Here is a 115,343-nt window from a genome sequence, read left to right on the forward strand (position 1 = left end):
CATGACGGCTTCTCTTCCGAGTTATGATACCGAAAGGGTATATGCCTCTGACATCAAGAAACTGGCGCAGTGGTACAACATCCTTCATAAAGCAGGCTACATTACACCGGAAAGCTTCGTAAAAGCAGAGCCTGAAACTTTGGAAGGTGAAGGATCAGAAGAAATAAGTATAGATAAAGAAGCGCCTAAAAAAGCAGCCCCGAAAGCGGAAAAGCCTGCAGCCCCTAAAGTGAAAGCGACTTCTGCAGCGAAAGCAGCTCCTAAAAGTACGCATACCAAAAAAGGATAATTCATTCATCTGAATTTACAATATAAACCTCATCGTTCTGATGGGGTTTTTTCGTTGGTGATCGATCCGCTAAAATACAATGAAACGGGTCTTAAAGAAAAGTTGACCAGGTTCACCTGGTCCCTCCGTTTTGCCCAACTCCTTTAAGACAGGTCTGCTGGTTCTTTCGTCATTTTCTGCTAAGAGCATATTCATTTTGGGAAATTAATCTCCATGATGATGGGTTCCGGATTAATAGGTTGGTAATGTTGGCTACTCTGTGCCTATACTTCTTTATTAGAGCATCCTTTGATATGTGTGATCTCGTTTACCATATTTAAAGTCAGCAAGGATGGGATTAATCCGATGCCTGCCATAATTGCAGCGTAAGAGAAAATGATTTTTAAAGTATGTATAATAACTGGAATATCCGAAATGTGAAATGATGTTATGGAACTGCTTACCGACGCAATTCAAACACCTTTTTAGTATCTATGCTTAAAAAGCAGGCTGTGACAAAACAATGATTACGGCAACCTATGAAAAAGGCACTGCTTTCGTGATTTTTGGGAAAATGAAACCGGCCGCTTTAGCGAGCAAGATGTGATTTGTGAACCCAAAGCAGTAAATTGGTGGACTATAAGCCGGGATTTATCAATATTTTTGTATTGAAAATTCACCATTGCTCATGAAAAATGAAAATGTGCAGCTGATTGAGCTTTCGGGGAAAACATATGATCTTATGATATCACCGATGTCTGTATCCTATATTCCTTCAGAAAGCGATCCGGATATGTCTTCGGTTCACCGCCACGACTACAATTCCCTTTTTATATTGGAAAAAGGTTCAGTAACGATGGTTGTGGATAATCAATATATTACCATGTCCGGGTCATCTGTACTGCATATTTCCAAAGGACAGGTCCATCAGCCGGTGGAAACTTCAGATATCAAAGGTTGGGTAATGGTATTCGATGAAAAAATCCTCGATCCTGAAATCTTAAATTCATTGGAGCGGACTTCAGGTGAGATCACTCTGTTCTCCGTGGATGAGGCAGATTTTGCTTTTTTAAATAATCTGCTTGGTAACTTACATATTACTGTACAGCAAACTGCAGAGAATCCATTCGGCAAAAAGCTTTTGAACGCAATGGTGAATGCTGTGTATTATAAACTGGCAGATATGTATTGGTCTGTGAAAACAAATGCTTTGGATCGCTACGGCTCAAGGCCTGTACAAATCACACAGGATTTCAAAAGACTTGTAAGAAGCCATTTCAGGGATTTCAAAAAGCCTTCTTCATATGCGGAAATGCTGAACATTTCAACAACGTACCTCAATGACACGGTTAAAAAGCATACAGGTTTCCCCTCTACCAGCTTTATCCAGCAGGAGATCGTTGCTGAAGCACAGCGTCAGCTTCTTTACACAAATAAAAGCGTTAAGGAAATTGCATATGACCTTGGTTTTGTTGACTGGAAATATTTCCTAAGGCTGTTTTCAAAAGTAACAGGGAGATCGCCGACTTTATTTAGGAAAAAAGCAGAACCGGGTAGCCATGACAAAAAATGAAAATAAGATCTCAATCTTTTCTCAAAAAGCAATTAGAATATGAAGAATAAAAAAATATTAGTCTCTGGAGCCAGCATTGCCGGCCCTACCTTGGCATACTGGTTACATCAATATGATTTTGAAGTCACCGTAGTGGAACGTGAGCCTGAATTAAGACTTGGCGGGCAAAATATTGATGTGAAAGGACCGGCGAAAGAAATTGCTGTGAAAATGGGAATTGTAGAGGAAATTCGTAATCACAACACAACTGAGATCGGACTGCGTTTCGTAGATTCGCAAAATCAGACATTGGCGGAATTTCCGGCTGATAGTTCAATGAGTATGACGCAGGAACTGGAAATCCTGCGTGGGGATCTGGTTAGGATCCTTTATGAACACACCTCGAATGATGTTAAGTATATCTTCGGCGATCATATTGTCAATATAAAGCAAACAGATGACGAGGTAGAAGTTGAATTCGGCAGCGGAAAAAAAGAATTTTTTGATATCGTGATTTCGGCAGAGGGTATAGGCTCGGGCACGCGTAACCTGGCGTTTGGCAGGCCTCCCCGTTACAAGTATTTGGGCCTGCATACAGCATATCTGACGATCCCAAAGAAAAATACAGACAGCCGATGGGCCCGCTGGTACAACGCGCCAAAAGGAATCGTTTTCATGCTGCGCCCTGACAATTACGGAGAAACAAGGGCTTCAGTTACTTTTCTGGCTGAAGAGAATGCCTATAAAGACCTTGACGAGAAGGAGCAGAAGAAAGCGCTGATCAGGCATATACAAGGTGCAGGCTGGGAGTCTGAACGCCTCGTTGATGAAATCGAAGGGAGCAGGGATTTCTATTTTGAAAGAGTCAGCCAGGTCAAGGCTGATCGGTGGAGTACCGGCAGGGTTGCCGTTACGGGCGATGCAGCCTGGTGCGCTACACCGATTGCAGGTAAAGGTACTGATCTTGCCATGGCCGGAGCTTACGTACTTGCCGGAGAGTTGTCAAAGGCAAAGGACCATGAGGAAGCTTTTAGAAATTATGAAGAAATAATGAGGCCATACGTTGAAGAATGTCAGAAGCTGCCACCTGGTATTCCGGGCATCGTGTATCCTGAATCAAAATGGGGAGTTGCTCTGCTGAACAAATGTATTAGGGTAGCAGGGAGTAAACCTGTTAAGCGGTTAGCGGGTTTTTTTTCAGGAAAGAAAGAAGACAAAAAAGAATTTATACTTCCGGATTATGGGAACGGGTCTGATCATAAGGAAAATTGATATTGCATAATTAATTAATATAATAATATGTTTCCTGCGCTAATTATAACCTAAGAATCAATCTAACAAAACGATAATTAATTGACTTTTTTAAATGGAGAATTTGGAATTTTAAGACTGCCACTTAAAATATGCATTTCATACCTGATTCTGAAGATGCCCAGATCCTGTAAAACCGGAACGCCCCAATCAGTAAAATCATGCAAACCGTACGGATGGTCCTGCCGTATTAAAAGCATACCCATTATGCCCACTTTGTGCCATTTCTGAATTTGGTCTGCAATCTTTTCAGCCGACCCAAAAAATTGTGACGTGGCACACTGCTCATTGGAATAATTGCATCAATTCCATATATTTTTCAATTGCATCTTTTTCTGCTTCGCCGATAATTGGATTTTGTGAATGGCTATGATGAAATCTTCAGGTTGCCTTTGTCTTGCAATAAAGCTTCTGCCTGATCCTGTTTTAATTTGGACATTGATGAATTTCACATGTACCCTGTCATATTGATTTTAAAGTTGTGTCAATTAAAATCATACATCAGTTCTGATATCACCTCTTTTACCGAACGAATCTTTTTAATGTAAGAGATGCCGTTTCCTACCGTGATATACCCTTTGTTGATATCTCCATCCAGCATTCCTACTTTTAATCCCTGTTCGCCATACATTTTATGGGCAATTTCATCCCGTGTATGACCCCGTTCATCCATTGCCAAAAGTTCACGGCTATAGGGTGTTGGTATAGAGCGGTAGTACGCAGGATTGGTTCTGAAGATCAATAAGTCGCTGGCTGTGTGGTCAATGATAAGTTGTTTGACATTTTCTGCAGCGGGATTTTCTTCTGTAGCGATAAAAACGGTACCTGCAAATATTCCCTCGGCGCCCAGGGCCAATGCAGCTCGGACTGCCCGGATATCTGCAATTCCCCCCGCTGCCATTACCGGAATATTCACAGCATCGGAAATCATCGGTACAATTGAAAATGTACCGATGATTTTATCGGGAACTGTTCCGCCTTCGTCAAATCCGGTGGCTACAAGAATATCTACACCTATTCTTTCCGCATATAAGGCGTTTTCCACGCTTGGATTTAGTGCACGGTAAATTGTTTTAATATGGTTGTCTTTGAATCTTTTAACCAGAGGCCCGAAATCAAAGTTTTCGATACCATTCACCAGAACCACTTTCACATCTTCCTCGATAAGCAGGTCAGCTATTTTATCAATTTCGGTTAAATCATTAGAAATTACCACTGGTACTGCAAAAGGTTTTTCAGTCAAAATTTTCACTTTCCGTATTTCTTTTCGCAGCCGATCTGTAATTTCCTCAAATGATGCTGGATTTGTTTTTTGGCCTGCGTGGGGACCCAGCATTCCTAAACCTCCGGCATTACTTACAGCGGCAACTAATTCTGCATTCGTAACCCATGACATTGCCCCTTGAATGATTGGATATCTAATTCCTAAGATTTCTGTTATTCTGTTTTTCTTGTTCATTTCCATAATATATACGTCAACATTATACGTATGTGACGGTACAAAGCTACAATAATATCACTTTCTTTTTTATAGTACTTTCCTGAAGGAAAGTTGATTTTAAGGATTCAGACAAAGTATTGAATTTGACTATCCTAATGATAATCACTTTCTTTAATAAAGTAATTTAATACCTTTGCAAAGCATTTGGTTTTAATTATAAAATTACCAGGTGAAAAAATCATGAGTAAAAAAACATCATATTCAATTCTAGAACTCGCCATCGTTTCGGAAAGGAGCAGTTTTAAACAAACTCTGAACAACTCACTTGCTTTAGCTAAAGTGGCAGAAGAATATAATTATACAAGGTATTGGTTTGCAGAACATCACAATTCCGAATCGGTTGCCAGTAGTGCAACCTCCATATTAATTGGCTACATTGCTGAAAATACGGAGAAAATCAGGGTCGGTTCGGGCGGAATTATGCTTCCGAACCATTCGCCACTTGTCATTGCAGAGCAGTTTGGAACATTAGCCCAACTTTATCCCGACAGAATTGATCTGGGATTGGGAAGAGCTCCCGGAACTGATATGCCTACTGCACAAGCCATTCGTTCGGATTTTATGAAAGCGGCACACTCTTTTCCTGCAGAAGTGGAGAAGATTGAGGACTATTTTTCCATTGAAAATAAAACTTCGAAAGTAAGGGTACCGATTGCAGAAGGGGTGGATGTTCCGGTTTATATTTTAGGTTCAAGTACGGACAGTGCGCATCTGGCAGCAGCGAAAGGATTGCCTTATGCCTTTGCAAGTCATTTTGCATCTGCTCATTTGCATTCCGCCTTGGAAATTTATCGGGAAGAATTCCAAGTATCTGACGTTTTGAAAAAACCGTACACGATTGCCGGAGCTAATATCATCATTGCCGATACGGATGAAGAGGCAGAAAGAGCATTCACATCATTAATCAGAATGTTTTTCGGCGTTTTGACCGGAAACTCAAAGCCATTGCAGGCACCAACTGAAATGACGGAAGATTTAATTGAAGTCTTAAAACATCCAAGTTTGCATCAAATGTTGAAATATTCGTTTGTAGGAAATAAGGAAACGGTTAAAAAACAGGTAGAGGATTTCATTGAACAAACTCAAGTTGATGAGATTATTATGGTGTCTAATATCTTTGCACTGGAAGATAGAATAAAATCGGCACAACTTTTTGCTGAAATAATGGATGAACTCAATGCTAAAAAGGCTTCCGTAGTTAATTAAACCCAATTTGAAAATAGCAAAAAAGGAAGCATATAACGAATGTCTGAATATTGTAAGCCCGTTAAGGACGCTTTGGAAGTCATCAATGACAAATGGAATGGAAACTGGCAGTTATCATTTCAGTGGGTATAGGAAATGAGCGATTTACGGAGATTCAGGAGGGGATTGGAGGCATTACGCCGAAAGTTTTAGATAAAGAACTGAAAGATTTTCGAGAAGCATAAACTTATTAAACAAATAATTACAGACGGTTATGATGTAAAAATCATAGAAAATCTGAAGAATGCGCAGCGACCTTAACTTCCATGATTTATACTTTAAAAGAATGGGGAAATCAAAGCTATCATTCCTAAACAGGCTCTGAATAATTTTTTTTCATCATTTATGTTTTTCAGCCTCTCAATCGAGAGGCTTTTATTTTATATTAATTTGTCAGCATGATAGTAAGGTATCCTTTCTAAGAACTAGAGTATAAAGAGAATTGAAAATTAATAATGTAAGTGCTTTCATTTTTTTGTTTTAGCTATTTTCCTTCTCTTTATCTCCAAAGACTTTTTCCCGGTGATTAATCCCCCAGTCTTTCATTGCATAAATTATTGGTGTTAAAGTATCTGCATAAGGCTCACGAGTGTATGTAATTTTTACTGGGTAATCACCTATTACGGTTCTTTTAACCAGTTCATGTTGCTCCAGCTCTTTTAACTCTTTGGCAAGAACCTTAGGAGTGATGCCCGGAATACTCTCCTGTATATCCGTAAACCGGTCATTGCCTACTCCTATAGACACAAGAATAGGGAATTTCCACTTTCCGCTCATTACATCTAAAAAATCCCGTACCGGTTTGATGGTACTGATGCAATCGTTATAACCTTTTTTTACTGCCATAATAATATCCTGAATAAGAAAATGTGCTTTCCTTTTGGAAAGTACTATACAAAGTAAAGTATATTTTCCGGAACTTTGTATCATAATTAAAAAAAAATCATCCTTTAGTATGGAAGCAGACATATCAAAAACGCAACAAAGCAACTTTACATTCCAGGAGGTATTACGTTTAAGAAAATCCTGTCGCGGCTTTTTGGAGACGAAGGTACCGAATGACATTATCACCTCCGTTTTGGAAGATGCACATCTGGCACCGTCCAATTGTAATACCCAGCCATGGGAAACACATATTATTTCAGGCGATAAACTCAGAGAATTGTCTGAAGCTTTACTCAGAGAAAATAATGCACAAAGATTTACGCCGGATTTTAGCTTTGATACGGATGAGTATCACGGTCGTTATAAAGAACGTTACTTTAACCTGGCTAAGACTCATTACGAAGGGTTTGGGATAAAACGTGAAGACCAGGAAGGACGAAAAGAAGTTTCTGATCTGAATTACAAATTCTTTAATGCTCCGTACCTTGCGATACCTTTTATGCCGTCATTTGGCGATAATGTGCGTGTGGGCGGCGATATAGGAATGTATGGTCAAACATTTCTCTTATCACTCACAGCACATGGTCTTGCCGGTATCCCGCAGACAGCGCTGGGCTTTTTCGCGGAAACGATAAGGGGAATCCTGAATGTGCCTGAAGAGCTTAAAATGCTGTTTGGAATTTCATTTGGGTATGCCGATCCAACCGCACCGGGTAATTCATTTAAGCTCGGACGGGATCCGATTGGCAGCAATGTCATTTTTCATCAATAATAAGTTAGTTTAAGAATGGAAGATAACAAGGATAGAAAAATGATCATCGGCCTGACTTCCGGCAATGGTTATGGCTTCCAACCGGGAGCATGGCGCGCGCCGGGTGTTGATCCGGCAGATTACACAAGTTATGACGCCCGCGTTAGACACGCACAGGCAGCAGAGCGAGGAAAGTTTCAGTTCATGTTCCTACCGGATGGCCCTTTCACTGATAACCCCTCTCTTCTTGAAACCGAAGCGCCCAACTTTAATCTCGATGTGATGATGACCTTGGCCGCAGTGGCAAGGGAAACCAAACGGATTGGTTTGGTTGCCACAGGTTCTACCACTTTCAATGCGCTTTATACACTGGCTAAACAGTTTAAGGCACTCGATATTATGAGCCACGGGCGGGCGGGTTGGAACGCTATTACTTCCACCAGTAATGATGTGGCAGCAATTTATGGGCAAACCATTCCGTCCAGCAGGGACCGCTATGGACGTGCACACGAAGTGGTGCAGTTGGTTCAGGCATTTTGGGGAAGCTGGGGAAAAGATGCATGGGTACATAACCAGCAGACCGGCCAATTTGCAAAGCATGATGAGATTGCTACAGTCAGTTTAAAAGGCAATTATATAAATGCAAGGGGTACGCTGTATATTCCGCCATCTGAACAGGGACAGCCTGTTGTCTTTCACGCCGGTGGAAGCCCCAATGCCCATGAGTTGGCGGGCCGTTTTGCGAATGTCGTTATAGGTGCAGCCTTCACCATTGAAGACGGCATGCGGCAGCGCAACGCATTTCGTGAAGCGGCAAAAAAATACGGCCGTGATCCTGATGAGATTAAGTTTATCGCAGGGATGATGACCACCATTGTTAAAGACCGTCGCACAGCACTGGACCGCAGGCTGCAGTTGATGGGCCATCTTATTCCACAGCGGGTAACTTACCTTCAGCAGATGCTGGGCATAGGACTGGACCGGAATGATCTGAATAAACCTCTTTCACCTGCACAATTGGAAACCGCACGCCCTTCGCCGTACGATCCACGGTCTGCCAACGCCCTCAAAATTGCAAAGGAAGGCTGGAGTCTGAAGGACATTATTGCACATGGAATTATTGATTACCATCCCTCCATCGTGGGACCTGGAATTGAGGCTGCAGACCATATGCAGGCTTGGTTTGAGGCCGGGGCCTGCGATGGTTTTTGGATCTCTCCCGATATACTGGATGACGGAGTTGATGCTTTCGTAGATGAAGTAGTTCCGATTTTACAGCAGCGTGGACTTTTTCACCAAGACTATGAAGGTACAACATTAAGGGAACATATCGGTGCCCCTGAACAATATGGAATTGACCCACGGGTTTAAAACAGAAAATTATTAATTATAAAATTTAAGAATATGAAAATAGGAATTGTTGGAACAGGTGCCATAGGAAGCATTTTAGCAGAGAGATTATCTGAAGCCGGGCATCATGTAAAAGTAACCAACACCAGGTCAATGCCTGAACTGGAAAAAATTGCCGCCGCTTTAGGCGCAGGTGCTGCAACCCTCCGGGATGTAGTGAAAGATGTTGATGCTGTCATCTTCTCAATGCCCTTCAATGCGTACAAAGACCTGCCAAAGGACTTACTAAAAGAGGTGCCTCAGGATGTGGTGGTGATGGATACATCAAATTATTATCCTTTCAGAGATGGCAACATCGCTGAGCTGAAGGAAATCACAGAAAGCGAATATATTTCAGGTATACTAAATCGACCGCTGACTAAAGTGTTCAACAATATTCTGGAAGGTACCTTGAAACACAAAGGCACAACAGCCGGTACCGAAGGGAGAATAGCTATTTCTGTAGCGGGCGATAACGAGGAACATAAGAAGATTGTTGCTCAAATAGTAGATATTACAGGTTTTGATAACGTTGATGGTGGCACATTGGCTGAATCCTGGAGACAACAGCCCGGAACTCCGGCCTATTGTACTGAATTGAATAAGGAAGAATTAAAACAGGCATTGGCTGACGCTGAAAAAGGAAAAGCACCTGCAATAAGGGATTTTATCATGGACAATCTGAGAAGTAAGGACAGCTGGCCTTCATATGAAGAAATTTTATCAGGCAACCGCATACATCAGAAAGGAAAAAGTAACTAATTCCTAAGCATTACGAATAAAAATTCTAAAAAAAGTGAATGAAAAATAATCAGAATCCCACGGTCCTTGTTTTAGGAGCCAGCGGAACAATCGGAAAACAAGTGGTAAGAGATCTTGAAGGCAAACCTGTTAACATCCGGATCACTTCCCGTAAACAGGAGGAAGTAAAGAAACTCTGCAGTGAAGGGAAAGACTGCAGGTTTCTTGACCTTGACGATCCGCAAACGTTTGCTCTTGTACTTGCAGGTGTAGACCGCGTTTTTCTGCTGACCGGCTATACTGTCGGTATGCTTACCCAAAGTAAAACTTTGGTGGACGCCGCTAAAAAAGCCGGTGTCAGACATATTGTACATGTAGGAGTTTTTGCTGAATGGGATACTACGGATGCTCACTTTGCATGGCACCAGATGATTGAAAAATATATTGAAGCGAGCGGTATTGCCTGGACACATCTTCACCCTAATATGTTTATGGAGGCATTAACAGGTGCTTATCTTCCAAAAAACTTGACATACACCACCTATTGGAAAGACCGCAGGGTCGGTTATATCGCGGCAAGTGATATTGCTGCAGTGGCCGCACAGGTTCTTGTAGATGGTCCTGAACGCCATGCAGGGATAGATTATTGGCTGAGTGTGGAAAGTCATAATGGTCAGGAAATCGCCCAACTGATGAGTAAAGTTACCGGACTTGAGATCAAATGCGAGGAAAAAGGGCTTGAAGAGTTTAAGGAACTGATTGAAGACTGGATATCCAGCGGTGCTGATAAATGGTATGCAGGCGCTAATATTGAATTTGTTAGACAGATGCTGGATGGCAGAATGTCATACATGTCAATGGTTCAGAATGACATTCCATATATCCTGGGCAGACCCGCAAAAACTGTAGAAGAGTTTTTAACCGAAAATAAAGAGTTGTTGATAGTTTCGGCTAACGAAAATAGTTAGATATATTTCGCTCACAGGCAATAGTAATCTGCCTGTGAGCATTTTTCCTTGGTCTCAGGAAATATTAATTTATGGTTATTTACGGCATTTATACCTGCTGCTTTTTCTGCTGGACATTTATAACTTCAAGTTCTACTAATTTTTTTAAAGTAATTAACTGAAAACAGGTTATATGAACCTATCGAGCCAAAACAGGTAAGCCTGCAGGAAATGACAGGGATAACAGCCCTCCTAAAACTTCAGGAAATCATAATATAATAAGCCAGCGCCTGAAAAACAGTTCTCATAGAATATGTTTCAAATCCCGGATTAAATTTGGGATTTTGCATTTTCAATGCGTTAAATCAAACATTTTTAATATATTACATTCAAGTATCAATTACAATAGTTTAAACGTCTATAATCTCAGAAAACGATAGAATGAAGTTAAAAGCAAAAGTGACCATCCGGCAATATTTAAAAATATTATTCAGCTTAACCTATTCAAAGCCCATGATGATATTCCTTGTCTGCTTCGCGTTGTTAATGGTGCTTTGGATTGTGCTTTACCACTTGAATATTTTAAATCTTCCGGAACCTTTAATTTATCAGTATATCACTTTACTTTTAATTGCTGTGATTCAGCCGGTCGTGATATTTACCACCATTCTGAGAAATTATTACTCAAGCAATCATTTAAGGGAAACGCTGGATATGGATTTAACCGAAGACAAGATAAAAATCAGAGGCGAGTCCTTCTACATGGAAATTCTCTGGCCGAAAATCTATAAGATTGTTGAAAAGAAAAATTGGTTTCTCGTCTATCAAAACAATTTATCTGCGATTTTAATTCCTAAAAAAAAGCTATCGGTGGAGCAGATAAAGCAGATTCAAGAAATTTTAGGATCAGTAAAAACTATAAAATAATGAGGACAAACACATCTGCGTGCTACAGTTAATAAAAAACTGTATTTTAGGAAGTTGAATCCTTATTTTCCATAACTTCGTTTGCATTCTACAGAAAAAGCTTTCCCCGAAAGTCTGCCACTTGTTTTAGCCCCGAAACGTAATACTCATTATTGCCGGATCTCAAAAAACGATGGTTCACTATTTAAAAAGACAAACTGAAGGTATTGTTTAATATTAACTTTCCACAAGAATATTCATTTTTAATTTTAATCAAATGAAAAATAAAAAAGTTATGATTTGTGATGATGATCACGATAATTTAAATATATCGGAGTTCCTTTTAGAATTTGAAGGATATATAGTGATCAAAGAAATTGACAGTACTAATCTTATAAATAAAATTAATGAGAATAATCCGGATATTCTGCTCGTGGACATGTGGATGCCTGTACTATGTGGTGGTGGTATAATAAAAATAATCCGCGTAGATTCTAAGAATAAAGAATTGCCAATAATAGCGTTTTCGGCGAGTTATGAAAGTGATAAAGCAGCCATTGAAGCAGGCGAGAATCATTATATAAGCAAACCTTTTAATATAGATGATTTCACTAAACTGATCAGTAAGTTAGTTTCGTAAGTTATTTAAGACTCTAATAATTCTTTATATTATTTTTGATTAATAATCTTATTAATTCTTAAAAGTAAATTATCAATGTCAAATGGTTTTGTAATAAAGTCATCAGGCTCACAGAGAATACTGAATTGACTCAATTTAGCATGTGCGCTCATAATAATAACGGGTACGCCATCATTGTCCTCATTGTTTTTGATCTGTTTGCAAAGATCAATGCCTGAACCATCCGGCAACATTACATCAAACAGATAAAGGTCAGGAATAATACTTGTATCTCTTGCTTTAAAATCCTGTACATTTCCAAATGATTGCACTAGATAATTCTCGGAAGTTAAAAATAGCTCCATAACTTCCCTTATCGCCTCGTCATCCTCAACTAAAAAGATTTTTCTCATGTCTTTGCTAAGCAAAATCAGAACCATTATTTGGTTCTGATTCAATTATGTATGTACTTATTTGGTTTCAGAATCCATTTTATTTGTCACCTTTCTCGATGGGAAGTGTGAACCAAAACTCACTGCCTTTTCCCAGCTTGCTTTCAACACCAACCTTTCCGCCATGATTTTTAATGATATCTGCACTGATGTAAAGTCCAAGGCCAAGACCTGTAAACTTTTGGCCCTCATAATTGGTTCTGTAATAGCGTTCAAAGAGGTGCGTCAATTTTTCCTTTGGAATTCCCGGTCCGTTATCTTTTACGCTGATCCTTATTTCTGTGCCGTTCAGTTTTTCAGCCCTAACGATGATCTTTTCTGAATCCGGAGCATACTTGATGGCATTGGTGATGAAATTGCTCATAACCTGGCCGATCTGCTGGTTGTCAGCATTAACGCTCTCATCGGTGTCTCCTTCGAAGATAAGTTCCTGCTTTGTGCCATCCGCTAAATTGGAATAGCAGTCATTAAATAATTCTGAAAGAGCAAACGGTTTTTTGTCAAGCCTTAAATGTCCCTGTTCTATCCTGCTGGTATCCAGGAGATCAGAGATCAAGCGTGATAATTTCTCTAAACTTTTGTTGGCCTGTTCCAAAAGTCTTCCCCGGGATTCTGTCGTAAGTTTTTCATGAGAACGCTGAAGAAGCTGTATAGTAGCTTTCAAGGCAGTTACCGGAGTTTTCAGTTCGTGGCTTGCAATACTGATGAAATCATCTTTGCCCTGAGTGATCATTCGGCGCGTTGTAACGTCCATAAAAGTTCCGATCCCCCCAGACAGTTTACCTTCAATGTCAAATATCGGTGCCGCATTGATTGAGATATAAAAGCGCTCTCTGTCAGGAGGTTGAACACCGATCTCGTAATCGAAAACAGGTTGTCCGGTCGAAAACATGATTGACATCGGATGTTCCTCTGAGGGTAGCGGAGAGCCGTCGAGCCTTAAATTCTGCCATTGCGGGTCATCATAGGTTCTGTCTTTAATGGTACTTTCGCTCAGTCCCAGGATCTGCTGCGCCATTGGGTTGGCATAGATCAACTGGCCACTTGCATCCGTTACTCCGACGCCTTCAGCCATCGTTTCCAAAATGCCGTGTAAGCGCTGTTCGCTGTTTCTCAGTGTCTCTTCAAGTGCGATTTTTTCTTTAATGGTATCTTCTTTCTGTTGGATGGCCAGGACATGCGGGGTTACCTCCATCGCCATATCGATGACACCGGTCACCTTACCGTTTTCTATAAAAGGCGTATAGGTGAAATTAAAGAAGCCGTTGTCCAATTTCCCGCCACGATTGAGCATTACCGGATTAGAGTAGTCTATATGCGCTGTACCTTTTTCGTATGTCTCGATCAGCATATTGGCTGCATGCTGCCCTCTAAGTTCAGGGAGCTCTTTGAACAAAGGCTTTCCGATAATAGAGGCGTCTTTGCCGATAAGTTCGAGCATCGATTTGTTTATCATAGCCACAACGAAGTCATCCCCCTTAACCAGCATCATTGCTACGGGAGCCTGGGAAATAAGATTGCTGAAACTTGTTTCGCTGTCGGAAAGCTGGTCGTTCAGTTTGAGAATGGTATTGTTCAACTTCACCAGATCACTGTTCCTGTCTTCCAGAAATTTGTTAGAGTTATCCAGATCAATAATGTCATCCCGGAATCCCTTATTGTCAAAAAGAAGATTCGTATTTTCTTTCCGGAGCTGATCGTTCAGTAGATGGATTTGCTGATTAGCTAAATCCAGCTGATCATTGGTGGCTGAATACTCTTCATTCAATGCACCCAATTCCTCATTGCTGGTCTGTATTTCTTCAGTGAGCGCAATGAGCTCTTCGGTATATTCCTGTAATTTAAGCTCGCGCGCCTCCAGTTCTTTCCTTGCGGTTACTTTTTCCGTAACATCCATTACCGTGGCCATTACAGCATCAACCTGATGATTTGCATCGAGCAGAGGCTGTAAGCTGATATCGATATATTTGCTTTCCTTATGATTCACCACATAAGCATCAAAAACTATTTCTCTGATGGAGATCGCCTGCCCGGAAGAATAAACAAGATCAAGTTGGTTAGAAAAGATCTGGCCCCTGAGCATAGGGAAAATTTCCAATAGTGGTTTTCCCAGTAATGTTGTTTCAGTATATCCCCAAATGGTCAGCATTTCAGGATTGGCGGTTTCAATCAGCATATCACTGCCTTTCAGTAAAGCAAGCCCCACCGGGGTTGTTCTTACCAGTTCCTGCATTCGGTTTTCGGTATATTCTAGTTTTTGAAAAACCTTGTTCAGACGGTTGTTTGTATCATTCAGTTCCTCATTGGTCGCCTGGTATTCTTCATTGGTTGCAGCCAGTTCCTCATTGATTTGCTGTTCGTGTTCCTCTTTTTCACGCACCAGCTTCCAGGCTTTTACCCTTTCAGTGACATCCACTGTTGTATGCAGGATGCAATACACCTTACCTTCTTTATCTAAAATAGGCCTGTAGATAAAGTCAAAATACGAGGTGACCATCTCACCATTGATCTCCAAGGTGGCGGCCGTGTCCTTTGCTTCATATGTCTCCCCATTTTGCCATACCTCTTTTAAAAGCTGTAAAAAAGGCTGTTCTTTCAATTCAGGCAAAGCCTCTTCGATGGGTTTGCCCAGAACAGACTGGTCTTTCCCCCAGATGACCAGCATCGCATCATTAGCCAATTGAATGGTAATATCCGACCCGGTATAGATAGCTGTTGCATCACTGGATTGTTTGAGGATTTCAAGAAGTGCTTCAGTACCCAAAGCAGAAAAAAATCTAATCATGTATTGAAATAGAGATAAATTTTAAGTGATAGCGTACTAAGGTTAATTGCCTTAGCATTAGAAATCTGGTACAAATGTAAACATTTAAAGTATATAGTAATAAACGAGATTTTAAATACTTAGTTTTAGAACCAATAGACTAATGACTATGCTGTTCAGTAGTAATTTTTAAAACTAATTAATTAAAAATTGAACTGTTGAAAAAAGATTTATCTTTTAAAAAATAATCTCAAAAAACGATGAAAAGCCTTTACAATTTCAGATTTATACTTTTCACAAATGTGGATGTTGTGAGATTGCTAAAAAGGTTCATATAACAGAACGATCAACTAAATTTAATTATATGGATCAAAATATATCACTTATCATAACTAAAAGTACTGAAACGAAAATTCCAAAAGCAATCCCTCACTTAATAAAAATGATTTACTAATTATTGCATTAAAAAGCGATGAGTTCAGTTATTTTGTTTTTAAAGTTTTAAGGTCTTATTTAACTAATCTCCAAGACTACACTGAATATGATTTTGTAAAGCTTGTTAATGAACTTAAATTGTCAACTTTTCTTGGATTTCATAAAAGTGAATGGGGTATGCCGGTAGATAAAGTTTATTTTGCCGTCATTGATGGGTAAGTGGTAATTGAATCGATTGAAAATTTGAAAATCGATGAAAGTGGTGATCAGTTTATTTTAATTCCTGATAAAAAAGTCAGTCCTGGAGAATTGCTTGAAATAGACTTATCAAATATGGATCATTATGACAGTTATTATGATTTTGTAGCAGAATACATGGCCAAAATGAACACTGAATAAATTAAATATACCCTCAGAAAACGATATTTTATTTAGCATTCGTAAATATCTCCAATAATCTGAATATTTGCGGCAAATTGAAAATAGAGAAAAAGCTTTGTATGACTTAAATTTTAGGGGACATAACAGCAATGATAAATTTATTAAAATTAAAGGGCATAAAAATGCAGAGTTAATAATTACCAAATAAAAATAGTGCTTACAACAGGTGCTTTGAAATAACGGAAACAGGCAGTGGGCTTCCTATTATGGCAGTGCCGGCAGCAATTATTTTGGAGAATATATCAATGCGAAATTCTTAAGCAACGGCGCACTTATCTTATGGGGCCTTACAGGATCGCCTGCCGGAATAGGGACCAATGGTACTGCCTACCCGAATATGACCAACCCTTATCCGTCATCACCTTTCGGCTTTATTGCTAAATTCAGCTCAAACCGTGAATTGTCAACTTCTGATGACACAATTAAAAACAGAGACCTGCAGCTGTATGACAATCCTAACAATGGTAATTTTGCTGTTTCAGGAAGTATTCTGGAAAAACAGAAGGCCGGTCTTTCCGTATTCGATATGTCCGGAAAATTAGTTTATCAGGCTCCTTTTGAGAAGAAAAAAACCAGTCACTTTAATTTACAGGGCACGCTGGCCATCGGGAACTACCTGCTGGAAGTGACCTCTGAAAACAGGGAGAAGCTAAAAATCTTTAAGATGACTGTTAAGTAGCAAAGATCGCAGTCTCATAACCTGTCAGAACATTTTAAGCTATAAAAATAATCTCAAAAAGCGGTCAAAAGCCCCGAAAGCCCTGGGAAATCAGGGTCTCGAAGCACCATCTTTCCAACATATTTTAATATCAGCTGCAATGCTAATCCATATCTGTATGGCAGGTTAGATTATATTTCGCTCTGTACAATCCATTAATATTAAACCAGATATCCTGAACCCCGGTCAGGATATCTGGTTTAATTCAAAACTCTAATCCGGAAGCTCTTCAATGCTTCTGGGCTCTGTCCGGGGAGCTGCATTCATCAGGTGGCGGTATTTTGATGAAGTCTCATATGCCAGCTTTCTTACCCGCATGATATTGCCAAGCGGCCTGTGTTCAGGCAGGCAATGAAAAGGGTTGAAACTTAAAACATCATCGCCGTATACTCTCCGCTCAGGGCTAAAAGTATTTTGCGGATGTATGGTAAGGCTCGCAATTCCCTGATAGGGACTGTCTTCTTCCATCCACTGCACTGAGCCGTCTTCCACAGGCATCTTTTCCAAATCCGTACATAGTTGAGCGGATAGCTCGTAAACTGCGGTCTGGTTTTCGAAAAAGTTCTTTACAATAGTCGTAAGGAAACTTTCCGGTTCTTTTTTTATGAGTTCTTCATCCATATCTTTTCCATGGAGAGCCGCTACGTTTTCGGATTTCGGGGCGATGGAAATTTTAGCAATATAATCACCATACCGGATCGCAGCCATGCTGAAATACCGGTCACCTAAAATATGGGATCCCGGTATGCTGAAATGGTTAGGGTCATCTTCTTTTCCGAGCAGGTTATTAATTTTTCTCCCCGCTACTACCATCGCTCCCTGAATACTCTGGAAAAGGTCCGGGGTATTGATGTATTCCTCAACTTTTTTCTGTTGGTCAAGATAATCCTTAACGGTTCCTGTAGGGATAACCGGATAGTTTACCAGCAGGAAATCCTGTGTAAGGGCATCTTTCTCCTCCGGCAGGAATTTTTCTCCTTCGATGCCGATTATTTTAATTGCCATGCCGCGTTGGGAAGATTTTTTATCCGGTTCTATCATACCGGGGGCAGTAGAGAAACGTATAATAACCGGGAATTTACGGGGCTCTTTAAAAATACCCTGGGCCAGATGTTCCGGCAGATTGTCGTATATTTTAAGCTCTCCGCGAAGGATGCCATGGTTTTTTGCATGAGCGTCACGCACGGCATGGCGGTATCTTTCAAACATGATCTTATTGACCCTTGCCATAGATTCTACAACGGCCCGGCTGTCTTCTTCTTCATTGGGCTGGATAACCTCGATTCCTTCAGAATACTTTATATATTTATTGCTGTTATTTTTATCTTGATGATTCATAAGATTGTATTATTATAATTGGTTCAAGCGGATAATAAAATTTGAAAATCCATTTCCTGTTTAGCATGTAAATGATAATTGAATAAGATGTTTTATTATTAAAAATGTATTGACCTGCTAAAAAATGCCGGATACGGGATCTTAAAATTCTATGATAAAGACTTTATTTATAAACGTAAAAAAACAAATCCCCAACTTTATAATACGGGGATTTGATGTGGTTATATAATGATTTCAGGTGTATAGGAAGAATTATTTAAATGCTGCTTTCAACTGTTCAGCGGCATATGCCTGTGCTTCTTTTGCCTGGGGTACAATAACTGCCATTCCGAAAAATTCATGCGTTACGCCATCATAATTTTTGCTGTCTACTTTAACACCCGCTGCCGCAAGCTTGTCTGCCAGCATTTTCCCGTCTTCGTTCAGCGGATCAATTTGTGCAGTGATTATGGTCGTAGGCGGAAGGCCTTTAAGATTTGCATTAACCAGAGAAATTCTCGGATCTTTCGCCTCATCCATACTGTTCAGGTAATGTTTCGTGAACCAGGCCATCATGGGTTTGTTCAATGGTTTTGCAGCTGCGTACTGTGTATATGATTTTGTATTCATATCTGATTGTGCAATAGGATATACAAGAAGCTGGTGTACAGGTAAGGTGATTTTTTTGTCTCTTGCCATAATGGATACATTGGCAGCCAGGTTCCCGCCGGCACTTTCTCCCGCAACAGCAATTCTTTTGGGATCGCCTTTAATGGATGCTGCATTTTTAACGACCCATTGATATGCTTCAAAAGCATCATTATGGGCTGTTGGGAATTTATTTTCAGGTGCAAGACGGTAAGCAACGGATACCACCACAGATCCTGTTTGTTCAGCAAGTCCCTGTGCAGATGCATTGTAAACGTCAAGATCTGCAATCACGAATCCTCCGCCATGGTAGTATACAATAACAGGGAAAGGTCCGTTGCCGGATTTCGGCGTGTACATACGCAGATGAATTTTACTACCGGTTACAGCGATATCTGTTCCTGTTGTGTCAACCTTAGGAGCAGGCATGGTAATCTTGTTTTCTTTAACCAGATCCATAACAGCATCGGTAGGCGTATGGTTTTTCCTGGCCTCTTCAGGCGTAAGCGTTTCAATAGGTTTATCCCCATAGCTGGCCAGCTTCTCAATGACAGCCTGCATTTCAGGTTTGATTGATTTTCCCCAATCTGGAGCATTACCCGTAGGTTTAACCATCGCTGCATTTGCAGAATCCCCTTTTTCGGCTCCTGTGGATTTTACAGATTCGTTTGTTTTTGAGCAGGATACTGCCATTGCCAAAGCACATATTGCTATTGACCTTTGGATAATTTTGTTTTTCATATTAATAATGTATGTGGAAAAAAGTTATCCAATAATATGCCACATATTTTATAAAACGGATTATAATTCATCAGTTAAACTTACTGTTTAAACAATGAATACGCTGTAATTATCCAATAATAATATTATAAAAATGGGTTCTAATTTGCTTTTGTTATAACGATGTTCTTGCTAAAAAAGGGGTTTAACTTATCTGTTATTGATTCTAAGATTATTGAAGCAGTACAGGAAAATCCCTGTGAAAATCGGGAAGAGATGTTACTAAAGCGAGGTCTTTGGAGGATGGCGATTTTTTATAGGATTTTGATAAATCTGAATGGAAATGATAAAAAGGTTTGATGTTTATTTTATTGATCTGAATCCTGGCGGAAGGTAAAAAATGTAAATTTATTTTGTATATGTATAAATTACCTGCAAAAGCATAAAATATTAATTGAGATCTGAGTTTATTAAACAGCAGTGCGGGTATTTTGAATATTAATATTCTATTGCTGATAAGTTGATCTCAGAAAATAAAATGCTGGGCGCACAGATTTACTGTAAATTAATTTATATATAAAATTTCTTCCATTTAGCTACAGTATTACGGCTGAGATTAAAATGCTTTCCCAATTGAGAATTATTCAGCTTATGTTTTTTTTGGTAGTCCAAAATCTGTAAAACCGCCTGTTTATTATAAGACTTAAGCTTTTGGTTATCTTTTATAACCTCTTTATCTCCACCTCCGCTGATGATAGTGTTTAGGTGAATAAGGTCCAGTAATCCAAGCTGGCTTTTCTGTAAAATACGATTGCATAAGACCGCTTTTTCAGGATATTTCAGGCGGATCATGTCATGATAAATTTTTTGGTAGTCAGGTGTTTTCATCTTCTGGAGTATTTTCGGTGATATTTTTACTGATCCATTTATAGAGCGTAGTTTTGGGAATACGGTATTCCTGGACGATTTCAGTTTTTGTTTTGCTTCCTGTCCTGATAAGGTCAAGGATAAAGTCTATGATTTCTTTGCTGTAGATATTTTTACGGAATACGGGCAGCTTCGTTTTTATAACAGACGGGATCTGCCTGTCTGCGTTGGATGGCGGTGAATAGAGAATTAAATGCTGTGTGTAAATACGGAAAAAATCATATTCCAGGAGTTTGCTCCATCTCAGGAGAGTCCCGGCGCTTAAGTCTTCGGAAGAATACATTTCCAGCACTTCTTCTTCAGAACATTTCATAAAGGTGCAGATCCGCGGTAATTCAATTCTGCTTTCACCAACTCTTTTTTTTATCGTGCTTCCAATATGGATATATTTGAAGTTCATAAAATATAATTTTTTATAATTATTATGTTTTACAGGAAATTAAGGCGTCATATGGGCATCATGGAGATCCACAGCATTGCCGCCGGCATCAGTTTTTAAGATTAAAAAGGCTGATGCGGCCTTAAACGGTCCTTTGGTATTCCGGTTATCCGGGTGTTTACTTACTTCTATCACATAATTTTCATCAGCAGTCTGCCGTACTGATTTGACCCCGCAGATGCCTGTTCCATCAAAAGTTTTCTGCCACTGCAGTATTTTCGTGCTGCTGAATTTTATGATCCAGAGGTCGGCTTTTCCACATGCTCCTGATCCATTTCCGTTTCCTGACCGGGCAGTTCCGGCCATCACATAACCGCCGTCCGAAGTCTGTATGGCAGGAGCTGCATGATTATACTCTGAACCTGTAAAAATATTCCTCAACTGCATTTCTTTGCCGGGTATTGCAGAAGCCTGGCCGGAAAATTGCGCCATTGCCGGGAAGCCCGGCAGGAAGAAACATAAAAGCTTTATTTTTTTGAGCATATTGTTTTAGTCATTATTATGGTTGTGGAAATTTATCTTTATCGGGGGCTATGAAGCAGATTATTTTTTACGGTGTTATGTCATCATAAAGGCGTACATTATTGCCGTTGGTATCCAGTTTCAGGATTAAAAAACCTCCCGCGCCGACAGTCGGTCCTGCGACATCACCATCGTTTGAAGTGCTTGTCCCGGAAACTATATAACCGTTTTCCCCCGGGATTACCGCGTAGGCCACATCACTGGATGTTCCGCCCAATGTTTTCTGCCACTCCAGCGTCCCATTGCTGCTGAGCTTCAAGACCCAAAAGTCAGAACTGCCATGGTTTCCGGAAATATCCCCATCATTGGATTGGGTATTTCCGGCTACCACATATCCGCCATCGGCAGTCCGGATCATGGAACGCCCAGCATCATTGCCTGTGCCTCCGAAAGCTTTCTGCCATTGCAGTGTTCCTGCGCTGTTAAGCTTGATAACCCAATAATCAGTGCCCCCATGGTTTCCGGATACATCTCCGTCGTTTGACTGTGTATATCCTGCTATAGTATACCCACCGTCAGAAGTCTGGATGATAACTTGGCCATATTCACTATTTGTCCCGCCAAAAGTTTTCTGCCACTGCAGCGTTCCCGTACTGCTGATTTTAGCAACCCACAAGTCAACCGCTCCATGGTTTCCGGATACATCTCCGTTATTTGACGAAGCTTGTCCGGTCATGATGTAGCCGCCTTCAGAAGTCTGGATAAGTGAATATAAATATTCAGTCCCGGTTCCTCCTAAAGTTTTCTGCCATTGCAGTACGCCGGTGCTGCTGATCTTTACAACCCAGAAGTCAAAATTTCCCTGAAATCCGGTTACATCTCCGTTAATTGAATTTGTTTCTCCTCCTAATATATATCCGCCGTCAGAAGTCTGGATGATAACTTTGCCATAATCATTATTTGTACCGCCAAAAGTTTTCTGCCATTGCAGTGTTCCCGTACTGCTAAGCTTGATGACCCAGATATCATTGGTAGCAGTTCCATGGTTCCCGGATACATCTCCATCGTTTGACTGGGTAGACCCTGTTACGGCATACCCGCCATCAGCAGTCTGGATAATGTTGCCGACAGCATCATTATCTGACCCCCCAAATGTTTTTTTCCATTCTATACTTCCGTGACTGCTGAATTTAACAATCCAGAAATCAGCGATTCCGTGATTTCCGGATACATCGCCGTCGTTTGACTGGGTCCGTCCGGCAAGGACATATCCGCCGTCAGCGGTGCTGACCATCGAGTTGTTAAATTCAGAACCCGTCCCCCCGAAAATATTCCTCGTTTCTTTAAGAGGAATTGCAGGAGTTCCCGGAAATTGCCCTGATACCGACAGAAGCCCCAGGAAAAGCAGGATGAAAAAATTTGTTTTTCTTAACATATAATTTTACTTATGATTACGCCTGATAAGAATTTATATTGTTAACGACTGATAGCAAACATATTGTCTGTTTATGGTGCCGTATCGTCATAGAAATACATAATGTTGCCATTCATGTCAAGTTCAAACATTAAGATGTCTGCAGTACCATTATTCTGCCCTGTAATATCTCCATCAACAGAATAAGTATAACCAGTTACCACATAATTGCCATTATTAATTTTAGTAATTGCATTGGCTATATCTACACTAGTACCTCCCAATAATTTAAAGGATTGTAAATATCCCGCGGCGGTTAGTTTTACCACCCAGAAATCATCAGTGCCGTGGTTTCCAAAGATATCACCGTTGTTAGATCGGGTATATCCGGCTACCAGATACCCGCTGTCACTAGTCTGAATAATAGCATTCGCACGGTCCAGTACAGTTCCGCCTAATTGTTTTTGCCATTGTATGGTTCCGGTATTTGTAAGCTTAATGACCCAGAAATCATCATATCCATGATTGCCAGAGGCATCTCCATCATTTGAACGTGCGAATCCCGCTACTGCATATCCACCGTCATTTGTCCGAATAATGGAGTTAATATTTTCACCTAATGTCCCTCCCAAGGCTTTTTGCCATTGAAGAGTACCAGTGCCGGTAAGCTTGACAATCCAGCCATCAACACCTCCGTGAAACCCTGAAACATCCCCGTCATTTGATGTAATAGAGCCTACAACTGCATATCCGCCATCAGCAGTTTGTATGATAGAAGTAGCTCTGTCGTCACTTGTTCCTCCCAAGGTTTTCTGCCATTGTAATAATCCTGTACTGTTGAGTTTTACTATCCAAAAATCGTAACTGCCTTTTCGCCCAGATACATCTCCGTCATCTGATCTTGTATATCCGGCAATAGCATAACCGCCATCAGTAGTCTGAATAATTGAATTTGTATACTCATCGTTTGTTCCACCCAACATTTTTTGCCACTGTATATTTCCTGTACTGTCAAGTTTGATGATCCAGCAATCGTAACCTCCGTGATTTCCGGATGCATCTCCATTATTTGATTGTGTATCTCCAGCGATAATATAACCGCCATCGCTGGTTTGTAAGATTGAATTAGCCCTATCACTAGATGTACCACCTAATGTCTTTTGCCATTGCAAAATACCTGAACTATTAAATTTTAATACCAAACAATCCTGCCCACCATGATTGCCGGAGATATCCCCATTATTTGATTCTGTGTATCCAGCGATAATATAGCCGCCATCAGAAGTTTTAGCAACAGCATTAGCCTGATCACTCTGTGCACCTCCGTAAATATTCTTTACTTCTTTAAGAGGCATTAAAGCAGTGCCCGGTAGTTGTGCCGCTATGGGGAGAAGCCCTATAAAAAACAGGATAAAAAACTTTATTTTTTCTAACATATGATTTTGATTATGATTATAGACTTTAGTGACAATTGTGAAAATAAGTATCCGTTTACAGTGCTATATCATCATATAATTTAATACTATTACCATTAGTATCAAGCCTAAGTACTAAAAAATCAGAGGAACCATTTACAGGACCGGCTATATCTCCGTCATTTGAGCTGCTTCTCCCTGCAACAAGATAGCCGGTTGGAGTCTGTATAATTGTAAAACCCTCGTCATAAGCTGTCCCGCCCAATGCTTTTTGCCACTGTAATATTCCTGTACTATTTAGTTTAGTAACCCATATATCAGAACTTCCATGATTTGCGGATACATCTCCATCAATTGACTGGGTAAAGCCAATTACAGCATATCCGCCGTCAGTGGTCTGGATTATAGATTGTCCAAAATCACTTCCTGTACCTCCGAAGGTTTTCTGCCATTGCAGTGTTCCTGCACTGTTAAGCTTAATAACCCATATATCAACACTTCCATGATTTCCCGATACGTTTCCATCATTGGATTCAGTATGTCCTGCTAAAGTATATCCGCCATCACCAGTCTGGACAATAGAATTGGCAACATCACCTTTTGTGCCTCCAAAAGCTCTTTGCCATTGTAGTGTTCCGGTACTGTTGATTTTAACAACCCAAAAATCAACAATTCCATGATTTCCGGATACATTGCCGTCGTTTGATGAAGTATTTCCGGCCATGATATAGCTGCCATCAGAAGTTTGAATAAATGAATTTAAATATTCAATACCGGTTCCTCCAAAGGTTTTCTGCCATTGCAGTATGCCCGTGCTGGTGACCTTTATAACCCAAAAGTCAAAATTTCCCTGATTCACGGTTACGTCTCCATTATTTGAATTTGTATGTCCAGCCAAAGTGTAGCCTCCATCACTAGTCTGAATAATTGAGCTGCCAGTTTCCTCTTTTGTTCCTCCAAAAGTTTTCTGCCATTGAAGTATTCCTGAACTGTTTAACTTAATAAGCCAAATGTCAGCACTTCCGTGATTCCCGGATACATCTCCGTCGTTTGAAAGCGAAGTCCCTATTATTGCGTATCCGCCATCAGCAGTCTGGATGATGGTGCCGGGACTGTCATTAGATGACCCTCCAAATGTTTTTTTCCATTCTACATTCCCGTGACTGCTGAATTTAACGATCCAGAAATCAGTACCTCCATGATTTCCGGATACATCTCCGTCGTTTGAGAGGGTCCGGCCGGCAAGGGCATATCCGCCGTCAGTAGTGCGGACCATCGAGTTGTCAATTTCAGAGCCGCTTCCACCAAAAATATTTCTCTTTTCTTTAATAGGCATTACAGCCGTTCCCGGAAACTGTGCTTTTATGGTGAGAAACCCAAGAAACAGGATAAAAAACTTTATTTTTTCTAACATATGATCTCTGATTATAACTATGTCTTATGAATTTTTTCTTGACAATTGTGAAAAAAGATTGTCCGCTTACAGGGTAACATCATCATAGAAACGTACAATATTGCCATTGGTGTCCAAATTAAGGATGAAAGCATCTGTCAAACCGTTGGCCGGCCCCACGATATCTCCATCCGTTGATGATGAACCTCCTGCTACTACATAAGTACTATTGGCAGACTGGATTATAGAATAAGCAGAATCAGTATCTGTTCCTCCCAAAGCTTTTTGCCACTCCAAAATTCCTGAGCTGCTAATTTTAATGATCCACCCATCTTGTGATCCATGGTTTCCGGAGATATCTCCATCAATTGATGAAGTAGTCCCTGCTACCGCATAGCCGCCATCAGTAGTTTGTATAATGGATTCGGCTTGATCATTCCCTATACCTCCGAAAGTTTTCTGCCATTGGAGGACTCCGGTATTACTAATCTTAATTACCCAGATATCTATGTTTCCATGATTACCCGATACATCACCATTATTTGATCGGGTATATCCTGCAAGAGCATAGCCGCCATCGACAGTAGCAAATAATGAGTTGGCGATCTCAGCATTTGTTCCCCCATAGGTTCTCTGCCATTGAAGTGTTCCGGCACTGTTAATCTTAATGATCCAGAAATCATTTAATCCATGGTTTCCGGATGCATCCCCATCATTTGATCTTGTATATCCTGCAATAGTATAGCCACCATCAGCAGTAGTAATAATTGAGTTTGCAACTTCTCCGTCTGTTCCTCCAAAAGTTTTTTGCCATTGGAGTGTTCCCGTACTGCTGAGTTTCACTACCCAAAGATCAACTCCTCCATGGTATCCTGAGACATTCCCATCATTGGATTCAGTACGTCCTGCAACTGCATAGCCGCCGTCGGTGCTCTGGACAATAGAAAAAGCATTATCTAAATTCGATCCTCCTAAACTTCTCTGCCATTGAAGCGCTCCTGAGCTGCTGATCTTAATAATCCACATATCAGACGAGCCATGATTTCCGGATGCATTTCCGTTATTTGAAGAGCTATCCCCAGCTACAGCATAGCCGCCGTCTGCAGTCTGGATTATTGAGCGTGCAGTATCGTCTCCTGTCCCTCCATAAGTTTTCTGCCATATCAATCTTCCTCTTTTATCGTACTTAGTGACCCAAAAGTCACTATTTCCTCCTTGATTGATTGTTACATCTCCGTTACTGGATCGGGCATCACCGGCTGTAATATAACCACCGTCCGATGTTTGGGTAACTGATGCCATTCCGTCATAACTTGTGCCTCCGAAAACATTTCTCATTTTCATTTCCTTGAGAGGCACTATGGAAGTACCCGGAAACTGTGCATTGATTTTTGAGAATGCAGTAAACAGCAGGGCAAGAAGCCCTGCTTTTACCAAAGTGTTACTGTTCATTTCTTTCTTGTATTTACAGTCCTCTTACACAATATACATAGACGATGGAACCTATTGCCACAAAGCTGTACAATGTATCGGTATTTGCTACAGTCGGGTTGTTATTTACATATTTAAAGGTAAAGCCTGTTGCCGTGAAAACAGAAGTCCCGGAAACAGCCCCTCTGACGCTCAAGGTATAACTGCCCCCGTCCTTGATGTTCTGAAGCGTGAAGTTCCCTGCTGAAGCAGAGGTGAATGCCAGGTTGCTTCTGCTGAAATCTATGATCGTGCTGCTTCCTGCATCAAAGGAAGAAGTGTTGGTGGCAGACCCGTTGACCTCCAGCTTGCTTGCCGGTGAATTGGTGCCGATTCCTATATTGCCGGCAGGTGCTGTCACGCTTCCGCTGAGCCCTGTGCCGAAGATGGCACCGCCGATATTAAGCTGGTTGCTTCCGGTGGCGGAAACTACGTTTTGTTCACTGCCTATAATAATATTACGGCTTCCGGTAGTAAGCGTATTTCCGGCAAAGCTCCCAATTGATGTATTTTGCTGCCCTACCGTACTTGCTAAAAGATTTGAGACCCCTATGGAAACATTGTAAGAGCCTATAGTTGATGTGCTTAAGCTGGCATAGCCTATTGCTGTATTGGATTGTCCACTGGTTAAATCTTTGGCAGCATATGTACCTACTGCCGTATTACCCTGTCCTGTATTGCTGCCTAATGCCCGTGCTCCAAATGCGGTATTGTAATTAACAGAGGAAGAAGTATAGTTATTGGCATCAAGATTAAGGGCGTTCCAGCCAAATGCCGTATTGGAGGCTCCGGAAGCACCATCCATGATCAGGCCGGATCTTCTCCCGGCTGTCTTGAAAACCATATGCTCGCCTGAGCCTGTGGTCCCGATAAAATTAGCAGCAGGATTTGTCCCGGAATTTCCGCTTAAGGTCCATGTCGTAGCGGGGGAACCGCTTATGCCCATGTTCTGCCATAAGCTTCCGTTGAAATAATAATACCCTTCCGAGGTAATGTTTGCCGTTTTGGTACTTGAAGAAGTAACGGGTGACGTGATGTAGACGATGGCTCCTCTTTGATCGGCACCATACAAAGCATCCGCAGACTGAATCTGGTTACCGGTAAGCCTGGGTGCGATCATGCCTTCAGCAGTCGTTCCGTTGGTGTTTTTGGCAATTACATCGAGGGTTGCCCTCGGGGTCTGGGTATTGATTCCCACCTGGGAATAGACAGCAGCTGAAAACATCAGGGCCACTGCAGCAGATAAGTTCTTTTTCATGATTGTAAAAGTTTTACAGTTAGATAGATAGTGATTACAATTGATATGTCTGTTTTCCGCTTCAGGTTTATTGAAAGCTTCCGGTAAAAGCGGTGAATGCCGGAAGCCGTTGATATAGGAAATTTGTGTTGCAGTTAGGCAGAGTATAAATGATGCTTGGAAACCATAATCAGGATTTCCGGATATTGGATATTTACATTCTGTTTATCATTACCTGAAAATAATATAGGTAATGTTTTGTGTTAAGTTTATGTACCTAAAATTTAATCTATTCTTATCGCATTAATGGTGTCTGTGGCCCAAGCTCTACCTCCAAAATTGTTGATTGTCCCCGTATAACCCTGAGCTGTTGCTGAGCCTACAAAATAATAATAGGTTTTAGGGTTGGCAGACGTATTGTTAATGATGAAGTTTCCGCTTATTATACCAGAAATTGTTGCCGGTCCCCGTGTTCCGGGAATCTGTCTTACTTCCATCAGATCAGTCGAAATTGTGAATGATGCTGTAGCACTGTCTGCAAAAGAAACAATTAACCTGATGGACTGATCCGCTGGCATAAGTCCAAATCCCATAGTATGGGCAACTCTTACATTGTATCTGCTTTTAGCAGGTAATGTAATGGATGCCCCTGTATAATTCCAGTTGTTCCAGTTCGAAGAGTTAAGGGTAATCCCTTGTCCGCTATTGGCATAGTTAGCAAAAATCAGAGAAGGGGTGGATGAACCACTGAAATTCTGCCATAGGCTTCCGTTGAAATAATAATATCCCTCTGCGATAATGTTTGCCGTTTTAGTGCTTGGAGAAGTAACAGGAGCCGTAATATAGACGATAGCACCTGCTTGTCCAGCACCATACTGCACATCCGCAGCCTGGACCTGGTTGCCGGTAAGCCTGGGAGGGATGAATCCTTCGGGCGTAGTGCCGTTGGTATTTTTAGCGGTCACATCCAGGGTTGCCCTTGGGGTCTGGGTATTGATACCGACCTGGGAATATACGGCAACTGAAAACATAATAACAACTGCAGCTGATAAGTTTTTTTTCATGATCATAAGATTTCTATTTCAGTGAATAATAATTTATATACTTATTTTCCGCTTTGTAGTTTATTGAAAGCTTCCGGTAAAAGCGGTGAATGCCGGAAGCCGTTGATATAGGAAATTTGTGTTGCAATTAAAGAAGTATAAAAACCGGTTGTAAAATATTCATCAGGATATTTTCAGATACTTACACTTGTTGATTATCATCAGATTGGGAAATTACATTTGCTGTTCCGGATAATCTAAAGCTAATTGACCCGTACGGCATACATGTTATCAGCAGCCCAATACCTGCCGCCAAGATTGTTAAGTGTACCCGTATAACCCTGTACAATCGCTGATCCGGCAAAATAATAATAGGTTTTGGGGTTGGCAGACGTATTATTGAGAATAGTACTTCCTTCCATTTTAGCGGAAAAAGTTACAGGTGCATATGCTCCTCTGATCTGACTTCCCCGAACTATGTCAGGAGAAGTTGCAAATGCTGTAGCGCTGTCTGAAAATGATCCGATTATTTCAATAGACTGGCCTGCAGGCATGAAACCACCTCTTGTAAGAAGGTTTACCACTGTTACCACGTATCTGCTGTTGGCCGGTAATGTAATGGATGCACCTGTATAATTCCAGTTGGTCCAGTTAGAAGAGTTAAGGGTAATTCCGTCCCCGCTATTTGCATAATCAGCCAAAATCATAGAAGGCGCTGAAGAAGCACTGATATTCTGCCATAAGCTTCCGTTGAAATAATAATATCCTTCCGAGGTAACGTTTGCCGTCTTGGTGCTTGAAGTAGTAACAGGTGCCGTGACATAGATGATCGCTCCCCTCTGGTTGGCTCCGTACTGCGCATCGGCAGCCTGGACCTGGTTGCCGGTAAGCCTGGGAGGGATGAGCCCTTCAGGCGTTGTGCCGTTGGTATTCTTAGCAATTACATCAAGGGTTGCCCTCGGGGTCTGGGTATTGATGCCCACTTGGGAATATACTGCTGCTGAAGAAATCAGGGCTGCTGCAGCAAATAAGGTTTTTTTCATAATTGTAAGGGTTTTTACAGTTAGATAATGATTTTCCGCTTTGTAGTTATTGAGAGCTTCCGGCAAAAGCAGCTATGCCGGAAACAATTGATATAAGAAATTTGTGTTACAGTTAGGGAAGTATAAAAACCGTTTGTAAAATATTCATCAGGATATTTTTAGATATTACACTTGTTGATTATCATCGGATAGGATTGGGAAATTAATCAGGCAGGATTTCGTAAACCGTATATAATTGACTGTTAATTAACACGAAAAGCATAGATCGTATCAAGTTCATTTATACCTCCAAACCTGCGTATTGTCATATTAAATCCATTTACCGTAGTTGCTAACCCAGCATAATAATAGTAGGTTTTAGGGATGGATGACGTATTGTTAATTAAAATATCTCCCACTAAATGGCCATGAATAGTTGAAGGTCCCCATATTCCGCTAATAAAGTATGTTCCTACTATATCAGGAGAAGCGGTAAGTGATGAGGCTGTAGCAACATCGGCAAAGGAGCTGAGTATCCTGATAGAAGTATTTGATGGAGGACTTTGATTTGTAGTTGTCCCATCGAAATTTTGTATAACTCTTACCACATATCTGCTGTTAGGCGGTAAGGTGATAGATGTTCCCGTATAATTCCACCCAGACCAATTAGAAGAGTTAAGGGTAATTCCTTCCCCGCTATTTGCATAATTTGGAAGAATCAAAGAAGGGGCAGATGAAATACCCATGTTTTGCCATAAACTTCCGTTGAAATAATAATATCCTTCCGAGGTAATGTTTGCCGTCTTGGTGCTTGATGAAGTAACAGGTGCCGTGATATAGATGATCGCTCCCCTCTGGTTAACTCCGTACTGCGCATCCGCAGCCTGGACCTGGTTGCCTGTAAGCCTGGGAGGAATAAACCCTTCAGGCGTCGTGCCGTTGGTATTTTTAGCAATTACATCAAGGGTTGCCCTCGGGGTCTGGGTATTGATGCCCACTTGGGAATAGGCTAAGACGGAACAGGACAGAATAGCTGTAACAGATAATTTTATTTTCATTTTTTAAAATTTTAGATAGGATTTATCTTTATTAAATTAAATGCAGATAATTTTATTTTTTTCACTGTAGTCTTTTATAGACTAATGTTAAAGTATATAGGATTGATAACAAATAATTTAGCATCACAAAAATTGATAAAAAGTAGAGTTATTTATGATTATAATACTTTTTTTGTCGTTTAATTAATGTTAACAAATGTTGTTTTTGAAGCGTAAATATTTAAATGATAATATTTTATTATATTTTATTGCTTGCAAATAATGATAATTTATTATCTTTGCAACATTAGTCTATAAAAGACTAAAAAAGTGGATTTATTTTTGCAGGTAATTAAAATAACGATATTTTTACCTATGAAATTTTCATTTTTTTTATCCCAAAACGATACAGAAGCTGGACATCAGGTTTGTCTTTCTTTCTTCTCAAAAAACACTAAAAAGAAATTATATAAGTTCCCCCTTCCTTTTGCTATTTCGGCAGAAGACTGGGATATTGATAAGCAAAGGCCGTTTGATATCTATTGTAAAAAATATAAAAAGCTGAACTACATTCTCAATGCGGTTAAAATAGGTATTTCGGGACTTTTAGGAAATAGAGCTAACGCTTCTGCCAAGGTGATCTCCGAAGTTATAATGAAAATATGTTCTGAGCAGGGGGCCATATATCCTCAAGGCTCACTTCTTGAGATGATGGGCCATTACCTGCAGGCTAGGCAGTATTCAATCAGCCTTTCTACCTATCGGAGATACCAGGTATTTATGCGGTTAATAGAAAAATTTGAAGGCTTTCTCTCAAAGCATATTTTTATCCAGGAAATAAACAATTCTTTGTTTTCTGAATTTTATACGTTTGGCAAAGAAGAAAAATACTCTGAAAGTACATTAAACAGAACTGCAGAATTCATTAAAACTATTTTGAATTTTGCTGAACTCCAGGGAATTACTACAAATATAAGACGGTTGAAAATTCCAAAAGCCAAAGTCACACGAAAAATTATGATTTTAGAGGATGAAGAAATAAAAAAAATCAAACAGATAAAAGCACCTGAAAGTTTAAATCATGCAAAAGACTGGCTTGTCATAAGTTGCTACGCCGGACAGCGTATTTCGGATTTTATGCGTTTTAATATACGGCAGGTTGTGGATATTAATGGAAAGAAATGCATCTCTTTTTTTCAGCAGAAAACAGGAAAAGCCATTATACTCCCTCTCCATCCCATTGTTTTAAATATAATAAAGAAATATGGGAATTCTTTTCCGCCGCCTATCGAAAGCAGCCTTTACAATAAGCAAATTAAAGAAGTTGCATTTTTAGCAGGAATCAATCAGGAAGTATCGGTTAGAAAGAGAATAGGATTCCGTGTACAGGAGGTCCTGGTAGAAAAGTGGCAGAATGTAAGCAGCCATATCGGAAGAAGAAGTTTTGCATCTAATTTTTATGGTAAAATTCCTACTCCTTTATTAATACAGGCTACGGGACATGGTTCCGAACAGGTTTTTTTAAATTATATTGATAATTTAAGCCATACACGCATTATTAAATTGAATGATTATTTTGAGAAAATTTATGCGGAAGCTATATGAGCACAGAATTAGAACGGTTTACCGGATAATCCGGTCACTTTTACCGGGATAATAATGAACCTTTATTCATAAAGAATGCTCAGGACACTATTGTAAAGGCGATGAATTCAGAACTGATCAATCTTTACCGGAATGTCGGACCTATATCAACAAAAGTAAAAATCAGCGAATAGGGCAGTCTGTTTTCAAAGGTTCATCAGAGCTTATTATTAAAGCGGAGCCTGAAATCAAAGGGTCTTCAGATAAGAATTTATGGAAGACGAATCAGTTCTGATAAACTTCTGAAAGTCTTCTGAGCTTTTACCAGTGGTGAGAAAAATTAGCGGGTGCCATAACATGGTTTTCCCCCGATGTAAACACCTGAAGAACTTAAAATAACAAAAAACAGGAGAGTTACGGCAAGAAAGAGCCGGAAAAAGCATATTTCTGCAAGCCTGTGCTGAGCGTTTGGAGTAGAGTGGAGTGGGGTGGAGTATAATAATCTCAACAAACAATAAGTGAACTGAGCATTCCCATATCAATACGCACAATACATCTAACAATCTTGTCAATCTTTTCAGGTAAAGCACCATACCGGACGGGCGGATATTATAAAATTAGGGTTAATGGTAATGCCAATTCCGGATATAATCCACGAATAATCTCCAATTCCAGTTATTCTGTAACTTAAAATTACAATAGAATTTAAACAAATTGAAATTACTGTTACTGAAAACCAATTCATAATTGATGTTCGATATACATGCAGATAGCATATAACGGCAATGGCCAATTGTATGCTGATCTCTTCTTTTTGTGTTTAAGTGATTTTTACATTTGATATGATTTTCCGGATGTTAACAATGGGATTTTTTGAAAACAGAGTATTGATTTTCGCCCATACTTGAAAAAAATTAGCCTATCAGTTTATCATCTTTTTCAATGTTTTGTTCTTCAGAAATATAACTCTCAGAAACCCATGCAATGAAACCTTTTTTTGTAATTGGATATTTGTTTGTTTCCCTGCATGATTTTTCAAAATCTTTTAGCAGATCTATTATTTCTCTGATCAGATTGTAGTCCATTATAGTTGCATTATTAATTATAAATTTTTACTGTCCCATTTCCAAATGGTAATATTAACTGATACGAAAATTTCAAACAATTAAAATTTTATTACGTAATTTGAATTACTGTTTTTATATTAAAAAATTTCAAAAACGATTTTCCTCGTCACAAACTTATTGATGGCCCTATCGAATCTGAATAGAGCCATTTTATTTAATTTCAGATCTTATCTTATCTTATTTGCATCAACTGAATACTATTGTCAGGCGTATGCAATATCTGTATCAGATCTGCTTTAATTAAAAAGGAAGTTGTGTTATGATAACCTGCAGTAAGCAGGATCAGAACAAAAAAAACATTCCGGTTCAAACAAATAGGCCATCATCGGGTAAAGCCAAACATATTTTAATGATTTTAAAATAAAATTATGTGCTTGGGTTCATTTGATTGAATATGCCATCCAGGGTTTCCTTTCCTGCACTGCTCATGGCAATAGTGAAACCGTGAGAGATACTCTTTTTACCTTCCCTCAGCTGAACAAAAACAGAATCAATAAATGTATCCACCGAATCCCACATGTCGTGAATTCCTTTGCCTCCGAGATCCGTATTCAATGCCGGCGGGATAATTTCAATAACCTCAACATTGCTGTTCTCAAGAAGACGGGCGAGGGAAAGGGTAAAAGAATGGAAAAATGATTTCGTGGCACAATATACGGGAGCTTTGATTAAGGGTACAAAAGCAAGCCCTGAAGTTACATTGACAATTGTACTGAGTGACTGAAGTTTCTTAAACAAAAGAGTCAGGTGCAATGGCGCTTCAATATTAATGGTGATTTCTTTCCTGGCCTTGCTGAAAAATTCCGGGTCATCCAATGACATCCAGTTCTGTATACCTGCATTGTTTACCAGGACATTTAAGTCGCTGTGTTCCTCTTCTATCCAATGATAAAGGGCCTCACGCTCGCTTTCCTGTTCAAGGTCGCATTGTTTTATGATGAGCGAAGGGAGTTTTGAGACTGCTTCTTCAAGTGCATCAAGTCGTCTTCCGCAGATAATGACTGTATTTCCTTCACTAATGAAACGTTCCGCCATTCCAAAGCCTATACCGGTAGCACCGCCGGTAATCAAAATTTTATTATTGCTGAGTTGCATATGATATATTTTTATTTTATTAATTTATGGTCAAAGGTCGCCATTGGATACTCCTCAGGGAAATACAATACAAACGGACTTTTGTACAAATCAAACTATTTACGCCTGACGGAAAGAAACCGGTGCCAGGCCACTGTGTTTTTTGAAGAATTTAGAGAAATGAGAAACGTCATCGAAACCAAGTGAACAGGCGATCTGAGCGATACTCCAGTCGCTGTGTTTCAGAAGGATTTTCCCTTCCCGGACTGTCCGTTCACCCAGCAATTCACTGGTGGATTTTCCGGTCATTTCTTTCAGGTTTTTGTTCAGGTAATTCACGTGCACACAAAGCTTCTCAGCATATTCTTTTGGCGTGCGCACCTGTACCCGGTCAGAGTGGGAATTGATGGAAAACTGCTGTTCCAAGAGGTTGAAGAACTTTTCAGTAATTCTCCGGGGAGCATGGCGCGGTTCATTCCTGCCTATATTCGGTAACAATTTCTGCCCATAATGTATCAACTCGGCAATGTAGGCTCTTATCAGGTCATATTTATAGGCATAACCGCTATTTAGCTCCGTGCACATTTTTTCAAAAATAAGGACCAGTTCTTTTTTTTCTTCTGATGAAATATTGAAAACAGGGTAATGATCATTTTTAAAAATAGGAAGTACATCGGGCAGTATTCCACTCTTTTTATTAAAAAGGAAATCTGCACTGAAAATGCAGAAATAACCTCCGTCCTCAAGATCCTGGTCAATGTATTGGTAAGGAACATGCGGGTCTGCAAACAAAAGTCCGTTTTCCTCAACGTTAACAGTGGCATCTGCATATTTAATATTCGTACTGCCGACGAGCAAGGCAATTTTAAAGAACGATTTACGATTGTAGAACATCGCCGCATCGGCAGGCTTCAGTTTGTTTAAATCCTTAACGCGGAATACATTAAAATGTCCCGGTTGAGCAGCAATGCCTTCAGGAGAAACCGTAAGGGTGTGCTGATAAAAATCCTGCAAAGATGTTGGCTTCATTTGTCACTTAAATTATGAATTCATACGGTACTGAAGCGGAGTAAATCCGGTCTTCCGCTTAAATAGACGGGTGAAATGCTGCTGGTATTTAAAACCCAGTTCATCAGCAATATCGCTCACCGATTTTTCGGGGTCAAATAATATTGTTTTGGCTTCGTCAATCAGTTTTGACTGGATGTAATCCAAAGCCGTGTTTCCGGTTTCCTTTTTGATAAGGTCTCCGAAATAATTGGCCGACAGAAATAATTGCTCAGCACAATAGGTCACTGTAGGAACCCCTAAGTTTTTTGATTTGCCGGACGTAAAATAATCCTTCAGCAGATTTTCAAAACGGATCAGAATATCTTTATTCACGTGTGTCCTGGTAATGAACTGCCTGTCATAATACCGCATGCAGTAATTCAATAAAAGCTCGATATTGGAAACAACAAGTGTTTTGCTGTGCTTGTCTATATTCTGGTTAATTTCATTCAGGATTTTTTCAAAACAATCGTTGATGGTTTGTCGCTCTTTTTTAGATAAATGCAATGCTTCATTTACTTCATAAGAGAAAAAAGAATAATCTTTGATTTGCCTGGCAAGACTCGTTCCCGCAAGCAGATCAGAATGAAAAACCAGCGCTTTTCCCCAGGGTTTGATGACATCGTTCCTCCCCTCAATCCCATAAATCTGACCGGGAGAAATGAAAACCAGCGTACCGTATTCATAATCATAATTCTGGCATCCATAACGCATATCGCCACAGTTGATGTATTTCAGAAAAACACAGTAAACGCCCATATACCTTCTAAAATACCGATAAGCCGGCATTTCATCAAAATTGACAATGCTGACCAGCGGATGCAGAGTCTCAACTCCCACCGAATCATTATACTGCTTAACGGTTTCTATTCTGTCAATCTTTTCCATTATCAGATGTTTATACAAATTTAGCAAACTGACTTGTGTAATTAAGAATATGTCTTCAAAATCAGTGAAAATGGTAAAAACAACCGTATTCTGTATAAATATACTTCAGCTTAAGTATCTAAATTTGTATCAGTTAAAACAGTCTTATTTAAAATTTACTTAATATTCTGTTTTGACTTTTCAAAAAAATATTAAAATACTGATTTTTAAACCACAGGATTATGAAGAACAAAAAATTTCAACAGCTCATCTGTTTTTTCATTTTCTTATTAATTTCCAATACGATGAATGCGCAGGATAACAATAAAAACAATCAGGTTCTAAATTCACATCAGCAAAGCATGGCTTCCATAGCCGCACTGACTGCAACAGGAAATTCAGAACAATTAAAACCGGCCTTGAATACCGGCCTCGATGCCGGCCTTACCATCAACGAAATTAAAGAAGCTCTGGTACAACTGTATGCCTACTGCGGATTCCCGCGAAGCTTAAATGCCATCAATACGTTAATGGCAGTTGTTGAGGAAAGAAAATCCCAGGGGAAAAAAGACATTGAAGGTAAAGATGCTTCCTCCGTTTCTGTAACGGATAAATACAGATCAGGAAAAGAGAATCTTCAAAAATTAACAGGAAAAGAAGAAACAGGCCCAAAAACAGGAGCTGCCGCTTTTGCTCCTGCCACCGATACTTTTTTGAAGGAACATTTATTTGCCGATATTTTCAATCGTGATGTACTGAATTTCCGCCAGCGAGAATTTGTCACCATCTCAGCATTGGCCGCCATGCCCGGAGCTGAGCCACAGCTGCAAGCGCATTTATTGATGGGCAAAAATACCGGGATTACAGATGCCCAGCTTTCTGAACTTACTGCGATTATCGAAAAAACAGCAGGAAAAACACAGGCCAATGTTTTAAGAAAAAATATCGGCCAGCCTGTTGTGCCCGTTATCGAACCTGATATGCTCGTGAGAATTTCCGAAATCGAAATTGTTCCGGAATACCTGGAAGAATACAAAGCCATCCTTGAAAAAGAATCTTCGGAATCTGTGAAATTGGAACCGGGAGTTATTGCAATCTATCCGATGTTCCAAAAAGAAAATCCTTTGCAAATCAGGATCGTAGAGATATACGCCAATCAGAAGGCATACAAATCTCATTTGCAGACACCTCATTTTCAGTATTATAAAACAAACACCCAAAAGATGGTTAAATCCTTAAAATTGGTAGATATGACTGCTGTAGACCCGGAAACAATGCCTCTTATTTTCGGGAAAATCGGAAAATGATTGCTGTGAAGCAATACCTTAATCATCAGTTCTTTTACTTCAAACAAACCTCAAAAAACTACCGTATTACAAAAATTACTAATCTAAAATTATGATATGAGATTTTCATATCTGTTTTTTGCACTGTACTCTTGCTTTGCCTGGTACGGTCAACATCAGAGTAATTTGTTTTACTATTACTATTATTATTCCAGACATTCCGGTTTTTCCCGGTTGCGAGTACCAAAACCTTCGAAATTAAATAATTTTAAAGGTTTTTTTATTAAGCTGCAGTGTTTCTGAGTATACATAATTGGTCTCAACAACTCTTAATAGAATTGTCGCTATTTTACCAATAGATAAACTGATCCGCAGCGCTTTAAAATTGTCTGGTTCCCTAATTATTACTTCATAATTGATAAATTGATTGGGACAGCAAATATTTTTCTGCTCTGGTATCGTTCAATGCTATATTTTTGCGTTTGAAATTCAGGAGTAAACACCACCGGGAAAACAACGAACAATTTGCCGCAGCTACATAATTATGCTAAAGGATAAAACTGCCTTTTATATAAAACATGACAATTCGATAATGCCATCTGCCAATTTTTAGATAAGAATTCAAGCTTATGAGGGTTGGCGTCTTAAATAAACCAACATAAATCACAAATGGCAGGATGCCATATCTTATTAAACGATAGCATCTTAAAACTTCAATTAAGCTATAATGTAATCACATACATACCAATCAAAACTCCTGACAACTCAGGAGTTTTTTCATTCAGTCCCCTCAATCCTCACCACCTCACTCTCCATCACCTTCGTCCCGCTTTCATTATAAACCTGCTTTATGGTAACTTTAATCCGGTCATGTTCCGGGGTAGGGAAGTCCATCAGTCCGGAAATATTTTTGTAACCGAACGCTTTGGCCAGCAATGAAATGTGTCGGGTGGAATATTTATGTCGTTGAGTATATGATTCTACATTTCCTACGAAAGATTTTGCCATACCCATTTTAAGACTCAATTGATCTTTACTGATTTTCTTGGATTTACGAATACTTTTTACATGATTTATAAAATCAAAATCAAATTGAGTGGTTTCGAAAGTAAATGTTTTCTCCATAAATTATAAAAAAAAATCATCCTACATGTTGGATGTTTAAAAATAATTGAAACGATATATCTCGAACCGAAAAGACCAAATTTACCTTCGAGAAACTCGTGAAATCGCTCCATATCGAAAAGTTTCAATTTTGAATCACTTATTTATTGTCTTCTTTGATATTTGTTCGTAAGTCAAAGATTTCTCACCTTCCCATTTTGTACTTTCAATAAGATCATGAATATTAACACGAAGTAATTTTGCGATGATATAAAATTCTTCTAGGGATGGCTGTCTTTTATTGTTTCTCCACAAGGATATAGTAGACTCTGATTTATTTAAAACAGCAGATAATGTCCTGTTCTTTACACCTTTCTCGTCGAAAACTTCTTTTAGTCTATTTAATTTCATAAAATTTAATCAAAAAAAGTTTTTCGTTTAACGTAAAACTTTATATATTTGTAATTATTAACAAGCGAAGATTCAACAGGTTAAAAACTGTATGAATAAAACTATGTCACTCGTTCTAAATCCGCCAGATTGCCACGAGTTGAAGAGTGTTCGCCTGAGGCAACCTTTTTTAAAGGATGGTTTCTGGCGGAACCATGATCAGAGTTGCGAGGTCGTCCTACTGCGTTTTAGGATTTCCCCATAAAAGCATCGTTCCATAATAAAAAAATATAATGAGAACGACATTTTCAACCCTGCTGCCGACAGGCCCTCCAAATAACCGGAGCTCCGCAGCATAACCGATGACCACGCTGTACCGAAACTGCCCGCAAATGCAGGAAGGCGGGGTACAGCCGCACCCAAAAACCGCCGCCCTCCGAAATTCCTTTAAGCCAAAGGAAAGCCGAAGCACATTTAAAACCCAACCCTTAAAAGTACTGGCTTTCTTTCAATTTTCCAAATTATTTTCGTCACGGAAGGAATTTATAAGAAATGAACCGTTGGCCTGCTACCGAGCGGTAAGTGCTGTCTTTACATCCGGTAATGGTCTGCCATGAAAAAAGGATGGCTCCGGCATGCTCAGACAACAACGCCTTTAACCAACAGGCAGTTCAACATTCCGTCCACCATAAATGAAGTGCTTTTGTGGTCATGATAATCCGTAACAAAAAAACAGAAAATGAAAAAGAAAAAAACAGACTTCGGGGCGCAGTTCTGGTCCGGCACCCGCAAACATACCGCGCTGGGATTGCTGGAGACATTCTTCCAGTTCAACGACCTGGCCGAAGTAAAAGAAAACCTCAGCACGATGGTGCAGTATTCGGTACAGAAGAATGCCCGGATCCGGGAAGATTCTGCCGAAATATTCCATTTGTACCAGTCGCTGCGGTCACTGGTCCGGGCCTGCCGCCTGATTGGCAAAAAAGCAGAGAAAGGAAGCTTCAAAGCTATATCCGAAACCCATGTTCCCAGAACAATGACGGGCTTTCTTTCGGCGGAAGAATACCGGGATCCGGTGCGGGTGTTCCGGAGTGCTTTTAAGGCCTGCAGCCCGGAAGAATATGATGAGTTTCTCTCGGCAATGGTTTATTTCTCGCTGGGAGATCAGAGATGCGAAGAGGAGAGGAAGATTGTCATTCCGTATCTCCGGCTTATGAAAATGCTGGATGCCGCATGGCTGATCGTGGAAAGGGCTTCAGCACAAAAAGCAACCGGGAAGTAAATGACCGGTTTTTTTAACCGCAAAAGGGCATAACAGAATATTTACCTTAAATTTGTGCTACTTTGAATTCCCAAACTATGAATACCAAACAGGAAAAGCTGGAAGCCTTCGGAAGATTATTGGATATTATGGACGATCTGCGCGAGAAATGCCCGTGGGACCGGAAACAGACCCTGGAATCGCTTCGCCATCTGACGCTGGAAGAAACGTATGAACTTTCCGATGCTATTTTACAGGGAGACCTGCAGGAAATTAAAAAAGAAATTGGCGACGTGCTGCTGCATCTGGTTTTCTATGCTAAAATCGGTTCCGAAAAAGAAAGCTTTGATATCGCTGACGTGATCAATTCCCTGAATGAAAAACTGATCTTCCGCCATCCCCACATTTACGGCGATACGGAAGTGAAGGATGAAGAAGAGGTAAAACAGAACTGGGAAAAATTAAAACTGAAAGAAGGCAATACTTCCATTCTGGGCGGAGTCCCGAAAAGCCTGCCGAGCATGGTAAAAGCCTATAGGATTCAGGATAAAGTAAAAGGGATCGGATTTGAGTTTCATGATGCGGAGGATGCATGGAAAAAAGTGGATGAAGAAATCCGGGAATTCCATGAGGAAACCGATCCTGAAAAAAAGGAGCAGGAACTGGGTGATGTATTTTTCTCACTGATCAATTATGCCAGGATTTCAGGCATTAATCCGGATTCCGCCCTGGAAAGAACCAACCTGAAATTCATTTCAAGGTTCCAAAAGATGGAGAAACTGGCCTCAGAACAAAATTTAAACCTGGCCGATATGACCCTGGAAGAAATGGATGTCCTCTGGGAAGAGGCGAAAAAACGGTTACAGTAAGAGATGAAAGTACAGAATCCGGCAGCCCAGAGGTTCCAGTACCTGCTGGAATTTAAACAGACGGAGCGGAAATGGCATTTTCCTGTTTTGGCAGCGCTGTGTATCGGAAGCTGCCTGTTTATCGGGTATTTCCTTGGGAAACCTGGGTACGGCAGCCTTTCCAGCCTCGGTGCCTTAACGATTTTGTATTTTACATCAGCCCCTATCACCCAGCGGATGGTGCACCTGGCCATCTGTGCTTTCGGAATTGTATTTTCATTTACCATAAGCTTATTTTTCAGCTTTAATGCCTATGTGGCTGCCTTTTCACTGGGCATTATTGCTTTTCTGGCTCATTTCCTTACTTCCTACTTTAAAATACCGCCGCCGGGAAACTTTTTCTTTATCATGGTTGCGGCCATGGCAAGTACCTTCCCCTTCGATCCGGAACTGATTCCCACAAGGGTAGGGCTGGTAGCCATGGGAGCGATTTTATCATGTTCCCTCGCTTTTCTGTATTCCGTTTTTATCGAAAAGAGCAGAGTGGTAACGGTTCCGAGAAGGACATTCAACAAAAGAAGGTATACCAAATTTGTAGAAAGCATGATTATAGGGGTTTTCATGGCCCTGACCTTAATCACCGGGCATCTTCTGAAATTCAATAATACTTACTGGATTTCCATTGCGGCCGTTGCCATCGTCCAGGGACAGAATTTTGAACATGTGCGCCAGCGGAACATACACCGGATCCTGGGGACCTTTATCGGCATTGCCCTGGCGTGGCTGATCTTATGGTTCCGGCCGGAAAAAATCATCATGATCGTGATCATTACCGTATTGCAGTTTATCATCGAACTGCTGATTGTAAGAAATTACGGTTTTGCCGTGGCTTTTATTACCCCGTTAACCATTCTTCTGGCAGAAACCGGAAACGAAGTATACCATCCTGTAGAACAGCTGATGCATGCCAGGCTCCTGGATACCATTATCGGAAGCCTGATCGGGCTGGCAGCAGGTTTTTTCCTGCACCATCAGCAAATCATCAACAACCTGGAAAAAAATATAAGGTTCTCTTATTTTCAGTTTAAGAAATTAAAAAAATAACTATGTTGCGTATTTCAATTGTATCAGTATTCTTCCTGTTAAGCTGCCAACCGAAAGCCCAGGACTCATTGGAAAATGAAGACCTAAAAACGGAATTTTCTTTACCGAAAAAACTGAAGGAAGTGTCAGGGATCGCTCTGTCCGGAGATAAAAAAATAATCTGGGCTATTGAAGACCAAGGGAATAAAAATGTAGTGTATGGCCTGGACCTGCAGGGTAAACCGGTAGCAGATATACCGGTAAGCAATGCTGAAAATACCGACTGGGAAGATATAACGGCAGATCCGCAGGGGAATATTTACATAGGGGATTTCGGGAATAACGATAATGACCGGCAGAATCTTTCCATTTTAAAACTGGATTTAAAAGATCTCTCCCAAAAGAGCACGGCTGTAACACAGACCACCACGTTCCGTTATGAAGGGCAGACTGAATTCCCGCCGAAGAAATCCAACTGGCTGTATGACTGCGAAGCATTCATAGAAATGGACGGTAACTTTTACCTGTTTACAAAAAACAGAAGCAAAGGTTTTGACGGGACTTTTCTGGTATTCCAAATTCCGGATAAAGAAGGCGATTTTGAAGCTAAGCTGGTCGGGAAATTAAAGCTTGAAGGCGGCTACAGCGATGCAGCCATTACTTCTGCCGCCATCAACCGTACCAAAGACAGGATCATCCTGCTGAATCATAAGAATATTCAGGTGCTGACAGGATTTACGGCAGGTAACTTTAACCAGACAAAGATTCAGACCTTATCCTTAAACCACAATTCACAGAAAGAAGCCGTGGCTTTCCTCGATGATAAAACTTTACTCATCGCTGATGAAAAGGATAAAAAAACGGGCGGGAATGTGTATCGGTTTACTGTAAAATAAAACAAAATCCGCAGAAAAAGCTTCTGCGGATTTTGTTTTTTAGTCTGCTGGTTCAAAACTGAGGCTAACAGTAACAGTAAGCACGGTAATTAAAAACTCAATCCCACGCCTCCCGAAATCCTTCCGCCGTCTTCACCGGTGAAGTAATCCAGTCTTGCAGAGAACGTTTCCAGGATATTCATCCAGAATCCGGCTCCGACACCCTGGTGCCATTTATCAGAACTTTCACGGTCCATCCAGACCCTTCCGATATCATAGCCGACCAGTATACCCATATTGACAGGGACAATGTTGTTTTTGATACGCCCGAAATCCCAACGGACTTCTGCATTATTTACCAGATAGGATTTCCCTGCAAACCTTTCGTTTCTATAAGCACGCATGGCATTGTTTCCACCGATGGCGGCTGCCTGGTAAAATTCAAAATTATTATTGTTGATAATCATGGCATTGGTAGAATTGGCGAACACAAACCGGCCTCTTTTATCAATTCTGCGGAACAGGTTCATTGTTCCCTGGAATGTAGCGAAGTTCTGGTCGAATTCCGAAATATTGGCTTTCCAGCCTGCCTGTAGAGCCAGTTCAAGGCCTAAGGTAGGAAATGCCTTGTTATCTAAATTTCTAAAGCTGAAAGAATAATTGGCTCCGGCAAACTGCTGCCCGTTGAAAACCTCCGGATTGACGTCGGGTGAAACAGCGATAAAACGGTCGTCATTCCGCTGTACATCAGCATGTTCAAAGGTGAGCTGGAACTGATGCCTCAGGTTCAGCCAGCTGGTTGTGGAAACCGAGGGTGCAAATTTAAACTGTGAAATCCGTACCCGGTTATAATTGCGGTCTACTGCATCTTTATCATATTCGGTTTCGTTACCCAGTCCGAAAAATGTTCTTGCGAAAAACGGTGTGGTGTAAGAAGCATCAATCCCGGCATCCCAGCCTCCGATCGCTTTTTTGAAGATCCCTTTATAGCCCAGGTTAAATCCGCCTGTTGCAGTATAGACATTGGCCCTGAGGCTGTGCTTCTGCGTATATGGGTCACGGACAAAATTATTGACGGTATAATTGGCAACAAAACCTAAAATCACGCCGTCGTCCGGGTTGAAATTGGCATTCGGATAGCCTGCAAAGAAATTGTATTTCGGACGTTTCCAGTCGTAGGTATTGGCATCGTAATCATTGGTAATATGCTTTGAGGCAGATTTTGCATTGTAGGTGTTTTCCTGTGATTTAAAATCATAAATCTTTACATTGCGTCCTTTTTCTACATTATAGGTGTCTTTATTGTAGCCTCCGATCAGGCGGATATTGGTTTTGGATTTACCGTCTCCTGAAACTTCATACACATCATTGTCTTCCAAACCATAGATCCAGAGTTCTTTGGTTTCCTTACCGTCGTAGGTTTTTTCAAAAACCAGTTCCTCAGATTGGTCTTTGTTGATTTTGTACTGTTTTACCTCAACTGAATTTTCATTTTTAACCACCACGAATTTATCAGGATTCACGGTTCCGGCCAGCTGCACTTTTTCCTGCAGGATATGGTAATATTTTACCGCAGAGTTTTCAATACCGGCTTTTCTCAGCTTCAGTTTCCTCTGAATATCGGTGATGGTTTCATCCTGGACTTCCTGTGGGAGGTTTCTAAACGCTTCATCAATATCAGTATCGGTCAGGTTCTGCTGAATATACTGGGCCTGGGTAATCCAGTCCTGTTCTGAAGAGCCTTTCAGAAGGATCATATCCAGCGGATACGGTTCCCTGTTCATCCAGCGGACGTTTTTAATTTCATCTTTAAACGATTTCATGTGACGGATCACCGGAATGTTCATCACGACCTTAAAAGCAGCTCCGTCATAATTACTGAATGCCTGGTCATGGTCTCTCGGAATTGGTTTATAGATGATTTTATCTCCCTTCTTATATTCTGCCCATTTCCACTGGTCTTCATGGCGGTCCCAGTCGCCGATCATCATATCGAAGATCCTGGCCCGGATATACTGCTCCTGGTCTACAGAGTATCTGCTGTCTTTCCTAAGGTTTTTCAGAACATCGTCGGTTGACAGGATGTCAGAAGCATTGTCAAGGTATTTTAAGGTTTTAGGATCGGAAGAAAAGCGTTCTTCAATCATATAAAGCTCATCGCCGTAATTTTTATTGTACTCGCCCAGGGCTTTTTGCTTGGGTACGTAATACAGTTCCGGATTGCTATGGAAAAGATCTATTTTCTCAGCCATATTGTTCACGGAAAATACAGTAAAAGGATGGCTGGTGGTATAAAAATCAAGCAGGAACCTGTCCGGGAACGTATTGTTCAATTCGTTTCCGAATGTATTTTTTCTGAAGGCCATGGCATTAAGGAAACGCACTGCGTTCTTCTTTACGCCGCGCATCACAAATTCCTGTCCGTCTTTTGATTTAAGGCGAAGGTTGTTCGACTGGTTTCCGCCGCCTTCCCTGAAAGGTTCATAGCCGCCGTTCATTTCAGAAAGATTGGCTGTTCTGGCATTGACCGGAAGCGCATAATATTTTCTGTAATGGTTCCCCCAGAGCCAACGGTAGATCTTGCCTTTGCTGGTTAACCGTTCGGTATAAATCGACGAAGTCTGCATCGAAGGAAAAGCCGAAGGATAATTATTTTCAAAAGGCTGCGGTTTGGAAATGACTGAAATCTGCGTCAGCTTTTCCAGTTCATTGTTTTTTGTTGAAAAATATTCAACATCGGAGCTCAGGTCTTTTCTCAGGTTCAATACGGCAAATCCGCTTCCGCCATACGAGAAATCGGTATTGTTGACGATGGTTGCCGGATCGGTTTTGGAACCTGCGCCGCTGATGATCTGCCTGATGTTGTTGTTTTTATGATACTGCAGATTATGGTCGTGCCCGGAAACCAGGATGATATTTTCTTTATCCTGAATAATGCTTTTGATCCGGTTGGCAAATTCTGCGTAATGGACATTGCTCAGGTCTTCCATGCTTGCTCCGGAAGAGCTTCTCAATGTTGTGGCTATCGTGGCAAGGCCCGGAACCGGAAGCCTTCCGTTAAATGCCGAAAGATGGGATTTTGCTGAGTTGAATCCTGCATGGACACCGGAACTGATAACCGGGTGGTGCATGGCTACAATAATTCTCTTATCCTGATTTTTTATGATCAGATCTTTAAATTCAGCGTAGAAATCTTCCCTTGTTTTTATATCACAGCCTTCATTAATTCCCGGCTGCTTATCCCAATTGATCAGGGCCCATTCGGAATCTACCACAATCAGCTTGACATCTTTGGTAAGGTTAATGTCATCGATGGGACAGGAATTTCTGGGAAGAAAGGCTTTTTTATCGTCCAGATAGGATTTTACAAACTTTTCCTGTGCTTTCAGGCCATCAAGCCCTTTGTACCAGTCGTGGTTTCCAGGGATGACCAGTGTCTTACCTTTGAAGTTTTTTACGATGGCAAGCTGTTCTTCCAGTTTCTGGCGGGCCAGGTCATAGCCTTTGTCTGAGGGTGCAGGCATACCGAGCGGGTAGATGTTGTCTCCCAAGAAGATCAGCATAGAGTTCTGGCCGGCGCTTTCGAGCTGCGTTTTCAACAGGTTCAGGGTATTCCGGCCCTGTTTCTGATCTGCATTCCCGGCATCGCCAATTAAGAAAAGTTTAAAGTCATTTTCGGATTTTACAGCAGAAATTTCTGTCTCGGATAAGTTTTTGCCTTTTTTTACGTTATAGGTTGCGCAGGAATAAAGCACTCCTGCAGACAATACGACCTTAAGGACAACGGACGTATTTTTTAAATGAGTTTTCGAGGATAAATTCATAAATTTACAATAACAAAATTCCGGCCATGAGCATTTTACAGAAAGCCAAAGATTACGTTGAGATCTTATTCAAAGATAAGTTATCTTCGGTATATTTTTATCATAATTTTATACATACCACCTATACGGTAAATAAAGCGGAAGAAATTATGAGAAGTACGCCTGTTTCCGCGGAAGACCAGGAAAAAGTGCTGTTGGCGCTGTGGTTTCATGACGTAGGGTATATTAAGTGCGCACAGAACCATGAGGAGAACGGTGTAGAAATTATGAAAGATTTCCTGAGCAAAGAAAATTTCAGCGAAGAATACATCAATAAAGTGGCCCGGCTGATCCTTGCCACACAGATTACCCATCAGCCGAAGGATCTTCTGGAGGAGATTGTAAAAGATGCAGACTGCAGCCATTTTGCAAGCCATGATTATAATGATATTGCCGATGCCCTGAGAAAAGAATGGGAGCTTACCAACGTACGATGCTTTTCCAATGATGAATGGAATGAAGGGAATCTGGATATGCTGAAAAACAAGCACCGGTTTTACACAGCCTATGCAAAAGAGAACTGGCAGCCCCTGAAAGAAAAGAACATCAGGAAAATCGGGAAAAAGCTGGAAAAAGAAGACAGCGGAAAAAAAGAGCCTTCTGAAAGCAAGAAAGATAAAGAACCTAAATCTGACCGCAGTGTAGATACTTTATTCAGGATTACGCTGGGCAACCATACACGGTTAAGCGATATTGCAGACAGCAAAGCGAATATCCTGCTTTCGGTGAATGCCATCATTATTTCAGTCTGCCTGTCCGTATTGGTTCCCAAACTGGATACGCCTAAAAATTCACATCTTATCATTCCGAGTTTTCTCTTGCTGCTGTCCAGTGTCATCACGATCATCTTTGCTATTTTATCAACAAAGCCTAACGTGACAAAGATAAAATTCACACCTCAGGATATTGCCGACAGGAAAGTCAACCTTCTGTTCTTCGGTAATTTTAACAGGATGCTTTTTGATGATTTTAATGTTGCGATGAAAGACCTGATTAACGACCGGAACTATATTTATGATTCGATGGTGAAGGATTTATATTTCCTGGGAAAGGTCCTAGACCGGAAATACAGGCTTCTCTCGACAACATATAACATCTTTATGGCCGGTATTGTCATTTCAGTGTTGTCTTTTGCTTATGCTTTCCTTACACTTTGATTAAAGCCGGGTTAAGCTGAAACGATATACAGAACTCATTCATTCACGGATGGGTTTCATCTTTATGCCAGGGAGACCCTGAGGGCGAGAAGCCCTGTAATTCCCTGCAGGTCTTCGACTTTTAAAAATTCAATGTCATTCTGAAGGATGTCCTTTTTTTGAAGCTTGCCGATGTATTCCAGGTATTCCCTCTGGTTTTCCATCCCGAAATAGACGATGGTTATCTTCCCCGGACATGTTATCCTGTCCGAAGAGCCTTTTACATGCGCTTTGTCAAGCCTTTTTTTGATAATTTCATAGTAAGAATTATACGCTCCGTCCACATCAAACCGTTTTTCATCCATGCGGAACCGGATATCGATTTTTTCATTGTACACGAAGATCAGAGAAGCAATATCCAGGGGAACCGCCAGGTCTTTCCTGAAGTTCCGGAATTCACGTTCCATGCTGCAGATGGTCTTCAGCTGCCAGTATCTCAGCCGCTGTACTACTTTTGAAGTGTAAGGCAGCTCCGGGGCAATATTCTGGCCTGAATATAACGTATGTTCTACACCGTCGGATTTAAATCTTTCGTAATAATGCGGGAAAATCAGCTGGGCTTCGGCCTGGCCTTCGTCCAGCATATCTGCGAGCTTCCTGTTGACCAAAGTAATGGAATTATCCAGTCTTTTCCGGCTGGAGTAAAACAGGTCGTTCTGGGTGTGGATCTGGGCAAAATAATCCTTGATCTTTGCCTTTGCCTCACTGGACGTTTTAATTTCCAGTTTCGCCTGTAAAAACGGGTGGATTTCCTCTCTTAACAGCCTTTGGAAGCGCTGTTCGCTGTCTGCTTTTATTTCATTATTCAGCTCGTTTGCAAAAATTTCAATGGCAAGTATGTATTTCTCCGAATCTGCCGTGATCAAAGAAAAAATCCCGTGAAGGCAGCCGATCTGCCGGTTGAGGTCTTCCAGCATCAGGTGAAAACGTTTTTCCGAGGAAGAGCGGATGTCTGAAAACCCGAAAAGCGGCGTAAGGTTTTTAAAAGTAATCTGTTTTAAGGTATATATTTTTTTGGACAGCGAGGCATTGAAGTATTTCTCAGCCTCATTCCTGAACTTCCATACCACACTGTTATGAATGCTGGTATATTCCCTTTGGATAATGGCCTCGATCTGATAGTTTTTCTCGAAACTGAAACGGTTCAGCGAGAATAAAATCATATCCGTAAAAAACTCCATCTTTTTAAGCTTTAATCCGTTAAAGCTGCTTTTGACCGGTGATGTGAATTCCATAATGGCCAGCAGTTCATTGTCTTTCATGATCGGGATGACCATAAAGCTGTTGATGTTATTGTCTTTTAATATTTTGAAAGACGGGAGGGACCGAATTTCCTGATCCAGGTTCTCTACATTGGAAATGACAAAGGGCTTTGAATTATAATTGATATTGCTGAAGGTATTTTTCCGTGTTTCCTCATCAAAAGCATTGATCCAGAAATCCAGGATATGGTGGGTAAAAAGGTTTTCATAGATCGGAAGCTTCTCCAGGCGCTGATCTTTTGTATTGAAGAGCATCAGCCCGAAATTAAGTTCAGGCACGTCAAAATAAGACTTGAAGATTTCAATCAGGTTTTCGTCAGGGGAAAGATTTTCCGGGTCAATACTGATCATGCTGGACTTCAGATCTGATAAAGCGACTTCCGAGGTGCAGTCTACCAGGGAAATAATGGTAAAGCCTTTCAGGATCCAGGATTCGTTTGGGAAATATTTTTTCCAGAGTGTAATGTCGTCCAGGTTTTCCAGCAGCATGTCCAGTATTCCATCGGACGGTATTTTTGTGCCTTCGGTAGGATATACTTCAGTAAAATCTGAGTTTACCGTGATTTTGTAATGTTTCATGATTCCCTGCCGGTTCGGGATGTCATAATAAAAGGGCAGCGAACTCCTGATGTCCCTTTTGAAGTAGCTCTGAACAATCAGGCAGCAGCAGAATACGTAAAATTCATCATCATCAATATTCCTGAGCTCTATTTCAAAATCTTTTCCGGCATCTTTAAGGATGTTTTTAAAACGTTCGGTATAATTGAACGTAATATTGGAAAGCGGAATGCTGGCTGCCTTTATTTCATTGTTGGTAAGCCCGGTAGGGAAGAGGTCTGCCAGCAGAAGCCTGATGAGGTCTTCATGTTTTTCAAGCAGGGAGACATCCTGAAAGCCGTCCCTGAGTTCCCGGAAGTTTCTGGTTTTGTCAATCAGGGATTCAGCATAGCTGGCACGGTATTCCAGACGGTCGTTATACCGGATATGTTCGAGGATATCCAGATATTTTTGAAACGAAATGTGAACCTGAAATGGAGCGTCTTTCTTGTAAAGATTTGCCACAGCTGAAATTTAGAGTAAAGTTATAAAAAAACCACAACAGGGACGTTGTGGTTTATATGATTTGTCGTGACTTTTTACAGCCCGAACTGTCTTGCAAATAAATCAGGATAAACGCCCAGTACAATGATTGAAGCAATGATGCATACGGCAACAATATTATAGGTAAGCGTTACTTTTTCTGAGGACTTGAATGAGCTTTCTTTGAAGAAGAACATGGCAATGATCAGTCTCAGGTAATAAGCGATGGAAACCGCAGAACCCAAAACGGCGATCAGAACCAGAAAAGCAGCACCGTTCATCGCCTGGGAGAACAATGCGAATTTACCCATGAAGCCGGCTGTGAGCGGAACTCCTGCCATGGAAAGCATGGAAATGGCCGCTACGGTTGCCAGTAAAGGTTCAGATTTTGCCAATCCTTTGAAGGCTCCGAAAGAGGTTTCCCTTTTCAGTTTTTCCACATAGATCAGACACATGAAAACGCCCACTGTCGATAAGGCATAGGCGAACAAATAAAAGGCTAGGTTATAAGGAGAAAGGCTTGTAATCCCGAAAAATACCAGCCCGATATATCCTGCATGCGAAACCGAAGAATACGCCAGCATCTTTTTGGCATTGGTCTGTGCAAGTCCCATTACGTTGGCCAAAAGCAGAGTGATAATCAGGAATACACCGAAAACATTGATCCATTCATTCGTCACGCCCGCAAATCCGATTGTCATCAGTCTGAACAGCGCGAAAAATCCGGAGATTTTTACCACGCTGGCCATGAAAGCCGTAATCAGGGAAGGTGCCCCGTAATAGACATCCGGGCTCCACATGTGGAATGGTGCCAACGCTACTTTGAACGCCAGTGCACAAAGAATCAGCAATACCCCTAAAATGAACATAACGTCCTTAGGGTTTGACATCCCGAAATCATGAATGGTATATAAATCGAAACTTCCCGTGCTTCCGTAAATAAAAGCAATACCGAAAAGTAAAAAACCTGTGGCAAATGCACCCATCAGGAAATATTTGATGGAGGCTTCATTTGATCTTAAATCTGTTTTATTGGCCCCTGCCATAACATATAACGGGATGGAAAGGATTTCTATTCCAAGGAACAGCGTAACCATATTCTGGAACCCGAAAAGGATAATCCCGCCGCAAAGCGCAAAAAGCATCAAGGCATATAATTCAGATTGGTGGCTCCTGTGGTTGCTGAATGCAAAGCCTCCTAAAAAGAACAACAGCAAAGTGGTAACCAGGGATATTTTGGTAAACAATGCGGTATTTGCAGTATAGTCATACATATGCCTGTACTGTTCAAAAAATGCATTTTCCGGCATAAAGCTTACAAATAATGCGATGATTAATCCCAGAATCCCAATGTACCTTGCGAATTTCCCCTGTTCGAAAACGCCTGAAAATAACGCAACAACTGCCGTTAGAAAAACAATAATTAAAACACTCATAATATAGATTTGAGATGCGAGATATGAGACATGAGATAAAAATTCTGATTTCCCATTTCCTGATCTGCTAATTTTTTAATTTTTAAATCTTTTAATTTTTTAATTGGCCATTGCCCCGTAGATAAACCTTACCGAACTGCTTACCATATCGATAACCGGCTGCGGGAAAATACCCAATACAATGACAAAAACGGCCAGACTTGCCAGTACGGAAAATTCCACTGCGGATAAATCTTTCGCTGTGCTTAACACCGCCTCGTCACCTTGCCCGAACATAGCCCTTCCGTAGAACCTCAACAGATAAGCGGCCGCAAAGATAATGGTAAGGCCTGCCAGTACTGCAGCAGTCCCGTTAAAATCATAAACCGCTTTCAGCAGGATAAATTCCCCGATGAACCCGTTGGTCAACGGAACGCCCATAGAGCCTAATATGATAACCAGGAACAGTACGGCAAATTTAGGGGCCACTTTTGCAAGCCCGCCCATTTGTCTGATGTCTCTTGATTTAAATCTTTTATACAGGATGTCACAGCAGTAGAACAGCCCTACCACGTTAATCCCGTGCGCAAAAGTCTGTACCAAAGCGCCTTCAGCCCCTTCAATATTGAAAGTTCCTCTCAATGTAACCATAGCGGAAGCAAAAATACCGGCTACCATCAATCCTACGTGAGAGAAGGAAGAATAGGCAATGATCCTTTTCATGTCAGTCTGGATAATTGCGATCCATGCACCGTGTACAATCCCTATAATGGCCAGGATGATAACAATCTGTCCTGAGATTCCGGCAATCGGGATCGGAGTGATCGGTAACAGGTAACGCATAACCCCGTAAATTGCCATCTTCAGCATAATCCCTGACAGAAGCATGGATCCCTGTGTAGGTGAATAGGTGTAGGTATCCGGCTGCCACGTATGAAGCGGGAATACCGGCAGTTTCACTGCAAAAGCAAAGAAAATAAACCAGAATACCACGGTCTGCTGGGTTTCGTTCAGCTGGGCATTGTACAGATCAGTCAGTGCAAATGAAGCGGAATGGTTGTATACGTAAATCAGTCCGGCCAACATGAACAGCGACCCTACGAAAGTATAGACAAAGAATTTCGTGGTGAATTCAAACCTTTTATTTTCCTGACCCCAGAGCCCGGCAATAAACCAGATCGGAATCAAGGTGACTTCCCAGAAAATATAGAACAGCAATCCGTCCAGCGAAGTAAACACACCCACAAGCCCGAACTGCATCAGCAGGATCAGACCGTAGAATGTATTTCTGTAGCTTACATTCTCGTTAAAGGAAGATAATATAATGATCGGCGCTAAAATATTGGTCAGCAGCAACAGAAGCATGCTCATCCCGTCAACACCGAAATGCAGCGTACTTTTAATAAACTGTGACCAAGGATACGTGATTTCATACTGCAGCTTACTGTCTACGGTCGGACCAAAATTAAAATCCGACAGCATATAAAATGTAAGGAGCATCTGTACCAACGCAATTCCCAATGCCAAATACTTACTGGAATTGTTTTTCCAAACAAAGACCAATCCCGAACCTACAAGAGGTAATAGCAATAATGTTATTAACAAACCCGACATTATTATGGTAATAAAAAGTTAACAATTAATATAATTCCCACCGCTAAAGACATGATCAGAATGTAATTCTCTACATTTCCGTTCTGGATACGCTTCATGGCTTTTCCGCTGTCTTCAGCGCCTTCACCGATAAAGTCTACCAGACGGTCGAGAATCCCTTTATCAAACATCCTTCCTCCGCGTCCTAATCCTTCAATGGTTTTTACAACCAGTGCATTGTAAAGTTCATCAACATATAATTTTCTGGCAGATAGTTTTTCCCATCCTGTATACATATCTTCCGGCAGCGCCTGCTTTTTCTTATTTACATACGTATTTTTTACCAGGAACCATACAGAGAAGAACATTAAAACCGTTGCTCCCAACAAGATCATCTCAGTTCCGAAAGGCACTCCTGAAAGGGTGTTTTCCATCTGGTTAAAGCTTTCTTCGGTAAGAACCGGCTTCAGCCATTCCATCAGTTTCGCATAATGGCCGTGGCCGATGAAATGCGGAAGGTTGATAAGACCGCCCACTACAGAAAGAACGGCAAGTACGATCAAAGGAATCGTCATGCTGGAAGGGCTTTCATGCAAGTGGTGTTTCTGTTCTTCAGTACCTCTGAAATCTCCGTGGAAGGTCAGGTAATACAATCTGAACATATAGGTTGCCGTAACAGCCGCTAAAACAAACAGCATAAACCAGTATACCGGGTTTTTAGCAAAAGCCGCCACTAAAATTTCATCTTTGGAAATCATCCCCGACAATAAAGGAAATCCTGAAATTGCCAGTGTCCCGATCAGGAAAGTTGCGTGGGTAACTGGAATGTATTTTTTAAGGCCTCCCATGAAACGCATGTCCTGTTCATTGCTCATCGCATGGATTACAGAACCAGCTCCGAGGAATAACAGCGCTTTAAAGAACGCGTGTGTCATTACGTGGAACATTGCGGTAGTATAAGCGCCCAGACCTAAAGCGATGAACATGAATCCAAGCTGTGAAACAGTAGAGTAGGCCAGTACTTTTTTGATGTCGTTCTGGCGGAGTGCATAGAATCCTGCCAAAGCTGCCGTTATAAATCCGATTAATAAAATCCCATCCTGAACGGTAGGTGCCAAAGTAAATAAGAAATTGGATCTTACCACCAAATAAATACCTGCCGTTACCATGGTTGCTGCGTGGATCAATGCAGAAACAGGCGTAGGGCCCGCCATTGCATCCGGCAGCCACGTATATAAAGGAACCTGAGCCGATTTTCCGGTAGCCCCAATAAATAAACTCGCGGTGACAAAAATAATAATACTTCCGTCCAGCTCAAATTTCCCGGCATTTTCTCTTACCGAAAGATAATCTACTGCGTTGGTTTGTGAGGCAATCATAAAGATACCGATCAGTAACGCAAGGTCACCGATTCTGTTCATAATGAATGCTTTTCTTGCCGCTTTACCGTATTCTTCATTGGTATACCAGAACCCGATCAGTAGATAGGAGCAAAGACCTACACCTTCCCATCCGATAAACAGAATCAGGTAGTTGCTTCCCATAACCAATAAAAGCATGGAAAAGATAAATAAGTTCAGATAGGTAAAGAACTTAAAGAACCCTTTATCATGGCTCATATATCCTATGGAGTACAGGTGGATCAGCGAACCGATTCCCGTAATGATCATTATCATCATTAATGAAAGCTGATCGATCTGAAACCCGAAGTTGATCTGGATCCCGTTTACCCTGAACCATTCAAAAGCTTTTACGATTACCGGCTGGCTTTCAGAATCGAAATTCATGAAAATGCTTACTGCGATACAGAACGGAATAAAAACCATTGCCGTAGCCAGGGAGCCCACCACTATTTTTGGGAGGCTTTTCCCGAATAGACCGTTTATAAGAAACCCTAAAAGTGGTAAAAGTATGATTGCATATACTAGATTTTCCATTCTTATCTATCCTCTTAATTTATTAAATATACTCACATCAACAGAACGGGTATTCCTGTATAGCATAGCAATAATTGCCAGGCCTACCGCTACTTCCGCAGCAGCCACCACCATAATGAAGAAAACCAGAAGTTGCCCGTCGCCGTTACCCCTGTAGGCTGAAAAAGCAGCCAGTAAAAGGTTTACCGAGTTCAGCATAAGCTCCACACAACCCAAAATAACAATCGCGTTTTTCCTCAGCAATACGCCCAACACTCCCAGACAGAACAATACTGACGAAAGAATGATGAAATAATTCAGAGGGACGCTTTGTATAAATGTATTTACTTCTCCCATAATTTATAAATCTTTTTTACCGATTAATACCGCACCTACAATCCCTGCCAAAATAAGGATGGAAGCAAGCTCAAACGGCAAAACATATTCGTTGAATAAAAGCCTTCCCAGATTCTTTGTAAGGCCTACGCCTTGATCTGCGTTCTCTACAATGACATGGTTGTCACTAACACCTCTAAATACGCCTAAAACCCCAATCAATAAAAGGCCTGCCGTAAAAACCCCGACAAATTTTAAAGTATTGTTCTTCTTGCTTTCGTCTTGTTTATTAAGGTTAAGCATCATCAGGATATAAAGGAACAGCACCATAATGGCACCGGCGTACACAATAATCTGAATAATCGCCAGGAACTGCGCATTCAGGAGAATGTACATGCCTGCAATAGAAAACATCGTTACAATTAATGACAGAACAGCATAAAGCGGATTTCTTGCGAATACAAAGTATACCGCACTCGCCACTGCTAAAAACGCCACCAAGAAAAATAAAAACTGATCCATTATTTTACCGCATTTTTTTGTTTCTCGGACTGTCTTTCAGTAATATCAATCCTTTCGTTTATTTTTTCAACCAATTTATCTTTTCCGTAAATGAAAGAACCTCTGTTGGTTTCCACATCCACCAGCCTGTCGGTAAGATAAATGGCAGATTTCGGGCATGCTTCTTCACACATCCCGCAGAAAATACATCTCAGCATATTGATTTCATATACCGATGCGTATTTTTCTTCCCTGTACAGGTCTTTTTCTTCTTTGGTTCTTTCGGCAGCCGTCATGGTGATGGCTTCTGCAGGGCATGCCACTGCACAAAGTCCGCAGGCCGTACATCTTTCTCTGCCTTCCTCGTCTCTTTTCAGAACGTGCTGACCTCTCCAGATATCTGCTCTCGGTTTCTGTACTTCCGGATAAGAATATACTGCGGGTGCACCTTTCAGTACGGTCCTTACAGCATGCTTGAATGTAATCCCCATCCCTGTAAAAATAGCAGGGAGGTAGATCTTTTCAGCAAGGGTCATTTCTTTATTGGAAACAACTTTTGATCTGTTGGTAAGTTTCATTTAATTATAGATGTTAGATGCCAGACATCAGATTTAGACTCATGTTGCCTGTTTGTTATCTTAATTTTTAATATATCCAAAGCTGAATATTTTTGATGTTATCAAATTGATATCAGCTTAATTCTCAAATTTATAGTGCCTTAGTTGGCAAACGCTAAAATAACGGCGCCTGTAACCAGAAGGTTAACCAATGCCATCGGGATCAGGGTTTTCCATCCCAGGTGCATCAGCTGGTCATATCTGAATCTCGGAAGCGTCCATCTGATCCACATAAAAATCAGGATTCCCACTACCGTTTTTGTCAGGAAAGCCACGATACTTAAGATTCCAGCCGTATTTTCTCCCCAGTTCTGGGTTACCCACTCAATTCCCGGATAATTGTATCCTCCGAAGAAAAGCACCACCATAAAAGCATTGGAAATAAACATATTCACATATTCTCCGAACATGTATAGTCCCAGTTTCATGGAAGAATATTCCGTAGAATATCCTGTTACCAGTTCAGATTCACATTCCGGTAAATCGAAAGGGTGCCTGTTGGTTTCTGCTAAAGCGGCTACAAAAAATATCAGGAATGCAATCGGCTGATAGAAGATATTCCAGTTCATCCCGGAAACCCATGGAATGAATCCCCAAAGTTTTCCTGTAGTCTGATTTTCAGTAATAACCTTTAAATCCAGACTTCCCGTCATCATGATGATAGAAAGCAGAGCCAGACCCATGGCCAGTTCATAGGAAATCATCTGGGAAGAGGCACGGATGGCGCCCAGTAATGAATATTTGTTGTTGGAAGCCCAGCCTCCGATCATGATTCCGTACACGCCGATGGAAGCCATCCCGATAATGAAAAGTACGCCGACATCAATGTTGGCTACCTGAAGGTCAAAAGAAGTCCCTCCGATGTTCAGGCTTTTTCCCCATGGAATTACCGCTCCTGTAATCAAAGAAATAAACATTACCAAGGAAGGTCCCAATATAAAGAGGAATTTTTCTGCATTGGCAGGGGTAAAATCTTCTTTAAAGAAAAACTTTCCGCCGTCAGCAAGAGGCTGCAGCAATCCGAAAGGCCCTGATCTGTTCGGCCCGATCCTGTCCTGCATAATGGCAGCCACTTTTCTTTCCGCCCAGGTAGAGTAGGCCGCTATCGTTAGGGAAAGCAGGAAAAGCGCCAGTACAAGTATCAATTTAAATGTAAGTAAATCCATTTTTTATTTATTTAGATAATAGATATCAGATGCTGGATGTCAGATTTTAAATCTGGTGTTTTATATCTGAAATCTTATGTCTTAAAGATTAAAATTATTTTTCGTCTTTTTCACTGATTTCTTTAGCCAGCGGATTGTCTAAAACCCTCAGTTCGTCTTTAGGCTTTTCATAGTGGTTCAGAGAAATTACAGAATGCCGGTCGATATGTCTTGGGCCTTCGATATTCCAGTCGCTTAAATTCTTTCTTTCAAAACGGCAGGTATCACATATGAATTCTTCCACTTCCCCCCATTGGTCTTTTCTGGCAGTTACCCTTACAATTTCATCACCTTTCATGTAAACTGTGGCTTTTCCGGAACACTTATCACATTTGCATGAAGCGTTCATCGGTTTGGTAAACCACACCCTGCTTGCAAAGCGTGCGGTTCTGTCTGTTAAGGCGCCTACCGGACAGACATCAATAATGTTTCCGATAAAATCATTGTCGAGTGCTTTATTCAAATAAGTGGAAATTTCCGCGTGGTCTCCCCTGAACAGGATTCCGTGTTCCCTGGTTTCTGTCAGCTGATTGGCCGTTAAAACACACCTTGCACATAAGATGCAACGGTTCATGTTCAGTTTGATATTCGGGCCGAGGTCATCCGCATCATAGGTATTCCTTTCAAACTCCGTTCTTGTGTTCTCATTCCCGTATTCGTAGCCGAGATCCTGTAAATGGCATTCACCGGCCTGGTCGCAAACCGGGCAGTCCAGAGGGTGATTAACCAGTAAAAATTCAGTTACGGCTTTTCTTCCTTCCTGGGCTTTATCAGAAGTAAGGTTTTTTACTTCCATGCCGTCCATTACATTGGTTCTGCAGCTTGCCACCAATTTGGGCATAGGGCGCGGATCTGCTTCAGATCCTTTGGATACTTCCACCAGGCACGTTCTGCATCTTCCTCCACTTGCTTCCAATTTGCTGTAATAGCACATTGCAGGAGGTACGGATTTTCCGCCGATCTGTCTGGCAGCTTCCAAAATAGAAGTTCCAGGCAAAACTTCAGCAGTCTGTCCGTCTATAGTTATTTTGAATTTTTTAACCTCTTCGCTCATATTCTATGCTTTTGCTTTACCGCCGGAGCAGTGAAGCGCTGTTTAATTATACTTCTTCGTATTAAATGTATATCCGATCCCAAAATCCAGCTCTCCGTACACAAAATCCTGTGAAGCCTTGTCCGGCTTATTGTTGAGTGTTGTTTTGATATCCGGCATATTAATGTATCCGAATTTACCTTCTACCTGAACCACAATATGTCTGATGGCCACTAAACTAACGGCTGCTCTCGCATCAGCCCCGAAGCCTGCCAGATGAAACCGGTCGCTTCTTTCATTGCCCATCAGCTGTACGTTTGATTTAGGCAATAATGCTCCGATTCCGGCTCCGTAGCTTACAAAAAGATCAAAGTTCTTTTTATTCAGAACATTATGGTATTTTTGGGCTCCTATGTTAATATAGTTCAGACCGTCCGTGTGTTCAAATGTCAATAACTTGGCATCACTTAAATCTACTTTTCCATTCTGCACCAGGGAAGCGTATTCAGGATTATTAATATATCCTTTTACGTTTACCGTCTGGTCCTGATCCATTACATATTTCATATGGTCCATTCCTAAAGTAATCCCCAGATTATCTTCAGGAAAATATGTAATTCTGTAGTTCACCTGCGGAATTGTAATTGAGGTAGGATTAAAATACGTTCCCCAATCAAATTTCGTCTGTCTGTCATGGGCTGAAACATTATTCAGCTGAAAATCATATCCGTCTCCCTTAAAATGGATATCTGATTTTGAGTATACTGAATTATTCCATCCCCAGAATACCATCACTGATCCTTTCTTAAACGGATCCACGTGACTTTTTTGAGCTTTAACGCCCACTATTGCTGTTACCACTAACAGCAATAAATACTTTTTTATCACCTCTAATTTATCTTCTTACTACTTTACTCTTAAGAATTAACCGATGGTACCGGAATAGGATCTGCATAATTTGCCAGACCGTAGTTTTGTGTAAGACACAGTTCCGGGTTTTTAACATGCCATTCGAATTCATCCCTGAAATGACGGATTGCCGCCGCCACCGGCCACGCTGCTGCATCACCTAGCGGGCAGATCGTATTCCCTTCTATTTTTCTCTGGATATCCCAAAGCAGATCGATATCTTCCATTTTACCCTGTCCGTTTTCGATCTTTTTTAAAATTTTGTGCATCCATCCCGTACCCTCACGGCATGGCGTGCACTGTCCGCAACTTTCATGATGGTAAAATCTTGCTAAAGTCATGGTATGTTCTACAACACACTGGTCTTCGTCCAGTACAATGAATCCTCCTGAACCCATCATGGTTCCGGTAGCGAAGCCACCGTCTGCCAAAGATTCGTAGTTCATGTATCTTGGTTCTCCGTTTACGGTTTTAAGCAGTAAATTGGCAGGAACAATCGGTACTGAGCTCCCTCCAGGGATGCATGCCTTCAGTTTTTTTCCGTCTTTGATTCCGCCGCAGTATTCATCAGAATAGATGAATTCTTCTACGGTAATGGTCATGTCAATTTCATACACACCCGGTTTGTTGATGTTTCCGCAGGCCGAAATCAGTTTCGTTCCTGTGGATCTTCCTACGCCAATTTTAGCATATTCCGCTCCTGTAATATCAATGATCGGAACAATAGCTGCAATCGATTCAACATTGTTTACTACCGTCGGTCTTTCCCAAAGCCCTTTTACAGCCGGGAACGGCGGTTTCAGTCTCGGGTTTCCTCTTTTCCCTTCAAGGGATTCAAGCAATGCCGTTTCTTCACCGCAAATATAGGCACCTCCGCCTCTCTGAACATAAATTTCACAATCGAAACCGGTTCCTAAGATATTTTTACCCAGAAATCCTGCTGCTCTGGCTTCTTCAATGGCTTCTTCCAGAATATCAGGAATCCATGAATATTCACCACGGATATAAATGTAAGATACATTTGAACCTAAGCAGTAAGATGAAATCAACATTCCTTCAATCAGCAGGTGAGGAAGGAATTCCATCAGGTAACGGTCTTTAAAAGTCCCCGGCTCAGATTCATCGGCATTCACCACAAGGTGTCTCGGAACGCCTTCCGGCTTTGCCAGAAAGCTCCATTTCATTCCCGTAGGAAATCCGGCTCCTCCACGTCCTCTGAGTCCTGAAGCTTTTACTTCTTCAAGGATTTCGTCGGGTGTCATTTTAAGGGCTTTCTCTGCTGCCCCATAGCCTCCCTGTTTACGGTAGGTTTCCAGGTAGCGGATGCCTTCTACATGTGCATCTCTAAGTAAAAGTTTTTTACTCATTTTTATTTGCTTATTGCAATCAGCCTGTAGCTTTTTGCATTAATTAATATTAAAATTTAATTATTTAAAATCTAAAATGAAGAATTTAAAAACCGTATTAATCCAAAGCAAGCTGCCCTTCCCTGCAAAGATCAAGGATTTCGTCTACTTTCTCTATGGTTAAATTTTCATGAAAGAATTTTCCCAGCTGCATCATTGGGGCATATCCGCATGCACCCAGGCATTCGGCAGGCTTTAAGGTAAACATACCGTCTGCTGTGGTTTCCCCGTCTTTGATGTTCAGCTTGGTCCTGATATGGTTGAGTATTTTTTCACTTCCGGAAACCATGCAAGGCCCCGTTCTGCAAACTTCCAGGACATATTTCCCTACCGGCTTCATATTGAACATGGTGTAGAACGTGGCTACCTCATATACTTCGATAGGTTTGATACTCAATAATTCCGCAACATAATCCATTACCGGAACATCTAACCAGCCTCCGAATTCTTTTTGTGCCAGGTGAAGTACAGGAAGAAGGGCAGATTTCTGTCTTCCTTCGGGATATCTTGCGATAATTTTATGTACCTGTGCTAAACTTTCCGGTGTAAAAGCTATTGTTTCGCTCATATTTAAAGATTTTAGATTTTAGATTTTAGATTTTAGATGAAAATCCTGTTCTAACAATCCTATCAATTTTATAATGTTTATATATAATAATTTTAGATTAATTTAAAATTCATAATCTAAAATTTATAATTTCAATTATGCGTCCAGTTCTCCAGCAATAATATTCATGCTGCACATCGTAACGATGGCATCAGAAATCACAGAACCTGTAATCATTTCAGGATAAGCTTGGTAATAAATGAAACAAGGCCTTCTGAAGTGAAGCCTGTACGGGCTTCTTCCGCCGTCGCTCACCATGTAGAATCCTAATTCACCGTTTCCGCCTTCCACGGCGTGGTAAACTTCACCTTTCGGTACATCGGTCTCTCCCATTACAATTTTAAAATGGTAAATCAGTGCTTCCATTTTCTGATACACATCCGCTTTTTCAGGAAGGTAGAAGTCAGGAACATCCGCATGGAACGGTCCTTCCGGAAGGTTCTCATAAGCCTGCTTGATGATTTTTATCGATTCCCAGATTTCCTGCTGGCGCACCATAAACCGGTCATACGTATCACCTGCAGTTCCTACAGGAATGATAAAGTCAAAATCCTGGTAAGAAGAATAAGGCTGTGCTACCCTTACATCATAATCAACTCCTGCTGCACGTAAATTCGGACCGGTAAAACCATAGCTTAATGCTCTTTCTGCAGAAATTGCTCCTGCACCGATGGTCCTGTCCATGAAAATCCTGTTTCTTTCCAGTAAAGTACAGAACTCTTTGAATCTTGCCGGGAAGGTTTTCAGGAAATCCTTGATCAGCTCATGGAATTTAGGGGTGAAGTCTCTTTCAAAACCGCCTATTCTTCCCATATTGGTCGTCATTCTCGCTCCGCAGATCTGTTCGTACATATCGTAAATACGTTCTCTTTCGATGAACATATAGGTAAGTCCGGTAATTGCTCCGGCATCCATTCCGGTGACCCCGTTGCAGATCAGGTGATCCCCGATCCTTGCCAGCTCCATTAAAATTACACGCATATAGTCTACGCGCTTCGGAACTTCAACACCGATCAGTTTTTCTACGGTCATATGCCATCCCAGATTATTGATAGGCGCAGAACAGTAGTTCATACGGTCGGTAAGCGTCGTGATCTGAGCATAATTCCTTCTTTCGGAAATTTTCTCAAATGCCCTGTGGATATAACCTACCGTCTGTTCTGCATGAAGGATTCTTTCTCCGTCCATCGTTAAGACATTCTGGAAGATCCCGTGTGTGGCAGGGTGCGTAGGCCCCAAATTGAGGGTATATAACTGCCCGTCAATCTGTTCCTTGCTTTCGTACTGATTAAGTATATTGGATAATGAGTTATCTTTCATAATTTAAATGCTTTGGGCTCTAGGCTTTAAGCTTACTGCTTGCTGCTTATTGCATTATTTTATCTTCCGAACATGGCATCGTCCTTATCTGTTCTGGTACCGTCTTCAAGGCGGTATTCCTTCAGCATCGGGTGGTACCCCAGATCTTCCATATTTAAAATGGGGCGCAAATCAGGATGTCCTTTGAATTTAATTCCGAAAAAATCATAGGTTTCCCTTTCCATCCAGTTGGCTCCGGCGTACAATTCTACGAGAGAGTCAACTTCAATATTTTCCCTGGACATAAAGATTTTCAGACGCAGCCTGAAATTGGTCATCATGTTATGAAGGTGGTAGACTACCCCGATTTCTTTTTCAGGAAATTCAGGATAGTGAATTCCGCATATATCGGTAAGGAAATTAATTTCCAGTGATGAATCTTTAAGGTAATGGATGATTTTTTTAATGCCATCCTTTTTTACTTCAACCGTAAGCATTCCATAGGGCTCAGAACTTGAGATGACAGAATCAGGAAATTCTCTTGTGATGGCTTCTAATACAAATTCGTTTGTCATTCCCGTTAGTTGCTTATGTTGTAAGAATCTAATAATTTCTGGTATTCAGGCATATCCCTTCTTCTGATGCTTTCGCTTTCTGCCAGTGCCTGAACCTGCATTACACCTTCGATAATCTGCTCCGGTCTCGGCGGGCATCCCGGAACATATACGTCAACCGGAATAATTTTATCAATACCCTGCAACACGGAATAGGTGTCAAAAATACCACCGCTGCATGCACATGCGCCAACGGCAACCACCCATTTCGGCTCAGCCATCTGGGTATAAACATCTTTCAGTACAGGTCCTAATTTTTTAGCAATTGTCCCGCAGACCATCAGCATATCCGCCTGTCTCGGTGAGAAAGAGTTTCTTTCCATACCGAATCTGGAAGCGTCGTAGGTGGGATTCAGCGTCGCCATAAACTCGATACCGCAACAAGAGGTTGCGAACGGCAAAGGCCAAAGCGAAAATTTTCTGGCCATCCCGATGACGCTGCTCAGTTTCGTTGCGAAAAAGCCTTCTCCTTCAAATCCTTCGGGAGCAGGTGCATCTGTTCTTATTATTGGTTTGTTATCTGACATTTGATTGATTTAAGATTTAATTTTTAGATTAAAATTCAGTGTTAAAGTTAGCTGTAACACCCGCTTTTATATCTAAAATGATCATTTAAAATTTCTATCTCTTATTTATCCCAGTCTAAAGCACCGCGTTTCCAGACATAGAAAAATGCCATAAAGAAAATTGCGACAAACATCAGCACAGCCAGGAATCCTTCCATTCCGAATTCTCTGAAGTTTACGGCATACGGATAGAAGAATACGATTTCAATATCGAACAGAACGAACAATACCGCTGTTAAAAAGTATTTAATGGAAAACGGCGTCCTCGCATTTCCTTCTACCGGGATTCCACATTCCCAGCTTTGGTTTTTCACGGAATTTCCCTCTTTCTGTTTCGGGCCTAAAAAATGCGCTCCAAGCAGAGAAATCGCCACGAATCCTATCGCGACACCTGCCTGTATAAGGATTGGAATATAACTTTCAGGTAAATTCATTTTTGCATTATTATCTCAATTTGCAAATTTAGGGAATAAAGAAGAAAGCATGAAATTAATAAGCCTAAAAGTGGAATTAAAACGGGTAAAACAGACAATTTAGAATCAATAAAAATAACACTTATTTCCTGGTTTTTCTAAGAAGGGAATACGCCATAAAAGAAACATAGGCGAACAGGATGCTGGCATAGACAATATTAACGGCAGTATTGATCCTGTCATTATCAGATTGTAAAAAAAAGTTGAACATAACAAACCCGGCGATTAATATACCGAAAATAATAAGCTGTGGTTTCATAATGTTTTTTATAAGGGTTGATGATCTCCGAGGTTTAATGAATAGGTCCTCCTTCTCTTATGGTTTACAGGGTTGTAATCCTGCCACAGTACCTGCACACTTTTATTTTCTTCCAGCTCGGGGTTGGTTTCGGCAAAATCAATTCCCATACTGGTAAACCGTACAAAGATTTCCTTAAAAATGATAGCGGTGACGCCGCGTCTCTGGTATTCGGGATGGATCCCGATCAAATAGAAATTGGCACGGTCGTTTTTACGGCTGGCCTGCAGGAAATGCCACCATCCGAACGGAAACATTTTCCCTTTCGATTTCTGTAATGCTTTTGAATAGGAAGGCATGGTAATGGCGAAAGAGACGAGTTCCTGATTTTCGTCAACTACACATATTACATAATTTTTATCGATAAAAGGGAAATATTTTTCTTTATACGTTTTAATCTGTTCGTCTGAAATCGGGGTATAGGTGGATAACGTCTTATACGTTTCATCCAACAGCTTAAACATCGGTTCCACATAAGGCAGGATCTCTTCTTTTGATTTGAACGGAAGAACTTTCAGCTTGTATTTCTGGGCAATCAGCCCGCTGAATTTTTCAACCCTTTCAGGTAAAATCTTAGGGAAATTCATCTCGAATTCTACCCATTCCTTTTCCTTTGTAAGGCCTAAGGCTTCCATGTGTTTCGGATAGTATTCATGGTTGTAAATCCCGATCATTGTGGCCAGCTTATCAAAGCCCATGGTGAGCATTCCCGCTTTATCAAGATTGGTAAAACCCATCGGTCCTTCAATTTTCCCGATGTTATGCTCCTTGGCATAATCAAGCGCTTTCTGAATTAACGCTGCCGAAACCTCTTTGTCGTCAATAAAATCTATCCAGCCGAAACGTACTTTTTTAATGCCTAATTCCTTCTCTTCCTTATGGTTGATCATTACTGCAATCCTTCCCACTACCTGAGCGTCTTTTTTAGCCAGGAACTGCTTGGATTCCGAGTAACTTAAGGCAGGATTTTCTTTGGGATCCCAGATCTTAAATTCATCTTTTATGAAAGAAGGCACATAATAAGGGTTGTTTTTGTATAAATCCATCGGGAATTTTACAAACTGTTTCAATTCTCCGGGTGTTTTTACTTCAGTAACTGATACTTTAGACATAGTTTAAAGGATAATTCTAGCACAAATATAATTAATAAAATTGTAATCCTTTGGCATAATTTTTCCATAATATGGGGTGAAAATATATTATAAGTAAGGTAAAGATGATAGGATATTATATAATTATCGGCGTTTCGATGCTGGTCAGCTGGTGGGTGTCATCAAGGCTGAAGGCAAAGTTCGAATATTACTCCAAAGTCCAACTTCGTAACGGGCTTTCCGGCAAGGAAATAGCAGAAAAGATGCTGAGAGACAGCGGGATCAACGATGTACAGGTTATTTCTGTTCCCGGACAGTTGACAGACCATTATAATCCGGAAAACAAGACAGTAAATTTATCAGAAGCGGTATACATGCAGCGAAATGCGGCTGCGGCTGCTGTGGCAGCCCATGAATGCGGACATGCCGTACAGCATAAAGTAGGGTATTCCATGCTTCAGCTGCGTTCCAGATTGGTTCCTGTAGTGCAGGTCAGCTCAAACCTGATGCAGTTCGTGCTGATTGCGGGAATTATGATTATGGTGGCCACGCAATCCGTTGACAATCCTGCCGGTAACCGGCTTGTACTGGGAATAGGAGTAATACTGTTTGCATTTACCACGCTTTTCGCATTCATTACGCTTCCGGTAGAATATGATGCGAGCAACAGAGCGATGAAATGGCTGAAGGACACCGGTACGGTAACATCAGAAGAGTATGTAGGCGTACAGGACAGTTTGAAATGGGCGGCAAGAACGTATGTGGTGGCTGCGCTCGGTTCACTTGCGCAACTGTTGTATTGGGCTTCTTTATTGATCGGAGGACGCAGGGACTAATTTTTTAAGCTTAAATGAAATATAATGCATCTCAGAAAATTTTCCGGGATGTTTTTTGTGTACATTCCGGCTGGATTCTATACTTTTGGCAGACCCACATCCCATCATTCCTAAATGTATAAAAAGAGAGTACTGTCAGAACAACAGCAGATGAACCGGCTGATTAAAACCATTGCGCTCTTATGGTGTATCACAAAAATATGGAGTTATAAAACCTGGGTCACAGACAGGCTGTATCCGGTAATTCCACCGGTGGATTTTCTGAAGTACGTGCCGGATTTTATGCATGTATTTTTGTTCGGGTTTTCTGTTGTTGCTTTACTGGCTCTGTTATTTGTTAAAGTAAGCCGGCTGCTCCTTATTCTCCTTTTTCTGTCTGAACTGTTAAGCTGTTCGCTGGATACCGTGCGGTGGCAGCCGTGGGAATATATGTACCTGTGCTTTCTTTTGATTGTTATCATTAATTTTCGCAAGCCTAAGCATATTATCATGCTCGGGCATTTATTTCTGGTCTCGGTTTATTTTTTCAGCGGCCTGCATAAGCTCAGCAGGGGATTTCTTTCTTCAATTTGGATGAATATGGTACTAACGGATTTTTTCGGTCTTTCCATGGAGGTTATCTTAAATACAAGCTCTATTTTATCGGATTGCTGATTCCTCTTGCAGAGATCCTTCTGGCCGTTCTGCTTTTTACCTCCAAATCGAAGCGGAAAATAAGTTATTTGCTGATTCTGATCCATATCGTCATACTGAGCAAAACCGGTTGAGCCTATACACAGGAAGATTCTTATGGCAAATAGTTATTGGATTCTGCTCTGGTTTGTTTTGCCTTTCCTGAGTTTTTCCGGAAACTGGTACCAGTATTTTTCATTTAACCTGTATTCCGGGAAAGGCGAGTATATGTATATTTATTTTTCAGAAAAAGAAAAAGAACTCAGTCCCTATTTTGAACCGGGATCTGGCAATACATATAAGAATAAGCCGTATATAAACCTGCAAAACTGGGCAATGAAAGAGATCCGGTCTGCTTCAGTTCCTGAAACACAGGTGCACCGGGAAATTGCAACTTCTTTAAGACGGAAATATCGTAATCATATTGTGAGGATACTGCTGTATGATCCACAGACCGGAAAAACAACGGAGCTGTAATTTCAGAAGTTTAAGTTCAGAGAATGGTAAAAAATTATACTTTATATTCCACAAACTGGAGATTTGTAAGGGCTTCCAGGATCTGGTCTTTGTCTTTCGATTTTATTCTGGCTGATATAACGGCCCTTTCCTGAGAATCGAAACTGATGATTTTTCCATCGAATTTTGAAAGCAAAGTAAAAATCGTATTCTGCTGGTTAAAGTTAAACCTGATTTCAATTTCTGTTTCCAGCTCTTTTATAATGATGCGGGCTTCTTCCAGGGTGATTTTAGCCGATTCCTTATAGGCTTTCACCAATCCCGAGACCCCAAGCTTTGTCCCGCCGTAATACCGCACCACGATAACCAGGACATTGGTAATGTCGTTTGCCAGGAGCTGGTTAAAAATAGGCAATCCTGCACTTCCGGACGGCTCGCCGTCATCATTGGCCCGGTAGTTTTCCCCGTTGGTCCCCATTCTGAAAGCATAACAGTGGTGCGTTGCTTTCGGATGTTCAGTTCTGATTTTTTCCAAAGCTCGCTTCAGTTCCGCTTCACCGGTAACCGGAAAAGCAAATCCGATGAACTTGCTTCCTTTTTCCTTTAATAAAGTGTTTTCTATAGGGGTTTCTATGGTTTTGTACTCAAACATTCTGCAAAGGTACTTTATAGAGGAAGTCCGGTCAAATAATTAAACTAAAAAAGAGAACTGCAAGGTTCTCTTTTTATTTTTATCAGCATGGGAAAGTTCCCTCAAGCCAGGGCGGCGGGCAGCTCATACTTGATGGGGTAGCGCAGCATCTCTGTAAATTTGCAGGATAGTAGGAACAGCATTGCGGAGCTATTCCTCCTGCTATATTTTTCAATTCTTCTCTGTGGATTTTTTTCAGATTTTTCATAGTCAAATTTTTCTAAAGTTCAATTGATGGAGCTGCACAGGCCTGTCCAAGCGGAATACATACGCCATTACAGTTGTAGGTCGTATGAGGGTTGCACGGGCAGACTCTTGTTCCGTCAAATAAATAATAACACTTTTCAACTGCTCCCTGAATGGATTTCAATTCTCTTTTTGATAATTTCTTAAAATTTTTCATGATACCAGGTATTAAATTTTTTATGAAGTTAAATAATTAGTATCAATAAACAGTGAAAAAATATCAAAATATGTATGTTAAAGTTTTGACTTTTATGGTTTTATAAGATTTTTCTCTGATAGAATCCGATTGTATTGTCTGAGAAGGTTTCAATTTTCGCCGGTACAAAAGGGAATTCAGGTGCTTTCGTGCCGTTCTCCAGGTACAGGTTTTCATTTTTAATGACCAGGGCTTCGTCCCAGAGATGCTCATCAATAAACTGCTGCAAAGTAAACCTTCCGCCCTCAATAATCACAGACTGGATCTGTTCCCTGTATAAAGCATCCGTTAAATCTGACAGGAAATTTTCCTTTCCGATTTTAATAAACCGGATGTTACTTTCAACGCTTTCTTTTACCGAGTTAAAAACCAGCGTTGAGGCTTCATTGTTATACATATTGAAATCTGCAGGAACTTTCAAATCAAAGTCAATTAAAATCCTTACCGGATTGGTTCCGGTAATATTCCTTACCGTGAGACTCGGGTTGTCATTGAGCGCTGTCTGTGTTCCCACTAAAATGGCATGTTCATCTGACCTTATCTGATGGACGAACTGATTGACGAGCGGATTGGAAATAGGGCAGGGCCTGAAATCCCTGTCCATAAACCCGTCTGCAGATTCCGCCCACTTCAAGATAATATACGGCCTTTTCTTTTCATGATACGTAAAAAACCTTTTATTAAGTTCGGTGCATTCTTTTTCCAGGATTCCTGAGACTGTTTCAATACCGGCTTCCTGAATAATTTTCCTGCCTTTTCCGTTCACTTTATCATGGGAGTCCATAGCTCCGATCACCACTTTCTTAAATCCGAGTTCTTTAATTTTTAAGGCACACGGAGGTGTTTTCCCGTAATGGGCACAGGGCTCCAGCGAAACATAGATGGTAGATTCCGGAATCAGGCTTTTATCGGCAACGGAATGGATGGCATTGATTTCCGCATGAGGTTCACCGGCCTTGTGATGATAGCCTTCCCCGATAATTTTCCCGTTGTGAACAATGACGCTTCCCACCAAAGGGTTAGGATAGGTTTTACCGGTGGCTTTCCGGGCCAGTTCAATGCATCTGCTGATATAAAATTCTTCCTGCATACTGAATGAATAGATAAAATGAAATGAAATGAAATGAAAAAGCGGAGTCAAATCGCTTTGCTCCGCCTTATGTAGATTGTTAAATATTTATTCTCCGGAGATGATATTGTGGAGATTTTGTTTCAAGGTTTCCAGATGGGCTTTCTTGTCATCAATCGAATTAAAGGTATCCCTCAGTAACGGGTTTTCCTTAGAAGGATTCTTAAAGAATGCCAGATTGTTCTCCAGTTTCACAATTTCGGCTTCAAGATCAGAAATCTGGTTCTTGATCTTCCTTGCCTTATCGGTCAGCTGGTTCTCGGATAAGCCTTCTTCTTTCAGGTCAAATTCGTTGATTTTATTAAGCTTGAGTTTCTCCCTAAGCGTTTTGTTGAACTCGGTGTTGATTGAGATTTTATCTCTCGGAACCTTCCCGATATTGTTCCACGCCGTCTTGATGGCTTCGATTTTCTCAACACTTCCTTCCTCATCGGAAACGGTTTTCAGCTCATCAAGAATCGTCTTTTTATTCTTGTAGTTTTCCTTCCAGTTATCCGTTGAGGCATTGCTTTTCTCCCTGTAGTTGTTGAAAAAGGTGTTGCAGGCATCACGGAATTCGTCCCAGATTTTATTGGTCATGCTTTTCGGCACATGCCCGATTTTCTTCCAGTCTTCCTGAAGTTTTTTGAACAGTGCAACGGAAACATCCCATTCTTCATTGTTCTGGTTGTCCTTTGCCATCTGGATCAGTTTCAGCTTTTCTTCCAGATTAGCCTGCTGGGATCCTTTTAATGATTTGTAATAGGTATTCTTTGTAGTATTGAATGTTCTGAGGATGGCTTTGAAATCATTCCAGTTCTGGTTGGAAAGCTTTCTCGGAACACTGCCTGTTTTAAGGAACTCTGAACGGAGGTCTTCCACCTGTCTGATGGAATTCTGCCAGTAGTTGTGGTTCGGGGTTTCCGCAGGCTCGGTAAGTTTTTTGATTTCGGCGATAATCTGGTTTTTCTTTTCAAGATTAGCGGCCTGTTCCGTTTCTATGGCTGCTGAAAGCTCGGATTTTCTTTCATGGATCTTATTTGAAATCTCCTTGAACTCTTCCCATGTTTTCTCACGGAATTCTTCAGAAACCGGCTCGGCTTCTTCCTTCCAGAGCTTGTGGAGGTACTGCAGTTCGTTAAGCGCTTTCTGGATCACCGGCTCATGTTCAAGCTGTTTTGCACGCTCAATGATGTGCTGCCTTTTCTCCAGGTTGTGGCTGTATTCCTGCTCCAGGAATTCTTTGTTTAGGTCCAGCATCTGATAAAACTGGTTCAGGTGATGGAAATAATTATTGTTAAGGATCTTGAATTCAGATTTCGCTACCTGTCCGGCTTTGGACCAGTCTTCTTTAATTTCCCTGATGGATTTGAAAAGATTGGTTCCCGGCTCCGAGTTGGTGTAAAGGTTTTTAAGCCTTTCAATGATATTCTGGCGGTATTCCAGGTTTTTATGCTGTTCCTCTTCCTGGCCTTTCTGGTAGGTGTCGTATTTCTCCCTGAAAATATTTACCAGGGCAGAAAACCTGGCCTGGGAAGGATGCTCGTAACTGAAATTTTCAGAAGCATTCCCGCCTTCCTCATACTCATGCTTTTTGTCTTCCACTTCATCATGGATGTAATGACTTGCTTTTTCCTTCAGCTGATTGAATTTCTTAAGGTTTTCCCCTGCATCCGGCGCATTGATGATTGTCTCCATTTCCTTCAGGGCATCATTTAAAGAGATCTCTGCCTCTGCAGCATGCTCTTCTTCGTGTTCCGCTTCTTCTTCATGTATGCTTTCAGGAGCGGGAACCGCATTTTCCGGTGTGTCCCCCTGCGGCAGTTCGTTAGAATTATTCTTCTCTTCGTTTTCAGAAAGGTTGTTTTCTGTAATCATAGCAAATCTTTTATGTGAGTGGCGTTAATTAAGCTTTAAATATAGGGTTAAAATGCCAATTAAAGGACTAATTTAGGTTATTTTTTTTGAAAATTCCAAATTTCCCAGGCTTTTTCTGCTTGCTGTTCAAGCATATAATATCCGTTCACTGTTTTCGCTCCTTTTTCTGAAGCTTTTGTGATGAACCGGGTATAATTAGGGTTGTAGATCAGGTCAATGACAAGGTGGTCTTCCGTAAGGCCTTCAAAAGGGAAATCCAGGCAGTCGTCGACATCAGGGAAGGTTCCCACAGGTGTGCACTGGATGATGATTTTATGATTTCCGATGGTTTCCTTATCCAGGTTTTCAAAATTCACTTCAGAGGTCCTTGCAACTGTAAGCGCACTGATTCCGTGTTTATCCAGCACATAGCGTACGGCTTTTGCCGCGCCTCCGTTCCCCAGGATCAGGGCGGTATTTTGATGGGGCTTTTTATGCAGGACCAGGGTTTTTTCAAAACCGAAAGCATCCGTGTTATAGCCTGTTTTCTTTCCGTTTTCAATCAGGATACAGTTAACGGCACCGATCTTTTGGGCTTCATCGCTCAGTTCATCCAGATATCCGATGATTTTCTCTTTATAAGGAATGGTTACATTGCATCCCACAATGCCGGGAGCGGAAAAAATATCCGGGACCTCCTCAATTTCCGCCACATCAAAAATATCATAGGAATACCCTTTCAGCATCAGTTTCTGAAACTTGTTTTCAAAGAACTTCTTCGAAAAGGAATAGGCAATGTTCTTCCCGATCAGGCCTAATTTTTTATTGGAATCCATACTTTCAAAAATAAAAAAAAGACCGGAAAAACCGGCCTTTATGATAAAATATTTTTAGCAGTCTGTTATTCTATAATGAATTTTGCAGAAAAGCTGTCAGCGGTAAGGATATAATTTCCTTTTACCAGACCTTTAAGATGAATCTTATTGGAATTTTTAAAAGGGTTTTCCACCGTCTGGATCAGTTTCCCTGAAAGGTCATAAATCTGTGCTTTTGAGATCCTGTTCAGGTTATCTCCTTTTACATACAGCTCATTGTTTTTTACAGGATTCGAATAGATCGTAAAGCCTGATTTGGTTTTTACAGCTTCTGTAGTGCCTAAGGTAGCGGAGCACGTCCAGCTTAGATCATCGATAGAAACTCTGTTGCCATTGACAGGATTTACAATACTGATTACGAAATTTCCGCTTATGTTTATATTATTGATGGTGACCAAAGCGTTTGAGGTATTGGTATAAGGGATGGTACCCACTGTGATGTCGTTAACCTTAACATCCAGACTGCCTGAAGTTCCTGAGAATTCCAGTTGTGCCTTTGCCGTCAGGCTTTGAATTCCTCCACTGATGGTGGAACTCGTAAGGTTTCCGTTTCTGATGGTAATTGCTTTATTGCCTGATCCGTTGATGTCTTGGTCAGTTCTGGCATCAGTAGCGGTCCAGGTTATATTGTTATTGGTCCAGGTTCTTGTTGCGTAGCCTGATGCACTTGCCGGGATGTTTTCAAAATCTTCCGTACCGCAGCTTGTATTACCTCCGCCCGGCTGTCCGCCCGCAAGGGTAGTCTCTGTTGCCGTGTTACTTGCGGCAGAGGCATTTCCTGAAGCATCATTTGCAATGATGTAAAACGTATATGTCGTAGAAGGGTTCAATCCTGAAACGGTAGCCGTTGTTGCCGAAACACTTGAGTACAGAACTCCGTTCACATAAATATCATATCCGGCAACTCCTGTATTATCCGTAGATGCGGTCCAGCTTAATGAAATGGAGTTTGAAGAAGGGTTGCTGGCTGTTAAATTAGCAGGGGTTGTAGGAACCTCGGTATCAGGAACAATATTTCCCCATATCTGGGCCACGTATTCCGGATGGTCGATAAAAGGGTTTCTGTTTCCCTGGTATGCATACGATGCATTGTTTCTGGCAATTTCAGTCGCAGAAACCGGGTCTGCGGCACTCCAGGCCAGTAACTGGTTAAGTTCCCAGGTCTGTAATCCCGGAAATGCAGAGCCTCCGAGCATGTTTCCGGAACTGAAGCCGGCAAGCTGTGTCTCGTATCTTGTTACAAAATAAAAGATCATTCTGGCAATGTCTCCTTTAAAAGCATCGATCGGCTCGAAAACAGTCCCGGAATACCCCGGAGAAACCGAAGTTCCGAGTTTTGACCCGTTCTGGGAAGTGTAAGAAGTTGAGCCTACTTTACCAAAAGGATAGTTGGATCTCATTCCGTTCACTTTTCCGTCAGTGGCACGTATAAAATGGATGTCCGATTTCATTGGAAAAGCTTCGCTGAATAAACTTTGGGGCACTACATGTTCCCTGTTGTAGCAGTCTCCTTCGTTAGTATAGCCTGAGCCGCCGCACTGGGTAGTGCCATAAGTGAAATTGTAAGGATCTGTGCCGTTCGGGTTTTCAGAATACATATCCATAATGGTCCCGTCGTTTTCATATCCTGGAATTCCTGAAAGGTTATCCCGGTCCGTAGTCTGGTAACCTGTCCATAATCCGCCGTATCCATGGTCAACATGGCCGTTGGTAATGATCTGTTTCAGTTTGGATTTTAGGGGTGCACCGCTAAGGCCTGACGTTCCGTCATAATAACCTGTCGGGATCTGGGCAAAGGCACTGATGAATGCCATGCTCATTAAAAAAGAGAGTAAAGTCCGCTTCATTTTTTTTATTTTGGGGCACAAAGGTACGAAAAAATGAATGTTATTATGTTAACTTTTGGTAATATACTCCCTGCTGGTTTTTGAAAATACCCACGAAATACCGAACCCGAAAAGGGCTGCCGTCAGGGATACCGTAACGTAATTTTTCCCGACAATTTTCACCGGGAAAGGCAGTGTTTCATTGGCTTTAAAGAATTCCGTGTACTGCTGGAAATAGCAGAGTGCCGTTCCCAGGATCAGTCCGGAAATAATCCCGAGCACCACGATCAGTATGCCGGTATAGAAATAGATCTGCCTCAGGTGGCTTAACGGGAACCCTAATGAAATCAGGGATTTTGCCTGCTCCTTTTTATCCAGCTGCAGGATGATGATGGCACCTGCCAGGTTAAAGGTGGTGATGAAAATCACCAGTGCAAAAATAAGGTAGATGAACAGTTTTTCCGTATTGATCATTTTCCAGAATGCCGCATTTTCCTCTTCCTTTGTCTTGACCTCAATATTTTTACCCAGCGCAGACAGGAGCTGTTGTTTTACTGTTGCCGTATTCTCAGGATTTCTGAGTTTGATCACAATCTGGTACGCTGAATGTTTTGGCAGGTTTAACAGTTCTTCCGTCAGCTCAATAGGAGAGATGATATAATTGTCCAGCTGGTCTTTTCCGGGGAAAACGCCGGTAACGAGGATATCCTTTTTATGGTAAATGTCTTCTTCTTTGTTGATGATCCCTGTCCCTGCTTTAGGCATAAAGATCGTTGCGTAGGCCGTACTGGATGGTACGGGAACCGACAGCCTGTTGTCCAGGGAATTCTCCATCAGGACTTCATTGGAATATTTAAAGCTCGGGTAGGATCCGTAGAATACATCTTTGTTGATTGGGTTCACCTGCGTATAGGCGGAATCAACGCCTCTCAGATAGGCGATATCGCCTTTTCCGTTGTAGCTGATGTACACCTTTTCCTCAATGACCCTTGAAAAATGGCTGACTTCTTTATTGCTTTTGAGGGCAGCACTGATCTTATCGAAATCCTTTAGTGTTTTCCCGGCTGTGCTTTTAAGCGTAAGGTCGGCATGCAGGTTGGAGATCAGGTCTTTGTTGAGGTCTTCCAGTCCTGAAAATACCGAAATGATCACGAACATTGCAGTAACGGCTACCGTCATGGCACCTACAGCCAGCCACGTAATAAACGTAACGGCAGTGCTCCCTTTTTTTGACAAAAGGTAGCGGGAAGCGATATAAAATGCAATGTTCTTCAAGTCTTATAAAATAGGGTTGTCGCCTTCGCCTCTCAATTCGCGCTCCAGTTTCTCAACATCATCAAGAGCGGTATCCAGGTAGAAATTCAGGTTGGGGATTACCCTTACCTGCTTGGCCATTTTCTGGCCGAGGAAATTCCTGTACTGGGCTTTGTTCTCATCGATCTCCTTCATCACGGCAGAACGGAATTCCTTCGGGAAGATGCTCAGATAAATCTTTGCAATCCCAAGATCCGGGGTTACCTTGACATCCGAAACGGATACCAGGATGCTCTGTTTGCTTTCTGCAGCCTGTTTGCGGAACAGCTCCGCGAAATCTTCCTGTATGATCTGTGCTACTTTTCTTTGTCTGTTGCTTTCCATAAGTCCTGCAAATTTAGTATTTTTGTTTGAATTGATCCTTTGAAAATACCGGGCTTTATTAAATTTACCACTTAATTGATATAATTGTTTATGAAATTGGAACATATCGGCATTGCCGTAAAATCTCTGGGCGTTTCTGATGAACTGTTTGCGAAACTTTTGGGAAAGGAATCCTATAAACAGGAATCCGTGGAACGGGAAGGGGTTGTTACCTCATTTTATGCCGCCGGGGAATCCAAAATCGAGCTGCTGGAAGCCAGTAAGGAAGAAAGCCCGGTTGCTAAATTTATCGGTAAGAAAGGTGAGGGCATCCATCACTTGGCTTTCGGGGTGGAAAATATCCTGGCAGAAGTGGAACGGTTAAAAAAAGAAGGGTTTCAGTTTATCTCCGAAGAACCGAAAGAAGGCGCTGATAACAAGCTGGTTGTCTTCCTCCACCCGAAATCCACCAACGGGGTACTGGTAGAATTGTGTCAAGAAAAACCATAAAAAATTTTGTAGTGCCGGAAATTTTACTATTTTTGCAATCACAAAATTCAACCAATTTTGAGGTCCTATAGCTCAGTTGGTTAGAGCACCTGACTCATAATCAGGTGGTCCCTGGTTCGAGCCCAGGTGGGACCACGAAAAATCAGACACTTACAAGAATGTGAGTGTCTTTTTTTATATTATTGCAAGAATTCTTATTTCTGAATATACTATTTATAAGTTGTTTGTTAAGTTAAATACAGAATTTTTTTCCGAACGATATTTATTTTTCGTAATAAACCTCACTTATGATAAAAGTTTTATCATCGAAAGGTTCTCTCGGATATGGGTTAATATCCTCACCTGAACCTATATGCCATATTTCTATATCAGGAAACATATAAACATCATTTTATTAAAATTTAAAACTAATTAGTAACACGACAAGTTTTGTCGTTACCCTATCCTACATTTGGATAAAATTAATTGATATGAAAAAAAGAATTTAATTAAAGGTCTTGATTTATTGAAATATCAAAAAAATATTTAAGCTCGATTTTTAAAGCTGTACAAAGTACAATGGCAGTCTTAAAGGTGATGTTGGTTCTGCCATTTTCAATTCTGGAAATAGCAGTTTTCTCCAAATCACACAGAGAAGCCAAGTCAGTCAAAGAATACCCTTTGGATTCTCTGATGCTTTTAAGCCTCTCTCCCAGATTCTTTTGATAGGACGTAAATTTGTTAGGGTCTATTGACATTGATGTCAATATTATCTTTTATATTTGCTTAGTGGGTAAACATTAATGTTTACAGTGATGGGAAACCGTTTTTACTTTTGTAGAAATTTTTGTAAAATTGCAACCACCAAAACACACAAATTATTAATATCTATGATGAAAAAATTACAAGTTTTGAGCTTGTTGTCTCTAAGTTTATATGGAGTTGGGCAGATTCCCAATTTTCCCACCTCCCAAGCTTCTAATCCAAGTAATCTGGGTAACTTTTCCAATCCAAACTATGGAAGCCCAGCAAGGTCAAATGTTCCCTCTGTTCCTCATGGTGGTTTGTATAATCAAAGAAGTTCACAAATAGACCAGCAGAATATGAGAATGGTTCAAGAGGATTTTAAGAGAGTAGCTCAGGAGCAGGAAGCCAGAAGTAAACAGGAAGAATACAACAGGCTACAAACCACAGAAGATTCTTATTACAATTTACCCTCTTTATCAGGAAAAGTTGGAACACAGTCTTATTATGATGCTTACAATCAATTAGCCTCACTTAATACTGACAACTACACAGTAAGTGAAGCCAATTTCATTGTGGAAAATGCTTACTACGGAGGCAAACAAAATTTTAATAAATTTAAATCTGGAATTCAGAAAACTGCAAAACAGCTCCTGCAGAAAATGAAAGAAAGAAAAGAGGACACGGAAAGCAACACATATAAAAATCTGATGATATTTGAATACTTTTCTAAAGACATGAAGCTTGGAGGGGTTCAACATAAAGCTTATAAATATGATTTTGAGGATTATATGGGGCAAAAAGACCATTCCAAGATGTTTGTTTCCAAACTGCTAAAAACTGGTTCAGGACAATGTCATTCCATGCCTTTATTGTATCTTATGCTGGCAGAAGAAATGAATACAGAAGCATCTTTAGCCTATGCACCTAATCATACTTACATTAAGTTTTTGGATGAAGAGGGAGAATGGCAGAATGCAGAGCTTACCAATGGCATTTTTACTGCTAATTCATTGATACTGGAATCAGGCTATATAAAATCTGAAGCTTTACAGAATGACATTTACATGAAAAGCCTGAGTAAAAAAGAATTGTTAGCACAGTTCTATGCAGATTTAGCCAATGGGTATGCTCATAAGTATGGTATGGATGAGTTTGTGGGAAAAACTTTAGATAAAGCACTGGAATACTCTCCCAATAACATTTATGCCAATCAACTTAAATCTATGTATCAACAGGCAAGGTTGACTTATGTAGTCAATCAATTAGGAATTAAAGACCTTGAAAACCCAGAGGAACTCCAAAACATTAGATTTTATCCTAAAGCATTGGCTTTACTACAGGAAACCAAAGCCCAATTTAACAATATTGATAACTTAGGATTTGTAATGATGCCCGAAGGAGCATACGAGCAGTGGTTAGGCAATATGAAAGGGGAATCTAATAGACAGAAAAGTGAAGAACTTGCTGAAAGAATGAGACAGGTTAATGCTGAAAAGCAAAAGCAAAAACAACAGGAAGCCCAGAAACAAAAGAAAAAAGAATCCGAACAGTCTAAAGAGAAAGCCCAGTATTTCCCAATAGACCCAAAACATTTATAATGAAAAAACATTTACCATATAGAACCTTATTCCTATCTCTACTATTTTTATGGCTGAGTGCTGGAACAGCTAAGGCACAAAACAACCAGTTTTATAACGAAGCCTACCAGACTATTGATAACATGCTGAATGATAAACAGCAATACAGCTTCAAAGAGGCTGTTTTTAGTGTAGAAAATGCTTACTATCAGGGTAAGTTGGATACGGACAAATTAAATCAAGAAATAGCCTTTTTAAAGGGCTTTGCCAATGCTATTGTTCAGAGTAGAGATTTAACCTATAAACAATCAGATAAAGAAAAGGTAAGCAAGTATGCAGCAGTCTATTCCATCATGTGCCAGACCCTGCCTATTGCTATTAAAGATACAGTAATCCAGTACAAACCTTTCAACTATGATTTTGAGGATGTATTTGGACATAAAGACATTACTAATCTGTTTGTATCTAAACTTCTGGCTACCAAAAAAGGGAACTGTAATTCTATGCCTTATCTGTACAAGATTTTAGCTGAGGAATTAGGAATAGAAGCTAATCTGGCATTAGCACCCAACCACGTTTACATCAAACATCAAATCAAGTCTGATGGCTGGTATAACACAGAGCTTACCAGTAGTATATTCCCACAGGATTCGTGGTTAATGGCTTCGGGATTTATTCATTTGGATGCCATAAAAAATGGAGTGTTTATGAAAGCCTTGAGCAACAAAGAAAGTCTTGCTTTATGTCTTTTTGATTTATCACAGGCATATAACCGAAATTTTCCTGACAATGATGGAGAGTTTGTATTAAAAACCATAAACAGAGCATTGGAAGTTTATCCCAACTTTGCTAAAGCCTTAATTCTGAAAGCTGAAACTCACAAGGCACAGTTTGAAAAGTTTATGGATAAACAAAATCTGAGTTCCACTAATCCTGAAAACATAAAAAATGCTCAACAAGACCCAAAAGCTAAAGAAATCATGGAGCTAATGACTAAACAATACACTCATATCTATGAGCTTGGTTACAGGCAAATGCCAGAAGAAATGTATCTGGATTGGTTAGTTTCCTTAAAAACAGAAAGAGAAAAATACGAGAATAAAAAATTATTAAATAACTTTACGAAATAACAAATGGCCATGAAAAGAATTGTATTGACTGGCTTTGTACTTATAGCAGGATTTACACAAGCACAAGAAAAAAATAAATTCCAGACTAAACCCAAAGCAGAGAAACCATACATCAACCCTGTAAAGCTGACAAAAGAAGAAAGAAACAGACCTTATATGGATGAGGTTTTGAAATCCAGAGATAATTTAACTCCTGAAGAAGCTGAAAGGAGAAGAAAAAACATTGAGGCTGGGAATCCTTTTAAAAAATATGGTTACTATCCTAAAGTAGCTACACTTAGCAAAGGAAAGTATTTAGAGTTCCATGATAAGGATTCTATTGTGAGCATTGGCTCTGTACGATTCAACAAAAAGACTAAAGAGATTGTTGAATTCAGAGAAATAGATTTAAGTGACCCAGATGCTCAACCCTACTTAGATACAGCAGGGAGGTGGTTTTCTCCTGACCCATTGAGTGAGGAGTTTAGCAGTTGGTCTCCATACAATTTTGTATTTAATAATCCCATAAGCAATGTTGACCCAGACGGGAGAGCTCCTCTTACTGATTTTAAACTTTTAAAAGATGGTTCTGTTACCAGAGTTGACCCTAATGATGGAAGTGAAAAAAGAAACGATGACAGACTTTTGCTACTGATAAAAAAGGGAATGTAACAAATACATCTCCTGTTGTAATAGATAAGGCTAAACCAAGTGATGGAACCATTATAAGCAGTTTAGCAACTGATTATGGACTAAAAGATTCTACTTTCCCTAAGGGAATTAATTTCGGAAGAACCACGGATGCTGAAGATGCTGCTAATGTTTTTTCATTTGCTGCTAAGAACTCTAACGTTGAATGGGGTTTAGAGGCTTATAAAGTAGGAAAGGGGGTTTCTTATACTGTACTTACAGGTCATAATGAAGGTTTAACACCTCCAAATTTCCAAAATCAATCGATGTCTAAATTATTATTTGAAATTCATTCGCATAAAAATATAAATGGACCTTCACCTGTTAATGGTATGACTGACGGAGATTATGGTGTAGCAAGAGACGGGGATAGAGTATATTATAACAGAACTAAAAGTACTAATTATCCTGGGCATTATCTTTTTTATGCTCCTAATGACGGTAAAAATACTTTGTGGAAATACTATTGGCATAATAACTCTAAAGTAAATGTAAGTTCTACAATTAATTTAAAATCATTAAAATGAAAAAAATAATAATTCTTTATTCCTTATTGTTGTGTCTATTAAGTTGTAAAAAAGAAAATGAATATTTTACATCAAATGAAATCTATAATACTGTTATTGAAAGTGTAGATAAAATACATGATAGTATGTCTAAAACTGATAGTATTTTTTATGTGTTTAATAGATATGATACTTTAATTGTTCTGTCTTCAGAAAGCGAAAATATACTTCGCCCAACTTATAATGTTAAAAAAATAGGCTATTTTAAATATAAAAAAAATAAAATTATTGTTGTTGAACCCTATAAATCAAAATTTGAATTAGTTAATAAGGAAAGTAAACTAAACTTTATTGATAATAACCTAAAGCCCCCATATTATCATGGGAATGATTATCAAAAGGGATTTGTTTATAAGATTAAAGATTTGCAAAATTTAGAATTGATTGATAAGGGAAATCTAATGAAGTATTTTAAGCCAAATGCAGAATATGAATATCTTCCGCCTCTACCTCCTTCAAAATAATATTGTTTTAGAAAGCTATGAATAAACGTTTTGTTTTGTTATTAATTATAAGTTTTCTATTAAATGATTGCTCTGTTTATAAAGACAAAACTATTAAAGTAGAAAAAGAAATTAATTTGGAGCTCCCAAAGATTTCTGAAATAAAGAAAAAAGAAATTTCCGAAAAATCTAAAGATGTCTCATTAGGTTACTTTTGGGGAGTGAGTGAAGATATTTATCCTTATTTCAACAATCATAAATTTGAAAATCCTGTTTCTTACGAAAGACCTGCTAATAATTTTGTTTTGAAAGTTGATTATTTCTTTGATAAAAAACAAGATGTAAAACTCAAATTCTATAAGTGGAATTATGACGAGAAAATTGAAACTCCAAGAGAAATTTTTACGGATAAATTTGAAGAGATTAAGAAATTTCTATCAGAAAAAATAGGTAATCCGACTTTTGTTAAATACGAAGATTTAGAAAAATCTAATGAGGAAACGGTAAGAGATGATGTAAAATGGAAAGGTGAAAATTTAAATGCTTATCTTTTTCGTTTTAAAGGAAAAGGTGGTTTTGACCAGATAAGGCTTGTTTTGTACAAAGATTAAACGATTCTATATTATAGATATACTAAATAATAAAACAAGCATAGAAGGGTTTTATGACATTTTTTCCGATAAAATACGTGCAAATATGCTTTTAGATCTTTTGGAAGTGCTTCAAAAATTAATTAAAAGTTTTAAATAATATTAATTTATCATCAAAAAGTTTTTAATTGATTTTTAATGGTTTTATTTATCATGAAAAAGAAGTGTAATTGTCACATATTTAGAATGTCCGAATTGTTTTACGGAAAATGTGACATTATTTCCTGTTTTTTTATTTTCATTAAAGTGATTTTCTCTATTTTGCAAATTTGGCAATATAATGGTGATAAGAAAATAAGTCCTTACTTGGCAGATAGGACTTATTTAATTTTGACTCATTAGAAGAGAGAGTCTCTTTTGGTTTTAAGTTTGCAAAAATAATACTTTTTTCTAAACTACATAATTAATTATCTCTTCTCGGATAAATCCTCTTTTCGTAATTCAAGAGGAATAACTCTAATTTTTGAATATGGCTAAGAAAACGACCAGTTCTAAAATTGGGACGAAAGCGTCTGCACTTTTGAGAAGTAGTAAAACTTCCGCAAAAGTAAAGTCGGTAGCTGCTAGTGCTTTGTCTCAAGTTGAACCGAAAAAAAAGAAGTAGGTTAAATCAAGGTTAGCGTTCCTTTTAAAAACGCTTTTTTATGTTTAATTAAAAAACTGATGATTAATTATGATTTTAAGAAAAAAAGAAGCTCATTTTAGAGATTTTGACGAACAAAGCTATATTAAAATTGAAAGGCTTTTAGATTTAAAAATTAATGAAGAATATAAAGAGGAGTTGAAAGAACTTTATTCTTTAGAAGATAATAGAGAGGAAATTTTAAAAATTGGAAATGCTACACCGTTGATTGATGCACTTTTAGAATTAGATGCTGCATGTAAAAAAAAGGATATAAAGTCGAAGATAAGAAATGTTCAATTGAAAAGACTTTATGAAAAAGAAAAAGCCGTTTTTGAAATTTTTGGAGTCGAAGATGAAGAAATTCTTTTAGAAAATGGGAGTGATATTTTAGAGGTAGAAACTGTCTACTCTGCTAAAAATGATATTCTTGATTATTATTCATTAAGCAAATTTGCTAATTATTGTAGAGATCTCGAGTATGAAACATTGGTGAATTTTATTAGAGATTATTTAAAAGCTAAAAATGAGAACAATGAAGATGAATGTAGCTTAAGATTAGTTTATAAAAATGAAGATAGTAAATACTATTTTAGAGCTATAACTTCAGCTGATGGTTATAAAGATTATGGAATTAACTTCTCTATTGTAATAGCTCTTTTAGCTTTGGATAGCTATGCAGAAGATAACAATGAAGAGATTTATATTAATTCCTTTGTAGTTGATGAATCCAATATCTATGTTTCTTTTCAACTTAGTAAAGGAATAGTGTTAACTCCTAATTTATCCCTAAAGTTTACTCTCATATTAGAAAATGATGAAATTAAAAGGAATGCAGTTTCTTTTAATGGAATGTTTACATTAATTTTTAATGATAATGGAAGAGAAAGCGAAATTTTTCTAAGACCAAGAGGAATGAAGTCTGATGAAAATGAATTTGCTTCTGATTTATTGACTTATAGGCATAGCGGTAGTATTTCTAATGTTTTAGAAAAAATTGGTTTATTGCCTGAATTAATAAGAGAATATGTTGAACAAGTAAGTGATGACGCTAAAGGTATTATAGAAATTGAAAATCCTGATGACGTAAAAAAGCTAATTGCTAAGAAGGTTAAATATTCTAAAAAACCTGAATTCAAAGCTTATAAAGATCAGATTTTTAATAACCTGATGAATAATAATGTTACTAACGTTTTTGGTTTATTTGAATTACTTAGAAGTGTAGAAGACTTATTTGAGCATACTGATGTTGTCTCTAAAGATTTTTGGAGAACCAAACTTTATGAATCTTTAATAGAAAAAAAATAATAAATTTTTAATTATGGAAATAGATAAAATTAGGGAGCAGATTGCTGTAGAAATCTGCAATGATATAGAAATCTGGAACGATGTTCTTAGTGATACTAGCCCAGGAAATTATGGTTGTGACCATTGGGATGCAGAGGTTTATTATAGTAATATTTACGTGGATATCCCTGCTAGAACTTTTGAGGTTAGGTCTGGAAGTTTTTCGGCGGATTTAGTTTTGGGTGCAAGTAATGGAGATTCTAGCATGAATTTTAGTTATTTTAAACCTTTTAGTGCAAAAGGGAAGTTTGATTTTTCGGATGCAAACAATGTTAAAATTGAAGATATTAATATCGATATTGATATGATATTTTTGGAGAAGATTAATCTAAAAACTCCCTATTTTTCTCCCCGATAATTTCATGAATTGCTAAACCCCTCATTAAATATTGAAAAAATAAGTTATTGGTTCGAGCCCAGGTGGGACCACATTTAAAATTAAGCACTTACAGAAATGTAGGTGCTTTTTTTCTTATTATCATAATCAGAAAGAATTACAGAAAACAAATACGGCTCAACCATCATAGCTGAGCCGTATCAATGAAAAAGTAATTATCCCGAATTACTTATATTTTATTTGTTAATCAGCTTTTCAAGCCTATCCATCATCTCGCTCTTCTCCTTCAGCATCCTTTCATACAAAGCAATCTTTTCTTCGTGAAGTTGAATTAACTTATCAATTGGATTGATGTTGTATGTACCACCAGAATTACCAATGAAAGCCTCATCGTGAAAAGTATTTGAAATAATATTAATAGCCTGTTCCTCATCAAAATTCTGAAAAGCCTCTACAGGAATGTTCAGGACGTTGGAAATGGCTTTTAAAATATGATCGTCGATAACCTCCTTTTGTTCCAATATGGAAATTTTCTTTTGGTTCCATTCTTCGCCAAGGTCAAAGGCCAGGGCATCCTGCTTGATGCCGAGCATTTCCCTGAAGCGTTTCACGTTTCTTCCCTGATGTATTTTCTGTTCCATAGCGGTTATCTAAATTTTAAGGCTTAAAGATAAAGCCATTTATGTTAATTCATTGAATGGTAAAGTTAAAAAAAATTATCCTTTAGAATAACCCATTCGCCCGGATATTTTATTCCCTGAAAGTATAAATTATTCACGGATAAGACCGGAATTCAGTTCCTGCATTTTAAATCTTATTTTTATGAAAAAGATAAAAATACCGATGGAAATCGATGAGTAGGATAATAGTAATAAAAAAAATCCTCTGGAGAGAGTTTCATAAAGCCGGATCGCAAAATGAATGAATAATGGATTTAAATATAACTCATTCGGCCCTGTATCTTTTATGAAAGTTCAGTGATCGTAATTCTTAGATAGCAGTTATTTTACGGTCCGTCCCAACCCTTTCCCGGGTTTCCGCATCTTTATCTATAGAAACTATTCTTAAATCAAAAAAGATTTTATGAAAACGGTATATATAAAATTCCTGTTGTTTTTTCCTTTGTTCTGCATGGCACAAATCCCGGTGATCGAAACGGCGGACGGAAAAGGCGGGTACGTAAAAAATAACCGGGTTGTCCTTCAGAAATTGATGATCGAAACCAAAATTACAGGCAGCCTCTCTACGCATGTTGTGACGATGGTCTTTAAAAACAATTCCAATCGGTTAAGAGAAGGGCGTCTGACGTTTCCGCTTCCGGAAGGGGTTAATGCCGGCGGATATGCTCTGGATATCAACGGGAAGCTGCGCAGTGCCGTTCCGGTAGAAAAAGAAAAGGCCAAAGAAGTGTATGAAACCATCAGGAAAAGGAATGTTGACCCGGGTGTCCTGGAAAAAGTGGAAGGCAATAACTTCCGGACGACTATTTACCCGATTGCTGCCAACGGAGGCGAAAGGACGATTCAGATTACCTACAATGATGAACTGAAAAGATCAGAAAACGGCTACCGGTACTTTCTGCCCCTGAATTATTCATCTGAAATTCCGGAATTCCATATCAAAACCACTGTTTTTCAGAATGCCGCTGCCCCTCAGCTGGAAGAAAAACCTGACGGCAGCTTTGATTTTGTGAAAAACGGCAATGCCTGGACCGCAGAGACCCGTAAAACCAACTATGTACCAGGGCATAATCTGAGGATCAACATTCCCCGGGGCAGCGACAGCCAGAATATCCTTATGCAGAAAGCTTCCGGCAATGCATCCTATTTCCTGGCCAACCTGAACATCAGCCCCAATGAACGTGCAAAAAAACTTCCGCAGGAACTGGCCATCGTATGGGATCATTCATTAAGCGGAATCAAACGTGACCATGCCAAAGAACTCGCTTTGCTGGAAGCCTATTTTCAGAAACATAAAAACCTGGAAGTAAAAATTTATTTCATCAGCAATACGTTTGACGAAGGGAAAAGTTTTGCCATCAGGAACGGGGACTGGAGCCGTTTAAAATCATATTTGTTACAGGTAACGTATGACGGCGGGACTGATTTCGGAGTGCTGCAGCCGGTAAAAGGAGATGAAGTCCTGTTTTTTACGGACGGGCTGGCTTCTTTCGGAGACCTGAAACTGGACTGGAAGCAGCCGGTGTATACCATTTCATCATCCAATACTGCGAATTTTAACCGGTTGAAATTCATCAGCAATAAAACAGGCGGTGAATTCCTGAACCTCAATGAAAATGATCCTGAAAAGGAAGTAAGGAAATTACTGTTCCAGCCGCTGAAGTTTTTAGGCATTGAAAGCAGTCCGTCCGTTGACGAAGTATATCCTTCGCTGAAACAGACCATTTCGCAGGATTTTGTTCTGACCGGTATGTTAAAAGGAACCCAGGCTTCGGTTAAGCTGAAGTTCGGCTATGGCAATGAAGTGACAGAGGTGAAAACCGTAATGCTGGATGCTGCCGTACAATCCGTAAAAGACTGGGAAATTTCAAAATTCTGGGCCCAGAAGAAACTGAACGAACTGGAGATTTTTGAAAACCAGAACAAAGACGAAATTAAAAACATCAGCCGGCAGTTTGGCCTCGTCAGTAATTCCATGAGCCTGATGGTGCTGGAAAATGTGGAAGACTATGTACGGTATGATATTGCCCCGCCTGCAGAGCTGAAAGCATCATTCGATCAGATGGTAAAGAACAGGCGTGCCGCAAAAGAAGAAAGGGTGAATAGCCTGATGGCCGCCGCCGAAGCCATCACGGAAAACCTGAAAGCATGGTGGAAACAAGATTACCGTCAAAAGCCCGGGCGATATCCTAAGCCTGACCGTAATGCAGGATATACAGATTCGATAAACGGAAGAAACGTAAGAATTGAGGAAGTGGTGGTCACAGGTGCCTTAGGGATAAGAAGAAGTGAAAAATCGGTTACTTCAGCATCCACTGTTGTGACGACTTCCGGGACGGTTAGGGAACAGCCGCAGATCAGTACAAGAGGAATGTCTTCTCTTGCTTCTGGTAATGTAACTGAAGCGTTGCAGGGAAGAGCGATAGGAATAACAATCAGCACAAGGTCTGAACAGGATAAATTCCCGGAGGTGATTAATTCAGGCAGGATCAGTATGGCGGATATACCGTCAGGCGAAGAATATATGAAGGTATTCAGCGGGATCAGAAATCCGGAAATGATCTATGAACTGTATCTTAAAAACAGAAAAGCATATGAGAGCCTGCCGCAGTATTATTTTGATGTTTCCCAGCTGCTGTTTAAGAATAATGACAGAAAAGCAGGATTAAAGGTATTGAGTTCGGTTGCTGATCTTGACCTTGAAAACGAGGAGCTGTATAAACTGCTGGCATACAGGCTGAAACAGGCTGAAGCCTATGACAAGGAATTGTTGGCAACCCAAAAGATCCTGGAATGGAGGCCATTCGATCCGCAGAGTTACCGGGATTATGCCCTGGCCCTGGAAGACAACGGAAACCATCAGCAGGCTTTGGATAACCTGTATAAGATCCTCAACCAATCCTATACAAAAGAACTGGCCGACCGCGACCAAGGAATTGAAGAAACGGTTATCATGGAAATCAACAGGCTGATCAGCACGTACGGAGATCAGCTCGACCTTAAAAATATCAATCCGAAAATCATAGCAGACCTTCCGGTCAACGTCAGGGTAGTGATCAGCTGGAACAAAGACGATACAGATATTGACCTTTGGGTAACGGATCCCAACGATGAACGCTGCTATTACTCCCACAAGGAAACGGAAATCGGCGGCAGGCTGAGCAATGATTTTACCAGAGGCTTCGGGCCTGAACAGTTCCTGCTGAAAAAGGCAGTTAAAGGAAAATATAAAATCCAGACCAATTTCTTCGGCGAACGTCAGACAGGCATAGCAGGGCCGACCGCCATAATGGCGGAAGTCTATATCAATTATGCCACAGGAAAACAGGAAAGAAAAATAGTGGTGTTCCAGAATCAGAAAACAGATGAAAAAAGAAATGATGGCGGCATCCTGATCGGTGAGTTTGAATTTTAATATTTAATGAAAAGTCAGTAAAATCTTCCTCAGTCTTTCAGACAGGGCTTGTTTTAGAAGGATAAAGCATTTTCTCTATCTTTGCCCTATTGAAAAAAATAACAATATGAGTATTCACATCAGTGCCGGCAAGGGAGAGATTGCCAAAGTTGTGCTGCAGCCGGGAGATCCGCTCCGCGCGCAGTTCATTGCCGAAAAATATCTTGAAAATGCCGAATTGGTCAGCAAGACAAGAGGGATTTTTTATTATACCGGCTTTTATAAAGGGAAAGAAATTACCGTAGGGGCAAGCGGAATGGGCTTCCCGAGCATCGGGATTTATTCTTTCGAGCTGTTTACCGAATATGAAGTCGATACCATTATACGGATCGGGACCTGCGGGGTATACAGTACCGATCTTAAGCTGTTTGATATCCTGAATGTGGAAAAAGCAGCCAGTGAAAGTACCTATGCAAAATATGCCTGGGGAATTGAAGAGGAAATCCTGTCCCACCAGGGAACGATCTTTGATACCCTGAACCGGACTGCCGGCGAACTTGCATTACAGGCAAAATCCATCAATGTCCACAGCAGTGATATTTTCTACCGGAAAGACCCGGCTGTTCCTGCCATTGCTGAGAAATACAACTGTCCGGCCGTGGAAATGGAAGCGTTCGGGTTATTTGCCAATGCGCAGCATTTAGGGAAAAATGCAGCCACCATCCTTACCGTAACGGATATTATCCCGACCCACGAGAAAATTTCCGCCGGCGAAAGGGAAAGGGCCCTGAAGCCTATGATGGAACTTGCGCTGGAATCGGCGATTAAAGGATTGTAAACAGCGTATTTATATACATTTTGACATGCAAAAGAGCTTGGCAGATTGCTGAGCTCTTTTTCTATATCCTGAAAAATTTCCGGGCTGTCTCTGTGGTTTCATGAGCCACTTCAGAAAGGCTGATTTTCTTTATATGGGCAATGGTCTGTGCCACATAGGGCAGAAATGCAGGTTCATTTCTGCGGTGCTGCATCCGCGGCATATTTTTCGGCAGCATAAACGGTGCATCGGTCTCAACCATCATACGGTCAAGCGGGACATAACGGATCACTTCTTCCAGATGGCCGAACCGGTTCTGATCGCTTATCGCTCCCGTGAATCCTAGGTAAAAACCTTTATCCAGATAGATTTTCGCTTCATTCAGCGTTCCGGTAAAGCAGTGGACCACCGCTTCCGGCATTTTGGAACGGTAATCGTCCGTGATATCGTTAAACCTCCTGAAAGCAGATCTTTCATGCAGGAAAAGCGGTTTGTTGACTTCAATGGACAGTTCAAGCTGGGCACGGTAGCACGTTTCCTGAACGGGCCTTGGCGAAAAATCCCGGTCAAAATCCAGTCCGCATTCCCCTACGGAAACCACATGGTTCTGTTCCAGCAAGGTTCTGAGCTCCTGAATGCCCTGTTGGGTAAAAGACTTCGCGTCATGAGGGTGGATGCCTGCCGTGGAATATAAAATTTCAGGATAGTCTTCTGCAATCCCTGCAGATTCCCTGCTTCCGCGTACGCTTGTGCCGGTAAGGATCATCTGTTCCACACCGTGATCCAGGGCACGGTTGATTATTTCTTCATGTTCGTTGTGAAACTGTTTATGGGTTAAATTGATGCCGATATTAATCAGTGTATTCATTTTTTTGATGTTTTGTTAATTAAAAAATATCTTGTTACATGCGCACGGTTTACAGCGCTTTTAAATGATTTTTCAGAATAAAAACTTCTGTAGCCGGAATCTGTTCTTCCGTTAATTTGTGTTGTGATTTTAGCCCGGATCAATTTCCGTCTTTTTTTCCTCTGCTTAAAAAACCTGACGGTTTCACGGAGCTGGTCTTCTATTTCAGACTTTTCCGTTCTTCTCCATTTCTTATTGCCGTATTTTTTCAGATAGGGTGGGATCTTCCCCCATTCATAACTTCTGAAAGTCCCTTTATTATATACGTTTTTCATAATAACATAAATTTAAAAAAGAAACAGGCAGGATTCGAACCTGCAACTTTCCTGTGCGTGGAATGTTTTTCCGTTAAACTACTGTTTCTTTTATTAGGTTTCAGCTTCCAGAAGGCTGAAATATTCCGTAGCGGTTAACGGCCTTATGTTCCCTTCAGGACTCACCTCTTTTTTTAATTCACAGATGAGCAGGTCTCCCTGCCTTTTCAGGCATCTGATATGCGGAATAATATTTTCATGAATTCTGAAGGTTGATGCAACAGCCGTTAAAGCATTGTCTTTATACTGGGGTTCTATCCAGAGCCAGTGTTCATTTCCCGTGGACGCGCACCGGCATTTCACGGCGTACGAATGTTTATCTCTTCTCCAGGAATACAGGCCGAGTTTACTGTTTTCAACGGCATATACTTCATAGTGGTTTATCTTTTTTACGGAAGATTCATTTCCGTTCCTGTCATACTGAAAATAATTTACCGGAATTTGCGCTTCATTTATTTTTACGGCCCCGAACTTTTTCATTAAAGTTCCTACGCCCACATATCTGAAACAGAAAAGCCTGAATTCACGGTCATAAGAATCAAAAAACGCTTCAGGCTTTATCGGCTCCGTTCTATCCCAGAGTTTTTCAATTTTATTTAAAATTTTCAGGAAATGAGATGAGCTGTAATTCGTCCATTCCCGTTCATACTCCCGGGTGACAAAATGCTGAAAGCTGCTGTGCCTCAGTTTAAGAATGGAAACCAGCTTCTGCAGCGAATGGATATAATACCCCGGGACATTATATTCTAATGATGACCCTGAAATGATACATTCGTCTTTTGTGATATAAACACGGTCTCTCACCTTAAAATAAATCTTGTTAGCAAGACCTTCATAATCCTCATTTTCATCATATAGATAATGGTTTACTTCTTTCAGTGACGGGAATTCTGATCCTTTCTGCCGGTCTGATGTAAGATAATTGATGTACTCCAGTGATCTGAAATTTACGGTGCCGTTAAACATAAGCCTCTGGTTAATTCTTTTCAGATGGTCAAATTCACAGTATTTATGCATGATAAGCGTTCCCGCTTCAACCAGATTTTTTGCAATTACCTGATCCGTATTGAAATTTCCGGTTATTTTCTCAAGCATTTCTAGGTAACAGGTTTCCGAACCGTGGTTCTGAAGGTTGCCGTGAATTTCATTAAGCATAGGAAAAGCAGCAGCACTGTTGCGGTTGATCATAATGGTTCCGGTTTTTTCCAGTACCGGGAAATTGATATAGGAGCCGTTTTCAAAATGAACTTTTCCGGTGGTTTCCTGAAGCTGCGGAAAAGATGCTTTCGTATTTTCAAACCTGAGGTTTCCCATAATTTTTTTTAGCACAGGGAAATAATGGGTGAATTCATGCGCTGATTTCTCACGGTTTTCCATGACAAGTGCGCCATGAATGAATTCCAGATTCGGAAAAGAAATATGCTTACCGAAAATAGTAACCGCTCCGAGAATTTCACGATGAGGAAAAACCAGGTCATTGCCAAAAATATCAATATTGAAAATACCGTCTTCAGGCAGAATATCAATTTCATACTGATGATTAACAGGAATAACGATTCTTCCCTTTTTTAATTTCTTACCCCTTGCATAAACAGCCGAATTTTTAAGGTTGATACTTCCTCCGACAGTCATTAAATGCGGGAAGGCGAAATCGATAATACATTTGATATTCCCTTTTACTTTCTCCAGCCGGTCCAGTACTGCAGGGCAATGCAGCGTAAAATTTCCCTCTACCGTTTTAAGCACGGGAAATGAACAGCCCGGTGCATCCACAGACAGGTTTCCCTTTACTTTGACAAGGTTCGGAAAACGGCAGCCTTCACCGCGCAGCAGCAGGTTACCGTTGACTTCCGTGAAATCAAAAACCATGTCCTTCGCATAGATTTCTAAGGATGAATATTCATCTGCATTGATTTCCTGAGCCTCTTTATCGGAAAAGATTTTACGGTTTTTTATCGCTTTAGTCGTAGGCATTTTCGTTGAGTTGGGTTATCGGGTTATATTCCTGCTGGATATACTTTACAAAATATCCTTTCTCTATACAGAGGATGTCATGTTCATGATGGATGATAAAAGCATCTTCAGGAATATAAAATACTTCCGTACGGTCATTTTTTCCGGATATTTTATAATTCCGGGCTTTCAGGATGTGCTGGTTCCCGGTCTTTTCCAGGCAGTACTCTTTATAATTTTCGGTATGGTCATCAATATTTTTGATCCTGTTTTTATTTCTCACAGCCCTTCTCTGAACCGGCGGTATAATTTCCGGTTTTTTCTGAGCTGCCACCTGAAATTTTTTTTCAGCCACGGGCCATTCTTTCCGCTGCACCGGAACAGGCGTCCGGACTTCTTCAATAATTCTGAAAAAAATCAATAATTTCTTAAGCATGATATTCTGTTTTTTAATAAAGCACAAAAAGGCCGGGATTGAACCGGCAACCTGTCCGGTAAGGACATATTTTTCCGGATTAAACTACAACTTGTGCTTTTATCTGGGAGTACAGCAGGAATCGAACCTGCATCTCTGATCAGTAAGATCAGTGTCCTTCCGTTCAGAACGATGTACTCCTTAGAAACGTACGGGACTCGAACCCGCAGCCCCTGACTTGGCAGGTCAGTGCTCTTCCATTGAGCTACCGTTTCAGTTTTTGGGAAGCGTGCAGGACTCGAACCTGCGGCCTCCGCCGTGACAGGGCGGCATTCTTCCTGCTGAACTAACGCTTCTCTGTTTTTACCAGGTATGAACTTTATAATTTTTCAGTAAAACACCGCTGAAATAATTCCCTTTAATCCCTTCCGCAACCGGATGCAGGATTCTTGCTGCACCGTCTACAGAATCCAGCGGCGGGATATATCCCTGCTCAAACTGTTTTCTTCTTAAGCTTTCCGTGGCTCCCGTGGAAATCCATCCAACGTCTACGGCACTCATGTAGATACGGTCTTTTTCAAATTCTTTTGCCGAAGTAAGCGTCATCATATTCAGGGCGGCCTTGGTCATATTGGTATGCGGATGGAAAGCCGTTTTGTTCTCGTAACTGAAAATTCCTTCCGAAGAAGTAATATTGATAATGAATTTTTCTTTAAAAGATGAGTTTTTCATCAGTGGCTTTAGTTCCTTGATCAGGAAATAAGGCGCGATATGATTAATCAGGTTTACCTCCACCAGCTCATACAGGGAAATCTCTTCCATTGTAGAATTCCAGCTCGTTTTATCCCGGTGGTCTACAGGCTGTCCGAAACGGGTAAGTGCAATATCGGTCTCTTCATTCCGGGCATATTCCAGTTTTCCGATTTCGGTTGAAACGGCCGTGGCATTCGGAAACAGTTTTTTATGGTTTTTATATTCCGCCAGCATTTCATTTTCACGCCTGATGACAGAAAGGTAATATTCGTCCGGATATTTAATGGTTTGTGCCGCATTATTGATCAGGATGTCCAGCGTATCGAAATTTGAGGCATAAAAATCTGTGAATTCCTGAACTGCCTTTAAATTCCTGAGGTCCAAACCATAGATCCAGAGCCTGTCTTTCCACTTGTTATAATCGGCTTCCTGCTGCAGTGTTTCGAGAGCCAGGGCCGGAAACCGGGTCGTTAAAACCAGGTTGGCATTGCTTCTCAGCAGTTTCAGGGCTGTTGCCAGTCCAACCTTTACACGCCCTCCCGTCAGGACCACGTTCCGTCCCGAAAGATCTGCCGATAAAAAACGCCTTTCATAATTTTCTCCAGCACATGTCGGGCACATCCTGGTATAGAAAGAATGGGCATGCCTGTAGCTTTGGTTACAGCAGTAGCAGTTCTTTGGAATCTGCAGCCGGGTAAGCTGGGTTTCGTCTTTATGATCGTCATAAAAAATAGAAACTCCTGCAAGGGCTTTCTTCATCAGAAATGATTCAGCACTGACTTCAAGGTCGTGTGATTTCATTTGCCAGTAGCCTTCCTGGCGGTTCTGCTTTCTGGCGTTTTTATGGATCTTGGTGATCAGCCCAGAAAAAACAAGGTTGTCAGGATTGGTGAACGGCTCATCTTTCAGGGCATTTAAAACCTTGAGACATGATTCCCATTCATTTTGCGTAAAGTGTTGATGAAAAAAATCCATTGCTTTTTATTTTACAATGGCAAAATTATCTGTGCAGTGCGCAATGTTTTTACGTACCTGTGAAAAATGTTATGAAAGCCTGAATTTATAGCTCTTGTGATGTTTTTAAAAAAATAAGTCAGATTAATACGCCGACAGACCAGGTTAAATACTTTTTCTGCGATGATCCGGATCATTAATCGTTAATAAAAACTTCCAGAAATCCGATCAGCTGTTCTCCGCCGTGGCTCCAACGGATCCCGTGCCCGCCTTCTTCCCTGATTTCGAAAACCAATCCGTGCTTATAATGAAAAAAGACGTTCCACCATGTGGTGTGGTCTAAAATAAAATGAATTTTCTCCATCACGCTCTGCTGCTTTTGCCGGTTGTTTCCTTTTATGTCTCCCCAGAACCGGTCATCCGTTCTGCCGGCATGTTTTTCCCAGGCCCGCTGTGCCATGGTCACTTCTTGGTTAAAAGGTTTTTCACACGCTTCAATCAGCACAGTCCGCAGTGGCGGAACGGCATTTTCATTCCGGATGCTGGCTGAGGTAAGCCGCTGTCCCAGGATATTCAGCCAATGCTCAAAAGGGATTTTCTCCATCTGCTGTGCCTTATGTTCATCCGTATTCCGGCTTTCAAGAATATTAATAAAAATGCGGAAACTTCCCGCACGGTCGGGTTTTATTTCTTCATGAAAGAAAGGCAGGTCCCATTCTAAGGTTCCGGTTTTAAATTTCCGGATGTTGTTATCTGAATTTTCCAGATGCTCCTCAGCTAAAACAGCCTGGTATTTTTCTTTCCAGGTTTCTGAAAACAACGGAATATATTTCTTTAGTGAATCCATGATTAAACCATTTTCACCAAGTTAACGGGAAGCTTTTCTTCTTCCATCAAGTATCCGGCAAGGTTAAACCAGTTCCGGCAATGGTCCAGAATCCAGCCATCTGAAGAGACGGCAATTTCTGCGTGTTCAGCAAGGAATCTGTCCGGATTAAATTCCAGTTCAGTTTCCCAGTTCAGATGATTTTCAAAAGAAAAATCCAGGACCATCTGTCTGATCCTGCCGCTGTTGGAAACAGGTTTGTCAAAAATCCAGATTAATTTCCGGGCTCCGGACTTTTGAAAAAATGCCGCAACAAGTTCGATTGATTTTAAAGTCTGGTTCACTTTTCTGTAGGTCCCGTGAACGCCGGAAAGATCCCGTAAACAGCCGTCCGCACCCCGGAAAATATAAGCTCCGGAAAGCAGGCTTTCCAGGAGGATGATGATATTAAAGCCGTCCAGATGTACCGTTGCATCCTGTAATGCGGAAATCTGAAGTGCTTTGTCTGCCCTGTTCCGGATCTGGATTTCTGAGGCAGAAGCAGCACGGACGGCCTGAATCTGGCGGGCTTTAAGGCGGTAGCGGTTTCCGGTCAGTTCCGAAGAAGCCCTTTCAGCATAGCCTCTGCTTAACAGGTAGTGCATATCCTGAACTGCCATTTTCAGTTTTCCGGTCTGCTTTTCTGAACCGAAAAGCAGGTCGTCATCCGTGTTTTTTCCGCGGTTTTTTTGCATGCCCAAATGTAAATGTATTTTTTAAAATAACCGGTGGCTTCAACAGGCAAAAGAGGGAAGATAAGTTTTTTTCGTTAGAAAAACAGCCTGAAATATTAATGGCTTATCATTAAATAAAATTTTATTACCGGGGAAATAATTTTATTTTTGTTGTATGTTGGAAAACCGATCCCCGTTTTTAGATACGTTGTTTCTGCTCCGCAAGGAAGGAAGCATGGCCATCTATACAGACCTTCAGGAAATCTCTGCAAAGGAAGAGGCAGATGCCGCAGATTATTTTGCCTCTGAGTTTGAAAACGAACGGCTGGAATTCCTGTCGGATCAGGTCAGTTTCCATAAAGAATCCGCAGTCTGGGCAGCAAAGGTGCTGTATCACAGTGCACAGCTGTACCTGGTGAGAAAAGATACGTCCGGCAGCCTCGGGAAGTTAATTCCTGGTTTCGCAGGGGAAAGAAATGTTTCTTCAATCCTGTCGGCAGATTTGTCATTAAGGTTTTTGCCGCAGATAATAGCAGTCCTGCACGATGCCGACCCTGAAGATCCATTGGTGGGAATGCTGGAAAATATTCTGGTAAATTTTCATTATTCTGCGATCGGATATGACTTGAACCTGGGAAAAATAAACTGGCAAGAAGAATTAAGCAATGCAACCTACCGGAAATTATACCTTGAAAGGATTGTAGACAAAAAAGACTACAGGCTGGCAGAAATCCCATACATCAATCATCTGCTGATGGCGGAATTCGGGCTGCATAAAGATGAGTTCTGGAAAGAATTAAAATAAGTAACACACAGAAGAATGAGCCAGGAAACCGTATTTGATTTTGTAAAAAATCCTACTAAAGAAAATTTTCTGAAATCCAGGGAATTGGTGATCAACAGTCCGGATTATGATCCTTATTCTGAGGATTTGACCATTATGGAAAAACTGTTAGAGAATAAAGCATACGAAAAACTGAATTATTATGTTACGGTTAATGTACTGCTAAGTCCCAAAGCACATTTTATAAAATATCTTTCTTTAAAAGAAACCGGAAATGCAAAAGCGGCAGAAAGTATTATGTTTATCTGCTATCATATTTTAAATTGTATTGAGAAGACAGGAGACGGAACCATGCAGAATCCATATATTGTAACCAGGGTTTCTGACGAAACTGATTTTTTACAGTTTCATTTGAGAAAAAAGCATATCCGGCAAAAATTAATTCAGAGTGAAGGTAAGTATATGGATGTTTTAACGTTAGAAGATGGATCTGAATTGTATTTCGATATCACGACACCTTACCGGAAAATTGCATTTTCTGAAAAAAGAAATGAAGAATAAAAGAGGGGAGAGGTGAAAATTTTAAAATTTAATCAATGACTCAGAATATTGAAAAATTAAACAAAGTCCTTACTTACGTCAAAGACACTTTTGTCGGAAAGAATGATGTGGTAGACCTTTTGGGAATTTGTTTGCTGGCCAGGGAAAATGCCTTTTTATACGGGCCTCCCGGAACGGCAAAGTCTGCCATTGTAAGAACGCTGGCAAAAACCGTTAAAGACGGGAAAAACTTTGAATACCTGCTGACCCGCTTCACGGAACCGAACGAAATTTTCGGGCCTTTCGATATCAGGAAACTGAAAGAAGGGGAGCTGCTGACCAATACCGAAGGCATGATGCCGGAAGCCTCCATGGTTTTCCTGGATGAGATTTTCAATGCCAATTCTGCCATTCTGAACTCACTCCTGATGGCTTTGAATGAGAAGGTCTTTAAAAGAGGAAAAGAAACACGGCACCTACCGGCCCTGATGTTTGTGGGAGCGAGCAACATACTTCCTGAGGATGAAGCATTGAATGCCCTGTTTGACCGTTTCCTGATCCGGATCAACGTGGATTATGTGCATCCCGAGCTTCTCCAGCAGGTGCTTCTGGCAGGAAGAAAACTGGAAAACCAGACGGAAACGGATATGCCTGAAATCTTTTCGGACGAAATAAGGGAACTTCAGGGTTTCTGTAAAAGCGTTGATCTGAAACCGGTGTATGAAGTCTACCTCAATACCATCATCAGCCTCAGGAATACAGGGATTGCCATTTCTGACCGAAGGGCCGTGAAGCTGCAGAACCTGATTGCGGCAAGTGCCCTGATCTGCGGAAGAACCGAAGCTGTTTTATCCGACCTCTGGGTGCTGAAACATATCTGGGATACCCAGGAACAGATTGAAATCCTGGAAGGGATCATCAACCGGACCATTGAAAAAGACGATAGCCCGGGATCCCATCCGCAGGCACTGCAGAATAAAGCACCGAACCCGGAAGAGATTATGAAAGACGTAAAAATCCTGGTCGGAAAATGGGAAGGCGAAACATTGAGTTTTGAAGAACAGAATGTAATCAAAGATAAATTAAGATACCTCCAGACCCGCTGCGACTGGATCAGGAACCCTGAGCAGAAACAATATATTCAACAGGAAATTGAACGTCTATGGCAAAAGATCCTTCAGAGCATATAAAAGAATTCTGGGCAGAGCTTCCGCGTGCCGATGAAGATGTCCTCGGTTCGGTTCGTGACTGGAAGAATATTCAGATTGCAAGGGAAGAAGAAGTAATCTGGATGAAAGGTTTTACCGGTGAACAGGCGGTTTCACCGGAAATTCAGCAGCTGCCCAACTGTTTGATGTATGAATTAAGGGAAGGGCTTTTATTTCGGAAAAATGCACTCGTCCCCAGTAAAAAAGTCCGGACTGCATTACTATGGATGCCCATTGATCAGGCATTACGGCTGACTTTTCCTATTTCCAACAACAATTTTTTCGGGATTGATGAAAAAATTACGGTCAGGCTGAAACCCACCGAAGAAGTGCAGCCTGCAGTTGCTTTATTATCTTCTGTGGCTGAAATTAAAGACCTGATGATTACCCTTCCTAAATTTAAACTTGAAAGAATGGACTGGACGGTCATTAACAGCAAAGCACTGTTTTTAGGAACCCCGTTACTGAGTTTTCCGGGAAGAACGTACTGGACGAAGGACGGTCATCTTCTGCCATCAGGCTTTGATTTTGAGTTTAAAAACGTAAGTGTCCTGCTTCAGAAAAAATACAATGAAGCGTTGAGCCAATGGCTTGTCTGGAACGAGGACGGAACGTATATATCTGTTCATAAAAATGATTTCCGGAAATTGTCCGTAAGCTCATTCCGTCTCACCGAAAAATCACAGGAATGGAGTTAGAAGAATATTTCCAGTCATATGAAAGCTATTTTTGGGAATGGACTACCGATGAAGATGTTCCTGACCCATCCGGCTATCATGAAAACAACCTTATTTCGATCCCGAATGTCGGGGCGATTGCCTACAGGCCTTATGTAATCGAAGTGTTAAAAGAACTGAAAGACCAGGGATTTCCGCCTTTCGGCTCACTGCTCCTGGTTCTATACGCTTTGCAGGACGGATATCTTAACATGGATGGCCTTTTCTATCATTTGAAAAAGCAGATGGAAAATCCTGTAGGAGAAGAAATAAGGAATGATATAGGTGTTACGATTAATTTTTTAGAGAATGTAAACCGTGTAGGAAATTCTTTGAAGAGGGGACAAAATAAAATAATTCTTTTAAAATCTATTTTTAAAGATTGTCATCATATAATTTCTGCCGAAGCTTCGGATCTGATTATTAAGAAATTTGAAAGAAAGCCCTATAAAATATCAGAAGCTGCCGTTCAGAATACTTTAAACCGATCGGTTGTTGCTAAAGATTTTAAAGTTCTGGCATTGCTATACAGGAAGTTTCCGACGACTGAATCCATCATCGGATCCCTGAAAGATGTTGTCGATCTTCCTCAATTGGAAGACGAAGTGGTACAGGAAGAAACCACTGTTGAGAACGGGAAAGATTTTATTCAGGAACTTACTGAAGATCCAAAAACATTTCAGGTCGGAAGCCTGATCAAAAGGATATGGAGCGGACTGAAAATTCCGATGCGCCACCTTTCCCCCGGTGAACAGCCGATCGGAGGGATTTCTGATATGACCAATAAAGGTGATCTCAACAGGATGCTGTTATCAGAATTTGCCAATGAAGATGAGGTTTTCATGAACCGGGTGGCCAATCAGGAAGCACTGTATATCCAAAGAGAAGTTCCGCCTGAAGAAAATATTTTTGAGCGGATTATCCTGATTGATACCTCCCTGAAAAACTGGGGAATCCCGAAAGTACTCGCTTTTGCATCAGCCATTGCCATTATTAAACATCCGAAAGCACATTCGGAATGTAAGATTTTTGTTTTGGGAGAGAATGCGATCCCTGTTTCTTTAAATACAACGGATGAGGTTATTGAGCATTTGAATCAGGTAAGTCCGGTCTTGGAAGTTTCCCGGGCATTGGAAAAGTTTCTTGGCGAAGAGCATCCGGAAAAAGAACTGGAAGTTTTTTTTATCACCAACCAGGAAAATTTGGACCATCAAAAGCTTCAGAAAGTCATTCACGAAAACAGGGACCGGCTGAAATTTCTGGTTACCACTTCTCCGTATGGCGATCTGAATTTTTACAGGCACCATAAAGGTACCAGGAAGCATGTTCAGAAAATGGTGCTTCCGCTGCAGGAACTATGGGCAAACCCTCCGAAACAAAAACAGGGAAATACCGGTTCCGGAAACGGAATTAAAGTCCTGGTTCCGCAAAATTATCCATTGCTGTTCCCAACGCCGAAAGACAGGATCAAGACATTTCTGTACGAAGGGGAATTTTATATTTTAAGCAATAAAAAACAGGTGTTAAAGACCTATTTATCTGATAATTATTACAACCGGGATATTTATCACACCTCCAGTATCCAGAGAGGCTGTGAAGTGGTTTTGGAAAATATTTCCATAAAACCCGGAGGACAGTTTGCGCTGGCCAAAAATAAGTCCGGAAATTATATTCTCGCCCAATATCAACCCGATAAAAAGTTACTATCCAAACTGAACTTACATACAAAAGAATATTCAGAGCTCAATCTGACAGGGCATCATATGCCTCCGGATTACAGCCTGCTTTATTTCAGTAAAAATTTTTATCTGCACCATGAGCATGCGCCTGTTATTTTTAAGATCAGTATGGAAGGGAATATCTCTATTGAAAAGGTAAAAAATAACGCGGAGATTTTTAAAAGTGACGTAAAGAGCAGGATTGAAATAGACCGGTTGAGGTACAGGGGGACTAAAATATTAAGTAATTTTACCGGAATCGGGATCAACGCTGCAGATGAACTGGTCGTTTCTAAATGGGCTTTAATGAAACAGGATGAAAATGTCTGTAAATTTGTTAAAAACGCGGAGGATATCATGGTTTGGTCTGCCCGGCATAAAAATAAATTTACTTTCGGCGATGGCAGCGAAGTGATTACGGATTCCCGCGGTATGATGACGTTCATGAGCAGCAATAAAAACATTCCGACATTTTACCTGCCTTCCACCCACTACGGATATATGGCACTGGCTACCGAAAAAGAGTTCGGAGGTTCGGAATACTACCTGCCGAAGGAAACAAAGCTGAAAGTCAGGGAAATGGACGATATGTATTCTGATTATATGGATGCCTTCATTAAACATATTCTGGAGTATGGAACTTAGAATCAACCCCTTTCCGAAGAATAACTATCCTAAAAAAGGGCTTTTGATCAAGGGGTCTTCACCGTTGACGTGGCTTCATGAAATGGAAGTCTTGGGAATAGTGTTAAGTCAGGTCAGGTCGTTTCCTATTCCGTCCCTTGAACCGAATGTGTTGTACGGCTGTTTTCTGGTTTTCCCGGACCTGGCTTTGAATGAAATCGGTAAAAATGCCTATTTTCAATGCGTTGATAATAAGCTCTTTATTCCTGAAAACACGGATTTTTATCCGAAAGTAAATCCGGAAGAATGGCAAAGTGTTGAAACGGAATTCATTGTTATGCATCCTGATTTCGGGCTGGTAAGATTAGACGAAAAAATCGACTGGCTTTCGCTGATCCGGTCTCCCGAACAAACCGGAAACCAGGTCCGGAAACCGCTGAGCGGCGTAAAGATCCCTCAGAATATTGAACGCTTTACGGTGGAAATGGATGATGAAAAAGTCCTGGAAGCCCTGCAGAAACCGCAGACTGAAGAAGAATGGATGAAAGATCTTCCTTTTGACCTGAAAAAGGTAATGGCAGGAAATAAAAAGGAAATTGAAAAATACCTGAAATACATTGAAAAATATCCTGACCGGGCAGTAGAGCTGGGGATTCCGCTTGATATAATGGGGACGTCAAGAGGCAGCGGCTTCGGGAAGTTTAAATTTTTTGAAAAAATAGGGTTAGGAAAATTATTTGCAGGAAATACTTCCGGAGGCAGTTTTTTTTATCCTGCAAAGTACGGTTGGATTTTATGGTCGATATTCATTATTGTGGGCGTGGTGTGGTTTTCACTCTATCAGATTATTGAATCTCCTGCGTCTTCAGGCCCGGCGTCCTCCGGCAAAATTTCAGAGATCGATAAAAATATGATGTCACCGGTGGTAGGCTATCAGTCAGGCGTTACGGATATAGACATGAAGATTGACTCCCTGTACGGATCAGAAAGGCGGAATCTGCTGAATGAACATCAGAGGGCAGCCAGCTGGTACAAGGATTCTGATCACAAAAACAGCTACGAGGAATATCTGAAAAACGGAGGCCGGCCTATTGAGAAGATTTCTGAGGAAATAGATAGGGTGGCACAGGAAATTAAAAATTCTGAAGATTCACTCAAAAAAGTTTACCATAAAAAAATTGTAAAATACCTGGTGCAGAATGAAGAAAAGTACAGGAAAAAAATTGCAGATTCCCTGAGCAGCGTAAGTTCAGGAAAACCCGCTGATGAAGGCATTGTAAAACATATCTGGAAAAAGAGACAGGTACTGATTGAAGATTCCCTGGGAAGACTGTACGGAACAAAAGAATACCAGGATCCTCCCTTTAAGCCGGACGAGGCTGGAAAAGTCCGGACATTTGAAAAGGAAGATTCCGGCACAAAACATGATATCCTGGAAATTATTTTTTTAATTGTTCTGATGACGGGGATTGTAGGCCTGTATTCCTATTTCGTAAAAAGAAAAACACTGAATATCGGAGGCAGGAATGTTCCCGGGAGAACCAAGGCCATCCTGATTTTAATTTTAACGGCCATGCTGGTGTATCTGTTTTATCCTCTTATTGAAATGTTCGGATACAACTGGTTTGTCTGGGTGCTGGTGATCTGTGTGGTCCTGCTTCTGTACCGCCTCTTCAGTGATGATAAAACTATTTTAAAATCGGATAAGGATGAATAAGCAGAGGTTTACGGATAAATTTTTGGCCGCGTTTTTTATTCTGGTCTTTCTTAAAGTAATCGGGATGCTTGCGCAGCTGTTCCATGAGAGTTTCTGGAGCGTAATCGGGAAATTGGTTATATTCCTGATTGTGGCTGTCATCATTATGATGGTGCTTAAAAACTTTGAGGATAAAGAAAAGGAAAAGGAGGCAGGCCGCAAAGGCAGGTCCGGCGGTGATAATTTTTATATAGAATCTTCACTTTTCGACAGGATCCGGAATAAATATGAGGAGCTTGCCCGGCAGTATATCGCCGAACAGGACTACAAAAAAGCAGCAAAGGTGTATATGAATCTTCTGCAGAACCATTACCGGGCTGCAAAAACGCTGGAAGAAGGAGGCTTTTATAATGAAGCAGCCGTGATTTATCTTAAAAAATTAAAAAACAGATCTGAAGCAGCCCAATGCTATGAAAAAGCAAAACAGTATAGAAAAGCCATTGATCTCTATAAAGAACTGGAGCAGAAAGAAAAAGTGGGGGACCTGTACAGGGAAATCAAGGATGTGAAGAATGCCAATGCCTATTATCAGCTGGTTGCCGATGATTATGTGAACAACAGCCAGATGGTAAAAGGATCACTGATCTACCGCAAAAAAATGGAACAGCCGGAAGAGGCCCAGAAAATACTGTTAAAAGGCTGGGAAGAAAATAAGGATGCATTCAACTGTCTGAATAATTACTTTGCCAATATCACGGATGTTGAAAAGCTCGGGCATGAAATCCGGCACCTGTATGAAAAAACCAATTCAGTCCAGAAAATCACGTATCTTGAAGCGATGAAGTATGAATTCAGGAAAAGTCCCGATCTTCAGAAAACCACAAGGGATATCGCCTATGAAATTATTGCCGGAAAAGTAGCTACCCGTTCTGAAATCGTCAATGAACTGAAACATTTCAATCCTGATGATGATATGATCTTAAAGGATATTTCAAGATATAAAACGGGAAGAAACAGGATGTTCAGGAATTAAGGTTTGTTACGGTAAGCCAAAAATAAAGAAATCTTTAATCCTATTTTACAGTCAAAATTGCTTCGGTACTTTGCTACCCGCAATGACAAGTCAATAAAATATTAAGAAAAACATTTATCTTTGCCCTAACAAAATTATGACAATACAAAGAGCACATATCAATGTAAACCTATGCGGAAGCCCTTCACTAAAGGGATTGTTCGGATATGAATGGATGATATGCAATGAGGCGGAATGTGCTTGCTTTGAAAATTATTTACAATAAACCTGTAAGATTTTATCAGAATATAGTAAAAACGCCTCGGTAAACGGGGCGTTTTTTGTGTTTTTAAGACGGAAATTATTTAGAATGAAAAAAAATAACCGGAAAAGTGAAAATTATTTAATCAACAATGAACAATTAATACGAAAATAAAGCGTGATCGATAACCCGATGAGAGACAGTCATTTAGGTAATTAAGACATCTGTACAATAGTACGGACAGGAATTCCCTATTCTTAATTTGGTTGTTATTATTCTGATTTTCAAATAGTTAAATGAAAAATAAATTTGCAGGTTAAAAAAAATCATACTTACTTTGCAACCGAAAATTAAAAGCAACATGTTTTTAATCATTCAAAAAAACATTTTAACAACAGGAATACAATGAAACAATTACATAACATATCTGATTTATATTCAAAACAAAACGGACTCGAGCCGATGGGAGTGGGATATGCATGTATTCTTAACAGTGAATTTGTGGACAAAAGGTGCTTATATAATTGCGTCAGTTAACGAACTGATACGTCAAATAATATGAAGCGCCTCCCGAAAAGAGGCGCTTTTTTTATGTTCCTTCAGTTTTGACACTCATAAACTGCCCTTCGGGATTACAAAAACAGTTCTGTAGCTCAATTGGATAGAGTGCCGGTTTTCTAAACCGGAGGTTAGAGGTTCGATCCCTCTCAGAATTACAAAGGTTCACGGAAAATTTGGATCCGGCTGTCTCCCGGAAAAAAATAGTGAAGTGAATCTGCAAAACTGGAAAGATAACAGTGGTTGTTTACCTGCCCTGAAGGCGGAGGTCGCAAGGCCGAATGCCAGGAATTCGTGAACCATGAAAACGTTATATAGAGACGGTGAACGACCCTGCTTTCCATAACATCTGCTCCATTCGTCTAATGGTTTAGGACGGCTGCCTTTCGAGCAGTAAATAAGGGTTCGATTCCCTTATGGAGTACAAAAGATTTCGTAGCTCAATGGTTAGAGTACCGGTTTCATAAGCCGGAGGCTGAAGGTTCGAATCCTTCCGAAATTACAGTAATTAAGTTAATTGTTTCAAAAGAGAAAAAGGAAAGAGTCTGTCGAGCGCAGAAGATCTTTATAAAAACACATATACAGACAGGCTTTTTCTTAACTCTGAAAATGAATAGTGGATTAACGCTGATTAATACAGAATTCAGAGATTGGAAACTGGTTTAAAAAGTGTTCATTACCAATGACTTATTGCCTGTAAAATGATGGTTCGCCGAAGTGGAAGAGTCGGGACGGTCTGCAAAACCGTTGCGTAAGCTGAGTGGGTTTGAAATGTGAAACATTCGTGAATTCAAATAAAAAAATAAAATGATTATGAACAACCCCATAACCATCTCAAAGTAACTCAGATGAGATGAGATGAGATGAGATGAGATGAGGTAATATAAGATGAGTTCCGGAGAAAAGTAAAAGCCTGTCAGGCGCAGAAGTTCTTATATCAAACAAAAAAATAAGACAGGCTTTGTTTTTCTTTAAAAAACCAGGTTAAAAGCCGGTTGGTAAAATTATGTATTACCAATTGCTTATTACCCGTAAAAAAGGAAGCACGCCGGAGCTGGAGAGCCGGAGCGGTCTGACATGAGGAACGATTGAACGATTCCTTAAAAAACAGAAAATGCAGAATTAAAAACTGTTGTTGCTTGATGAGCAGGTTCGAATCCTGCTGCTTCCACCAATACCGCTGATAATGTAACGGCAGCATGCAGGAAATGTACTCTTGTTGTTCAGGTTCGATTCCTGGTCAGTCGGTCAATTGCTCTATTCGTCTAACGGTTCAGGACGCCTGCCTTTCGAGCAGAAAATAAGGGTTCGATTCCCTTATAGAGTACAATTTAGTATTAAGTAAAAGAAATCAGACAGGTTTCAAAACATGCGGGAATGGCGGAACTGGCAGACGCACCTGATTTAGGATCAGGGTATTAAGGGTTCGAATCCCTTTTCCCGTACAGAAGATGAATAATGGGCATGTGCAATGGGTAACAACCCCAAAAGCAACAGCTCACAACTCAAGTAATTGGTGGTTAGAAATAGCCGCACATAAAAATAACGGATCAATGATCATTTATGAATGATAAAAAGTATAAAACTTAACATGTAGAAAAAATGGAAACGCAACAACAAAAATGGCAGAACATGAACGGAAAAATTTTCCGCGATCCTATCACACAGCTGGTAGAAGAAGCCATCCTCCGAGAACAGGCCAACGGGCACCGGCTGAAAGTGTGTGTGGGATCAGATTCCCATGTATATGGTGACGCTATTAATTATGCTACGGCAGTCGTAATCATCCGCGAGGGAAAAGGAGCGTTTACCTTTATCAGGAAAGAAAGGGAATTCCGGCGGATCAGTATCAAGGAACGGATGCTGAATGAAGTCAACAAATCCGTAGAGATTGCTTACGCCATCTGTGCTGTCCTGGAAACGTATGATGTGGAAATGGAGGTACACGCAGACATTAACACCGATCCGGATTTTAAATCCAATGTCGCTTTGAAAGATGCCATGGGCTACATTCTGGGAATGGGATATGTATTTAAAGCTAAACCCTACGCATTCGCAAGTTCCAATTGTGCTGATATGATGGTGTGACGGAGCGGGAAGCAGGAGGACGGGAAGCGAGCGGGGAGTTCTAAATAGTATGATATCAACTTTCCGCATCCCACGCCTAATCAGGAAAAATAAAAGGAACCTTAAAAACGGATAACCATGTATTTTTTAATCCAGGCCAATGTATATTCAGATCCTGATCATTAGTCATGGATATCTGCTTAACCGGTGAAGGCTGGAAAATAGTTGAGATTAATTGTATCAACAGTTCCGGGTTTTATCCCAATACCAACGTGAAAAGTATCGTCAGGGCATTGAATATTTACTTTTCAGATTAAAAGAATAACAACATGAAATATAACAGAATTGCCGTTATCGGCTTGCACGAAGAAGAATATCAATATATACGGGAACATTTTGAAGGATTGATCATCTGGCATCAGTCGGTTCCGAAAATAAAAGTCTTGGACGGAATATTATACGTTGAAAAACCCCAGGGCGTAGGGATGCTGCCGGTAGATAAAGTAATTTATCACGGGATTTTTGAAAATGACCTGGATTTTATCTCCGGGCTGGCTTTATGGAACGGCCCGTGCTTCCCGAATGCATACGGCATGATGGAGTGCAGGCTTAAGATACCCTGCCTGGTGAAAGCCATGAAATTTTCTGAATTCAGTTCCCCGAGGGGATTTATTTCAGAAGGTGCTTATGTAAAAACAGATACGGAACACGTCGCCAAATGGGGGAACTGGCATTGCGGTGAAAATAAGCATAAGTTTTCCGGAAGCTGGGAAAGCACGGAGGATGCGGTGCTGGAGCCCTATTTTGAAGGCGAAGCCGTGAGGATTTTACACATCGGCGGAAAATCCTGGCAGATAAAGCTGGAAGGGGAGACCTGGTTAAAATCCATTCATCCTGCACAGGTACGGTTCATGGACATTGACGAAGGCCTTCTGAGGGATACGCTGAACCTGAAAGAACGGATCGGGATGGATCTCATTGCCAACGACTACATTGTCTGCGGAGACGGAACCAGGCATTTACTGGAGATAAACCATATCCCGAATATCACCAGGTTTGAAGAAATAAGACTCCACTTTCTGGATACCGTTGTCAGTTGGATCCATGAGGAGGAAGGAGGATGAGGTAGGACTTTAAAAGGTCCGGTACATTTCCATGAAAGATTAAAAACCCATGAAAGAAAATGTTTTTATACGATAAAGTAATAGTAATAGATATTGAAGCCACCTGCTGGGCCAAAGGACAGGCGCCGGAAAATCAGAAAACAGAAATCATCGAGATCGGCATCTGCAAGCTCAACATGGCAGACGGAAGCATCGAAGACAAGAGAAGCTACCTGATAAAGCCGGTGCAGTCTGAAGTCAGTGAATACTGTACACAGCTTACAGGGATCACGCCGGAAAAGCTGGAAAAAGAAGGGATGACTTTTAAAGAAGCATGTTTAAATATAAAAAACAGATATAGTTCCTTACAGATAACATACGCCGGGTATGGAGGCTTTGATAAATTGATCATGGAAAGCCAGTGCAAAGAGCTGGATATTAAATTTCCTTTCAGTGAAACCTATCTTGATTTGAAAGTGATCATCAGCTTAATGAGCGGTAAGAAACCAATCGGGCTTTTAAAAGAACTGGAAACAAGGAATATAGACTTTGAAGGAAACAATCACAACGGTGCAGATGATGCTTTTAACACAGCGAGATTACTGTATCATATTTTAAAGAAATAAAGCAATGGAAAATACAAAAAGATTATTGTTTCTGGACGATATAAGATGCCCGCCTGATGTGTATCATTATACAAAACGGGATATTTTCTGCAGGGAAGACTGGCATATTGTCCGGGATTACACAGAGTTTGTCAGCAGGATTCTGGAAAACGGGCTTCCGGAGATGATTTCTTTTGACCATGACCTTGGCGATACACAAGATATAAAGTCCGGTTCTCGGGAAGATGTTGAAAAAACAGGCTACGACTGTGCCAAATGGCTGGTTGAATATTGTATGGATCATGATACGGAACTGCCCGAATTCTATTGCCATTCTATGAATCCGGTGGGAAAGGAAAATATCGAAAAACCTGTTAAACAACTTTAAAAAACAATTAAAAATTAAAAAATGATTTTCAAAACATATAACACAATAGAAAATGCGTACCAAGCCCGCGTGATCGATCAGATCAGGATGCAGGGCTTCGGGGATGAGGTTTTCATTGTGCAGGAAAAGGTTCACGGAGCCAATCTCTCTTTCTTTACCGACGGAAAGGAGATTAAGATGGCCAAAAGAACCGCTTTCATCGAAAAGGATGAGAAATTTTACAATGCATACCGGATTTTAGAACGTTACAGGAAAAATGTAATTCATATCTTCGAAAAGGTGAAAGCCGTTTATCCGGATATGGAAACGGTGGTTATTTATGGCGAACTGTTCGGTGGCGGCTATAAACATAAAGAAGTAGAGCCCGTAGAAGAGGCGGTAAAAGTGCAGAAAGGTGTTGAATATGCGCCGGACAACGAATTTTACGGATTCGATATCAAACTGAACGGCACCACTTATCTGGATACGGATTTAGTCAATCAGATTTTTGAGGAAACCGGCTTTTTCTATGCAAAAACCCTTTTTCAGGGGACTTTGGAAGAGGCTTTGAAGTTCCCGAATGCTTTCGATTCTGAAATTCCCGCCTGGTTGGGCCTGCCTGAAATCGAAAATAACATGTGCGAAGGGACCATTGTCAAAACTTTGAAAACCAGGTATTTTGGAAACGGGGCACGGGTCATTCTGAAAAATAAAAATGAGAAATGGACTGAGAAATCAAAAATGGTTAAAAAAGACAGGCCTGCAAAAAAAGACATTCATTTCAGCGGAAAAGCTCAGGAGATCTGGGAGGAAATCCGGAACTATGCAACGGTAAACCGATTGAATAATGTTGTCAGCAAGACTGGTGAATTTGAGCCTGAAATGACAGGTAAAGTAATTGGCCTTTTTGCACAGGATATTCTGGAGGATTTTGAAAAAGATTTCCCGGGAGCTTTCGCAGCCATAGAAAAAGAGGAGCACAAAAGAATCAATAAAAAATTGAATTCTTTGGTCATTGATCTGGTAAAACAGGAGCTGATGACGCTTAAAATTTAGTTTCGGTAATTTTTTTACTGGAACTTTTTATGTATTAATGCAACCACAGGATTCATCATTGAGTTTGTCATCCCGAAGGAGCACAGGACCCGGAAAGATGAAAAGTGGTTAATAAAAATCAGAAAAAATGATACAGGCAGAAATAAAAAGTCTTTTAAGAGAAGACATCAGCATATTGATAAAAATCCCGAATTCCGGCAAGCATTATCTGTGCGATTGCGGGGAAGCAAGCCTGCTGACGGTGAAGGAAGTACAGTCGGTTTCCGCACTGTTCATCAGCCATACGCATATAGACCATTTTTCAAATTTCGACGGGATTTTCAGGCATCAGATCGGAAGCGGGGAAAAAATCGTGATCTGCGGGCCGAAAAATATCCATAAACAGGTTGAGGCGAGGCTAAAATCCTATACCTGGAATTTAGTTGATGAAAAGGCCATTGAATATGAGATCCGGGAAGTTGTTTCAGAAGCGGAAATCAATGTTTATAGGATTTGTCCGCCGTACTGGAACCTTGAATTGTCTGCCACGCAGAATTTCCTTTTTGAAGATGAAAATGTAAGTGTTGATTGTGCAGTTCTTGACCATAAAACGGATTCAGTTGCGTATCTGTTCAGGGAAAAAGATTCGGTCACCTATAATGAAAACGCTTCCGGATTCAGGAAAGGAAAATGGATCAGTGAACTGAAGGCTGCTTTTGAAACTCAGGATCCGGAGAAAGCCATTGAAATTGAAGGCACGGTTTATAAAGCAACGGATTTATTTCATTTGCTGACCCGTAATGAAGGTTACAGGTTAGGTGTGATTATGGATCATGCCGTTTGTGAAAGCAATTATGAGAAAATAAAAATCGTCTTTAGAAAAGCGGACCTGGTATATATCGAAACCTTTTATAAGGATGAAGACCGGGAATTGGCCGGACAGAATTATCACAGCTTTGCTTCAGCATCCGGAAAAATCATGAAGGACTGTGACGTAAAAGAGGCTGTTCCGATTCATTTTTCCAGGAGGTATACGGAAAATGACAGGCTCGAAATTGAAACTGCTTTTTATAAAGCGTTTCGCAGCAGTTAATTAAGTTAAAACAGTATTAAACCCACCGGTAAAGTTTATTAATGCTTATGCATGAAATTTGTCATTTCGGCGAAAGAAGAATCTCAATATCAGTAAAACAGATTCTTCAATCCGCTTATGAACTGACTCCGCAGAATTTCAGTTGATGTTTAGAATGACAATGGAAACAATGAACTTTTACGGTAAAAAAACAGACAATTAAGAAATGAAACCCAATATATTTTTTACAGCAGACCATCATTTTGGTCATGAAAATATTATAAAGTTTTCCGAAAGGCCTTTTGAGTCTCCGGAACAGATGAATGAAGAGCTCATCAAAAGATGGAATGAGAAAATCGGAACCCATGATACCGTCTACCATTTAGGCGATATCAGTTTGGGCAAACCGGATTTCACCAGAGAAGTGCTGGACAGGCTGAACGGTGACATCCACCTGATCAAAGGCAACCATGAAGGGGCCGCCCTGACCTGTCCGAAAAGGTTTGCCTCCATAAGGGACTACCATGAACTTCGGGTTGACGAGCCGGAAAGCAGCAACGGCAGGCAGAAAATCATCCTGTTTCACTACGCCATGCGGACCTGGAACGGCTCACACCGCGGAACGTGGCAGCTTTACGGCCATTCCCACGGAACTTTGCCGGATGATGAAATGGCTTTAAGCATGGATGTCGGTGTGGATTGCCATAATTTTTATCCGGTTTCTTACGAAGAAATCAAAGAAATCATGAAGAAGAAAAAATGGGTGCCACCGTTTGCACCGAGAAATTAGTATAAGTAATAAATAATTGGTAATGATTGATTTTAAAATCATTGATCATCTGCCAATTATCATTTTTTTCAAATCAATTATGAAAACAACTAACGAAATATTGGTCATCGACCTGGAAGCCACATGCTGGGAATATGATAAAATTCCTGCCGGCCAGAAAACCGATATTATAGAAATAGGGATTTGCGAACTGAACAGGACAACCCGTGCCATTTCCAAAAAGCAGAGCATATATGTTATTCCCGAGCGGTCGAAAATCAGTACATTCTGTACTGACCTGACAGGAATTACGCCGCAGCTGGTAAAAGAAAAAGGAATCCGTTTTGAAGAAGCCTGTGAGAAAATCAGGGATGAATACAGCTCAGCTTCGCTGGCTTGGGCAGGCTTCGGAAGCTTTGATAAAGAACAGGTTTCGCAGCAATGCGATTACCTAGGCATTGAAAATCCTTTTTCCGGAAATTACATCAACATCATGCACCAGTTCAGAGCCTATAACGGGCTTTACAAAATGATGGGACTCAAAAGAGCCCTCAAAGCCCTGAACATGGATTTTGAAGGGAACCATCACAGCGGAGCGGACGATGCTTACAATGCCGCCAGAATTCTAAGGGAAATAATCGGATAAGGAAGATGATCGTACAGGTGATGGATGAGGGAAGTTTTTACAATATGTAATTAGCTTCCGGCGTCCAGCCTTTAATAACAAATATTTAAACAAATGAAAACAACAGATAATATATTAATTATAGACCTCGAAGCCACGTGCTGGAAAGACCGGCCGCCGAGAGGACAGGAAAGTGAAATCATAGAAATCGGCGTATGTATCATGGATGCGCGTACCGGTAAGATTTCACAAAATGAAGGGATTTTAGTAAAACCTCAATACTCAAAAGTAAGCCCGTTCTGTACGGAGCTCACTACCATTACCCAGCAGATGCTGGATGACGAAGGCATTTTACTGGAAGATGCTTTGGATATCCTCAGGGCAGAATACATTTCTGAAGACCTGACCTGGGCAAGTTACGGAAACTATGACCTGAATATGCTGCAGAACCAGGCAAGGAGATTCAGGGTTGATTATCCTTTGAGTGATGACCACATCAATGTGAAAACATTATTCGGGCAGACGCACCCGACCGTCCGCAAAAGTGTCGGCATGGCAAGAGCTTTAAGCGAACTGAACTTCAAACTTGACGGTATGCATC

General features: G+C 40.6%; 111 protein-coding genes, 10 tRNA genes and 1 pseudogene (2 of these 122 cut by a window edge). 59 read left to right on the plus strand and 63 right to left on the minus strand.

The annotated features are described in order from the left end of the window. The 3 genes from SD427_RS03260 to SD427_RS03270 form a co-directional block, all read left to right on the plus strand. Positions 1-289, plus strand: the 3' portion of a protein-coding gene (locus SD427_RS03260; protein WP_320559873.1) for a DUF5606 domain-containing protein. It extends 272 nt beyond the left edge of the window; the window shows 289 of its 561 coding nt (coding positions 273-561); its start codon lies beyond the left edge, outside the window; its stop codon occupies positions 287-289. A 667-nt stretch (positions 290-956) separates the two neighbouring features. Beyond that, a complete protein-coding gene (locus tag SD427_RS03265; protein WP_320559874.1) occupies positions 957-1,841 on the plus strand; it encodes a helix-turn-helix transcriptional regulator in 885 nt (294 codons plus the stop codon). Between the two features lie 39 nt (positions 1,842-1,880). Next, positions 1,881-3,092, plus strand: coding sequence for an FAD-dependent monooxygenase (locus SD427_RS03270; RefSeq protein WP_320559875.1), 1,212 nt, complete (start codon positions 1,881-1,883; stop codon positions 3,090-3,092). Positions 3,093-3,615: 523 nt separating this feature from the next. On the opposite strand, the gene SD427_RS03275 is transcribed toward SD427_RS03270, so the two are convergent. After that, entirely contained in the window at positions 3,616-4,527 is a 912-nt protein-coding gene (locus SD427_RS03275; protein ID WP_320559876.1) for a nitronate monooxygenase, read from the minus strand. 282 nt (positions 4,528-4,809) lie between these two features. Between SD427_RS03275 and SD427_RS03280 the strand changes: the two genes are divergently transcribed. Both SD427_RS03280 and SD427_RS03285 read left to right on the plus strand, forming a co-directional pair. Beyond that, a complete protein-coding gene (locus SD427_RS03280; protein ID WP_320561010.1) occupies positions 4,810-5,838 on the plus strand; it encodes an LLM class flavin-dependent oxidoreductase in 1,029 nt (342 codons plus the stop codon). Between the two features lie 92 nt (positions 5,839-5,930). Next, the gene (locus tag SD427_RS03285) at positions 5,931-6,062 is read left to right on the plus strand and encodes a winged helix-turn-helix transcriptional regulator (RefSeq protein ID WP_320559877.1); all 132 of its coding nucleotides are present in this window, start codon (positions 5,931-5,933) and stop codon (positions 6,060-6,062) included. Between the two features lie 295 nt (positions 6,063-6,357). Here the strand turns inward: SD427_RS03285 and SD427_RS03290 are convergent, their stop codons facing one another. Next, positions 6,358-6,807, minus strand: coding sequence for a helix-turn-helix domain-containing protein (locus SD427_RS03290; RefSeq protein ID WP_320559878.1), 450 nt, complete (start codon positions 6,805-6,807; stop codon positions 6,358-6,360). A gap of 25 nt (positions 6,808-6,832) precedes the next feature. Here SD427_RS03290 and SD427_RS03295 point away from each other — a divergent pair, with 25 nt between their 5' ends. From SD427_RS03295 to SD427_RS03320, 6 genes are all read left to right on the plus strand, one after another. Beyond that, positions 6,833-7,534 (plus strand): nitroreductase, encoded by a 702-nt coding sequence (locus tag SD427_RS03295; protein ID WP_320559879.1) that lies wholly within the window; start codon positions 6,833-6,835, stop codon positions 7,532-7,534. Positions 7,535-7,573: 39 nt separating this feature from the next. Then, positions 7,574-8,884, plus strand: a complete 1,311-nt coding sequence (locus SD427_RS03300; protein ID WP_320561011.1) for an NtaA/DmoA family FMN-dependent monooxygenase — start codon at positions 7,574-7,576, stop codon at positions 8,882-8,884. Between the two features lie 33 nt (positions 8,885-8,917). Beyond that, positions 8,918-9,664, plus strand: coding sequence for an NAD(P)-binding domain-containing protein (locus tag SD427_RS03305; protein ID WP_320559880.1), 747 nt, complete (start codon positions 8,918-8,920; stop codon positions 9,662-9,664). A gap of 38 nt (positions 9,665-9,702) precedes the next feature. Continuing rightward, a complete protein-coding gene (locus SD427_RS03310) occupies positions 9,703-10,611 on the plus strand; it encodes an NmrA family NAD(P)-binding protein (RefSeq protein ID WP_320559881.1) in 909 nt (302 codons plus the stop codon). Between the two features lie 420 nt (positions 10,612-11,031). Then, positions 11,032-11,517 carry a YcxB family protein gene (locus tag SD427_RS03315; RefSeq protein ID WP_320559882.1) on the plus strand — a complete coding sequence of 162 codons (486 nt, stop codon included), beginning with the start codon at positions 11,032-11,034 and terminating at the stop codon, positions 11,515-11,517. 256 nt (positions 11,518-11,773) lie between these two features. Further along, positions 11,774-12,136, plus strand: a complete 363-nt coding sequence (locus SD427_RS03320; RefSeq protein WP_320559883.1) for a response regulator — start codon at positions 11,774-11,776, stop codon at positions 12,134-12,136. A 29-nt stretch (positions 12,137-12,165) separates the two neighbouring features. Here the strand turns inward: SD427_RS03320 and SD427_RS03325 are convergent, their stop codons facing one another. Both SD427_RS03325 and SD427_RS03330 read right to left on the minus strand, forming a co-directional pair. Next, positions 12,166-12,528 (minus strand): response regulator transcription factor, encoded by a 363-nt coding sequence (locus SD427_RS03325; protein WP_320559884.1) that lies wholly within the window; start codon positions 12,526-12,528, stop codon positions 12,166-12,168. A 79-nt stretch (positions 12,529-12,607) separates the two neighbouring features. Next, positions 12,608-15,352, minus strand: coding sequence for a PAS domain-containing protein (locus SD427_RS03330; RefSeq protein WP_320559885.1), 2,745 nt, complete (start codon positions 15,350-15,352; stop codon positions 12,608-12,610). Between the two features lie 657 nt (positions 15,353-16,009). On the opposite strand from SD427_RS03330, the gene SD427_RS03335 reads away from it, so the two are divergent. Together SD427_RS03335 and SD427_RS03340 are read left to right on the plus strand one after the other, a co-directional pair. Then, a complete protein-coding gene (locus SD427_RS03335; protein ID WP_320559886.1) occupies positions 16,010-16,165 on the plus strand; it encodes a hypothetical protein in 156 nt (51 codons plus the stop codon). A gap of 379 nt (positions 16,166-16,544) precedes the next feature. Continuing rightward, on the plus strand, positions 16,545-16,886 hold the full coding sequence (locus SD427_RS03340) for a T9SS type A sorting domain-containing protein (RefSeq protein WP_320559887.1): 342 nt from the start codon (positions 16,545-16,547) through the stop codon (positions 16,884-16,886). Between the two features lie 252 nt (positions 16,887-17,138). On the opposite strand, the gene SD427_RS03345 is transcribed toward SD427_RS03340, so the two are convergent. The 13 genes from SD427_RS03345 to SD427_RS03405 all read right to left on the minus strand — a co-directional run bounded on the left by SD427_RS03345 (position 17,139) and on the right by SD427_RS03405 (position 31,490). Continuing rightward, positions 17,139-18,263: a catalase family protein gene (locus SD427_RS03345; RefSeq protein WP_320559888.1), complete on the minus strand. Its 1,125-nt coding sequence runs from the start codon at positions 18,261-18,263 to the stop codon at positions 17,139-17,141. A gap of 252 nt (positions 18,264-18,515) precedes the next feature. After that, on the minus strand, positions 18,516-19,631 hold the full coding sequence (locus tag SD427_RS03350; protein WP_320559889.1) for an alpha/beta hydrolase: 1,116 nt from the start codon (positions 19,629-19,631) through the stop codon (positions 18,516-18,518). Between the two features lie 549 nt (positions 19,632-20,180). Continuing rightward, positions 20,181-20,498 carry a helix-turn-helix domain-containing protein gene (locus tag SD427_RS03355; protein WP_320559890.1) on the minus strand — a complete coding sequence of 106 codons (318 nt, stop codon included), beginning with the start codon at positions 20,496-20,498 and terminating at the stop codon, positions 20,181-20,183. Continuing rightward, the gene (locus tag SD427_RS03360; protein ID WP_320559891.1) at positions 20,485-20,937 is read right to left on the minus strand and encodes a transposase; all 453 of its coding nucleotides are present in this window, start codon (positions 20,935-20,937) and stop codon (positions 20,485-20,487) included. Before SD427_RS03360 ends, SD427_RS03355 begins: the two co-directional genes overlap by 14 nt. Positions 20,938-20,976: 39 nt before the next feature. After that, positions 20,977-21,459, minus strand: a complete 483-nt coding sequence (locus SD427_RS03365; RefSeq protein WP_320559892.1) for a hypothetical protein — start codon at positions 21,457-21,459, stop codon at positions 20,977-20,979. A 67-nt stretch (positions 21,460-21,526) separates the two neighbouring features. Then, positions 21,527-22,873, minus strand: a complete 1,347-nt coding sequence (locus SD427_RS03370) for a hypothetical protein (RefSeq protein ID WP_320559893.1) — start codon at positions 22,871-22,873, stop codon at positions 21,527-21,529. 71 nt (positions 22,874-22,944) lie between these two features. Next, on the minus strand, positions 22,945-24,288 hold the full coding sequence (locus SD427_RS03375; RefSeq protein ID WP_320559894.1) for a T9SS C-terminal target domain-containing protein: 1,344 nt from the start codon (positions 24,286-24,288) through the stop codon (positions 22,945-22,947). Between the two features lie 55 nt (positions 24,289-24,343). Continuing rightward, positions 24,344-25,681, minus strand: coding sequence for a hypothetical protein (locus tag SD427_RS03380; RefSeq protein WP_320559895.1), 1,338 nt, complete (start codon positions 25,679-25,681; stop codon positions 24,344-24,346). 66 nt (positions 25,682-25,747) lie between these two features. After that, positions 25,748-27,112, minus strand: a complete 1,365-nt coding sequence (locus SD427_RS03385; RefSeq protein ID WP_320559896.1) for a hypothetical protein — start codon at positions 27,110-27,112, stop codon at positions 25,748-25,750. 13 nt (positions 27,113-27,125) lie between these two features. Continuing rightward, on the minus strand, positions 27,126-28,388 hold the full coding sequence (locus tag SD427_RS03390) for a hypothetical protein (RefSeq protein ID WP_320559897.1): 1,263 nt from the start codon (positions 28,386-28,388) through the stop codon (positions 27,126-27,128). Between the two features lie 263 nt (positions 28,389-28,651). After that, positions 28,652-29,431, minus strand: a complete 780-nt coding sequence (locus SD427_RS03395) for a hypothetical protein (protein WP_320559898.1) — start codon at positions 29,429-29,431, stop codon at positions 28,652-28,654. 242 nt (positions 29,432-29,673) lie between these two features. Next, positions 29,674-30,453: a hypothetical protein gene (locus SD427_RS03400; protein WP_320559899.1), complete on the minus strand. Its 780-nt coding sequence runs from the start codon at positions 30,451-30,453 to the stop codon at positions 29,674-29,676. A gap of 242 nt (positions 30,454-30,695) precedes the next feature. Further along, entirely contained in the window at positions 30,696-31,490 is a 795-nt protein-coding gene (locus SD427_RS03405; RefSeq protein WP_320559900.1) for a hypothetical protein, read from the minus strand. Positions 31,491-31,799: 309 nt separating this feature from the next. Here SD427_RS03405 and SD427_RS03410 point away from each other — a divergent pair, with 309 nt between their 5' ends. Continuing rightward, the gene (locus SD427_RS03410) at positions 31,800-33,074 is read left to right on the plus strand and encodes a phage integrase SAM-like domain-containing protein (protein ID WP_320559901.1); all 1,275 of its coding nucleotides are present in this window, start codon (positions 31,800-31,802) and stop codon (positions 33,072-33,074) included. Positions 33,075-33,967: 893 nt separating this feature from the next. On the opposite strand, the gene SD427_RS03415 is transcribed toward SD427_RS03410, so the two are convergent. The 4 genes from SD427_RS03415 to SD427_RS03430 all read right to left on the minus strand — a co-directional run bounded on the left by SD427_RS03415 (position 33,968) and on the right by SD427_RS03430 (position 37,192). Beyond that, the gene (locus SD427_RS03415) at positions 33,968-34,138 is read right to left on the minus strand and encodes a hypothetical protein (RefSeq protein ID WP_320559902.1); all 171 of its coding nucleotides are present in this window, start codon (positions 34,136-34,138) and stop codon (positions 33,968-33,970) included. Between the two features lie 408 nt (positions 34,139-34,546). After that, positions 34,547-35,275: an SDR family oxidoreductase gene (locus tag SD427_RS03420; protein WP_320559903.1), complete on the minus strand. Its 729-nt coding sequence runs from the start codon at positions 35,273-35,275 to the stop codon at positions 34,547-34,549. A 99-nt stretch (positions 35,276-35,374) separates the two neighbouring features. Beyond that, a complete protein-coding gene (locus tag SD427_RS03425; protein ID WP_320559904.1) occupies positions 35,375-36,283 on the minus strand; it encodes a helix-turn-helix transcriptional regulator in 909 nt (302 codons plus the stop codon). 12 nt (positions 36,284-36,295) lie between these two features. Next, the gene (locus SD427_RS03430) at positions 36,296-37,192 is read right to left on the minus strand and encodes a helix-turn-helix transcriptional regulator (protein WP_320559905.1); all 897 of its coding nucleotides are present in this window, start codon (positions 37,190-37,192) and stop codon (positions 36,296-36,298) included. Between the two features lie 221 nt (positions 37,193-37,413). Here SD427_RS03430 and SD427_RS03435 point away from each other — a divergent pair, with 221 nt between their 5' ends. Beyond that, complete coding sequence (locus SD427_RS03435) at positions 37,414-38,478, plus strand: carboxymuconolactone decarboxylase family protein (RefSeq protein ID WP_320559906.1); 1,065 nt, start codon at positions 37,414-37,416, stop codon at positions 38,476-38,478. Positions 38,479-39,234: 756 nt separating this feature from the next. Here SD427_RS03435 and SD427_RS03440 read toward each other — a convergent pair. Together SD427_RS03440 and SD427_RS19025 are read right to left on the minus strand one after the other, a co-directional pair. Beyond that, on the minus strand, positions 39,235-39,582 hold the full coding sequence (locus tag SD427_RS03440; protein WP_320559907.1) for a helix-turn-helix transcriptional regulator: 348 nt from the start codon (positions 39,580-39,582) through the stop codon (positions 39,235-39,237). Between the two features lie 135 nt (positions 39,583-39,717). Continuing rightward, positions 39,718-39,972, minus strand: a complete 255-nt coding sequence (locus SD427_RS19025) for a helix-turn-helix transcriptional regulator (RefSeq protein WP_414017704.1) — start codon at positions 39,970-39,972, stop codon at positions 39,718-39,720. A gap of 718 nt (positions 39,973-40,690) precedes the next feature. Between SD427_RS19025 and SD427_RS03445 the strand changes: the two genes are divergently transcribed. The 4 genes from SD427_RS03445 (at position 40,691) to SD427_RS03460 (ending at position 44,039) form a co-directional block, all read left to right on the plus strand. Then, positions 40,691-41,233, plus strand: coding sequence for a hypothetical protein (locus tag SD427_RS03445; RefSeq protein ID WP_320559908.1), 543 nt, complete (start codon positions 40,691-40,693; stop codon positions 41,231-41,233). Between the two features lie 77 nt (positions 41,234-41,310). After that, positions 41,311-42,081 (plus strand): nucleoside triphosphate pyrophosphohydrolase, encoded by a 771-nt coding sequence (mazG, locus tag SD427_RS03450; RefSeq protein ID WP_320559909.1) that lies wholly within the window; start codon positions 41,311-41,313, stop codon positions 42,079-42,081. Positions 42,082-42,084: 3 nt separating this feature from the next. Next, positions 42,085-43,164, plus strand: coding sequence for an FUSC family protein (locus SD427_RS03455; RefSeq protein ID WP_320559910.1), 1,080 nt, complete (start codon positions 42,085-42,087; stop codon positions 43,162-43,164). Between the two features lie 2 nt (positions 43,165-43,166). Then, entirely contained in the window at positions 43,167-44,039 is an 873-nt protein-coding gene (locus tag SD427_RS03460; RefSeq protein ID WP_320559911.1) for a hypothetical protein, read from the plus strand. 89 nt (positions 44,040-44,128) lie between these two features. Here the strand turns inward: SD427_RS03460 and SD427_RS03465 are convergent, their stop codons facing one another. Then, positions 44,129-47,842: a metallophosphoesterase gene (locus tag SD427_RS03465; RefSeq protein ID WP_320559912.1), complete on the minus strand. Its 3,714-nt coding sequence runs from the start codon at positions 47,840-47,842 to the stop codon at positions 44,129-44,131. A gap of 26 nt (positions 47,843-47,868) precedes the next feature. Here SD427_RS03465 and SD427_RS03470 point away from each other — a divergent pair, with 26 nt between their 5' ends. Then, positions 47,869-49,038, plus strand: a complete 1,170-nt coding sequence (locus SD427_RS03470) for a Pycsar system effector family protein (protein ID WP_320559913.1) — start codon at positions 47,869-47,871, stop codon at positions 49,036-49,038. Between the two features lie 62 nt (positions 49,039-49,100). Here SD427_RS03470 and SD427_RS03475 read toward each other — a convergent pair whose 3' ends face one another. The 18 genes from SD427_RS03475 to SD427_RS03560 form a co-directional block, all read right to left on the minus strand. Then, positions 49,101-51,401 carry a GAF domain-containing protein gene (locus tag SD427_RS03475; RefSeq protein WP_320559914.1) on the minus strand — a complete coding sequence of 767 codons (2,301 nt, stop codon included), beginning with the start codon at positions 51,399-51,401 and terminating at the stop codon, positions 49,101-49,103. Positions 51,402-51,475: 74 nt separating this feature from the next. Next, positions 51,476-52,855: an NADH-quinone oxidoreductase subunit N gene (locus SD427_RS03480; RefSeq protein ID WP_320559915.1), complete on the minus strand. Its 1,380-nt coding sequence runs from the start codon at positions 52,853-52,855 to the stop codon at positions 51,476-51,478. A 99-nt stretch (positions 52,856-52,954) separates the two neighbouring features. Further along, positions 52,955-54,448: an NADH-quinone oxidoreductase subunit M gene (locus tag SD427_RS03485; RefSeq protein ID WP_320559916.1), complete on the minus strand. Its 1,494-nt coding sequence runs from the start codon at positions 54,446-54,448 to the stop codon at positions 52,955-52,957. A 2-nt stretch (positions 54,449-54,450) separates the two neighbouring features. Next, positions 54,451-56,364, minus strand: a complete 1,914-nt coding sequence (gene nuoL / locus SD427_RS03490; protein WP_320559917.1) for an NADH-quinone oxidoreductase subunit L — start codon at positions 56,362-56,364, stop codon at positions 54,451-54,453. Between the two features lie 6 nt (positions 56,365-56,370). Then, positions 56,371-56,700, minus strand: a complete 330-nt coding sequence (gene nuoK, locus SD427_RS03495; RefSeq protein ID WP_027386769.1) for an NADH-quinone oxidoreductase subunit NuoK — start codon at positions 56,698-56,700, stop codon at positions 56,371-56,373. Positions 56,701-56,703: 3 nt separating this feature from the next. After that, positions 56,704-57,201 carry an NADH-quinone oxidoreductase subunit J gene (locus tag SD427_RS03500; RefSeq protein ID WP_320559918.1) on the minus strand — a complete coding sequence of 166 codons (498 nt, stop codon included), beginning with the start codon at positions 57,199-57,201 and terminating at the stop codon, positions 56,704-56,706. Next, entirely contained in the window at positions 57,201-57,758 is a 558-nt protein-coding gene (locus tag SD427_RS03505) for a NuoI/complex I 23 kDa subunit family protein (RefSeq protein WP_056218098.1), read from the minus strand. The genes SD427_RS03500 and SD427_RS03505 overlap by 1 nt, the downstream gene beginning before the upstream one ends. Positions 57,759-57,898: 140 nt before the next feature. Further along, positions 57,899-58,963: an NADH-quinone oxidoreductase subunit NuoH gene (nuoH, locus tag SD427_RS03510; RefSeq protein WP_320559919.1), complete on the minus strand. Its 1,065-nt coding sequence runs from the start codon at positions 58,961-58,963 to the stop codon at positions 57,899-57,901. A 94-nt stretch (positions 58,964-59,057) separates the two neighbouring features. Beyond that, positions 59,058-60,056, minus strand: coding sequence for a 2Fe-2S iron-sulfur cluster-binding protein (locus SD427_RS03515; RefSeq protein ID WP_056218093.1), 999 nt, complete (start codon positions 60,054-60,056; stop codon positions 59,058-59,060). A gap of 42 nt (positions 60,057-60,098) precedes the next feature. Beyond that, positions 60,099-60,902: a hypothetical protein gene (locus SD427_RS03520; protein ID WP_414017714.1), complete on the minus strand. Its 804-nt coding sequence runs from the start codon at positions 60,900-60,902 to the stop codon at positions 60,099-60,101. A 50-nt stretch (positions 60,903-60,952) separates the two neighbouring features. Further along, positions 60,953-62,311 (minus strand): NADH-quinone oxidoreductase subunit NuoF, encoded by a 1,359-nt coding sequence (gene nuoF / locus SD427_RS03525; protein ID WP_320559920.1) that lies wholly within the window; start codon positions 62,309-62,311, stop codon positions 60,953-60,955. 97 nt (positions 62,312-62,408) lie between these two features. Next, on the minus strand, positions 62,409-62,918 hold the full coding sequence (locus SD427_RS03530; protein ID WP_320559921.1) for an NAD(P)H-dependent oxidoreductase subunit E: 510 nt from the start codon (positions 62,916-62,918) through the stop codon (positions 62,409-62,411). Positions 62,919-63,053: 135 nt separating this feature from the next. Continuing rightward, a complete protein-coding gene (nuoD, locus tag SD427_RS03535; RefSeq protein ID WP_320559922.1) occupies positions 63,054-64,277 on the minus strand; it encodes an NADH dehydrogenase (quinone) subunit D in 1,224 nt (407 codons plus the stop codon). Positions 64,278-64,336: 59 nt separating this feature from the next. Beyond that, positions 64,337-64,831 carry an NADH-quinone oxidoreductase subunit C gene (locus SD427_RS03540; protein ID WP_320559923.1) on the minus strand — a complete coding sequence of 165 codons (495 nt, stop codon included), beginning with the start codon at positions 64,829-64,831 and terminating at the stop codon, positions 64,337-64,339. 5 nt (positions 64,832-64,836) lie between these two features. Continuing rightward, positions 64,837-65,397 (minus strand): NADH-quinone oxidoreductase subunit B, encoded by a 561-nt coding sequence (locus SD427_RS03545; protein ID WP_320559924.1) that lies wholly within the window; start codon positions 65,395-65,397, stop codon positions 64,837-64,839. 101 nt (positions 65,398-65,498) lie between these two features. After that, positions 65,499-65,870, minus strand: a complete 372-nt coding sequence (locus tag SD427_RS03550; RefSeq protein WP_056218068.1) for an NADH-quinone oxidoreductase subunit A — start codon at positions 65,868-65,870, stop codon at positions 65,499-65,501. 121 nt (positions 65,871-65,991) lie between these two features. Beyond that, entirely contained in the window at positions 65,992-66,168 is a 177-nt protein-coding gene (locus tag SD427_RS03555) for a hypothetical protein (protein ID WP_320559925.1), read from the minus strand. A gap of 8 nt (positions 66,169-66,176) precedes the next feature. Continuing rightward, the gene (locus tag SD427_RS03560; RefSeq protein ID WP_320559926.1) at positions 66,177-67,319 is read right to left on the minus strand and encodes a GTP cyclohydrolase; all 1,143 of its coding nucleotides are present in this window, start codon (positions 67,317-67,319) and stop codon (positions 66,177-66,179) included. Positions 67,320-67,423: 104 nt separating this feature from the next. Between SD427_RS03560 and SD427_RS03565 the strand changes: the two genes are divergently transcribed. From SD427_RS03565 to SD427_RS03575, 3 genes are all read left to right on the plus strand, one after another. After that, positions 67,424-68,134, plus strand: a complete 711-nt coding sequence (locus SD427_RS03565; protein WP_320559927.1) for a zinc metallopeptidase — start codon at positions 67,424-67,426, stop codon at positions 68,132-68,134. Between the two features lie 114 nt (positions 68,135-68,248). Beyond that, complete coding sequence (locus SD427_RS03570; RefSeq protein ID WP_320559928.1) at positions 68,249-68,788, plus strand: hypothetical protein; 540 nt, start codon at positions 68,249-68,251, stop codon at positions 68,786-68,788. 135 nt (positions 68,789-68,923) lie between these two features. After that, positions 68,924-69,283 (plus strand): hypothetical protein, encoded by a 360-nt coding sequence (locus SD427_RS03575; RefSeq protein ID WP_320559929.1) that lies wholly within the window; start codon positions 68,924-68,926, stop codon positions 69,281-69,283. A gap of 34 nt (positions 69,284-69,317) precedes the next feature. Here SD427_RS03575 and SD427_RS03580 read toward each other — a convergent pair whose 3' ends face one another. From SD427_RS03580 to SD427_RS03615, 9 genes are all read right to left on the minus strand, one after another. Continuing rightward, positions 69,318-69,914: a YigZ family protein gene (locus tag SD427_RS03580; RefSeq protein WP_320559930.1), complete on the minus strand. Its 597-nt coding sequence runs from the start codon at positions 69,912-69,914 to the stop codon at positions 69,318-69,320. An 82-nt stretch (positions 69,915-69,996) separates the two neighbouring features. Continuing rightward, positions 69,997-70,161 carry a bacteriocin-like protein gene (locus tag SD427_RS19030; RefSeq protein ID WP_414017706.1) on the minus strand — a complete coding sequence of 55 codons (165 nt, stop codon included), beginning with the start codon at positions 70,159-70,161 and terminating at the stop codon, positions 69,997-69,999. 12 nt (positions 70,162-70,173) lie between these two features. Continuing rightward, positions 70,174-70,356, minus strand: coding sequence for a bacteriocin-like protein (locus SD427_RS03585; RefSeq protein ID WP_320559931.1), 183 nt, complete (start codon positions 70,354-70,356; stop codon positions 70,174-70,176). 100 nt (positions 70,357-70,456) lie between these two features. Continuing rightward, a complete protein-coding gene (gene ribD, locus SD427_RS03590; RefSeq protein ID WP_320559932.1) occupies positions 70,457-71,485 on the minus strand; it encodes a bifunctional diaminohydroxyphosphoribosylaminopyrimidine deaminase/5-amino-6-(5-phosphoribosylamino)uracil reductase RibD in 1,029 nt (342 codons plus the stop codon). Between the two features lie 87 nt (positions 71,486-71,572). Continuing rightward, positions 71,573-73,381, minus strand: coding sequence for a DUF349 domain-containing protein (locus SD427_RS03595; protein WP_320559933.1), 1,809 nt, complete (start codon positions 73,379-73,381; stop codon positions 71,573-71,575). Between the two features lie 77 nt (positions 73,382-73,458). Further along, positions 73,459-74,196 (minus strand): shikimate dehydrogenase, encoded by a 738-nt coding sequence (aroE, locus tag SD427_RS03600; RefSeq protein ID WP_320559934.1) that lies wholly within the window; start codon positions 74,194-74,196, stop codon positions 73,459-73,461. A 65-nt stretch (positions 74,197-74,261) separates the two neighbouring features. Next, positions 74,262-76,082 (minus strand): endonuclease, encoded by a 1,821-nt coding sequence (locus SD427_RS03605; protein ID WP_320559935.1) that lies wholly within the window; start codon positions 76,080-76,082, stop codon positions 74,262-74,264. Positions 76,083-76,130: 48 nt separating this feature from the next. Further along, a complete protein-coding gene (locus SD427_RS03610) occupies positions 76,131-77,336 on the minus strand; it encodes an ABC transporter permease (RefSeq protein ID WP_320559936.1) in 1,206 nt (401 codons plus the stop codon). 3 nt (positions 77,337-77,339) lie between these two features. Then, on the minus strand, positions 77,340-77,699 hold the full coding sequence (locus SD427_RS03615) for a ribosome-binding factor A (protein ID WP_320559937.1): 360 nt from the start codon (positions 77,697-77,699) through the stop codon (positions 77,340-77,342). A gap of 90 nt (positions 77,700-77,789) precedes the next feature. Here SD427_RS03615 and mce point away from each other — a divergent pair, with 90 nt between their 5' ends. Further along, on the plus strand, positions 77,790-78,188 hold the full coding sequence (gene mce, locus SD427_RS03620) for a methylmalonyl-CoA epimerase (RefSeq protein WP_320559938.1): 399 nt from the start codon (positions 77,790-77,792) through the stop codon (positions 78,186-78,188). Between the two features lie 61 nt (positions 78,189-78,249). Further along, positions 78,250-78,323 (plus strand) — tRNA-Ile (locus SD427_RS03625). A gap of 353 nt (positions 78,324-78,676) precedes the next feature. Here the strand turns inward: SD427_RS03625 and SD427_RS03630 are convergent. Further along, positions 78,677-78,925 (minus strand): helix-turn-helix transcriptional regulator, encoded by a 249-nt coding sequence (locus SD427_RS03630; RefSeq protein WP_320559939.1) that lies wholly within the window; start codon positions 78,923-78,925, stop codon positions 78,677-78,679. Positions 78,926-79,057: 132 nt separating this feature from the next. On the opposite strand from SD427_RS03630, the gene SD427_RS03635 reads away from it, so the two are divergent. The 9 genes and pseudogenes from SD427_RS03635 to SD427_RS03670 all read left to right on the plus strand — a co-directional run bounded on the left by SD427_RS03635 (position 79,058) and on the right by SD427_RS03670 (position 86,276). After that, positions 79,058-80,512, plus strand: coding sequence for a hypothetical protein (locus SD427_RS03635; RefSeq protein WP_320559940.1), 1,455 nt, complete (start codon positions 79,058-79,060; stop codon positions 80,510-80,512). After that, positions 80,512-81,621: a hypothetical protein gene (locus SD427_RS03640; RefSeq protein ID WP_320559941.1), complete on the plus strand. Its 1,110-nt coding sequence runs from the start codon at positions 80,512-80,514 to the stop codon at positions 81,619-81,621. The genes SD427_RS03635 and SD427_RS03640 overlap by 1 nt, the downstream gene beginning before the upstream one ends. A gap of 9 nt (positions 81,622-81,630) precedes the next feature. Further along, on the plus strand, positions 81,631-82,272 hold the full coding sequence (locus tag SD427_RS03645) for an RHS repeat-associated core domain-containing protein (protein WP_320559942.1): 642 nt from the start codon (positions 81,631-81,633) through the stop codon (positions 82,270-82,272). A gap of 107 nt (positions 82,273-82,379) precedes the next feature. Continuing rightward, positions 82,380-82,553 (plus strand): annotated as a pseudogene (locus tag SD427_RS19035) (JAB-like toxin 1 domain-containing protein); the annotation flags it as partial. 3 nt (positions 82,554-82,556) lie between these two features. Next, positions 82,557-82,817, plus strand: coding sequence for a hypothetical protein (locus SD427_RS03650; RefSeq protein WP_320559943.1), 261 nt, complete (start codon positions 82,557-82,559; stop codon positions 82,815-82,817). Beyond that, a complete protein-coding gene (locus SD427_RS03655; protein WP_320559944.1) occupies positions 82,814-83,320 on the plus strand; it encodes a hypothetical protein in 507 nt (168 codons plus the stop codon). The genes SD427_RS03650 and SD427_RS03655 overlap by 4 nt, the downstream gene beginning before the upstream one ends. A gap of 17 nt (positions 83,321-83,337) precedes the next feature. Continuing rightward, a complete protein-coding gene (locus tag SD427_RS03660) occupies positions 83,338-83,910 on the plus strand; it encodes a hypothetical protein (protein WP_320559945.1) in 573 nt (190 codons plus the stop codon). A gap of 712 nt (positions 83,911-84,622) precedes the next feature. Next, positions 84,623-85,879: a hypothetical protein gene (locus SD427_RS03665; protein ID WP_320559946.1), complete on the plus strand. Its 1,257-nt coding sequence runs from the start codon at positions 84,623-84,625 to the stop codon at positions 85,877-85,879. A gap of 13 nt (positions 85,880-85,892) precedes the next feature. Further along, positions 85,893-86,276, plus strand: coding sequence for a hypothetical protein (locus SD427_RS03670; RefSeq protein ID WP_320559947.1), 384 nt, complete (start codon positions 85,893-85,895; stop codon positions 86,274-86,276). Between the two features lie 215 nt (positions 86,277-86,491). On the opposite strand, the gene SD427_RS03675 is transcribed toward SD427_RS03670, so the two are convergent. Beyond that, complete coding sequence (locus SD427_RS03675; protein WP_320559948.1) at positions 86,492-86,896, minus strand: helix-turn-helix transcriptional regulator; 405 nt, start codon at positions 86,894-86,896, stop codon at positions 86,492-86,494. A 442-nt stretch (positions 86,897-87,338) separates the two neighbouring features. Here SD427_RS03675 and SD427_RS03680 point away from each other — a divergent pair, with 442 nt between their 5' ends. Together SD427_RS03680 and deoD are read left to right on the plus strand one after the other, a co-directional pair. Next, positions 87,339-90,350, plus strand: a complete 3,012-nt coding sequence (locus tag SD427_RS03680) for a VIT domain-containing protein (protein ID WP_320559949.1) — start codon at positions 87,339-87,341, stop codon at positions 90,348-90,350. 106 nt (positions 90,351-90,456) lie between these two features. Continuing rightward, positions 90,457-91,167, plus strand: coding sequence for a purine-nucleoside phosphorylase (deoD, locus tag SD427_RS03685; RefSeq protein WP_320559950.1), 711 nt, complete (start codon positions 90,457-90,459; stop codon positions 91,165-91,167). A 61-nt stretch (positions 91,168-91,228) separates the two neighbouring features. Here the strand turns inward: deoD and SD427_RS03690 are convergent, their stop codons facing one another. The 10 genes from SD427_RS03690 to SD427_RS03735 form a co-directional block, all read right to left on the minus strand. Then, positions 91,229-92,014: a TatD family hydrolase gene (locus SD427_RS03690; RefSeq protein WP_320559951.1), complete on the minus strand. Its 786-nt coding sequence runs from the start codon at positions 92,012-92,014 to the stop codon at positions 91,229-91,231. Continuing rightward, a complete protein-coding gene (locus SD427_RS03695; RefSeq protein WP_320559952.1) occupies positions 92,011-92,328 on the minus strand; it encodes a hypothetical protein in 318 nt (105 codons plus the stop codon). The genes SD427_RS03690 and SD427_RS03695 overlap by 4 nt, the downstream gene beginning before the upstream one ends. A gap of 19 nt (positions 92,329-92,347) precedes the next feature. Further along, positions 92,348-92,416 (minus strand) — tRNA-OTHER (locus SD427_RS03700). A 5-nt stretch (positions 92,417-92,421) separates the two neighbouring features. Then, the gene (locus SD427_RS03705) at positions 92,422-94,341 is read right to left on the minus strand and encodes a hypothetical protein (RefSeq protein ID WP_320559953.1); all 1,920 of its coding nucleotides are present in this window, start codon (positions 94,339-94,341) and stop codon (positions 92,422-92,424) included. After that, positions 94,328-94,756, minus strand: a complete 429-nt coding sequence (locus SD427_RS03710) for a hypothetical protein (RefSeq protein ID WP_320559954.1) — start codon at positions 94,754-94,756, stop codon at positions 94,328-94,330. Before SD427_RS03710 ends, SD427_RS03705 begins: the two co-directional genes overlap by 14 nt. Positions 94,757-94,938: 182 nt before the next feature. Next, positions 94,939-95,010, minus strand: a tRNA-Gly gene (locus SD427_RS03715). 8 nt (positions 95,011-95,018) lie between these two features. Then, positions 95,019-95,091 (minus strand) — tRNA-Asp (locus tag SD427_RS03720). A gap of 7 nt (positions 95,092-95,098) precedes the next feature. After that, positions 95,099-96,463: an SDR family oxidoreductase gene (locus SD427_RS03725; protein ID WP_320559955.1), complete on the minus strand. Its 1,365-nt coding sequence runs from the start codon at positions 96,461-96,463 to the stop codon at positions 95,099-95,101. 175 nt (positions 96,464-96,638) lie between these two features. Next, complete coding sequence (locus SD427_RS03730) at positions 96,639-97,289, minus strand: hypothetical protein (RefSeq protein ID WP_320559956.1); 651 nt, start codon at positions 97,287-97,289, stop codon at positions 96,639-96,641. 2 nt (positions 97,290-97,291) lie between these two features. Beyond that, on the minus strand, positions 97,292-98,002 hold the full coding sequence (locus SD427_RS03735; protein WP_320559957.1) for a DUF434 domain-containing protein: 711 nt from the start codon (positions 98,000-98,002) through the stop codon (positions 97,292-97,294). Between the two features lie 154 nt (positions 98,003-98,156). Here SD427_RS03735 and SD427_RS03740 point away from each other — a divergent pair, with 154 nt between their 5' ends. The 23 genes from SD427_RS03740 to SD427_RS03850 form a co-directional block, all read left to right on the plus strand. Continuing rightward, on the plus strand, positions 98,157-98,786 hold the full coding sequence (locus tag SD427_RS03740; RefSeq protein WP_320559958.1) for a hypothetical protein: 630 nt from the start codon (positions 98,157-98,159) through the stop codon (positions 98,784-98,786). A gap of 15 nt (positions 98,787-98,801) precedes the next feature. Then, positions 98,802-99,326 carry a DUF4919 domain-containing protein gene (locus SD427_RS03745; protein ID WP_320559959.1) on the plus strand — a complete coding sequence of 175 codons (525 nt, stop codon included), beginning with the start codon at positions 98,802-98,804 and terminating at the stop codon, positions 99,324-99,326. A gap of 35 nt (positions 99,327-99,361) precedes the next feature. Beyond that, positions 99,362-100,495, plus strand: a complete 1,134-nt coding sequence (locus SD427_RS03750; protein ID WP_320559960.1) for an AAA family ATPase — start codon at positions 99,362-99,364, stop codon at positions 100,493-100,495. After that, positions 100,468-101,211: a hypothetical protein gene (locus tag SD427_RS03755; RefSeq protein WP_320559961.1), complete on the plus strand. Its 744-nt coding sequence runs from the start codon at positions 100,468-100,470 to the stop codon at positions 101,209-101,211. The genes SD427_RS03750 and SD427_RS03755 overlap by 28 nt, the downstream gene beginning before the upstream one ends. After that, positions 101,202-103,592: a hypothetical protein gene (locus SD427_RS03760; RefSeq protein ID WP_320559962.1), complete on the plus strand. Its 2,391-nt coding sequence runs from the start codon at positions 101,202-101,204 to the stop codon at positions 103,590-103,592. The genes SD427_RS03755 and SD427_RS03760 overlap by 10 nt, the downstream gene beginning before the upstream one ends. Then, positions 103,582-105,288: an APC family permease gene (locus SD427_RS03765; RefSeq protein ID WP_320559963.1), complete on the plus strand. Its 1,707-nt coding sequence runs from the start codon at positions 103,582-103,584 to the stop codon at positions 105,286-105,288. The genes SD427_RS03760 and SD427_RS03765 overlap by 11 nt, the downstream gene beginning before the upstream one ends. Beyond that, the gene (locus SD427_RS03770) at positions 105,281-106,300 is read left to right on the plus strand and encodes a hypothetical protein (protein ID WP_320559964.1); all 1,020 of its coding nucleotides are present in this window, start codon (positions 105,281-105,283) and stop codon (positions 106,298-106,300) included. The genes SD427_RS03765 and SD427_RS03770 overlap by 8 nt, the downstream gene beginning before the upstream one ends. 883 nt (positions 106,301-107,183) lie before the next feature. Next, positions 107,184-107,257 (plus strand) — tRNA-Arg (locus SD427_RS03775). A gap of 193 nt (positions 107,258-107,450) precedes the next feature. Beyond that, positions 107,451-107,523: transfer RNA gene (locus SD427_RS03780), tRNA-Glu, on the plus strand. Positions 107,524-107,528: 5 nt separating this feature from the next. Then, positions 107,529-107,601: transfer RNA gene (locus SD427_RS03785), tRNA-Met, on the plus strand. Positions 107,602-108,138: 537 nt separating this feature from the next. After that, positions 108,139-108,273: transfer RNA gene (locus SD427_RS03790), tRNA-OTHER, on the plus strand. A gap of 80 nt (positions 108,274-108,353) precedes the next feature. Next, positions 108,354-108,426 (plus strand) — tRNA-Glu (locus SD427_RS03795). A 44-nt stretch (positions 108,427-108,470) separates the two neighbouring features. After that, a tRNA-Leu gene (locus SD427_RS03800) sits at positions 108,471-108,544 on the plus strand. A 157-nt stretch (positions 108,545-108,701) separates the two neighbouring features. Next, positions 108,702-109,187, plus strand: a complete 486-nt coding sequence (locus SD427_RS03805) for a ribonuclease H-like YkuK family protein (protein ID WP_320559965.1) — start codon at positions 108,702-108,704, stop codon at positions 109,185-109,187. Positions 109,188-109,354: 167 nt separating this feature from the next. Further along, entirely contained in the window at positions 109,355-109,483 is a 129-nt protein-coding gene (locus SD427_RS03810) for an ATP-grasp domain-containing protein (protein ID WP_320559966.1), read from the plus strand. A gap of 12 nt (positions 109,484-109,495) precedes the next feature. After that, positions 109,496-110,290, plus strand: coding sequence for a hypothetical protein (locus SD427_RS03815; protein ID WP_320559967.1), 795 nt, complete (start codon positions 109,496-109,498; stop codon positions 110,288-110,290). 59 nt (positions 110,291-110,349) lie between these two features. Then, positions 110,350-110,895, plus strand: coding sequence for a 3'-5' exonuclease (locus tag SD427_RS03820; RefSeq protein WP_320559968.1), 546 nt, complete (start codon positions 110,350-110,352; stop codon positions 110,893-110,895). Between the two features lie 4 nt (positions 110,896-110,899). Next, positions 110,900-111,262, plus strand: a complete 363-nt coding sequence (locus tag SD427_RS03825) for a cyclic-phosphate processing receiver domain-containing protein (protein WP_320559969.1) — start codon at positions 110,900-110,902, stop codon at positions 111,260-111,262. A 21-nt stretch (positions 111,263-111,283) separates the two neighbouring features. Then, positions 111,284-112,297 (plus strand): RNA ligase, Rnl2 family, encoded by a 1,014-nt coding sequence (locus SD427_RS03830; protein WP_320559970.1) that lies wholly within the window; start codon positions 111,284-111,286, stop codon positions 112,295-112,297. A gap of 127 nt (positions 112,298-112,424) precedes the next feature. Next, complete coding sequence (locus SD427_RS03835) at positions 112,425-113,369, plus strand: peptidase (RefSeq protein WP_320559971.1); 945 nt, start codon at positions 112,425-112,427, stop codon at positions 113,367-113,369. Positions 113,370-113,574: 205 nt separating this feature from the next. Then, positions 113,575-114,138 carry a metallophosphoesterase family protein gene (locus tag SD427_RS03840; protein WP_320559972.1) on the plus strand — a complete coding sequence of 188 codons (564 nt, stop codon included), beginning with the start codon at positions 113,575-113,577 and terminating at the stop codon, positions 114,136-114,138. A 79-nt stretch (positions 114,139-114,217) separates the two neighbouring features. Beyond that, positions 114,218-114,763, plus strand: coding sequence for a 3'-5' exonuclease (locus tag SD427_RS03845; RefSeq protein WP_320559973.1), 546 nt, complete (start codon positions 114,218-114,220; stop codon positions 114,761-114,763). A 93-nt stretch (positions 114,764-114,856) separates the two neighbouring features. Beyond that, a protein-coding gene (locus SD427_RS03850; RefSeq protein WP_320559974.1) for a 3'-5' exonuclease crosses the window boundary here: on the plus strand, positions 114,857-115,343 show its 5' portion. The gene runs 65 nt beyond the window's last position; only the first 487 of its 552 coding nucleotides appear in the window; the start codon lies at positions 114,857-114,859; the stop codon falls past the right edge of the window.

It is taken from the genome of Chryseobacterium sp. JJR-5R (assembly GCF_034047335.1).
Taxonomy (GTDB): domain Bacteria; phylum Bacteroidota; class Bacteroidia; order Flavobacteriales; family Weeksellaceae; genus Chryseobacterium.

Excerpts from the sequence above, each read along its gene's own strand:
- SD427_RS03265 (WP_320559874.1), top strand. The coding sequence starts at position 957 with ATGAAAAATGAAAATGTGCAGCTGATTGAGCTTTCGGGGAAAACATAT.
- SD427_RS03270 (WP_320559875.1), top strand. The coding sequence starts at position 1,881 with ATGAAGAATAAAAAAATATTAGTCTCTGGAGCCAGCATTGCCGGCCCT.
- SD427_RS03275 (WP_320559876.1), bottom strand. The coding sequence starts at position 4,527 with ATGTCATGGGTTACGAATGCAGAATTAGTTGCCGCTGTAAGTAATGCC.
- SD427_RS03285 (WP_320559877.1), top strand. The coding sequence starts at position 5,931 with ATGGAATGGAAACTGGCAGTTATCATTTCAGTGGGTATAGGAAATGAG.
- SD427_RS03290 (WP_320559878.1), bottom strand. The coding sequence starts at position 6,807 with ATGATACAAAGTTCCGGAAAATATACTTTACTTTGTATAGTACTTTCC.
- SD427_RS03295 (WP_320559879.1), top strand. The coding sequence starts at position 6,833 with ATGGAAGCAGACATATCAAAAACGCAACAAAGCAACTTTACATTCCAG.
- SD427_RS03300 (WP_320561011.1), top strand. The coding sequence starts at position 7,574 with ATGATCATCGGCCTGACTTCCGGCAATGGTTATGGCTTCCAACCGGGA.
- SD427_RS03305 (WP_320559880.1), top strand. The coding sequence starts at position 8,918 with ATGAAAATAGGAATTGTTGGAACAGGTGCCATAGGAAGCATTTTAGCA.
- SD427_RS03310 (WP_320559881.1), top strand. The coding sequence starts at position 9,703 with ATGAAAAATAATCAGAATCCCACGGTCCTTGTTTTAGGAGCCAGCGGA.
- SD427_RS03315 (WP_320559882.1), top strand. The coding sequence starts at position 11,032 with ATGAAGTTAAAAGCAAAAGTGACCATCCGGCAATATTTAAAAATATTA.
- SD427_RS03320 (WP_320559883.1), top strand. The coding sequence starts at position 11,774 with ATGAAAAATAAAAAAGTTATGATTTGTGATGATGATCACGATAATTTA.
- SD427_RS03325 (WP_320559884.1), bottom strand. The coding sequence starts at position 12,528 with ATGAGAAAAATCTTTTTAGTTGAGGATGACGAGGCGATAAGGGAAGTT.
- SD427_RS03330 (WP_320559885.1), bottom strand. The coding sequence starts at position 15,352 with ATGATTAGATTTTTTTCTGCTTTGGGTACTGAAGCACTTCTTGAAATC.
- SD427_RS03340 (WP_320559887.1), top strand. The coding sequence starts at position 16,545 with ATGACCAACCCTTATCCGTCATCACCTTTCGGCTTTATTGCTAAATTC.
- SD427_RS03345 (WP_320559888.1), bottom strand. The coding sequence starts at position 18,263 with ATGAATCATCAAGATAAAAATAACAGCAATAAATATATAAAGTATTCT.
- SD427_RS03350 (WP_320559889.1), bottom strand. The coding sequence starts at position 19,631 with ATGAAAAACAAAATTATCCAAAGGTCAATAGCAATATGTGCTTTGGCA.
- SD427_RS03355 (WP_320559890.1), bottom strand. The coding sequence starts at position 20,498 with ATGAAAACACCTGACTACCAAAAAATTTATCATGACATGATCCGCCTG.
- SD427_RS03360 (WP_320559891.1), bottom strand. The coding sequence starts at position 20,937 with ATGAACTTCAAATATATCCATATTGGAAGCACGATAAAAAAAAGAGTT.
- SD427_RS03365 (WP_320559892.1), bottom strand. The coding sequence starts at position 21,459 with ATGCTCAAAAAAATAAAGCTTTTATGTTTCTTCCTGCCGGGCTTCCCG.
- SD427_RS03370 (WP_320559893.1), bottom strand. The coding sequence starts at position 22,873 with ATGTTAAGAAAAACAAATTTTTTCATCCTGCTTTTCCTGGGGCTTCTG.
- SD427_RS03375 (WP_320559894.1), bottom strand. The coding sequence starts at position 24,288 with ATGTTAGAAAAAATAAAGTTTTTTATCCTGTTTTTTATAGGGCTTCTC.
- SD427_RS03380 (WP_320559895.1), bottom strand. The coding sequence starts at position 25,681 with ATGTTAGAAAAAATAAAGTTTTTTATCCTGTTTCTTGGGTTTCTCACC.
- SD427_RS03385 (WP_320559896.1), bottom strand. The coding sequence starts at position 27,112 with ATGAACAGTAACACTTTGGTAAAAGCAGGGCTTCTTGCCCTGCTGTTT.
- SD427_RS03390 (WP_320559897.1), bottom strand. The coding sequence starts at position 28,388 with ATGAAAAAGAACTTATCTGCTGCAGTGGCCCTGATGTTTTCAGCTGCT.
- SD427_RS03395 (WP_320559898.1), bottom strand. The coding sequence starts at position 29,431 with ATGAAAAAAAACTTATCAGCTGCAGTTGTTATTATGTTTTCAGTTGCC.
- SD427_RS03400 (WP_320559899.1), bottom strand. The coding sequence starts at position 30,453 with ATGAAAAAAACCTTATTTGCTGCAGCAGCCCTGATTTCTTCAGCAGCA.
- SD427_RS03405 (WP_320559900.1), bottom strand. The coding sequence starts at position 31,490 with ATGAAAATAAAATTATCTGTTACAGCTATTCTGTCCTGTTCCGTCTTA.
- SD427_RS03415 (WP_320559902.1), bottom strand. The coding sequence starts at position 34,138 with ATGGACTACAATCTGATCAGAGAAATAATAGATCTGCTAAAAGATTTT.
- SD427_RS03420 (WP_320559903.1), bottom strand. The coding sequence starts at position 35,275 with ATGCAACTCAGCAATAATAAAATTTTGATTACCGGCGGTGCTACCGGT.
- SD427_RS03425 (WP_320559904.1), bottom strand. The coding sequence starts at position 36,283 with ATGAAGCCAACATCTTTGCAGGATTTTTATCAGCACACCCTTACGGTT.
- SD427_RS03430 (WP_320559905.1), bottom strand. The coding sequence starts at position 37,192 with ATGGAAAAGATTGACAGAATAGAAACCGTTAAGCAGTATAATGATTCG.
- SD427_RS03435 (WP_320559906.1), top strand. The coding sequence starts at position 37,414 with ATGAAGAACAAAAAATTTCAACAGCTCATCTGTTTTTTCATTTTCTTA.
- SD427_RS03440 (WP_320559907.1), bottom strand. The coding sequence starts at position 39,582 with ATGGAGAAAACATTTACTTTCGAAACCACTCAATTTGATTTTGATTTT.
- SD427_RS19025 (WP_414017704.1), bottom strand. The coding sequence starts at position 39,972 with ATGAAATTAAATAGACTAAAAGAAGTTTTCGACGAGAAAGGTGTAAAG.
- SD427_RS03445 (WP_320559908.1), top strand. The coding sequence starts at position 40,691 with ATGAAAAAGAAAAAAACAGACTTCGGGGCGCAGTTCTGGTCCGGCACC.
- mazG (WP_320559909.1), top strand. The coding sequence starts at position 41,311 with ATGAATACCAAACAGGAAAAGCTGGAAGCCTTCGGAAGATTATTGGAT.
- SD427_RS03455 (WP_320559910.1), top strand. The coding sequence starts at position 42,085 with ATGAAAGTACAGAATCCGGCAGCCCAGAGGTTCCAGTACCTGCTGGAA.
- SD427_RS03460 (WP_320559911.1), top strand. The coding sequence starts at position 43,167 with ATGTTGCGTATTTCAATTGTATCAGTATTCTTCCTGTTAAGCTGCCAA.
- SD427_RS03465 (WP_320559912.1), bottom strand. The coding sequence starts at position 47,842 with ATGAATTTATCCTCGAAAACTCATTTAAAAAATACGTCCGTTGTCCTT.
- SD427_RS03470 (WP_320559913.1), top strand. The coding sequence starts at position 47,869 with ATGAGCATTTTACAGAAAGCCAAAGATTACGTTGAGATCTTATTCAAA.
- SD427_RS03480 (WP_320559915.1), bottom strand. The coding sequence starts at position 52,855 with ATGAGTGTTTTAATTATTGTTTTTCTAACGGCAGTTGTTGCGTTATTT.
- SD427_RS03485 (WP_320559916.1), bottom strand. The coding sequence starts at position 54,448 with ATGTCGGGTTTGTTAATAACATTATTGCTATTACCTCTTGTAGGTTCG.
- nuoL (WP_320559917.1), bottom strand. The coding sequence starts at position 56,364 with ATGGAAAATCTAGTATATGCAATCATACTTTTACCACTTTTAGGGTTT.
- nuoK (WP_027386769.1), bottom strand. The coding sequence starts at position 56,700 with ATGGGAGAAGTAAATACATTTATACAAAGCGTCCCTCTGAATTATTTC.
- SD427_RS03500 (WP_320559918.1), bottom strand. The coding sequence starts at position 57,201 with ATGGATCAGTTTTTATTTTTCTTGGTGGCGTTTTTAGCAGTGGCGAGT.
- SD427_RS03505 (WP_056218098.1), bottom strand. The coding sequence starts at position 57,758 with ATGAAACTTACCAACAGATCAAAAGTTGTTTCCAATAAAGAAATGACC.
- nuoH (WP_320559919.1), bottom strand. The coding sequence starts at position 58,963 with ATGGATTTACTTACATTTAAATTGATACTTGTACTGGCGCTTTTCCTG.
- SD427_RS03515 (WP_056218093.1), bottom strand. The coding sequence starts at position 60,056 with ATGAGCGAAGAGGTTAAAAAATTCAAAATAACTATAGACGGACAGACT.
- nuoF (WP_320559920.1), bottom strand. The coding sequence starts at position 62,311 with ATGAGTAAAAAACTTTTACTTAGAGATGCACATGTAGAAGGCATCCGC.
- SD427_RS03530 (WP_320559921.1), bottom strand. The coding sequence starts at position 62,918 with ATGAGCGAAACAATAGCTTTTACACCGGAAAGTTTAGCACAGGTACAT.
- nuoD (WP_320559922.1), bottom strand. The coding sequence starts at position 64,277 with ATGAAAGATAACTCATTATCCAATATACTTAATCAGTACGAAAGCAAG.
- SD427_RS03540 (WP_320559923.1), bottom strand. The coding sequence starts at position 64,831 with ATGACAAACGAATTTGTATTAGAAGCCATCACAAGAGAATTTCCTGAT.
- SD427_RS03545 (WP_320559924.1), bottom strand. The coding sequence starts at position 65,397 with ATGTCAGATAACAAACCAATAATAAGAACAGATGCACCTGCTCCCGAA.
- SD427_RS03550 (WP_056218068.1), bottom strand. The coding sequence starts at position 65,870 with ATGAATTTACCTGAAAGTTATATTCCAATCCTTATACAGGCAGGTGTC.
- SD427_RS03555 (WP_320559925.1), bottom strand. The coding sequence starts at position 66,168 with ATGAAACCACAGCTTATTATTTTCGGTATATTAATCGCCGGGTTTGTT.
- SD427_RS03560 (WP_320559926.1), bottom strand. The coding sequence starts at position 67,319 with ATGTCTAAAGTATCAGTTACTGAAGTAAAAACACCCGGAGAATTGAAA.
- SD427_RS03565 (WP_320559927.1), top strand. The coding sequence starts at position 67,424 with ATGATAGGATATTATATAATTATCGGCGTTTCGATGCTGGTCAGCTGG.
- SD427_RS03570 (WP_320559928.1), top strand. The coding sequence starts at position 68,249 with ATGTATAAAAAGAGAGTACTGTCAGAACAACAGCAGATGAACCGGCTG.
- SD427_RS03575 (WP_320559929.1), top strand. The coding sequence starts at position 68,924 with ATGGCAAATAGTTATTGGATTCTGCTCTGGTTTGTTTTGCCTTTCCTG.
- SD427_RS03580 (WP_320559930.1), bottom strand. The coding sequence starts at position 69,914 with ATGTTTGAGTACAAAACCATAGAAACCCCTATAGAAAACACTTTATTA.
- SD427_RS19030 (WP_414017706.1), bottom strand. The coding sequence starts at position 70,161 with ATGAAAAATCTGAAAAAAATCCACAGAGAAGAATTGAAAAATATAGCA.
- SD427_RS03585 (WP_320559931.1), bottom strand. The coding sequence starts at position 70,356 with ATGAAAAATTTTAAGAAATTATCAAAAAGAGAATTGAAATCCATTCAG.
- ribD (WP_320559932.1), bottom strand. The coding sequence starts at position 71,485 with ATGCAGGAAGAATTTTATATCAGCAGATGCATTGAACTGGCCCGGAAA.
- SD427_RS03595 (WP_320559933.1), bottom strand. The coding sequence starts at position 73,381 with ATGATTACAGAAAACAACCTTTCTGAAAACGAAGAGAAGAATAATTCT.
- aroE (WP_320559934.1), bottom strand. The coding sequence starts at position 74,196 with ATGGATTCCAATAAAAAATTAGGCCTGATCGGGAAGAACATTGCCTAT.
- SD427_RS03605 (WP_320559935.1), bottom strand. The coding sequence starts at position 76,082 with ATGAAGCGGACTTTACTCTCTTTTTTAATGAGCATGGCATTCATCAGT.
- SD427_RS03615 (WP_320559937.1), bottom strand. The coding sequence starts at position 77,699 with ATGGAAAGCAACAGACAAAGAAAAGTAGCACAGATCATACAGGAAGAT.
- mce (WP_320559938.1), top strand. The coding sequence starts at position 77,790 with ATGAAATTGGAACATATCGGCATTGCCGTAAAATCTCTGGGCGTTTCT.
- SD427_RS03630 (WP_320559939.1), bottom strand. The coding sequence starts at position 78,925 with ATGTCAATAGACCCTAACAAATTTACGTCCTATCAAAAGAATCTGGGA.
- SD427_RS03635 (WP_320559940.1), top strand. The coding sequence starts at position 79,058 with ATGATGAAAAAATTACAAGTTTTGAGCTTGTTGTCTCTAAGTTTATAT.
- SD427_RS03640 (WP_320559941.1), top strand. The coding sequence starts at position 80,512 with ATGAAAAAACATTTACCATATAGAACCTTATTCCTATCTCTACTATTT.
- SD427_RS03645 (WP_320559942.1), top strand. The coding sequence starts at position 81,631 with ATGAAAAGAATTGTATTGACTGGCTTTGTACTTATAGCAGGATTTACA.
- SD427_RS03650 (WP_320559943.1), top strand. The coding sequence starts at position 82,557 with ATGTCTAAATTATTATTTGAAATTCATTCGCATAAAAATATAAATGGA.
- SD427_RS03655 (WP_320559944.1), top strand. The coding sequence starts at position 82,814 with ATGAAAAAAATAATAATTCTTTATTCCTTATTGTTGTGTCTATTAAGT.
- SD427_RS03660 (WP_320559945.1), top strand. The coding sequence starts at position 83,338 with ATGAATAAACGTTTTGTTTTGTTATTAATTATAAGTTTTCTATTAAAT.
- SD427_RS03665 (WP_320559946.1), top strand. The coding sequence starts at position 84,623 with ATGATTTTAAGAAAAAAAGAAGCTCATTTTAGAGATTTTGACGAACAA.
- SD427_RS03670 (WP_320559947.1), top strand. The coding sequence starts at position 85,893 with ATGGAAATAGATAAAATTAGGGAGCAGATTGCTGTAGAAATCTGCAAT.
- SD427_RS03675 (WP_320559948.1), bottom strand. The coding sequence starts at position 86,896 with ATGGAACAGAAAATACATCAGGGAAGAAACGTGAAACGCTTCAGGGAA.
- SD427_RS03680 (WP_320559949.1), top strand. The coding sequence starts at position 87,339 with ATGAAAACGGTATATATAAAATTCCTGTTGTTTTTTCCTTTGTTCTGC.
- deoD (WP_320559950.1), top strand. The coding sequence starts at position 90,457 with ATGAGTATTCACATCAGTGCCGGCAAGGGAGAGATTGCCAAAGTTGTG.
- SD427_RS03690 (WP_320559951.1), bottom strand. The coding sequence starts at position 92,014 with ATGAATACACTGATTAATATCGGCATCAATTTAACCCATAAACAGTTT.
- SD427_RS03695 (WP_320559952.1), bottom strand. The coding sequence starts at position 92,328 with ATGAAAAACGTATATAATAAAGGGACTTTCAGAAGTTATGAATGGGGG.
- SD427_RS03705 (WP_320559953.1), bottom strand. The coding sequence starts at position 94,341 with ATGCCTACGACTAAAGCGATAAAAAACCGTAAAATCTTTTCCGATAAA.
- SD427_RS03710 (WP_320559954.1), bottom strand. The coding sequence starts at position 94,756 with ATGCTTAAGAAATTATTGATTTTTTTCAGAATTATTGAAGAAGTCCGG.
- SD427_RS03725 (WP_320559955.1), bottom strand. The coding sequence starts at position 96,463 with ATGGATTTTTTTCATCAACACTTTACGCAAAATGAATGGGAATCATGT.
- SD427_RS03730 (WP_320559956.1), bottom strand. The coding sequence starts at position 97,289 with ATGGATTCACTAAAGAAATATATTCCGTTGTTTTCAGAAACCTGGAAA.
- SD427_RS03735 (WP_320559957.1), bottom strand. The coding sequence starts at position 98,002 with ATGCAAAAAAACCGCGGAAAAAACACGGATGACGACCTGCTTTTCGGT.
- SD427_RS03740 (WP_320559958.1), top strand. The coding sequence starts at position 98,157 with ATGTTGGAAAACCGATCCCCGTTTTTAGATACGTTGTTTCTGCTCCGC.
- SD427_RS03745 (WP_320559959.1), top strand. The coding sequence starts at position 98,802 with ATGAGCCAGGAAACCGTATTTGATTTTGTAAAAAATCCTACTAAAGAA.
- SD427_RS03750 (WP_320559960.1), top strand. The coding sequence starts at position 99,362 with ATGACTCAGAATATTGAAAAATTAAACAAAGTCCTTACTTACGTCAAA.
- SD427_RS03755 (WP_320559961.1), top strand. The coding sequence starts at position 100,468 with ATGGCAAAAGATCCTTCAGAGCATATAAAAGAATTCTGGGCAGAGCTT.
- SD427_RS03760 (WP_320559962.1), top strand. The coding sequence starts at position 101,202 with ATGGAGTTAGAAGAATATTTCCAGTCATATGAAAGCTATTTTTGGGAA.
- SD427_RS03765 (WP_320559963.1), top strand. The coding sequence starts at position 103,582 with ATGGAACTTAGAATCAACCCCTTTCCGAAGAATAACTATCCTAAAAAA.
- SD427_RS03770 (WP_320559964.1), top strand. The coding sequence starts at position 105,281 with ATGAATAAGCAGAGGTTTACGGATAAATTTTTGGCCGCGTTTTTTATT.
- SD427_RS03805 (WP_320559965.1), top strand. The coding sequence starts at position 108,702 with ATGGAAACGCAACAACAAAAATGGCAGAACATGAACGGAAAAATTTTC.
- SD427_RS03810 (WP_320559966.1), top strand. The coding sequence starts at position 109,355 with ATGGATATCTGCTTAACCGGTGAAGGCTGGAAAATAGTTGAGATTAAT.
- SD427_RS03815 (WP_320559967.1), top strand. The coding sequence starts at position 109,496 with ATGAAATATAACAGAATTGCCGTTATCGGCTTGCACGAAGAAGAATAT.
- SD427_RS03820 (WP_320559968.1), top strand. The coding sequence starts at position 110,350 with ATGTTTTTATACGATAAAGTAATAGTAATAGATATTGAAGCCACCTGC.
- SD427_RS03825 (WP_320559969.1), top strand. The coding sequence starts at position 110,900 with ATGGAAAATACAAAAAGATTATTGTTTCTGGACGATATAAGATGCCCG.
- SD427_RS03830 (WP_320559970.1), top strand. The coding sequence starts at position 111,284 with ATGATTTTCAAAACATATAACACAATAGAAAATGCGTACCAAGCCCGC.
- SD427_RS03835 (WP_320559971.1), top strand. The coding sequence starts at position 112,425 with ATGATACAGGCAGAAATAAAAAGTCTTTTAAGAGAAGACATCAGCATA.
- SD427_RS03840 (WP_320559972.1), top strand. The coding sequence starts at position 113,575 with ATGAAACCCAATATATTTTTTACAGCAGACCATCATTTTGGTCATGAA.
- SD427_RS03845 (WP_320559973.1), top strand. The coding sequence starts at position 114,218 with ATGAAAACAACTAACGAAATATTGGTCATCGACCTGGAAGCCACATGC.